The 113481-nt window shown below is 65.0% G+C and carries 105 protein-coding genes and 1 riboswitch (2 of these 106 cut by a window edge); of the genes, 64 read left to right on the forward strand and 41 right to left on the reverse strand.

Translation table 11 applies throughout. The features are described from left to right. The 3 genes in view from ada to KIO76_RS10480 are tightly spaced (each overlapping or abutting the next) and all read left to right on the forward strand, a layout consistent with a single transcriptional unit that may run on beyond the window. Nucleotides 1–627: the 3' portion of a bifunctional DNA-binding transcriptional regulator/O6-methylguanine-DNA methyltransferase Ada gene (gene ada, locus KIO76_RS10470; RefSeq protein WP_213323216.1), read on the forward strand. It extends 423 nt beyond the left edge of the window; the window shows 627 of its 1050 coding nt (coding positions 424–1050); the start codon falls outside the window, past its left edge; the stop codon is at nt 625–627. Further along, nucleotides 624–1376: a 2OG-Fe(II) oxygenase gene (locus KIO76_RS10475; protein WP_213323218.1), complete on the forward strand. Its 753-nt coding sequence runs from the start codon at nt 624–626 to the stop codon at nt 1374–1376. Before ada ends, KIO76_RS10475 begins: the two co-directional genes overlap by 4 nt. Then, the gene (locus tag KIO76_RS10480; RefSeq protein WP_249729562.1) at nt 1363–1905 is read left to right on the forward strand and encodes a methylated-DNA--[protein]-cysteine S-methyltransferase; all 543 of its coding nucleotides are present in this window, start codon (nt 1363–1365) and stop codon (nt 1903–1905) included. The genes KIO76_RS10475 and KIO76_RS10480 overlap by 14 nt, the downstream gene beginning before the upstream one ends. 26 nt (nt 1906–1931) lie before the next feature. On the opposite strand, the gene KIO76_RS10485 is transcribed toward KIO76_RS10480, so the two are convergent. The 3 genes from KIO76_RS10485 to KIO76_RS10495 form a co-directional block, all read right to left on the reverse strand. Further along, on the reverse strand, nt 1932–3197 hold the full coding sequence (locus tag KIO76_RS10485; RefSeq protein WP_213323220.1) for a DUF763 domain-containing protein: 1266 nt from the start codon (nt 3195–3197) through the stop codon (nt 1932–1934). Between the two features lie 63 nt (nt 3198–3260). Beyond that, nucleotides 3261–4775, reverse strand: coding sequence for a PAS domain-containing HWE histidine kinase family protein (locus KIO76_RS10490; RefSeq protein ID WP_213323221.1), 1515 nt, complete (start codon nt 4773–4775; stop codon nt 3261–3263). Nucleotides 4776–4947: 172 nt separating this feature from the next. Beyond that, complete coding sequence (locus tag KIO76_RS10495) at nt 4948–6375, reverse strand: helix-turn-helix domain-containing protein (protein WP_213323222.1); 1428 nt, start codon at nt 6373–6375, stop codon at nt 4948–4950. Between the two features lie 142 nt (nt 6376–6517). Here KIO76_RS10495 and KIO76_RS10500 point away from each other — a divergent pair, with 142 nt between their 5' ends. The 11 genes from KIO76_RS10500 (at nt 6518) to KIO76_RS10550 (ending at nt 22071) form a co-directional block, all read left to right on the forward strand. Then, entirely contained in the window at nt 6518–8050 is a 1533-nt protein-coding gene (locus KIO76_RS10500; RefSeq protein ID WP_213323223.1) for an acyl-CoA carboxylase subunit beta, read from the forward strand. 11 nt (nt 8051–8061) lie between these two features. Next, a complete protein-coding gene (locus tag KIO76_RS10505; protein ID WP_213323224.1) occupies nt 8062–10068 on the forward strand; it encodes an acetyl-CoA carboxylase biotin carboxylase subunit in 2007 nt (668 codons plus the stop codon). A gap of 18 nt (nt 10069–10086) precedes the next feature. After that, nucleotides 10087–11997: a methylmalonyl-CoA mutase subunit beta gene (locus tag KIO76_RS10510; protein ID WP_213323226.1), complete on the forward strand. Its 1911-nt coding sequence runs from the start codon at nt 10087–10089 to the stop codon at nt 11995–11997. Beyond that, a complete protein-coding gene (gene scpA, locus KIO76_RS10515) occupies nt 11994–14162 on the forward strand; it encodes a methylmalonyl-CoA mutase (protein ID WP_213323228.1) in 2169 nt (722 codons plus the stop codon). Before KIO76_RS10510 ends, scpA begins: the two co-directional genes overlap by 4 nt. Before the next feature lie 38 nt (nt 14163–14200). Further along, nucleotides 14201–14611, forward strand: a complete 411-nt coding sequence (gene mce / locus KIO76_RS10520) for a methylmalonyl-CoA epimerase (protein WP_213323230.1) — start codon at nt 14201–14203, stop codon at nt 14609–14611. Between the two features lie 400 nt (nt 14612–15011). Beyond that, a complete protein-coding gene (locus KIO76_RS10525) occupies nt 15012–16880 on the forward strand; it encodes an ABC transporter ATP-binding protein (RefSeq protein WP_291976742.1) in 1869 nt (622 codons plus the stop codon). 355 nt (nt 16881–17235) lie between these two features. Beyond that, nucleotides 17236–17742, forward strand: a complete 507-nt coding sequence (locus KIO76_RS10530; RefSeq protein ID WP_213323234.1) for a flavin reductase family protein — start codon at nt 17236–17238, stop codon at nt 17740–17742. 300 nt (nt 17743–18042) lie between these two features. Beyond that, nucleotides 18043–19704, forward strand: coding sequence for a Na/Pi cotransporter family protein (locus KIO76_RS10535; RefSeq protein ID WP_213323235.1), 1662 nt, complete (start codon nt 18043–18045; stop codon nt 19702–19704). A gap of 42 nt (nt 19705–19746) precedes the next feature. After that, nucleotides 19747–20136 carry a DUF930 domain-containing protein gene (locus KIO76_RS10540; RefSeq protein WP_213323236.1) on the forward strand — a complete coding sequence of 130 codons (390 nt, stop codon included), beginning with the start codon at nt 19747–19749 and terminating at the stop codon, nt 20134–20136. A 259-nt stretch (nt 20137–20395) separates the two neighbouring features. Then, a complete protein-coding gene (locus tag KIO76_RS10545; protein ID WP_213323237.1) occupies nt 20396–20854 on the forward strand; it encodes a MarR family winged helix-turn-helix transcriptional regulator in 459 nt (152 codons plus the stop codon). Next, nucleotides 20851–22071 (forward strand): multidrug effflux MFS transporter, encoded by a 1221-nt coding sequence (locus KIO76_RS10550; protein WP_291976736.1) that lies wholly within the window; start codon nt 20851–20853, stop codon nt 22069–22071. Before KIO76_RS10545 ends, KIO76_RS10550 begins: the two co-directional genes overlap by 4 nt. A gap of 27 nt (nt 22072–22098) precedes the next feature. Here the strand turns inward: KIO76_RS10550 and KIO76_RS10555 are convergent, their stop codons facing one another. Beyond that, nucleotides 22099–22725, reverse strand: coding sequence for an alpha/beta hydrolase (locus tag KIO76_RS10555; protein ID WP_213323238.1), 627 nt, complete (start codon nt 22723–22725; stop codon nt 22099–22101). 78 nt (nt 22726–22803) lie between these two features. Next, nucleotides 22804–23736 (reverse strand): ring-cleaving dioxygenase, encoded by a 933-nt coding sequence (locus KIO76_RS10560; RefSeq protein ID WP_213323239.1) that lies wholly within the window; start codon nt 23734–23736, stop codon nt 22804–22806. 233 nt (nt 23737–23969) lie between these two features. Here KIO76_RS10560 and KIO76_RS10565 point away from each other — a divergent pair, with 233 nt between their 5' ends. Further along, complete coding sequence (locus KIO76_RS10565) at nt 23970–24893, forward strand: LysR family transcriptional regulator (RefSeq protein WP_213323240.1); 924 nt, start codon at nt 23970–23972, stop codon at nt 24891–24893. Between the two features lie 72 nt (nt 24894–24965). On the opposite strand, the gene KIO76_RS10570 is transcribed toward KIO76_RS10565, so the two are convergent. From KIO76_RS10570 to KIO76_RS10595, 6 genes are all read right to left on the reverse strand, one after another. After that, nucleotides 24966–25412: a cupin domain-containing protein gene (locus tag KIO76_RS10570; protein WP_213323241.1), complete on the reverse strand. Its 447-nt coding sequence runs from the start codon at nt 25410–25412 to the stop codon at nt 24966–24968. A gap of 56 nt (nt 25413–25468) precedes the next feature. After that, nucleotides 25469–26176, reverse strand: coding sequence for an ABC transporter ATP-binding protein (locus KIO76_RS10575; RefSeq protein ID WP_213323242.1), 708 nt, complete (start codon nt 26174–26176; stop codon nt 25469–25471). Beyond that, a complete protein-coding gene (locus tag KIO76_RS10580; RefSeq protein ID WP_213323243.1) occupies nt 26176–26928 on the reverse strand; it encodes an ABC transporter ATP-binding protein in 753 nt (250 codons plus the stop codon). The genes KIO76_RS10575 and KIO76_RS10580 overlap by 1 nt, the downstream gene beginning before the upstream one ends. After that, the gene (locus KIO76_RS10585) at nt 26925–27911 is read right to left on the reverse strand and encodes a branched-chain amino acid ABC transporter permease (protein ID WP_213323244.1); all 987 of its coding nucleotides are present in this window, start codon (nt 27909–27911) and stop codon (nt 26925–26927) included. Before KIO76_RS10585 ends, KIO76_RS10580 begins: the two co-directional genes overlap by 4 nt. 73 nt (nt 27912–27984) lie before the next feature. Then, nucleotides 27985–28899, reverse strand: coding sequence for a branched-chain amino acid ABC transporter permease (locus tag KIO76_RS10590; RefSeq protein WP_213325202.1), 915 nt, complete (start codon nt 28897–28899; stop codon nt 27985–27987). Between the two features lie 365 nt (nt 28900–29264). Beyond that, complete coding sequence (locus KIO76_RS10595; RefSeq protein ID WP_213323245.1) at nt 29265–30455, reverse strand: ABC transporter substrate-binding protein; 1191 nt, start codon at nt 30453–30455, stop codon at nt 29265–29267. 330 nt (nt 30456–30785) lie between these two features. On the opposite strand from KIO76_RS10595, the gene KIO76_RS10600 reads away from it, so the two are divergent. Further along, nucleotides 30786–32429: an AMP-binding protein gene (locus KIO76_RS10600; protein ID WP_213323246.1), complete on the forward strand. Its 1644-nt coding sequence runs from the start codon at nt 30786–30788 to the stop codon at nt 32427–32429. Between the two features lie 41 nt (nt 32430–32470). Next, nucleotides 32471–33316: an alpha/beta hydrolase gene (locus KIO76_RS10605; protein ID WP_213323247.1), complete on the forward strand. Its 846-nt coding sequence runs from the start codon at nt 32471–32473 to the stop codon at nt 33314–33316. Nucleotides 33317–33550: 234 nt separating this feature from the next. Here KIO76_RS10605 and KIO76_RS10610 read toward each other — a convergent pair whose 3' ends face one another. The 3 genes from KIO76_RS10610 to gabT form a co-directional block, all read right to left on the reverse strand. Continuing rightward, nucleotides 33551–34789: a flavin-dependent oxidoreductase gene (locus KIO76_RS10610; protein WP_213323248.1), complete on the reverse strand. Its 1239-nt coding sequence runs from the start codon at nt 34787–34789 to the stop codon at nt 33551–33553. A 322-nt stretch (nt 34790–35111) separates the two neighbouring features. Further along, nucleotides 35112–36668, reverse strand: a complete 1557-nt coding sequence (locus tag KIO76_RS10615) for an acetolactate synthase large subunit (RefSeq protein ID WP_213323249.1) — start codon at nt 36666–36668, stop codon at nt 35112–35114. Then, nucleotides 36668–37963, reverse strand: a complete 1296-nt coding sequence (gabT, locus tag KIO76_RS10620) for a 4-aminobutyrate--2-oxoglutarate transaminase (RefSeq protein ID WP_213323250.1) — start codon at nt 37961–37963, stop codon at nt 36668–36670. Before gabT ends, KIO76_RS10615 begins: the two co-directional genes overlap by 1 nt. 136 nt (nt 37964–38099) lie before the next feature. Here gabT and KIO76_RS10625 point away from each other — a divergent pair, with 136 nt between their 5' ends. The 15 genes from KIO76_RS10625 (at nt 38100) to cobJ (ending at nt 54617) form a co-directional block, all read left to right on the forward strand. Next, nucleotides 38100–38675, forward strand: a complete 576-nt coding sequence (locus tag KIO76_RS10625; protein ID WP_213323251.1) for a cupin domain-containing protein — start codon at nt 38100–38102, stop codon at nt 38673–38675. A 166-nt stretch (nt 38676–38841) separates the two neighbouring features. Beyond that, nucleotides 38842–40080: a glycerate kinase type-2 family protein gene (locus KIO76_RS10630; RefSeq protein WP_249729564.1), complete on the forward strand. Its 1239-nt coding sequence runs from the start codon at nt 38842–38844 to the stop codon at nt 40078–40080. A 148-nt stretch (nt 40081–40228) separates the two neighbouring features. Then, the gene (locus tag KIO76_RS10635; protein WP_213323253.1) at nt 40229–41209 is read left to right on the forward strand and encodes an HlyD family secretion protein; all 981 of its coding nucleotides are present in this window, start codon (nt 40229–40231) and stop codon (nt 41207–41209) included. A gap of 13 nt (nt 41210–41222) precedes the next feature. Next, a complete protein-coding gene (locus KIO76_RS10640) occupies nt 41223–42203 on the forward strand; it encodes an FUSC family protein (protein WP_213323254.1) in 981 nt (326 codons plus the stop codon). Nucleotides 42204–42324: 121 nt separating this feature from the next. Continuing rightward, the gene (locus KIO76_RS10645; RefSeq protein WP_213323255.1) at nt 42325–43269 is read left to right on the forward strand and encodes an aldo/keto reductase; all 945 of its coding nucleotides are present in this window, start codon (nt 42325–42327) and stop codon (nt 43267–43269) included. Between the two features lie 19 nt (nt 43270–43288). Next, nucleotides 43289–44503 carry an MFS transporter gene (locus tag KIO76_RS10650; protein ID WP_213323256.1) on the forward strand — a complete coding sequence of 405 codons (1215 nt, stop codon included), beginning with the start codon at nt 43289–43291 and terminating at the stop codon, nt 44501–44503. Between the two features lie 34 nt (nt 44504–44537). After that, nucleotides 44538–44753, forward strand: a riboswitch (cobalamin riboswitch). Between the two features lie 33 nt (nt 44754–44786). Beyond that, on the forward strand, nt 44787–44960 hold the full coding sequence (locus tag KIO76_RS10655) for a CbtB domain-containing protein (protein ID WP_213323257.1): 174 nt from the start codon (nt 44787–44789) through the stop codon (nt 44958–44960). Nucleotides 44961–44967: 7 nt separating this feature from the next. Further along, on the forward strand, nt 44968–45738 hold the full coding sequence (locus KIO76_RS10660) for a CbtA family protein (RefSeq protein ID WP_213323258.1): 771 nt from the start codon (nt 44968–44970) through the stop codon (nt 45736–45738). Then, a complete protein-coding gene (locus KIO76_RS10665; RefSeq protein WP_213323259.1) occupies nt 45735–46160 on the forward strand; it encodes a DUF1636 family protein in 426 nt (141 codons plus the stop codon). Before KIO76_RS10660 ends, KIO76_RS10665 begins: the two co-directional genes overlap by 4 nt. After that, on the forward strand, nt 46157–47203 hold the full coding sequence (gene cobW, locus KIO76_RS10670; protein ID WP_213323260.1) for a cobalamin biosynthesis protein CobW: 1047 nt from the start codon (nt 46157–46159) through the stop codon (nt 47201–47203). The genes KIO76_RS10665 and cobW overlap by 4 nt, the downstream gene beginning before the upstream one ends. A gap of 12 nt (nt 47204–47215) precedes the next feature. Then, the gene (gene cobN, locus KIO76_RS10675; protein WP_213323261.1) at nt 47216–50818 is read left to right on the forward strand and encodes a cobaltochelatase subunit CobN; all 3603 of its coding nucleotides are present in this window, start codon (nt 47216–47218) and stop codon (nt 50816–50818) included. Next, complete coding sequence (locus KIO76_RS10680; RefSeq protein WP_213323262.1) at nt 50815–52461, forward strand: ferredoxin-like domain-containing protein; 1647 nt, start codon at nt 50815–50817, stop codon at nt 52459–52461. Before cobN ends, KIO76_RS10680 begins: the two co-directional genes overlap by 4 nt. After that, nucleotides 52454–53098: a precorrin-8X methylmutase gene (locus KIO76_RS10685; protein ID WP_213323263.1), complete on the forward strand. Its 645-nt coding sequence runs from the start codon at nt 52454–52456 to the stop codon at nt 53096–53098. Before KIO76_RS10680 ends, KIO76_RS10685 begins: the two co-directional genes overlap by 8 nt. Next, the gene (locus KIO76_RS10690; protein WP_213323264.1) at nt 53095–53838 is read left to right on the forward strand and encodes a precorrin-2 C(20)-methyltransferase; all 744 of its coding nucleotides are present in this window, start codon (nt 53095–53097) and stop codon (nt 53836–53838) included. The genes KIO76_RS10685 and KIO76_RS10690 overlap by 4 nt, the downstream gene beginning before the upstream one ends. Beyond that, the gene (gene cobJ / locus KIO76_RS10695) at nt 53835–54617 is read left to right on the forward strand and encodes a precorrin-3B C(17)-methyltransferase (protein ID WP_213323265.1); all 783 of its coding nucleotides are present in this window, start codon (nt 53835–53837) and stop codon (nt 54615–54617) included. Before KIO76_RS10690 ends, cobJ begins: the two co-directional genes overlap by 4 nt. On the opposite strand, the gene KIO76_RS10700 is transcribed toward cobJ, so the two are convergent. Continuing rightward, nucleotides 54599–55384 (reverse strand): cobalt-precorrin-6A reductase, encoded by a 786-nt coding sequence (locus KIO76_RS10700; RefSeq protein WP_249729565.1) that lies wholly within the window; start codon nt 55382–55384, stop codon nt 54599–54601. The two genes, cobJ and KIO76_RS10700, sit on opposite strands and share 19 nt — an antisense overlap. On the opposite strand from KIO76_RS10700, the gene cbiE reads away from it, so the two are divergent. The 6 genes from cbiE to KIO76_RS10730 all read left to right on the forward strand — a co-directional run bounded on the left by cbiE (nt 55383) and on the right by KIO76_RS10730 (nt 61283). Continuing rightward, nucleotides 55383–56663, forward strand: a complete 1281-nt coding sequence (cbiE, locus tag KIO76_RS10705) for a precorrin-6y C5,15-methyltransferase (decarboxylating) subunit CbiE (RefSeq protein ID WP_213325204.1) — start codon at nt 55383–55385, stop codon at nt 56661–56663. The genes KIO76_RS10700 and cbiE overlap by 2 nt on opposite strands. Next, complete coding sequence (locus tag KIO76_RS10710; protein ID WP_291976716.1) at nt 56660–57052, forward strand: cobalamin biosynthesis protein; 393 nt, start codon at nt 56660–56662, stop codon at nt 57050–57052. The genes cbiE and KIO76_RS10710 overlap by 4 nt, the downstream gene beginning before the upstream one ends. 4 nt (nt 57053–57056) lie before the next feature. Further along, a complete protein-coding gene (cobM, locus tag KIO76_RS10715; RefSeq protein ID WP_213323267.1) occupies nt 57057–57818 on the forward strand; it encodes a precorrin-4 C(11)-methyltransferase in 762 nt (253 codons plus the stop codon). 206 nt (nt 57819–58024) lie between these two features. Further along, a complete protein-coding gene (gene cobA, locus KIO76_RS10720; protein ID WP_213323268.1) occupies nt 58025–58828 on the forward strand; it encodes a uroporphyrinogen-III C-methyltransferase in 804 nt (267 codons plus the stop codon). Nucleotides 58829–58854: 26 nt separating this feature from the next. Further along, a complete protein-coding gene (locus KIO76_RS10725; RefSeq protein ID WP_213325205.1) occupies nt 58855–60174 on the forward strand; it encodes a cobyrinic acid a,c-diamide synthase CobB in 1320 nt (439 codons plus the stop codon). Then, nucleotides 60174–61283 (forward strand): acyltransferase family protein, encoded by a 1110-nt coding sequence (locus KIO76_RS10730; protein WP_249729567.1) that lies wholly within the window; start codon nt 60174–60176, stop codon nt 61281–61283. The genes KIO76_RS10725 and KIO76_RS10730 overlap by 1 nt, the downstream gene beginning before the upstream one ends. On the opposite strand, the gene KIO76_RS10735 is transcribed toward KIO76_RS10730, so the two are convergent. Further along, the gene (locus tag KIO76_RS10735; RefSeq protein WP_213323269.1) at nt 61267–61770 is read right to left on the reverse strand and encodes a YbaK/EbsC family protein; all 504 of its coding nucleotides are present in this window, start codon (nt 61768–61770) and stop codon (nt 61267–61269) included. The genes KIO76_RS10730 and KIO76_RS10735 overlap by 17 nt on opposite strands. Before the next feature lie 144 nt (nt 61771–61914). Between KIO76_RS10735 and KIO76_RS10740 the strand changes: the two genes are divergently transcribed. Next, the gene (locus KIO76_RS10740) at nt 61915–62574 is read left to right on the forward strand and encodes a hypothetical protein (protein ID WP_213323270.1); all 660 of its coding nucleotides are present in this window, start codon (nt 61915–61917) and stop codon (nt 62572–62574) included. Nucleotides 62575–62587: 13 nt separating this feature from the next. Here the strand turns inward: KIO76_RS10740 and KIO76_RS10745 are convergent, their stop codons facing one another. Continuing rightward, complete coding sequence (locus KIO76_RS10745; protein WP_213323271.1) at nt 62588–63511, reverse strand: metallophosphoesterase family protein; 924 nt, start codon at nt 63509–63511, stop codon at nt 62588–62590. A gap of 328 nt (nt 63512–63839) precedes the next feature. On the opposite strand from KIO76_RS10745, the gene KIO76_RS10750 reads away from it, so the two are divergent. Continuing rightward, nucleotides 63840–64271 (forward strand): NUDIX domain-containing protein, encoded by a 432-nt coding sequence (locus KIO76_RS10750; protein ID WP_213325207.1) that lies wholly within the window; start codon nt 63840–63842, stop codon nt 64269–64271. Here the strand turns inward: KIO76_RS10750 and KIO76_RS10755 are convergent. Beyond that, nucleotides 64263–65270 carry a glutathione S-transferase family protein gene (locus KIO76_RS10755; RefSeq protein WP_213323272.1) on the reverse strand — a complete coding sequence of 336 codons (1008 nt, stop codon included), beginning with the start codon at nt 65268–65270 and terminating at the stop codon, nt 64263–64265. The two genes, KIO76_RS10750 and KIO76_RS10755, sit on opposite strands and share 9 nt — an antisense overlap. A gap of 271 nt (nt 65271–65541) precedes the next feature. Between KIO76_RS10755 and KIO76_RS10760 the strand changes: the two genes are divergently transcribed. Continuing rightward, a complete protein-coding gene (locus KIO76_RS10760; RefSeq protein ID WP_213323273.1) occupies nt 65542–66045 on the forward strand; it encodes a GNAT family N-acetyltransferase in 504 nt (167 codons plus the stop codon). Between the two features lie 51 nt (nt 66046–66096). On the opposite strand, the gene KIO76_RS10765 is transcribed toward KIO76_RS10760, so the two are convergent. The 4 genes from KIO76_RS10765 to KIO76_RS10780 are packed head-to-tail and all read right to left on the reverse strand — an operon-like array spanning nt 66097 to nt 72991. Beyond that, complete coding sequence (locus KIO76_RS10765) at nt 66097–68172, reverse strand: hypothetical protein (protein WP_213323274.1); 2076 nt, start codon at nt 68170–68172, stop codon at nt 66097–66099. 9 nt (nt 68173–68181) lie between these two features. Beyond that, entirely contained in the window at nt 68182–71010 is a 2829-nt protein-coding gene (locus KIO76_RS10770) for a DUF4159 domain-containing protein (protein ID WP_213323275.1), read from the reverse strand. A gap of 3 nt (nt 71011–71013) precedes the next feature. Continuing rightward, complete coding sequence (locus KIO76_RS10775) at nt 71014–71955, reverse strand: DUF58 domain-containing protein (RefSeq protein ID WP_213323276.1); 942 nt, start codon at nt 71953–71955, stop codon at nt 71014–71016. Nucleotides 71956–71965: 10 nt separating this feature from the next. Continuing rightward, nucleotides 71966–72991, reverse strand: coding sequence for an AAA family ATPase (locus KIO76_RS10780; RefSeq protein ID WP_213323277.1), 1026 nt, complete (start codon nt 72989–72991; stop codon nt 71966–71968). A gap of 351 nt (nt 72992–73342) precedes the next feature. Here KIO76_RS10780 and KIO76_RS10785 point away from each other — a divergent pair, with 351 nt between their 5' ends. The 5 genes from KIO76_RS10785 (at nt 73343) to KIO76_RS10805 (ending at nt 76563) form a co-directional block, all read left to right on the forward strand. Further along, nucleotides 73343–73993: a DUF1285 domain-containing protein gene (locus KIO76_RS10785; RefSeq protein ID WP_213323278.1), complete on the forward strand. Its 651-nt coding sequence runs from the start codon at nt 73343–73345 to the stop codon at nt 73991–73993. After that, nucleotides 73986–74624, forward strand: a complete 639-nt coding sequence (locus KIO76_RS10790) for a CoA pyrophosphatase (protein ID WP_249729569.1) — start codon at nt 73986–73988, stop codon at nt 74622–74624. Before KIO76_RS10785 ends, KIO76_RS10790 begins: the two co-directional genes overlap by 8 nt. Next, nucleotides 74621–74878, forward strand: coding sequence for a DUF6111 family protein (locus tag KIO76_RS10795; RefSeq protein ID WP_213323279.1), 258 nt, complete (start codon nt 74621–74623; stop codon nt 74876–74878). The genes KIO76_RS10790 and KIO76_RS10795 overlap by 4 nt, the downstream gene beginning before the upstream one ends. Before the next feature lie 42 nt (nt 74879–74920). Continuing rightward, a complete protein-coding gene (locus KIO76_RS10800; protein WP_213323280.1) occupies nt 74921–76204 on the forward strand; it encodes a CCA tRNA nucleotidyltransferase in 1284 nt (427 codons plus the stop codon). Nucleotides 76205–76296: 92 nt separating this feature from the next. After that, the gene (locus tag KIO76_RS10805; RefSeq protein WP_213323281.1) at nt 76297–76563 is read left to right on the forward strand and encodes a hypothetical protein; all 267 of its coding nucleotides are present in this window, start codon (nt 76297–76299) and stop codon (nt 76561–76563) included. 364 nt (nt 76564–76927) lie between these two features. Here the strand turns inward: KIO76_RS10805 and hemF are convergent, their stop codons facing one another. Continuing rightward, nucleotides 76928–77836: an oxygen-dependent coproporphyrinogen oxidase gene (gene hemF, locus KIO76_RS10810; RefSeq protein ID WP_213323282.1), complete on the reverse strand. Its 909-nt coding sequence runs from the start codon at nt 77834–77836 to the stop codon at nt 76928–76930. A 54-nt stretch (nt 77837–77890) separates the two neighbouring features. Beyond that, on the reverse strand, nt 77891–78367 hold the full coding sequence (locus tag KIO76_RS10815) for a tRNA (cytidine(34)-2'-O)-methyltransferase (protein ID WP_213323283.1): 477 nt from the start codon (nt 78365–78367) through the stop codon (nt 77891–77893). 253 nt (nt 78368–78620) lie between these two features. Between KIO76_RS10815 and KIO76_RS10820 the strand changes: the two genes are divergently transcribed. From KIO76_RS10820 to KIO76_RS10840, 5 genes are all read left to right on the forward strand, one after another. Further along, a complete protein-coding gene (locus tag KIO76_RS10820; RefSeq protein WP_213325209.1) occupies nt 78621–80438 on the forward strand; it encodes an ABC transporter ATP-binding protein in 1818 nt (605 codons plus the stop codon). A 492-nt stretch (nt 80439–80930) separates the two neighbouring features. Beyond that, nucleotides 80931–81491, forward strand: coding sequence for a ubiquinol-cytochrome c reductase iron-sulfur subunit (gene petA, locus KIO76_RS10825; RefSeq protein WP_213323284.1), 561 nt, complete (start codon nt 80931–80933; stop codon nt 81489–81491). Between the two features lie 42 nt (nt 81492–81533). After that, on the forward strand, nt 81534–82823 hold the full coding sequence (locus KIO76_RS10830; RefSeq protein WP_213323285.1) for a cytochrome b: 1290 nt from the start codon (nt 81534–81536) through the stop codon (nt 82821–82823). A 127-nt stretch (nt 82824–82950) separates the two neighbouring features. Beyond that, nucleotides 82951–83829 (forward strand): cytochrome c1, encoded by an 879-nt coding sequence (locus tag KIO76_RS10835; protein ID WP_213323286.1) that lies wholly within the window; start codon nt 82951–82953, stop codon nt 83827–83829. 308 nt (nt 83830–84137) lie between these two features. Further along, nucleotides 84138–84668, forward strand: coding sequence for an adenine phosphoribosyltransferase (locus KIO76_RS10840; protein WP_213323287.1), 531 nt, complete (start codon nt 84138–84140; stop codon nt 84666–84668). A gap of 27 nt (nt 84669–84695) precedes the next feature. On the opposite strand, the gene KIO76_RS10845 is transcribed toward KIO76_RS10840, so the two are convergent. The 9 genes from KIO76_RS10845 to KIO76_RS10885 form a co-directional block, all read right to left on the reverse strand. Continuing rightward, nucleotides 84696–85277, reverse strand: coding sequence for a hypothetical protein (locus KIO76_RS10845; RefSeq protein WP_213323288.1), 582 nt, complete (start codon nt 85275–85277; stop codon nt 84696–84698). 113 nt (nt 85278–85390) lie between these two features. Then, the gene (locus KIO76_RS10850) at nt 85391–86401 is read right to left on the reverse strand and encodes a MaoC/PaaZ C-terminal domain-containing protein (RefSeq protein ID WP_213323289.1); all 1011 of its coding nucleotides are present in this window, start codon (nt 86399–86401) and stop codon (nt 85391–85393) included. Between the two features lie 109 nt (nt 86402–86510). Continuing rightward, nucleotides 86511–87152, reverse strand: a complete 642-nt coding sequence (locus KIO76_RS10855) for a hypothetical protein (RefSeq protein ID WP_213323290.1) — start codon at nt 87150–87152, stop codon at nt 86511–86513. Nucleotides 87153–87337: 185 nt separating this feature from the next. Next, complete coding sequence (locus KIO76_RS10860; RefSeq protein ID WP_213323291.1) at nt 87338–87553, reverse strand: endonuclease V; 216 nt, start codon at nt 87551–87553, stop codon at nt 87338–87340. Between the two features lie 9 nt (nt 87554–87562). Then, complete coding sequence (gene ychF / locus KIO76_RS10865; RefSeq protein ID WP_213323292.1) at nt 87563–88660, reverse strand: redox-regulated ATPase YchF; 1098 nt, start codon at nt 88658–88660, stop codon at nt 87563–87565. A 5-nt stretch (nt 88661–88665) separates the two neighbouring features. Further along, nucleotides 88666–89283: an aminoacyl-tRNA hydrolase gene (gene pth, locus KIO76_RS10870; RefSeq protein ID WP_213323293.1), complete on the reverse strand. Its 618-nt coding sequence runs from the start codon at nt 89281–89283 to the stop codon at nt 88666–88668. 177 nt (nt 89284–89460) lie between these two features. Further along, nucleotides 89461–90072 carry a 50S ribosomal protein L25/general stress protein Ctc gene (locus KIO76_RS10875; RefSeq protein ID WP_213323294.1) on the reverse strand — a complete coding sequence of 204 codons (612 nt, stop codon included), beginning with the start codon at nt 90070–90072 and terminating at the stop codon, nt 89461–89463. 485 nt (nt 90073–90557) lie between these two features. Continuing rightward, nucleotides 90558–91502 (reverse strand): ribose-phosphate pyrophosphokinase, encoded by a 945-nt coding sequence (locus KIO76_RS10880; protein ID WP_213325210.1) that lies wholly within the window; start codon nt 91500–91502, stop codon nt 90558–90560. Nucleotides 91503–91713: 211 nt separating this feature from the next. After that, nucleotides 91714–92403, reverse strand: a complete 690-nt coding sequence (locus tag KIO76_RS10885; protein WP_213323295.1) for a hypothetical protein — start codon at nt 92401–92403, stop codon at nt 91714–91716. A 258-nt stretch (nt 92404–92661) separates the two neighbouring features. Here KIO76_RS10885 and KIO76_RS10890 point away from each other — a divergent pair, with 258 nt between their 5' ends. The 7 genes from KIO76_RS10890 to KIO76_RS10920 all read left to right on the forward strand — a co-directional run bounded on the left by KIO76_RS10890 (nt 92662) and on the right by KIO76_RS10920 (nt 100845). After that, a complete protein-coding gene (locus tag KIO76_RS10890) occupies nt 92662–94746 on the forward strand; it encodes a mechanosensitive ion channel family protein (protein ID WP_213323296.1) in 2085 nt (694 codons plus the stop codon). Between the two features lie 6 nt (nt 94747–94752). After that, nucleotides 94753–95310 (forward strand): P-loop NTPase family protein, encoded by a 558-nt coding sequence (locus tag KIO76_RS10895; protein WP_213323297.1) that lies wholly within the window; start codon nt 94753–94755, stop codon nt 95308–95310. Between the two features lie 99 nt (nt 95311–95409). Further along, nucleotides 95410–97614 (forward strand): excinuclease ABC subunit UvrC, encoded by a 2205-nt coding sequence (gene uvrC, locus KIO76_RS10900; RefSeq protein ID WP_502761849.1) that lies wholly within the window; start codon nt 95410–95412, stop codon nt 97612–97614. A gap of 89 nt (nt 97615–97703) precedes the next feature. Further along, nucleotides 97704–98282: a CDP-diacylglycerol--glycerol-3-phosphate 3-phosphatidyltransferase gene (gene pgsA / locus KIO76_RS10905; RefSeq protein ID WP_213325212.1), complete on the forward strand. Its 579-nt coding sequence runs from the start codon at nt 97704–97706 to the stop codon at nt 98280–98282. 124 nt (nt 98283–98406) lie between these two features. Then, nucleotides 98407–98658, forward strand: a complete 252-nt coding sequence (moaD, locus tag KIO76_RS10910) for a molybdopterin converting factor subunit 1 (RefSeq protein ID WP_213325213.1) — start codon at nt 98407–98409, stop codon at nt 98656–98658. Between the two features lie 2 nt (nt 98659–98660). Next, nucleotides 98661–99137, forward strand: coding sequence for a molybdenum cofactor biosynthesis protein MoaE (locus KIO76_RS10915; protein ID WP_213323298.1), 477 nt, complete (start codon nt 98661–98663; stop codon nt 99135–99137). A 268-nt stretch (nt 99138–99405) separates the two neighbouring features. Continuing rightward, a complete protein-coding gene (locus KIO76_RS10920) occupies nt 99406–100845 on the forward strand; it encodes an MATE family efflux transporter (protein ID WP_502761882.1) in 1440 nt (479 codons plus the stop codon). Between the two features lie 317 nt (nt 100846–101162). Here KIO76_RS10920 and KIO76_RS10925 read toward each other — a convergent pair whose 3' ends face one another. Then, complete coding sequence (locus KIO76_RS10925) at nt 101163–102053, reverse strand: branched-chain amino acid aminotransferase (RefSeq protein ID WP_213323299.1); 891 nt, start codon at nt 102051–102053, stop codon at nt 101163–101165. Between the two features lie 252 nt (nt 102054–102305). Here KIO76_RS10925 and KIO76_RS30940 point away from each other — a divergent pair, with 252 nt between their 5' ends. From KIO76_RS30940 to KIO76_RS10940, 3 genes are read left to right on the forward strand one after another with little or no spacing between them, the layout of a single operon-like run. Then, on the forward strand, nt 102306–102854 hold the full coding sequence (locus KIO76_RS30940; RefSeq protein ID WP_502761883.1) for a MarR family winged helix-turn-helix transcriptional regulator: 549 nt from the start codon (nt 102306–102308) through the stop codon (nt 102852–102854). Nucleotides 102855–102859: 5 nt separating this feature from the next. Then, complete coding sequence (locus tag KIO76_RS10935) at nt 102860–103576, forward strand: response regulator (RefSeq protein WP_213325216.1); 717 nt, start codon at nt 102860–102862, stop codon at nt 103574–103576. Continuing rightward, nucleotides 103573–104955 carry an ATP-binding protein gene (locus tag KIO76_RS10940; RefSeq protein WP_213323300.1) on the forward strand — a complete coding sequence of 461 codons (1383 nt, stop codon included), beginning with the start codon at nt 103573–103575 and terminating at the stop codon, nt 104953–104955. Before KIO76_RS10935 ends, KIO76_RS10940 begins: the two co-directional genes overlap by 4 nt. Nucleotides 104956–105069: 114 nt before the next feature. Here the strand turns inward: KIO76_RS10940 and KIO76_RS10945 are convergent, their stop codons facing one another. The 6 genes from KIO76_RS10945 to KIO76_RS10970 all read right to left on the reverse strand — a co-directional run bounded on the left by KIO76_RS10945 (nt 105070) and on the right by KIO76_RS10970 (nt 110034). Then, nucleotides 105070–106371 (reverse strand): hemolysin family protein, encoded by a 1302-nt coding sequence (locus KIO76_RS10945; protein ID WP_213323301.1) that lies wholly within the window; start codon nt 106369–106371, stop codon nt 105070–105072. Nucleotides 106372–106433: 62 nt separating this feature from the next. Then, nucleotides 106434–106808, reverse strand: coding sequence for a tRNA-binding protein (locus KIO76_RS10950; protein WP_213323302.1), 375 nt, complete (start codon nt 106806–106808; stop codon nt 106434–106436). A gap of 236 nt (nt 106809–107044) precedes the next feature. After that, nucleotides 107045–107836 carry a TetR/AcrR family transcriptional regulator gene (locus KIO76_RS10955; RefSeq protein ID WP_249729571.1) on the reverse strand — a complete coding sequence of 264 codons (792 nt, stop codon included), beginning with the start codon at nt 107834–107836 and terminating at the stop codon, nt 107045–107047. Nucleotides 107837–107932: 96 nt separating this feature from the next. Next, a complete protein-coding gene (gene proC, locus KIO76_RS10960) occupies nt 107933–108751 on the reverse strand; it encodes a pyrroline-5-carboxylate reductase (protein ID WP_213323303.1) in 819 nt (272 codons plus the stop codon). Nucleotides 108752–108879: 128 nt separating this feature from the next. Beyond that, nucleotides 108880–109380, reverse strand: coding sequence for a type III secretion system chaperone family protein (locus KIO76_RS10965; RefSeq protein ID WP_213323304.1), 501 nt, complete (start codon nt 109378–109380; stop codon nt 108880–108882). 381 nt (nt 109381–109761) lie between these two features. Further along, the gene (locus KIO76_RS10970; RefSeq protein WP_213323305.1) at nt 109762–110034 is read right to left on the reverse strand and encodes an accessory factor UbiK family protein; all 273 of its coding nucleotides are present in this window, start codon (nt 110032–110034) and stop codon (nt 109762–109764) included. 224 nt (nt 110035–110258) lie between these two features. Between KIO76_RS10970 and lgt the strand changes: the two genes are divergently transcribed. The 3 genes from lgt (at nt 110259) to pgeF (ending at nt 113289) form a co-directional block, all read left to right on the forward strand. Next, nucleotides 110259–111167: a prolipoprotein diacylglyceryl transferase gene (lgt, locus tag KIO76_RS10975; protein WP_213323306.1), complete on the forward strand. Its 909-nt coding sequence runs from the start codon at nt 110259–110261 to the stop codon at nt 111165–111167. 8 nt (nt 111168–111175) lie between these two features. Next, nucleotides 111176–112330, forward strand: a complete 1155-nt coding sequence (locus tag KIO76_RS10980; RefSeq protein ID WP_213323307.1) for a class I SAM-dependent methyltransferase — start codon at nt 111176–111178, stop codon at nt 112328–112330. 188 nt (nt 112331–112518) lie between these two features. Continuing rightward, complete coding sequence (gene pgeF / locus KIO76_RS10985) at nt 112519–113289, forward strand: peptidoglycan editing factor PgeF (protein WP_349629408.1); 771 nt, start codon at nt 112519–112521, stop codon at nt 113287–113289. Here pgeF and KIO76_RS10990 read toward each other — a convergent pair. Then, a protein-coding gene (locus KIO76_RS10990) for an SDR family oxidoreductase (RefSeq protein ID WP_213323308.1) crosses the window boundary here: on the reverse strand, nt 113279–113481 show its end. The gene runs 553 nt beyond the window's last position; only the last 203 of its 756 coding nucleotides appear in the window; its start codon lies off the right edge, out of view; its stop codon occupies nt 113279–113281. The genes pgeF and KIO76_RS10990 overlap by 11 nt on opposite strands.

Here is a 113481-nt window from a genome sequence, read left to right on the forward strand (position 1 = left end):
GGCGATAAGCAGACCAGCATAACCGCTGCGATCTATGATGCGGGTTTTGCCTCGAACAGCCGTTTCTATGAGACGTCGAACGAAGCGCTGGGTATGACGCCCACGCGTTTCCGCAGCGGCGGAGAAGGGGCGGCCATCCGCTTCGCCGTCGGCGAATGCTCGCTTGGTTCGATCCTCGTCGCGGCGACGGAGAAGGGTGTTTGCGCCATCACATTGGGCGACGATCCGGAGCAACTGGTCCGCGAGCTGCAGGATCGCTTCCCCAAGGCGGAGATGATTGGGGGGGACCAAGCCTTCGAGGCGATGGTCGCCAAGGTGGTCGGCTTTGTGGAGGCGCCGGCGCTCGGGCTCGACCTGCCGCTTGATGTGCGCGGCACCGCGTTCCAGCAGCGCGTCTGGGATGTCCTGCGCACGATCCCCGTCGGCCAGACCGCGAGCTATGCCGAGATCGCCGAACGGATCGGGGCGCCAAAGGCGGTTCGTGCCGTCGCGCAGGCGTGCGGCGCGAACAGGATCGCCGTCGCCATTCCATGTCACCGCGTCGTGCGCAATGACGGAGCGCTGTCCGGCTATCGTTGGGGCGTTGCGCGCAAGCGTGCACTTCTCCAGAAGGAGGGGGTGCAATGATCCCGCTTGCAACAGCGGCGCAGCAGTCCGCTGGTCGAGCGGCAAATCCGGATGGCGGCATCGCGCGCTTCGATTGGGAGGACCTCACGGCTGCCCTCGACGCCTGGGGATGCGCAACCCTCGAGGCGCTGCTTCCGGCGGCGCAGTGTCGCGACATCGCCGCACTCTACTCGCAGGAGGCGCTTTTTCGCAGCCATATTCACATGGCCCGCCATGGTTTTGGCAAAGGCGAATATCGCTACTTCAAGTATCCGCTTCCCCCTGTACTGGCAGATCTTCGCCAACAGCTTTATCCCCATCTCGCGAGGGTCGCCAATAACTGGAATGAAAAGCTCGGGATACCCCAGCGTTATCCGCTGTCGCATGCGGATTTCCTGCGACAATGCAACGAGGCGGGGCAGACGCGACCCACACCTTTGCTGCTGCAATATGGGCCGGGCGATTTCAATTGCCTGCATCAGGATCTGTACGGGGATCTCGCCTTCCCCTTGCAGGTCGCCATTCTCCTCTCCGAGCCCGGGCAAGATTTCATGGGTGGTGAATTCGTCCTGACAGAGCAGCGTCCGCGGATGCAGAGCCGGGCGGAGGTGGTGCCGCTGCGCCAGGGCGACGCTGTCATCTTCGCGGTGAACGATCGACCGGTGGCGGGCACGCGTGGCACCTATCGTGTCAAGATGCGCCACGGCGTCAGCCGTGTTCGCTCGGGCCAGCGGCATACCGTCGGCATCATTTTCCATGATGCACGATAGGATCGCTTCTTCCGCCTTGATCCTGGATACCGTCGAAACGCCTCTCGGCGGTTTTCTGCTCCTGAGCGACAGGCAGGGGGTGCTCCATGGCGCCGATTTTGCCGATTGCGAGGCACGCTTGCTGGCGCTGCTCCGCCGGGGCCGAAGGACCGCATCACCCGCTATAGAACGTGGCGCGGCGCCGGTCGCCTTGAAGCGCAGGCTGGCAGATTATTTCGGAGGCGATGTCAGCGCGATCGATGGCATCGTACTCGCGCCGCGCGGTACCAATTTCCAGCAGGTCGTCTGGGCTGCGCTGCGCACGGTGCCAGCAGGGTCGACGCTGACCTATGCCGCCATGGCGGGAGCCCTCGGGCGCCCGACGGCGGTGCGCGCGGTCGGTCATGCCAATGGCGCCAACCCGTTCTGCATCATCGTTCCCTGCCATCGCCTCACGGGCGCGGATGGGGGGCTTGTCGGATATAGTGGGGGGTTGGCGCGCAAGAGATGGCTGCTCGACCATGAGCACCGCCACGCCAATCCCGCGTAGCCTGGCTGTCACGGGCGGTTGGCCGTTCACGCGCGGTTTTTTTGGTTTTTGACGTCTTTCTCCCAGCCGAAGACGCTGCGTCCGCCAAATAGCGGCGCATCTTCGAACTCCCGGCGGACGACGGCTCCGAAATCGGGGCCTTTCGCGTAGCGTTCCATTTGACGAGCTTGATCGTCGAGGCGCTTGAGCGCGGCCAGTTCCTCGTCTCGGCCGAGACGTCCCTTCTCCACCGCGGATTTCATCACTTTGATGGTTTCGTCATAGACCTTCAGCGGAACAGGGAAGGGATGCCTGTCCTTGCCGCCATGCGCGAAGGAGAACCGGGCTGGATCAGAGAAGCGGCACGGCGCACCATGCACGACCTCGGCGACTGTCGCGAGCGCCTTCACCGTGCGCTGGCCCACGCCCGGGACCAGCAGAAGTTCGTTGAAATCCTTGGGGCCGCGGTCGGCTGCTGCTGCCAGGGTGCCGTGCAGACGCCGCATGACGACGTCGGCCGGCCTGACATCGTGGTGGGCCGGCATGTCGAGGTGGGGCAGCAGGGGCTGCTGAGCGGATGGGGAAGGCGCCTCAGGAGCGGTCGCGCCGCTGAGGCGGGCGAGCTCGCGGAGGATGGCATCCGGACCAGCCTCGCTCAAGAAGGTGAGCTGGTTGCGGCGCGATGGTGCGGCTCGTCTATCTGCGAGGTTGATGATTTCACCTTGCTGACGGCCTTCGATCGCCGCGTGTGGGGAATCGAGGAAACTTTCAAGTCCCTCCGAGTGCCAGTGATAGCGCCGGGCTTGCCGGCGATCGCCATTCATGCCCTGCTGGACGATGACCCAGGATCCCTCATCGGTGACAATGAAGCCGTGAAGGTAGAGGTCGAAACCATCCTGCACGGCCGCGCTGTCGACCTTCGCGACGAGCCGGCTTGTCTGCGCGAGGGCCGCCCCGTCGAAGCCGACCCGTTCGCCAATCGTCACGAGTTCGTCGGGCGTCTTGCGGGAATGGGCACCACGCCCGCCACAGACATGGATGCCTAGCTCACTGGCCATAGGCGTGAGGCCGCGCTTCAGCGCGCCGATTACGCTCGTGGTGATGCCTGACGAATGCCAGTCCATACCCATGACGGCGCCGAAGGACTGGAACCAGAAGGGGTGCGCAAGCCGACGCAGCAATTCGTCCCGTCCATAATGCTGGACGATGGCTTCGGAAATCAACGCTCCAAGCTTCGTCATGCGTTGGCCGAGCCATGGCGGAACGCGGCCTCCATGGAGGGGAAGATTGGCGCTTCCTGCTCTGTGAGCCACAGGGGGCTTACCCTTCTTTACGCGACGCTGCCGCCTATGCGAGCTGGCGCCTGGGCTCCAGACCTACGCGCTCAGGCGTTCTCGCGCAATGGTGAGGCGGATCGAAAGACCTTCCCGTTGCCAATCCCGCTCTATCTGGCCGCCAAGCTGTCCCTTGACGGTCGCGTCTGTGAGAACATCGCCGAAACCCTTGTTCTCCTTGTGGCGATCGATGGCGGGCCCGCCGCGTTCCGTCCAGGTCAAGCGCAACTCGGTTTCGTCGGCGTGGCAATCAATTGTCACCGATCCGGTGGGCGTTGACAGGGCGCCGTATTTTGCAGCGTTGGTCGCAAATTCATGCAGAAGCAGCGCAAAACTCGTGACCGCGCCGCTGGTGAGAATGATGTTATCACCGTTTATGGCCGTCCGGGGACGTGCAGACGTTTCACGCAAATCATAAGGCGCGAGGATCGTCCCTATGAGGGCGTGGAGGGTCGTGACCTGGGTCGTGCGCTCGCTTGCCTGCGATGTCTGCGGTACTGTGAGCGCGTGGGCCCGGGCGAGAGAGGTCAGCCGCTCGAGAAGGTCCTTGGACAACTCCGCAGCACTTGCGGCCGAGCGGGCGCTGAGAGAAACGAGGCCGCAGGCCAGCGCGAACAGGTTCTTCACGCGATGGTCCATTTCGCGGAGCAGCAGATGCTGCTGCTCCTCGGCGCGTCGCCGTTCCGTGCTGTCGCGCGCGATCTTGGACGCGCCGATGATGCGGCCGGAGGCGTCTTTGACGGGTGAAATCGTCAATGAGATTTCGACGAGGCTCCCATCCTTGCGCCGCCGCACGGTCTCGAAATGGTCGATGCGCTCGCCGGCACGGATCCGCGCAAGGATCCGTGGCTCCTCATCCTGCCGATCAAGCGGTATGAGCATGAGCACCGGTCGGCCGATCGTCTCGTGGGCGGTGTAGCCGAACAGGCGCTCCGCGCCGCGATTCCAGCTGATGATCGTGCCGTCCAGATCCTTGGCGAGGATGGCGTCGTCCGATGACTCGACGATTGCGGCATAGCGATGCGCGTTCTCGTCGATGACTTTGCGATAGCTGAGATCCGCCAGCATGTTGACAGCGCCGGTCAGGACTCCGGCTTCGTCGAAAAGCGGCGTTGGAAAGGCGAGAACTGGGACGCGCGTGCCGTCGGGCCGCTCGATGACCATTTCGCGGCCACGGTTGGCCCGCCGCTCGTGAAGCGCGACCGCGAGCGGCGACTGATCGTGCGGCAGTACGGCGCCGTGTGGCGTATATAGCGTCACCGATCCGCAGAAACGGGTTTGCCCTAGCCGCGGCTGAGCGCCCCACAATTCGGTGGCTGCCTTGTTATGGAATATGATCCGACCCGTCTCGTCCGTCGTGTAGATGGCCTCCGGCAGGGCGTCCAGAATGGCGGCAAGTGACAGCCCGGACAGGCTGCGGTCACTAAATGCGTTTTTAGTGGCGGGCCGTTTGAGGGGCGCGCCTTCCCGGGGGCGAGTTGTTCCGGGCTGGCCAGATGGCGTTCGGCGAGACGCGAGTGCGGCTCCCGCGTCATCTCTTGCACCGCCCTTTGCCATCCCGCTTATCCTCGTTCGTTATTGGTCAAAGGAAATTGGCTCTGATGAGCCGGCGCTCAGTTGCAACTTAGCTTATCGAAGTCTACCGCGGGAACCTAGGACAATCCGTCAGAAGCCCGCCATCAGGGGTCTGCCGAACGTTCGCGCACCAAAGCACGCGGCCGATCCGGAGTTACTCCACCTGATAGGGAATGATGTTGCGGCGGCTCGCATCCATGGCGATCCGCCGGTCGATAGGCGGCACGGCGCGCTGGTAGCAATCGGCTCGCTCGCATAGCCGGCAACTGACGCCGATCTTGACGAGCGGTGATGGATTGCGCAGGTCCACGGCATCCGAATAGACGAACTCGCTTGCATAGGCAAGTTCGCAGCCGAAGCCGATAGAGTAACGCAAGCGCAAGGCGTCGAAACGGGCCTCGCCCTTGGTGATCGCCCGCGCGATGGAGAGGTAGCGCGCGCCGTCCGGCATCTCGGCCGCCTGGACCAGGAAGCGGTCCGGCGTCTCGAACGCCTCGTGGATGTTCCAGATCGGGCAGGCGCCGCCGTAGCGCGCGAACTGAAAACGCGTGGCGCTGTGCCGCTTGGTGATATTGCCGGCGCGGTCGACGCGCAGGAAATAGGTCGGGATGCCCTCCAGCCCGGGGCGCTGCAGCGTCGAGAGGCGGTGGCAGACCTGTTCCATGCTGACGCTGAAAGTCGTTGCCAGCCGCTCGATGTCGTGCCGCATGCGGCGCGCCTCCTCAAGGATGTGGCTGTAAGGCATGACGAGCGCGCCGGCGAAATAATTGGCGAGCGCGGCCGCGCAGACCTTGCCGGCGTCCGGACTGTGGAAGGCCGCTGATGCGACCAGCTCATCGATCGCCTCGCCATAGGCAAGGAAGGCGAGATGCCGGGCCAGCGCGAAGGATTGCGTCGCGCGTGGCAGCGTATCATTGAGCACGATACGTCCGCGCTCCTTATCGAGCCGGCTCACGAAATGCGAGCCGTCGGTCGGCGTTTGCCGCTCTATGGTGAGTTTGAACCCCGCTTCCAAATGATCCGCCAGAGCATTGGCCGTTCCGCCCGGCGCGCCGCCCCACTGCCGCGCCAGTTTTTCCGCAGCATGATCAAGGCTGTCCACGTAATTCCCGATGAAATGAAAGTAATCGCGCACCTCGTCGAAGGCTGACTGCTGAACGGGCGCGCCAGTCGATCCGCCCGATGTTGTGAGAGCTTCGTCGAGTGCGCGATGCCTTTCCTCGAGGCGTCGGTAGAGGCCGTGCAGATCGATGAGCGCCCGGCCTACCCGGGGGGCATGTAGCGACAAGGCCTTCAACTCGCGCAGCGTGATGTCCGGCGGGGAGAAGGCTGGATCACTCAGGAGTTCGCGAAGCGTGCCGACCAGCCGGTCGCTGTCATTATCCGAGAAGACCGAAACATTCACACGCAGCACGCGCGCGAGTTCGACTACGACCGTCCCGGACAGGCTCCGCTGGTTGGCCTCGATCTGGCTCATGTAGCTCGGCGATACGCCGATGCGCTTCGCGAGCTCGATCTGTGTCCAGCCGCGCGCCTCGCGCAGGCTGCGCACGGCATCTCCGGCAAACAATTTTCGCGCCATCGAAGCTTCACAATTCGAGAAGATGCCAATTTCACATTTTTGCAGATTTGCACGAAAAGCCTTTGCGGGACAATATCCCTTCTGGATTATCCGCTGCTGTGTTCTAATTTGCCGCATCCCAATTCGCGGCGATGGGCGAACAATGCGCGACATATTGGAACGGCTGGAAGAACGGCGCGAACAGGCGCGGCAGGGGGGAGGCGAGCGCCGGGTGACGGCGCAGCACGCCCGCGGCAAGCTCACGGCGCGCGAACGGATCGACCTCTTGCTCGACGAGGGATCCTTCGAGGAGTTCGACATGTTCGTCGAGCATCGCTCGACGGATTTCGGCATGGAGAAGCAGAAGATCCCGGGCGATGGCGTGGTGACCGGATGGGGCACCATCAACGGGCGTAAAGTCTTTCTGTTTTCCAAGGACTTCACGGTCTTTGGCGGTTCCCTGTCGGAGACCCACGCGGCCAAGATCGTCAAGATCCAGGACATGGCCGTGAAGATGCGCTGCCCGATCATCGGCCTGTTCGATGCCGGCGGCGCCCGCATCCAGGAAGGCGTGGCGGCGCTCGGCGGTTATGGCGAGGTCTTCAAGCGCAACGTGGTGGCCTCCGGTGTCATACCGCAGATCTCGGTGATCATGGGGCCATGCGCGGGGGGCGACGTCTATTCGCCGGCCATGACCGACTTCATCTTCATGGTGCGCGATACTTCCTACATGTTCGTCACCGGGCCGGAAGTCGTGAAGACCGTCACCAACGAGACGGTGACTTCGGAAGAGCTCGGTGGTGCGAAGGTTCACACATCGCGTTCGTCGGTTGCCGACGGCGCTTTCGACAACGACGTCGAGGCGCTGCTGCAGGTGCGGCGCTTGATGGACTTCCTGCCCGCCAACAACACCGAGGGCGCCCCGCACTGGCCGAGCCTCGATGAGCCGGACCGTGTCGAGACCTCGCTCGACACGCTCGTTCCCGACAATCCCAACGTGCCCTACGACATTAAGGAGCTCATCCTCAAGGTCGTGGACGAGCGGGATTTCTTCGAGGTCCAGCAGGCCTTCGCGGGCAATATCGTGGTGGGTTTCGGGCGCATCGAGGGGCGCACGGTCGGCATTGTCGCCAACCAACCGATGGTGCTTGCCGGCGTGCTCGATTCCGATGCTTCCCGCAAGGCCGCCCGCTTTGTGCGTTTCTGCGACGCCTTCGAGATCCCGATCGTGACCTTCGTCGATGTGCCCGGATTCCTGCCGGGCACGGCGCAGGAATATGGCGGGCTCATCAAGCACGGCGCCAAGCTCCTCTATGCCTATTCGGAGGCCACCGTGCCGCTTGTCACGGTGATCACCCGCAAGGCCTTTGGTGGCGCCTACGACGTCATGGCCTCCAAGCATGTCGGCGGCGACGTCAACTATGCGTGGCCGACGGCGCAGATCGCGGTGATGGGCGCCAAGGGCGCGGTGGAGATCATCTTCCGGCAGGATGCCGGTAACGCTGACGCGATCGCCGCGCACACCAAGGGCTATGAGGAGCGCTTCATGTCGCCCTTCGTGGCGGCCGAGCGCGGCTATATCGACGAGGTGATCAAGCCGCATTCCACCCGCCGGCGCGTTGCCCGCGCGCTCGCCATGCTCGCCTCCAAGCGCGCGGAGACGCCGTGGCGGAAGCACGATAACATCCCCTTGTGAGGAAGCGCCCGGTGTTCTCGAAGATCCTCATTGCCAATCGCGGCGAGATTGCCTGCCGCATCATCAAGACGGCGCGGCGCCTGGGCATCAAGACGGTCGCGGTTTACTCCGATGCCGACCGTGATGCGCTGCATGTGTCGATGGCCGACGAGGCCGTCGGCATCGGCCCGGCGCCCGCGGCCGAGAGCTACCTCGTCATCGACAAGATCATCGCCGCCTGCAAGCAGACAGGAGCCGAGGCGGTGCACCCGGGTTACGGTTTCCTCTCCGAGCGGGCGGCCTTTCCCGAGGCGCTCGCGGCGGCAGGGATCGTCTTCATCGGCCCCAATCCGACGGCAATCGCCGCGATGGGCGACAAGATCGAGTCGAAGAAAGCGGCGGCCGCTGCCAAGGTCTCCACCGTGCCGGGCTATCTCGGCGTGATCGAGAGCCCCGAGCATGCGGTGGCAATCGCCGGGGAAATCGGCTTCCCGGTGATGATCAAGGCCTCGGCGGGCGGTGGCGGCAAGGGCATGCGCATCGCCTATTCGGCCGAAGAGGTCGCGGAGGGCTTCGCGCGCGCCAAATCCGAAGCCGCTTCGTCCTTCGGCGATGACCGCGTGTTCGTGGAGAAGTTCATCACCGATCCGCGCCACGTCGAGATCCAGGTGCTGGGCGACAAGCACGGCAACGTCATCTATCTCGGCGAGCGCGAATGCTCCATCCAGCGCCGCAACCAGAAGGTGCTGGAGGAGGCGCCCTCGCCCCTGCTCGACGACGAGACGCGCCGCGCCATGGGCGAGCAGGCGGTCGCGTTGGCGAAGGCCGTCGGCTACGATTCCGCTGGCACGGTGGAGTTCGTCGCCGGCCAGGATCGCTCCTTCTACTTCCTCGAGATGAACACGCGTCTGCAGGTCGAGCATCCGGTGACGGAGCTCGTCACGGGCGTCGATCTCGTCGAGGAGATGATCCGGGTGGCGGCGGGAGAGCCGCTGCGGTTGGCGCAGAAGGACGTGAAACTCGATGGCTGGGCGATCGAGAGCCGCATCTATGCCGAGGATCCGACGCGCAACTTCCTGCCTTCGACCGGGCGACTCGTTACCTACCGCCCCCCGGCTGAAGGCGTGGACGACGGCGTGACGCTGCGCAACGACACCGGCGTCTACGAGGGCGGCGAGATCTCGATCTACTACGACCCGATGATCGCCAAACTCGTGACCCACGCCCCGACGCGCGCGGCTGCCATCGAGGCGCAGGCGGCGGCACTCGACGCCTTCGCCATCGAGGGCATCCGTCACAACATACCGTTCCTTTCGGCCTTGATGCACCACCCGCGCTGGCGCGAGGGACGGCTGTCGACCGGCTTCATCGCCGAGGAATTTCCCCATGGCTTCGCGAATCCTTCGCCGGCGGGCGAGACGGCGCTACGCATCGCGGTGGTGGCGACAGCGATCGATCATCTCCTGAACACGCGCAAGCGTCGGATTTCCGGGCAGATGCCGACGGCGCGGCCGGTGGCCTTCTCGCGCCAACGCATCGCGCGGGTAGGAGACGAGCGCTTCGTGCTGACGGTGGACGGTGACGCTGATGCCCCGCTCGCGTTCGTGACGGAGAACGGCCAACGCATCATCGTCGTTTCGCGCTGGCGTCCCGGCGAGCCGGTGTGGCAGGGCACTATCGATGGTGTTGCAGTTGCCATGCAGGTCGTTGCCATCGTGAACGGCGTCAGGCTCAGCCATGCAGGCACCATTGCCGATGTGCGCGTGGAAACACCGCGCGAGGCGGAACTCGCGGCATTGATGCCGGTGAAGGTGGTCGCCGATAGCGGCAAGAAGCTGCTCTGCCCGATGCCGGGGCTCGTCAAGCTCATCGCCGTGAAGGCCGGGCAAGAGGTACGCGCCGGCGAGACGCTTGCCATCGTCGAGGCGATGAAGATGGAGAATGTGCTGAAGGCCGACAGGGATGGCACCGTCGCCCAGGTTCTCGCCGAGGAAGGCCAGAGCCTCGCCGTCGATGCCGTTATCCTCGAATTCGCCTGAGGTCTCGGGAGGAAGGTGATGAGCGCCCATAGCAATCCCGCTGCCGTTTCGGCCCATGCCCGCAATCCCGATATTCCCGATGTGGAGCAGTGGCGCGCGCTGGTGGACAAGGTGCTCAAGGGCGCCGATTTCGAGCGTGTGTTGGTCGGCCGCACGGCGGATGCGATCGCCATCGATCCGCTTTACGCCAAGGCGAGCGGCGCGCCCCGGGCCATGCGGGCGGCGTCCGGCCGCTGGGCGGTTTGCCAGCCGGTGGACCATCCCGATGGCGCGGAGGCGAACCGTCTGGCGCTGGCCGATCTCACCGGTGGCACGGATACGCTGGCGCTCGTCTTTCAAGGTGCACGGACGGCGCGGGGTTTCGGCCTGCCGGTGACCGCAATCGCGGCCGCCCTGGGTGGCGTGCATCTCGACCTCATCCGACTGCGCGCCGAGCCGCCGCCCTTTGCCGGGCAGGCGGTCTTCGCGGCGCTCAGTGCCGTCCTCGCCCCGCGCGGCCTCGATGCCGGCGCGCTTGCCATCGATTGGGGCGTCGACCCCATCGGCGACATGGCCTCGACCGGGACGGCGCCGAAGCCGTGGCTGGAGCTCGCCGCCGAGGCGGCGGCGCTGGTCGCGTCCGTGCGCGCGGCCGGCTTTACGGGCGCGGTGTTGCGTGCCGACGGGCGCGTGCATCATGAAGCCGGAGCCACCGAGGCGCAGGAACTCGCGGCGGCACTCGGGTCGGGCGTAGCTTATCTGCGTGCTCTGGAGGCGTCTGGTATGCCTCTGGATGAGGCCAGGCGCGCCATCAGCTTCACACTCGTCGCCGATGCGGACGAATTCCTCACCGTCGCGAAGCTGCGCGCGCTGCGGCGTCTATGGGCGGAGGTGGAGGTTGCCTCCGGGCTTGCACCCGAGCCGATCCAGCTGGCGGCGGAAACGGCGTGGCGGATGACGACGCGGCATGATCCCTTCGTCAACATGCTGCGCAACACCATGGCGGTATTTTCGGCGGCTGTCGGCGGGGCCGACGTCATCACCGTGCTGCCGCATACCGCACCCCTTGGTCTTGCCGATGACTTCGCTCGCCGCATGGCGCGCAACACGCAGATCATCCTCGCCGAGGAAAGCAATATCTGGCGGGTCGCCGACCCGGCGGCCGGCGCGGGCGGCTTCGAGACTTTGACGGCCGAGCTCTGCGACAAGGCCTGGGCCCTGTTCCAGCGCATCGAAGGTGAGGGCGGGCTCGCCGCGATGCTCGCGAGCGGCACGTGGCAGGCAGAGGTGGCAACGGCCCGGGAGGCGCGCGTCAAGGCGATCGCGCGGCGAAAGCAGCCGCTGACCGGCACGACCGCTTTCCCCAATCTCGACGAGACGCCGGTCACCGTGCTGATGCCGGCTGTCGAGCCGGAGGCGGCAGCCACCATGGATTTCCTCGCCATGCAGGCCGCGCGGGTGTCGGAGCCCATCGAGCGGCTGCGCGACCATGTGATGGCGCGCGGCTATACCGTGTTCCTCGCGACACTCGGCAAGCCGGCCGATTTCGCGGCTCGCGCGGGCTTCGCGCGGGGCGTCTTCGAGACGGGCGGGCTGCGCACCACGGGCAGCGAGGGCTTCGCGTCCTACGAGGCGCTCATCGCGGCCTATCGGTCGTCGGGCGCTCATGCGGCCTGCATCTGTTCCTCCGATGATCGCTATGACAGCCTGGCCGCCGATGCCGCGGTCGCGGGCGAGACATTGGCCGAGGAAGCGGCCCGCGGCCTCGCGGCGGCCGGCTGCGACCTGGTGATGCTCGCCGGTGCTGGCGGAACGCGCGAGGCGGCACGGCGCGAAGCGGGAGTCACCGATTTTCTCGTGGCTGGCATGGATATCGTCGATTTTCTCGCCAAGACGATCGCGCGGCTTGACGCGCAGGACGCCGGAACAGTGACCGAGGGCGGATTATGAGCCGGATCCCCGATTTCACCACGCATAAGCCAACCTTCGCGACGGCGCCCGACGCCCTCGACGGAGGAGCGGTCTGGGAGACGCCGGAGAGGATCCCCGTCAAGCCGGTCTACGGCGAGGCGGATCGGGAAGGGCTCGATTTCGTCGATAGCCTGCCGGGGATTGTGCCTTTCGTGCGCGGGCCCTATCCCACCATGTATGTCAACCAGCCCTGGACGATCCGGCAATATGCCGGCTTCTCCACGGCCGAGGATTCCAACGCCTTCTACCGCCGCAATCTCGCGGCCGGGCAGAAGGGCCTTTCTGTCGCCTTCGATCTCGCGACCCATCGCGGCTATGACAGCGATCATCCGCGCGTTGCCGGCGACGTCGGCATGGCCGGGGTGGCGATCGATTCCATCTACGACATGCGCACGCTGTTCTCAGGCATCCCGCTCGACAGGATGAGCGTGTCGATGACGATGAATGGCGCGGTGTTGCCGATCTTGGCCCTCTACATCGTCGCGGCGGAAGAGCAGGGCGTGTCGCCGGACAAGCTCTCGGGCACTATTCAGAACGACATTCTCAAAGAATTTATGGTGCGCAACACCTATATCTATCCGCCGGCCGGGTCGATGCGCATCATCTCCGACATATTCGCCTACACCTCGCAGAATATGCCGAAGTTCAACTCCATCTCGATCTCCGGCTATCACATGCAGGAGGCGGGGGCGACGGCGGATCTCGAGCTCGCCTATACGCTGGCCGATGGCGTCGATTACATCCGCGCCGGTATCGCGGCCGGCCTGCCGATCGACAGTTTCGCGCCGCGCCTGTCCTTCTTCTGGGCGATCGGCATGAACTTCTTCATGGAAGTCGCGAAGATGCGGGCCGGGCGGCTCCTGTGGTCGCGGCTCGTGAAGCGGTTCAACCCGCAGTCGGACAAGTCGCTGGCGCTCCGCACCCACTGCCAGACCTCCGGCTGGTCCCTGACCGCGCAGGACGTGTTCAACAACGTCACGCGTACGGCGATCGAGGCCATGGCGGCGACCCAGGGCCACACCCAGTCGCTGCACACCAACGCACTCGACGAGGCGCTGGCGCTGCCGACGGACTTCTCGGCGCGCATCGCCCGCAACACCCAGCTCTTCATTCAGCAGGAATCGGGCACCACGCGCATCATCGATCCCTGGGGCGGTTCCTATTATGTTGAGCGCCTCACCGCCGATCTCGCCGCCAAAGCCTGGGAACATATCGAAGAGGTCGAGAAGCTCGGCGGCATGGCGAAGGCGATCGAAGCCGGCATTCCGAAGCTGCGCATCGAGGAGGCCGCCGCCAAGACGCAGGCGCGTATCGATGCCGGCCAGCAGGTCGTCGTGGGGGTCAATCGCTTCCGCGTCGACAATGAGCCGCCGATCGACGTGCTCAAGGTGGACAATTCGGCTGTTCGCGCCCGCCAGATCGAGAAGCTCGAGCGCCTGAGGGCCGAGCGCGACGCGGGGCGGGTCGAAGCGGCGCTTGGAGCGCTGGCGGAAGCCGCGCGCTCAGGTCAAGGCAACCTGCTCGCCCTTGGTGTGGATGCCGCGCGCGAGAAGGCAACGGTCGGTGAGATATCCTCGGCGCTGGAAAATGCCTGGGGCCGCCACAAGGCCGAGGTGAAGATCAATTCCGGCGTCTATAAGACGGCGTTCGGCAGCGATGATGACAGGCTCGCGCGCGTCAATCGCCTCGTCCACGATTTCACCGAAGAGGCGGGTGCGCCACCGCGCATTCTCATCGCCAAGATGGGGCAGGATGGGCATGACCGCGGCCAGAAGGTGATCGCCACCGGTTTCGCAGACCTCGGCTTCGACGTGGTGATCGGCCCCTTGTTCGCGACGCCGGAGGAGGCCGCCGACCAGGCGATCGAGCAGGATGTGCATGTGGTCGGCGTATCTTCGCTCGCCGCCGGGCACCTCACGCTGGTGCCGGCGCTGAAGGCCGAGCTCGACAAGCGGGGCCGCTCCGACATTCTCATCGTCGTCGGCGGTGTCATCCCGCCGCAGGATTATCAAGCGCTTTATGACGCGGGCGCGATCGCGATCTTCCCGCCGGGAACGCCGATCACCGAGGCGGCCCTTGCGGTGCTCGACCGGCTGAGCAACCATCTCGGCTACCGCCAGAAGGACCCGGCAGACTATCTCTGACGGGCGGACGGGCAGCTACGAAAGGCAGGGGGACTAGCATGATCGGGCGCTTGAACCATGTGGCCATTGCCGTGCCGGATCTCGAAGCCGCGGCTGCCCTTTATCGCGACAGCCTCGGCGCCAATGTCACACCGGCGCAGACCTTGCCCGCCCACGGTGTGCGACTCGTCTTCGTCAATCTGCCGAATACGAAGATCGAGCTTATGGAGCCCCTTGACGAGAGCTCGCCGATCGCCTCGTTTCTCGCCAAGAACTCGTCCGGTGGGATTCATCATCTCTGCTACGAGGTGGACGACATCCTCGCGGCGCGCGACCATCTCGTTGCCACGGGGGCGCGCGTGCTCGGCAGCGGGGAGCCCAAGACCGGCGCCCATGGCCTGCCGGTGCTGTTCCTGCATCCCAAAGACTTCAACGGCACACTGATCGAGCTGGAAGAAGCCGCAGCTTAGCGCCCGCGTTCTGAGAAAATCCGCCGGTCGTTCCGGGGCCTTGCGTCAGCGAGGAGCCCGAAGCCATGGACAGGAGGGCGCATGGGAAGGCGCGTCGGGCCGGCGTTCCGTTGATTCACCGTGGTGTTCATGGATTCCGGGCTCAGGCCTGTCGGCCAGCTCCGGAATGACGAAGTGCTTCCGCGTGAATCACCATGCTCCGGCGGCTGCTTCCGCGTGCCCTGCGCTCAGCGTTGACGAGGCAGGTGACAATCTCCTGCATTGTATGCCACATTTACGCAGGGCTCATGCGGGCCTGCAGAAAATCGCTGGCTTCGCTTCAGGGCTGAGGTCTCCAATCAAAAGAGTTTCGCTTGCCGGAGGGGCACGTGAAGGTATTGAGCGCAAACGGGGTGACGTCGTGAGTGATAGTGTGAACAAGGCCGGGGTTAAGCCCGTCATCTCCGTCGCGAATTTGACCACCTCGTTCCTTGTCGAGGGTCAGCTTCGTCCTGTGGTGCGCAATATCTCCTTTGATGTGGCGCCGCGCGAAACCGTGGCCATCGTCGGTGAATCAGGCTCCGGCAAGAGCGTGACGGCGCTGTCGATCATGCGGCTAATCTCCGCCTCCAGCGGCCGCGTGGAAGGCTCTATCCGCCTCGGCGATCGTGACCTCCTGACGCTACCCGAGCATGAGATGCGCAAGATTCGCGGCAACGACGTCGCGATGATCTTCCAGGAGCCGATGACGTCGCTCAACCCGGTCCTCACGATCGGCTATCAGATCGCCGAAGCGTTGATGCTGCACCGCGGCATGTCACAGAGCGAGGCCAAGGCCGAGACGATCCGCCTTCTGGAGAAGGTGCGCATCCCGGCGGCGAAATCCCGCTTCGATGAATATCCACACCGTTTCTCGGGCGGCATGCGCCAGCGCGTGATGATCGCCATGGCACTCGCCTGCAAGCCGAAGCTCCTCATCGCCGATGAGCCGACGACGGCGCTCGACGTGACCATCCAGGCCCAGATCCTCGACCTGATCAAGATTCTGCAGGACGAGGAGGGCATGTCGGTGCTCTTCATCACCCATGACATGGGCGTGGTGGCCGAGATCGCCGACCGCACCGTGGTCATGTACAAGGGCGAGGCGGTCGAGGCGGGCGACACGGCAACGATCTTCAGCGCACCGAAGGCGCCTTACACCCGTGCGCTGCTGTCCGCCGTGCCGCGTCTCGGCTCGATGGAAGGCCGGGCGCGGCCGATGCGCTTCCCGGTTGTCGACAAGACGACGGGCGAGTCCGACGTGCCGGTGGAAACGCCCGACACGGTGAAGGAGAAGGATCGGCCGGTGCTTGAGGTGAAGAACCTCATCACCCGTTTCGACATTCACTCCGGGCTGTTCGGCGGCGTCTCGGGCCGCGTGCATGCGGTGGAGAATGTGTCCTTCGACGTCAAGGCGGGCGAAACACTGGCGCTTGTTGGCGAATCAGGCTGCGGCAAATCCACGACCGGCCGTTCGATCGTCCGGCTTGTCGAGCCTAATTCCGGCACGGTCATGGTCGATGGCCAGAACGTGCTTGATCTGAAGCGTGAAAAGCTGCGCGAGATGCGCAAGAACATGCAGATGATCTTCCAGGACCCGTTCGCGAGCCTCAACCCGCGCGCGACGGTCGGCGCGGCCATTGCTGAGCCCATCCTGACCCATGGCCTTGCTTCGAAGGCGCAGGCGCGTGAGATGACGGCGGACCTGCTGCACCGCGTGGGCCTCACAGCCGACATGGCCAGCCGTTATCCGCATGAGTTCTCGGGTGGCCAGCGGCAGCGTATCTGCATCGCCCGCGCCTTGGCGCTGAAGCCCAAGCTGATCATCGCGGACGAAGCCGTTTCGGCGCTCGACGTGTCGATCAAGGCGCAGGTTGTGAATCTCATGCTCGACCTGCAGGAGAGCATGGGCCTCGCCTATCTCTTCATCTCGCATGACATGGCAGTCGTCGAGCGCGTCAGCCATCGTGTGGCGGTCATGTATCTCGGCGAGATCGTCGAGATCGGGCCGCGCGCCGCAGTGTTTGGCAACGCGCAGCATCCCTATACCAAGAAGCTGATGGCAGCGGTGCCGATCCCTGATCCTGCGCGGCGCGGCCAGAAGCACCCGGTCTCGAACGACGAGATCAAGAGCCCGGTTCGCCCCGCGGATTATGTGCCGCCGGTGCGTGAATATCGCGAAGTCTCACCCGGGCATTTCGTGCAGGTCTGGGGCGCCGAATGGGAACCCAAGACGGCGCTTGCTGCCTGAGCGTTTGGCTGGACATAGTTCAGACCCCGGATCGGTGAAGATCCGGGGTCTTTTCGTTGGCGCTTGCATGAAACCGAGCGCATTTTCTGGAGGTGCGTTGCCGATTGGGAGGCGGAGTGGATCACTCAAAGCCGACCGCTAAGTCTCTCAGGCTTCCACTGGCAAGGCGCATGCAGATCATGCTGCCGGCTTGACGATTGCCGGTGCCACTGGCAACGATCGATCAATGCTAACGATTTGCGGCGTTCTCGCGTGGGATGTCGCAAGGGCAGCATGCAGGTCGAGGGGAATGCCGGAAATTTACCGTGTTCCGCCGGTATGTTGCTGCAGTATGGCTTACGACGGGGACGACGGAATGAATGATGTAACTGACATGGCGGAGATCACGGCTGAGTTTCGCTCTGCCATGCGCACATTAGCCGGTGCGGTCTCTGTGCTGACGGTTGGCGAAGGTGATGACCGTAACGGCTTTACCGCCACGTCCGTGTCCTCTTTTTCGATGGAACCGCCGCGTGTAACCGCCTTCATCAACAAGAATGCTTCATCCTGGCCGACGATGAGGAAATATCAGGCCTTCGGCATCAATGTCCTCGCCGAGGGCCAGGAAGACATCGCGGACAGGTTCGCCGGTCGTCATGGAACGAAGGGGCAGGACCGGTTTTCCGGGGCGACCTGGATAACCGCTGCGACCGGTGCGCCTCTCCTCGACGGAGCGTTGGTCGCCATCGATTGCAAGCTCGAAGAGGCGATCGAGCGGCATACCCATGCGATCCTGATCGGTCAGGTTTGTGCTGTGAGGCTGGCAGGCACGGACGTCGATCCGCTGCTCTATTGGCATGGCCGTTATCGCGGTCTCAAGTAAGGGCCTTCGCCTGATACGACGCCGCAAAACCTATTCTCCGAGGCCCTAGCAGTTCGCCGTATCTGCGAAAAGTAGCCGGCTTGCCCGCAATGCAATGCCGGCTATCATTGATGCTTGTGCCAAAGTCCAACCTTAAGGGCTCATTCTCAGGATTGTTGTTTTCTGGCCGAGCTGTTTCCCTGGCATTTTAGCATGGGAAAGCGTTCGGCGGAGTTAAGCAGAGTCTCGGCATCAGGTGCCAGTGCCACCTGGACCATATGCCAATAGAACAAGATGCGCTGAAGAAAGCACGGTCCCTCTATGGCCATTTCTTTCGCACTGATTAACTTGGCCGGCTACGTCGCGTTGCTGCTCTGGGGCACTCATATGGTGCAAACCGGAGTGCAGCGCGCTTTCGGACCGCATCTGCGCACATTCCTCGGTTCGGCCCTACGAAACCGGCTGTCTGCCTTTCTCGCGGGTCTCGGTGTCACGGCGGTCCTGCAAAGCAGTACGGCTACCGGTCTGATGGTGACGGGATTCGCGGCAGATGGCTTGGTGCGGCTCATGCCGGCGCTCGCGGTCATGCTCGGTGCCAATGTCGGCACCACGCTGATCGTTCAGGTTCTGTCCTTTGACGTTGCCGCTTTCGCACCAGGGTTGATCCTGTTCGGCGTCGTCATGTTTCGGCGCGATTCCAGCACGCGGATGCATGATCTTGGGCGCGTTTTCATTGGGCTCGGGCTCATCCTGATCGCCTTGCATCAGATGCTGACGCTGATGGCGCCTTTCGAGAACGCGCCTGGCCTCAAGGTCTTGCTGGGGGCAGTATCGACCCTGCCGATCATTGATGTGCTCCTCGGGATCATCGTCACCTGGGCATTCCATTCCAGCGTTGCGGTCGTGCTGCTGATCATGTCCCTGGCGACAAATGGCGTCATTCCGCCGGAGGCTGCGATTGCCTTCGTTATCGGCGCCAATATCGGGACGGCCGTCAATCCGGTCCTCGAAGGGACGACGAGTGATGACCCGGCCGCCAAGCGACTGCCAATCGGCAATCTGCTCAATCGGATCGTCGGCGGCGTTATCGTGCTCGCTCTCATCGATCCGATCTCAAGCTTGATGGTCCGCCTCGATGGTGACGCGGGCCGCATGGTCGCTGATTTCCACACCTTCTTCAATCTCGTGATCGCAGCTGTCTTCTTTCCATTTCTCGGCCCCTACAGCCGCTTGCTGGAGAAGATCCTGCCGGAACGGGCGAAGGCGAACGATCCGGCCCAGCCGATCTATCTGGACAACGCGGCCAAGGAGACCCCGATCGTTGCGTTGGGCAGCGCCTCGCGCGAGGCTTTGCGACTGGCCGACATGTTGGAGAAGATGTTACGGGGCGCGCGCGATGCCCTGGCCAAGGATGACCGCAAGATCATCAGCGAGACAAAGCGCCTCGACGATATTCTCGACAACCTCAATACCGCCATCAAAACTTACCTGACGTCGATCGATCCTGAGGAGTTGAGCGACGCCGACCATCGGCGTCTTAACGAGGTGCTTGCCTTTACAATGAATCTCGAGCAGGCCGGCGATGTCATCGACCGCAACCTGCTGCCCCACGCATCGAAGCGTCTCAAGCGCGGGCTCACCTTCTCCAAGGAAGGGCAGGAGGAGTTGCTGGCGTTGATAGATCGACTCATCGCCAACCTGAGGACCGCTGCATCACTTTTCATGACGGAAGATCCCCGCGCTGCGCGACTTCTCGCGGAGGAAAAGGTGGCTTTTCGCGATGCGGAGAATGCGGCAACCGCAGCGCACTTCGCTCGTCTTCGTACTGGGCGCCAGGATACCACTGAAACAAGCTCACTGCATCTTGATCTGCTGCGGGATATCAAACTGATCAATTCGCATATAGTTGCTGCTGCAGCCTATCCTGTGCTTGAGCGGACCGGTGATCTGCTTCCAAGTCGTATTGCAGCCACTGACGAATAGGCAGAATTTCCGCGTGAACTTTTTGATGAGGATGCGTAATCGATGTGGAAGCCGTCGGCGATCCTGTTTGTGCTCAGTCTCATGGTCTCTCCTGCCCATGCTGTTGATCCACGACTGGAAGCAAGCCTGCGAAACCTAGACCCGGCGGAGCGTTTCACGCAGCTCTGTGACGTGGAAGCAATGGCGCGTATCCGTCACGATGCAAATGTCTATCGGCCGGACCGTGCTCTCGCGGATGCCATCAGCCCTACCCAGCGCAACGGCAATCGTCTTACCGGTGCGGGTGGAGCGTTCCGCAGTGCCGGCCATTGGTACCGCTACAGCTTCACCTGCGAGGCGAGCCAGGATCACATGAAGATCACGGCGTTCGACTATAAGATCGGGCCCATGATCCCCGAAGCGCAATGGGCGAAATTTGGGCTATGGCAGTAGCGGGCACGCACCTGGTCGTCCCCTGAGGCTTGGCGGAGCTCCATGAAGCCACACTTGACCCATGCTTTCTGCGCGGGTCAGCGTTCTCCATCGGGAAGTTGTACCGTGATTGATGATATGTCATCTATTTGCGCGACATCTAGTGCATGTCCGGTGTGCTCCGGCTCATCGAAACTGCTCTAGGCCTTTGGTCCCACGCATTGTCTTCACGCGAACCGGTATCAACTCCGCTCGACAATGCTCTGGTTTTGAGTTTGTCATGTCTGTTCTCCCTTCTCAGGAGCGCAACCGCCTTGGTTCTCTTCTCGGCCATGCAGCGCGTCAGTGGCGTCGAGCGGTCGATCGGCGTCTGCAACCCTTCGATTTAACGGAAGCGACCTGGCTTCCCCTTCTGCGCATCGCCCGTGCTCCGCATCCCATGTACCAGAAAGATCTGGCCGCATCCTTGTCGCTGGATCGATCGTCGGTCGTGCGACTGCTTGACTCGTTGCAGCGCGCCGGCTTGGTCGAGCGCCGCGAGGGGAGGGATCGCCGTACCAAAGCAATCGTGCTGACGGCGCTCGGTCATGCGACCGTGCAACGTGTGGAGGTGTTTGCTCGCGACGTGCGTGAGGTGGCGCTGGCGGATATCGCCCCCGAGGATCTCGCCACCACGATGCGCGTTCTCGATCACATCGCGACGGTTCTTTCCCCCTCGAGTGAAGAGATCGTCGCGTGAACGCCCCGATGAAGGAAGCTACGGTCAGCGCCGCGGAGGAGCAGCGCCTGAAGGTGCCGCTGTGGCTCCTCGCCTCGCTCACCTTCAGTGCTACGCTCGCCATGCATATTTTCGTGCCCGCGTTGCCGCAGGTGGCGCAGGATCTCGGTGCCGGCGTCGGCGCGATGCAACTTACGATAAGCCTTTATATTCTTGGGCTCGCCGTCGGTCAGTTGATCTATGGGCCGATTGCCGACCGTTTCGGCAGACGACCGACGCTCATCGTCGGGCTGTCCCTCTATGTCGTGGCTGGAATCGCCGCGGCCCTGGCGCCGAGCGCACATGCGCTTATTGCGGCGCGCCTGTTCCAGGCGATGGGTGGATGTGTCGGCATGGTGCTTGGCCGGACGATCATCCGCGACACCTCGACCTCGCAGGACTCGGTGCGCCGGCTGGCCCTCATGAACCTGTTGGTGACTGTCGGGCCGGCGGTTGCGCCATTGATCGGTGGCGCGCTGGCATCCACCGTCGGCTGGCGCTTCATTTTCCTGCTGCTTGCGCTTTTCGGCGTGATGAACATGGTGTTCACGTGGCGCTTGCTGCCCGAGACGGGCAAGCCGAGTGCCGATAACTCCGTCGCCACGCTGGCCCGCAATTATCGAAGCCTCCTCGTCTCGCCCGCTTTTCTCGGCTACGCCATCGGTGGGGGGTGCGCGACGACTTCCATGTATGCGTTCATCGGCGTGGCGCCCTTCATCTTCATCAATGAGCTGAGCCGGCCTGCTTATGAGGTGGGCCTCTACCTTGCCGTTCTCGTCGCCGGCATCTGGATCGGCAGCATCATCGTCAGCCGCCTCATCATGCGCATGCCGATCCGTTCTCTGCTCATCGGCGGGAACCTCGTGAGCCTCGCCGCCGCGCTGGTGTTCCTCGGTGTCGTTGCCAGTGGGCATCTCACGGTGGTCTGGGTCGTCGGCCTCATGTTCCTTTTCATGTTCGGTGCGGGTTTTGCGGCGCCGACGGCTCTCACCCAGGCGGTGAGCGTTAACCAGAAGGTCGTCGGGTCGGCATCAGGCCTCTATGGCTTCGCGCAGATGTCGGTTGGCGCGGTCTGCGCGGGGTTGGCCGGGCTCGGCTCCCACCCCGCGCTGGCGGCTGCCCTGGTGCTGGGCGGCGCGACCGTCGTGGCCCAGATCGCCTTCATGGTCGCCCAGCACCACGCGCCGAAGCATCGCTAGAGCAGATCTCACCGAAGGGGATCTGCCCTAGTTCTGAACCGTGCGCTCGTCCAGCCACTGCCTCCCAAGGTTGACGTCGGCCTGGGACAAGCCATGGCCAACGGGCAGCACACGATGGGTTACGGCCGCGCCGGCCTGGGCAAGGGTGGTGCTGAGCCGGTTGGCATTCTCTTCCGGCACGATGGGATCCATCGCTCCGGAGAGAATGAGCACGGGTTGCCTGGCGAGGGTCTGCACGGGAGCCTCCGGCAGGGGCACCATGGCGCGCAGCAGCACCGCCCCAGCCAGCACATCCGGTTGACGGTAGAGCAGTGCGGCCGCGATATTCGCGCCGTTGGAGAAGCCGACCGCTATCGGCGCCGCCAGATCGTAGGCGGCCCGGGCCTCACGGATGAAGTCTGCGAGTTCGTCGGCGCGGTGGCGGACATCGTCTTCATCGAAGACACCTTCGGCGAGTCGCCGGAAGAAGCGTGGCGCTCCGCCCTCTGAGACTTTGCCGCGCGGCGACAGGAGTGCCGCGCCTGGTGCCAGCAGGCGGCCAAGCGACAGCAGGTCATTTTCGTCACCCCCGGTCCCATGCAGCAACAGGAGCGGAGCGCGGCCTGGCTCGGTCGCTGGCTCGAACCGGTGGATAAAGGACAAAGCGGCGCCCATGATGGCCTCCTTGCAAAAGGGGGTAAGCGCTGTCCTGCGTCTTGACCGCAGGACAGCTATCTTGCCTTGGCGCTCGGGTTAGCCGAGATCGGGGAGTACGGCCTCGATCTCCGCACGACGACGCTCAAGAAAAGGCGGAAGCTTCAGGGCCTGGCCGAGGGAAGCCAGTGGTTCGTCGGCCGCGAAGCCGGGTTCATCCGTCGCGATCTCGAAGAGCACATGGCCGGGTTCGCGGAAATAGACGGACCGGAAGTAGTTGCGGTCCTTCTGCTCCGTGGTCCGGATGCCGTGGTTTTCGGCAAGTTTCCGGACCATCGCCTCCTGCGCCGCGTCATCGGCGGCGCGGAAAGCGACATGGTGGACCGATCCGCCCCCCATGCGCGCCGGCAGGAACTCGCCCGCGGCGCGCAGGTCGACGATACCGCCGATCGCAGTGTCCCCCGCCTTGTAGCGAATGAGCGTGCCCTCACGGCCGATCTCGCTGAATCCAAGGACGTCCGTCAGGATCGCGCCCGTCGGCCCCGCGTCCTTGAGCAGCAGGCTGACGCTGTGAAAGCCGCGGATCGCGTTCTCTGCCGGGATGTCACTGCCGCCCCATGCCGCCTCGGCCTCGATGCCCGCAACACCAACAAGCGAAAGCCGCATGCCATCGGGATCCTTGAACGCCAGCACGGTTTCACCGAAGCGCTTCTCGGGAGCCTGGTGGACCACGCCTTTCTCGACGAAGCGGTGCGTCCAGTAACCGATGGAACCTTCCGGCACCCGAAATACCGTCTCCTGCGTCTCGCCGACACCAAGGCGGCCCGGCGCCACATGTTCCCATGGGAAGAAGGTGAGGATGGTGCCGGGTGATCCGGCTTCGTCTCCGAAATAGAAGTGGTAGGTGCCGGGATCATCGAAGTTCACGGTCCGCTTCACGAAGCGCAGGCCGAGGACATCCGTGTAGAAGTGGAAATTCCGACGCGCGGGACCGGCGATAGCGGTGACGTGGTGAATGCCATTCTGAACCATCGATAGTACCCTCCTTCGGGAGCTTCGACGGAATATCATCCGGAAGCTCCGTGCCGGGCGGTCAACGCCGCCTTCGATAGCTTTAGAGATAGCCTCAATTGCTTGAACCGCCAGGGTGTTTTCATTGCATCCGTGCAATGTTTGTTCTGCTTCTATAGATTTGGGTTTGCCGCTAAGCTCTGTGAGCTGTCGGCAGTCTGGCCGATCTTTCTGGGATCTGGGGTCCGCGCGTCATGGTTGAGCCCTTCAAGCATCTTGCCTGGGACGACTTCCGTCTGATCAAGGCGATCGCAGATGCGCGCGGGCTGCCGGCTGCTGCCGCGCAGATGGGTGTAAACCACTCGACCGTGTTCCGCCGCCTCGGCCAGATCGAGGAAGCGCTCGGCGTCAAGTTGTTCGAGCGCCACAGGGCGGGCTACGCGCTCACACCGGCAGGGGAGGAGATCGTCGCGGTCGCGGAGCGCGTCGATGCCGACATCACGGCCGTGACGCGTAAGCTTGTGGGGCGGGAACTCGCGCCGGCCGGCGAGCTGCGCGTCACCACCAACGATTCGCTGCTCGTGCATCTGCTGACATCCCTGTTCGCCCGGTTTCGGGAGGTTTATCCCACCATCCAGCTCGATGTCGTGCTGACGAATCAGGCGCTTAACCTCTCGAAACGAGATGCCGATGTCGCCATCCGCGCGACCGACAAGCCGCCCGAGAATCTCGTCGGCCGCCGGATCTCCAATGTCGCGTGGGCGCTGTATGGCCGGGCTAGCGATTTTCCCGACCCCGAGACCCAGCGCAACGCCGACCTTTCAACGCTATGCAACAGGACGTGGGTCTCGCTCGGTGACAATCTCGGCTCTTTGAACGTGGTGCGCTTCGTGCGGACCCATATCGCGCCCGAGAATGTCGGCTATAAAGTCAACACGGTACTCGGGCTTGCCGAGGCGATCGAGGCCGGTCTCGGGATCGGCCATCTGCCTTGTTTCATAGCCGATGCGCGGCCCTCGCTCGTGCGTCTGCAGCCGCCGGACAAACAGTTCGAGGCGCAGCTGTGGCTCCTCACTCACCCGGACTTGCGCCACAACGCGCGCGTGCGCGCGCTGATGGATTTTCTCGCCGCCGAGATGAGCCAGTGCCGCCGCTATATGGAGGGCGAGGCGATCTGAGAGAGGGGGATTGCTCCCTCTCCCGCTCGGGAGAGGGAACGCCAGCGATTGACCGCGCGGCTGGCTTCAGCCTTACGCTTCCGGTGGCAGAAAGTGGATGTTGTGAAGCGCCGCGCGCCGCACGACCTCAGCCGGGTCCGGCACGCCATGGATCGCGGTGAACAGCTCAAACAACTTCTGTGTCGGGCTGACCCAGAACAGGCACTTGGCCGTCTGGTCACCCTTGTTGAAGATGCCGTGGGCCTTGTCGCGCGGCAGGCGGGCGAGATCGCCAGGGCCGGCTTTGTTCTCGACGCCTTCCAGCCAGAAGGTCAGCTCGCCCTCGAGCATATAAATATATTCATCCTGGTCTGGATGAATATGGGGGGGCACGAAGGTGCCCGGGGGGAAGGTCGCGTGCCAGGAAAAGCTGTCGTCCGTGCGTGATTTCGGCACATAGGTCTGGCCCAAAATATTCCAGGTGATGCCGTCGAGTCCGTCGTTGGCCTTGCGAATACCTGCGGTCTCTGCAATCGACATGGGTTTACCTCTCTTTTCACGCTCGTGGATTAAAACGGTCCGGGTCTCAGTCCGCCTCACACATGCAGGAAGCGGTCCTTGACGCTCGGATCGGATCTCAACGCGCTGCTCGTGCCGGTCCACACCACCGCGCCTTTTTCGATGACGACATGGCGATCCGCGAAGGTCGTCAAAGCATCGACATTCTTGTCCACGACGAGGATCGCCTGATGTTCGTTCTTGAGCTGGCGCAGGCAGCTCCAGATCTCTTCACGGATCAGCGGCGCGAGACCTTCGGTCGCCTCGTCGAGCATGAGAAGGCGTGGGTTCGTCATCAGGGCGCGGCCGATGGCGAGCATCTGCTGCTCGCCACCCGAAAGCTGGTTGCCCAGATTGCCGCGCCGCTCCTTGAGGCGGGGAAACAGCGCATAGATATCGGGCAGGGACCAGCGCGGCGCCTTTGCGCGATCCGGGCCGGGCGAGGCTGTCGCGATGAGATTTTCTTCCACCGTGAGATTGGGGAAGACCTGCCGCCCTTCGGGCACGAGCCCGATGCCCTGGCGAGCGACTCGGTAGGCCGGTTGTCCCGCCAGTGGCTTGTCATTGAAGCTTACCGAGCCGCCCGTGGCGGGTAGAAGACCAATGATGGTCTTGATCGTCGTCGTCTTGCCCATGCCATTGCGGCCGAGCAGCGTGACCACCTCGCCGGCGCCGATCTCGAAGGAGATGTTGAAGAGGACCTTGGCGGGACCATAGGCCGCCTGGAGATCACGCACGCTGAGCATCAGGCTGCCTCCTCGCCGAGATAGGCTGAGCGTACCTCCGCATTGTTGCGCACCTCATCGGCTGATCCGGTGGCGATCACGCGGCCGTAGACAAGCACGGAGATACGATCAGCCAACTGGAAGACCGCGTCCATGTCATGCTCGATTAGGAGGATGCCGAGTGTGCCTTTCAGGGTCTTGAGCGTCGAGATGATGCGCGCCGACTCCTCATGGCTCGTGCCGGCAAGCGGCTCGTCAAGCAACAGAAGGCGCGGCCGCGTCGCTAGCGCGATCGCGAGTTCGAGCTGGCGCTTCTCGCCATAGGAGAGGAGCCCCGCCGGTATGCCCGCGCGCGGCAGCAAGCCGAACTGGTTGAGGATCGCGCGCGCAGGGGCGTTCAGCTCCTCTTCCTTGCCGGCGTTGCGAAAGAAGCGGAAGCTCGATCCCGAACGCCCCTGGACCGCGAGCGCGACATTCTCCAGCACCGAGAAGTCCGGCAGGATGGAGGTGATCTGGAACGAGCGGGCGAGACCACCCGCGGCGCGTTCCGCCATGGTCAGCCGCGTGATGTCCTCGTCCGCAAAGAGAATGCGCCCGGTATCGGGCCGAGCAAGGCCCGAGATCTGGTGGATCAATGTCGTCTTGCCGGCGCCGTTCGGGCCGATAATCGCATGGAGCTCATTGGCACCGACGTGCAACGACACATCGTCCGTGACCTTCAGGGCCCCATAGTTCTTGGCGAGGTGGTCGAGGACAAGAAGGGGAGCGGTCATGAACGCGTCCTCTCGATGAGGGGCGTAATGCCGCCCCGGATATAGAGCACGCAGAGGATCAGGAGCGGACCGAAAATGATATGCCAATGCTCCGTGAAGCCGGCGAGCACCTCCTCAGCCAGGAGAAAAACGATCGCGCCGGCAATCGCCCCGTGCAGGGAGCCCATGCCGCCGAGCACCACCATGAAGATGAGGTCGCCTGAGCGCTGCCAGCTCATTGTGGCAGGGCTCACGAATTCGCTCGTGTTGGCGAGGAGCACACCGGCCAGCGCCGCGATCATGCCCGCGATCACATAGAGCATGAGCTGGTAGCGATAGGGAGAGAAGCCGATGGCCTGCATGCGCACCGGGTTCTGCCGGGCGCCCCGCAGCACGCGCCCGAAACGGGACGCAACGAGCATGCGGCAGGCGAGATAGACCACGCCCAGCGTGGCGAAGGCCACATAGTAAAGCGTGCGGTCGTTGTCGAGCGGATCATAGCCGAAGAACAGACTGCGGCTCGGCAGGTTCATGCCGTCGTCGCCGCCATAGGCGGCGAGCGATGTCGCCAGGAAGAACAGCATTTGGCCGAACGCCAGCGTGATCATGATGAAGTAGACGCCGCGCGTCCGGAGCGAGATCGCGCCGGTGATGGCCGCGAAAAAGGCCGAGACCGTAAGCGCCGCGACAACCTGCAGGGCGATGCCATTGATGCCGTGGCTGGCGAGGATGCCGACCGAGTAGGCGCCGATGCCGATGAAGGCGGCATGGCCGAAGCTGACGAGGCCGGCATATCCAATCAGCAGGTCGAGCGAGAGCGCGGCGAGGCCGAGCACCATCACCCGCGTGAGGAGCGACAGGACAAAGCTCTCCGTGCCGAACTGGGCGAGCCAGGGGGCGATGGCGAGACCCGCAAAGACGATGATCGGCACTACGAGCCGCCGGAGGTTCGGGGGCGCGTTTGCCGGCGTCGCTTGCTCGACCGGACGGGCGGCATCCGTCATCGCGGATCCCCTGAGACTCGATATCCTGACAATGGCCCTCCTGGCATCTGGAAGCCTTTCACGCGCGTCACTCTCAACGTTTGGCCGGGAAGAGGCCGGCAGGGCGGATGCAGAGGGTCACGGCCATCAGCACGTAGATCAGCATGGGTGCGATTGCCCGGCCGGTCTGGCTTGCCGTGGATGGATCAAGGATAGCGCGCAGCAGCATCGGCGCCATGAAACGGCCGAGCGTGTCAACGACGCCTATGAGGAGCGCCGCCAGGAAGGCGCCGCGCACCGAGCCGATGCCGCCGATGACGATGACGACGAAGGCCAGGATCAAAACATTGTCACCCATGCCAGGCTCGACCGAGAGGATCGGCGTGACCATCGCACCCGCGAAGCCCGCGAGCATCGCCCCAAAGCCGAAGACGAAGGTGAACAGGAGCCGGATGTTGACGCCGAGCGCCGACACCATCGGCGCATTCGAGGCGCCAGCGCGCACGAGCATCCCGACCTTCGTGCGGTTGACCAGAAGATAAAGCATCAGGCCGACCGCAAGGCCCGCGATGATGATGGCGATGCGGTAGACGGGGTAGCGCAGCCCGCCGATCAGCGGGATCGACCCCGATAGGAAGTCCGGCACGGGGACGCTGAGGGGTGCTGCTCCCCAGAGGATCTTTACCGCCTCATTCAGCGTGATGATCACGCCGAAGGTCGCCAGCACCTGATCCAGGTGATCTCGATCATAAAGCTTTCGGAAGACGAGCACTTCCAGCAGCAGGCCGAAGGCGAGCGCGGTCGGCAGCGCGAGCAGGAGCCCGAACAGGAAGTTGCCGGTCATCGCGGTGAACATGGCGGCGAGATAGGCGCCAACCATGTATTGGACGCCGTGGGCAAGGTTGATGAAGTCCATCACGCCGAAGACGAGCGTCAGTCCCGCGGCGATGAGGAAGAGAATGAGCCCGAACTGCAGGCCATTCAGCATCTGGACGAGGAAAAGGCTCAGCGGCATCAGTCGCTCATGGTCGGCAGGAATGAATGACATCCGTCCCCGGTCATCCCGGGATTGGACGAGACTGCAGGCAGCAAGTCCGAGATGGACGGGCTAGCCCTGTGACGCATCGAAGTTCAGGAGAGCCGCCCGTTTCGTCCCATGTCATCCCCGGCGGGCTGCACAGCAGCCCGGGAAGGGGATCCAAAGATCAAGCGGCTGGTCGATGGATTCCCTTTCCGTCGCTGCGCGACGCCGGGAATGACACCCCACATGCGCTCGCGGGCATGCGTAAAGCGGGGGCCTCAAATATGGCACTCATGGCTTCCGGGCTCAGCCTGCGCTGACCCGGAATGCCCCGTCCCCCCGCAGCGCTGACCTCAGTTGGTCAGCGAGCATTCCTTGGCATAGGGGTCGGCATAGTTCGTGAAGACCTTCTCCACGACCTCGGTCTGGAACTTGCCGTCCGGCCGCTTGGCGACCTTTGTCAAGTAGAAGTCCTGGATCGGATAGCCGTTGGCGCTGAACTTGAAATTGCCGCGGAGCGACTTGAAGTCGGCCTTCAGCAGCGCGGCGCGCAGCGCCTCCTTATTGGACAAGTCTCCCTTCGTGGCCTTGACCGCGCTGTCGATAAGCAGCGCCGCGTCGTAGGCTTGGAAGGCATAGCTGCCGGGGACCGAGTTATAAGCCTTTTCATAGGCCGCGACGAAGGCCTTGTTCTCAGGTGTATCGAGGTTGGGCGCCCAGTTGGAGCCCGCGAACATGCCGACAGCCGCGTCCTTCTGTGCGGGCAGTGTCGATTCGTCGACGGTGAAGGCGGAGAGAACCGGAATGGTGAGGCCGGCCTGTTGGTATTGCCGCACGAGGTTCACACCCATGCCGCCAGGCATGAAGGTGTAGATCGCGTCAGGCTGCAGCGCGGCGATGTTCGCGAGTTCGGACTGGAAGTCGAGGGTATTGAGCGGGACGTAGGATTCCGCAACCACCTCACCCTTGAAGTCGCGCTTGAAGCCGGCGATCGCGTCCTTGCCTGCCTGGTAGTTCGGCGCGAGCAGATAGACTTTCTTGTAGCCGCGATCTTGGGCCACCTTGCCGGAAATCTGATGGACCTGGTCGTTCTGGTACGATGTGACGAAGAAGTACGGGTTGCAGCTCTTGCCCGCGAGCACTGACGGCCCAGCATTAGGGCTGATCAGGAAGGTCTTCGCGTCCGTCACCGGCTTTGAGATTGCCATCAGAACGTTCGAGAAGATCGGCCCGACAACGAAATCCACCTGATCGCGCTCGAGCATGCCCTTGACGCGGGTGACGGCGACATCCGGCTTCAATTCGTCGTCGACGACGATGACCTCGGCGGGCAATCCACCGAGCTTGCCGCCAAGCTCCTTGACGGCGAGCTCGAACCCGTCACGCGCCTGCTGGCCGAGAACTGCCGAGGGGCCAGAGAGTGAAACGATCACACCGACTTTGACCTTGTCCGCCGCCATGGCGGCCTGGGTGAAAGCCTGCCCGGCAAGCAAGGTCGCTGCCGCGATTGCGCCGAGACCGAAGCGAGTTACGCAATCCTTCATATCTTAGATCTCCCCAACTTCTGTTCCCCTGGGTGGTCGCTGCTTGAGGCGCTCACTTTGCCGTGGAGAGCTTATCATCTCTCCGAACGGATAGCTCGTCGAGCAATGCTTTGGAATGAAAGCCTCATGAAAGCCCTTGCCAGACGATAGTTCAAGATTAAAATAAATTCCATCGAGGCCGCAAGGGCCTTGCGAGCCGCCCTCAGCAAATGGCCGATGCGGCGGCGCAAATCCCTGTGAGCTAACCCTTTTCTGGGTTCGGGCCTGGTTGACCGGATGGAGCGTGCGGGCCCGTGACAAGGGGAGGGGCCGCACACGAGGGAGATGACGATGGCACACACGGCGCATGTGGACACCTTTGCGCGTGATAATCTGCCGGCCCGCGAGTTATGGCCGGAGATGATCTTCAACCGGCCTGAGTTCCAATATCCCGAACGCCTGAACTGTTGTGTCGCGTTTCTCGATCGTTGGATTGCCGAGGGACGTGGTGACGCGCCCTGCATGTTTGGTCTCGAGGAGGCGCTAACCTATCGTGAACTTTACGAGCGGGTGAATCGCATCTGCAACGTGCTGGTCAATGACCTCGGTCTCGTGCCGGGTGGTCGCGTTCTACTGCGTTCCGCCAATAATACGATGATGGTCGCGACTTATCTCGCCGTTCTGAAGGCGGGCGGCGTGGTTGTCGCCACCATGCCGCTCCTGCGCGCCAAGGAGCTGGTCTATCCCATCGACAAGGCGAAGATCGCGCTCGCGCTCTGTGACTTCAAGCTCGCCGACGAGATGGAAAAAGCCGCCAGCCAGGCGTCCGCCCTTGAGCGGATCGTCTATTGGGGATCGGGCAAGGCCGATTCTCTCGAGAGCCTGATGGCCGAGGCGAGCCCGGAATTCACGGCCGTGGATACGGCCGCTGACGATGTTTGCCTGATCGCCTTCACCTCCGGCACGACCGGCGTGCCGAAAGGCACCATGCATTTCCACCGGGACATGCTGGCGATCTGCGATGGCTTCTCGCGCAACGTGCTGCGCCCGGTCGAGAGCGACCGCTTCATCGGGTCGGCGCCACTCGGCTTTACCTTCGGGCTCGGCGGCATCGTGCTCTTTCCCATGCGCATCGGCGCATCCTTCGTCGTGCTGGAGAAAGCCGGGCCCGACGATCTGCTGCCGGCTATCGAGAAATTCAAGGTCACGATCTGCTTCACGGCGCCGACGGCGTATCGCGCCATGATCCCGAAGCTCGACCAGTTCGACATCTCCACCTTGCGCAAATGCGTGTCAGCGGGCGAGGCGCTGCCGAAGAGCACCTTCGACGCCTGGCTGGCGGCCACCGGCATCAAGCTCATCGACGGCATCGGCGGCACCGAGATGCTGCATATCTTCATCAGCGCCCGTGAGGAGGAGATCCGCCCGGGTTCGACCGGCAAGCCCGTTCCGGGCTTCGAGGCCAAGGTGATGGACGAGGAGGGGAACGAGGTGCCGCCCGGTACGGCGGGGCGCCTCGCGGTCCGTGGCCCCACCGGTTGCCGCTATCTCGCCGACGAGCGACAGCTCAAGTTCGTCCAGAATGGCTGGAACATGACCGGTGATACCTATGTCATGGATGAGGATGGCTATTTCTGGTACCAGGCGCGGTCCGACGACATGATCGTCTCGGCCGGCTACAATATCGCCGGCCCGGAGGTCGAGGCGGGGCTCCTCACCCATGCGGCCGTGGTCGAATGCGGCGTTGTCGGAGCGCCGTGCGAGCAGCGCGGGCGTATCGTGAAGGCCTATGTCGTGCTCCGGGAGGGCGAACCGCGCGATGCCGACATGGTCAAGCGTCTGCAGGAGCATGTCAAAGCCGAGATCGCGCCTTACAAATACCCGCGCGAGATCGTCTTCGTCGATGAGTTGCCGAAGACGTCGAGCGGCAAGCTGCAGCGTTACGCGCTGCGTATGCGCGCCGAGGAGGAAGCTTTCGCCGGCAGGGGCGCCTGATCCGGAGAGACAGCTGACGCTTTCATGAAACGGGGCAGGGGATGACGGGAGGTCTCGCACAACCGGATCGCGACTGGTACGAGCGCGCGTACAACCCGCGTGTCACGGTGCCTGAACTGCCGGACATCCTTGCTGGCTGGATCGCGCGCTCCAACGCCACGCGTGAGCGGCATCCGCCGCTTGCCGATATCGCTTATGGGCCGCATCCGCGGGAGGTCTTCGACCTTTTCCGCGCGCCGCATTCCCGCGGAACCGTTGTTTTCATCCATGGCGGCTATTGGAGAGCCTTGTCGAAATTCGAGACGAGCTGGGTCGCCGATGCTTTTCTCGATCAGGGCCTATCGGTCGCCCTGCTGAACTATCCCCTCTGCCCCGACGTGACGCTCGCCCATATCCGTGGGTCGGCGCTCAGTGCTTTCGCGAAGCTCTACGAGGATGTGCTGAACGATGACGAGCGCCGCAGCATCATCGTGACTGGCCATTCGGCCGGCGGCTATCTTGCCGCGCTTCATCTCATGACGGACTGGAGGGCGCGGGGATTGCCGGAAAGGCCTATCGCCGGCATCGTGTCCATCTCAGGCGTGTTCGAGCTTCTGCCGCTCCTCAACACCTCCATGAACGAGGCGCTCAGGCTCGACGCCGCAGAGGCGGAGCGTCTCACCCTGCTTGGACAGCCATGGGTGACGCAGGCCAAGGTCGCTTTCTCGGTCGGAGGGCGAGAGCCGGAGGTTTTCCACCACCAGTCCCGGGACATGGCGGCGGGCTGGAGCGATCTTTCACCGCAATCCTTCGCAGTGCCGGACACGCACCATTTCAACGTGCTCGAGGGCCTGGCCGTGCCGGGCAGCGCGCTCAATGCCGCTGTCGTCGGGATGGTGCGGGAGTAGCTTTGCTGGCCTTGCAACGCTTCCCGCCATCCTCCCACCCGATTGCTTCGCAACCAATCTCGCCCGTCATCCCTGGCACTGCCGATAGACGGTAGCGTCCCCTCTCCCGGTGGGAGAGGGACAGAGTGAGGGCTCGCTCCCTGGGGTCGTAGGGGAGGGTTCCCCTCACCCCAACCCTCTCCCCGCCGGGAAGAGGGGACCTGTCGTGCGAACCGGATCCTAAGCCGCCGGACGCTATGCCGCCTTGCCTTTGTCGGCAGCGAAGCCGGCGCGCTGGGCATAGCCGCGGACGATGGCTTCGCGCTCGGCGTAGCTCAGCACCGCATCGATGTCCGTAAATCCATCGGGCGCGAGCTTTTCCACCGCGTCGATCACGCCTTCCGGCCCGCCCTTGCGGTTGGAATGCACGATCTCGGTCGTTTTCGGCAGACGTTCGGCGTCATAGGCCGCCAGCGCCTGCATGGGATGTTCGGCGCGAACCAGCGCATCACCCAGCGCGCGGGCATCGAGGATCGCCTGGGAGGCGCCGTTCGAGCCCACGGGATACATGGGATGGGCGGCATCGCCGAGCAGGGTGACCCGCCCGTGCGACCAGCGCGGCAGCGGGTTGCGGTCACTCAAGGGATATTCCCAGAAAGTCTCGGTCGCGCGCATCAGCGCGTGCACGTCGACCTGGGGAATGGTGATTCCGGCGGTGTTGGGCGCGAGATCGTCCCAATGGCCGGGGCGCGACCAATTCTCGCGCGCCGGCAGGCTCGTGCCGTCGCCCAGCTTGCCGATGACCGCCCAGTTGGTGAAGACCGTCTCAGGGGTTGAGCCCTCGGCAATGGGATAAACGACCATCTTGGAGGCGAGGCCGCCGGCAATGATCATCGACCGGCCGGTGAGGAAACGCGGCCAATCCCGCGCACCGCGCCAGAGCACGAGGCCGTTCCAGATCGGCCCGCCCTCGTCGGGGAACAGCGTCCGGCGCACGACCGAGTGGATGCCGTCGGCGCCCACAAGGATTTCACCGCGGGCCGTCTCGACGGGATTGCCGGCATGATCGGTGAAATGGGCGCTGATGCCGCCCTCGTCCTGGTCGAAGGATGCCAGCCGCCGACCGGTATGGACCCGGTCCGCGCCGAGGCGCTCGACGACGGCCTGCAGGATCACCGATTGCAGCCGACCGCGATGGATGGAGAACTGCGGCACGTCGTGGCCGGCATCGAGCCCGCGTGGCTCATGCCATACCTCCTGACCCTGCCGGTTGAGGTAGAACAATTCATGGGTGCGAATGGCGACCGCATCCAGGCGGTCGAGAAGGTCAAGCGCGGCCAGCTCGCGAATGGCATGCGGCAGGACGTTGATGCCGACGCCGAGCTCCTGGATGGTTGCGGCCTGCTCATAGATCTCGCAGTCGATGCCGCGGGCATGCAGCATCAAGGCCGTGGTCAGACCGCCAATACCCCCGCCAACGATAATGGCCTTCATGGCTCGCTTCCCTCGTTCTCTGGATCGACGCATTTTTGCACGGCCCGATCGGGTCACGTCAATGCTTTAAGTTTAAAATGATAGCATGCGTCTGAAGGGAAGAGGATAAAAAAAGCGCCCGATCGAAGAACCGGACGCGTGGCTATGACGACCTGGCAAGGATCTGTCCCTCGGCGGGCGCCGGATCATCCCGAGGCCACGCGCAGCATGGAGCCGGGGGGACGATGAACACTGCGCGTGCTCAATAATGCAAGCACGTGTCCATGGATTCCGGGCACGGCCAACGACCGCCCCGGAATGACAGTGACGCAAGTTGCCGCCTTTACGGCATGACAGCTTCGATGAGGAACGGCCCCTTCCGCTTGAGGGCGGCTTCGAAAACCTTCGCCAGCTCATCGGTCGTCGTAACCCGGGCGCCTTCGACGCCCATGCCCTTGGCAAGGCTCACCCAATCGAGCGCCGGCTCATCAAAGGCGAGCATGCGCTCGGCATTGCGGCCGAATTCCTTGACGCCGACATTGCGCATCTCACCTTGCAGGATCGCATAGGCGCGGTTCGAGAAGATGATCGAGATGACGTCGAGCTGCTCGCGCGCCTGGGTCCACAACGCCTGGACAGTATACATGCCGCTGCCGTCGGCCTGCATGCCGATGACCTTGCGGTCGGGGCAGGCGACGGCCGCCCCGGTGGCCAGCGGAAGGCCCACGCCGATGGAGCCGCCGGTGAGCGCCAGCATGTCGTGCGGCGCCGCCAGATGCGCGTAGTTATGGAAAGCGCCGGACGTGACGGCCTCATCACAGAGGATGGCGTTCTCCGGAACACGCTGCATCACGACACGGGCGATGGCATCGGCCGTCAAGGGGCCGGAAGGCACCGCCGGCGTCAGGGCCTCCGCGTCGGGAGCAGGGCGCAACTGGACTTTGCGCGGTGCACCAACTTCGTCAGCGAGCCATTCGAGCGCAGCGGTGAGATCCTGTCCCGCCTCAGCGAGCGTGATCAGTTCGCAGTCATTGCGCACCACCCGGCCCGGTTTGCCGGGATAAGCGAAGAAGGCGACGGGCACCGTGGCGCCGATCATGATCATCACGTCAACGTCCTTGAGCGCCTCCACGGCGACATCGACGGCATAGGGCACCCGTTCGAAGGGCACGCGGCCGCGACCGCGTTGGGCACGCGCGTTCGATGTGGGTGACATCACGCGTGCGTTCGTGCTTTGGGCAATGGCATCAGCCACGCTGAGCGGATCCAACCGTAGCGCGCGCTCACCGAGAAGCAGGGCGACGCGCTTGCCGGAGCGCAGCGCGGCAGCGGCGGCCTTGACCGTCCTCTCGTCGATCCCTGGTGGCTTTGGGCGCTCGGCCCGACGGATGGCGCGGGGCGTAACCTCGCCCCAGGCCATGTTGCCGGGCAGGATGAGCGTGGACACGCCTGGCAGCGAGACGGCGGCCCGCCACGCCGCCGCCGCGTCCTCGTCGATCGTCTCCGCGTTGATGATCCGGCGCACCCAATTGGACATGGGTTTAGCCAGGCTCTCGATATCGCTGGTCAGCGGGGCGTCGTGCTGCAGATGGTAGCTCGCATGATCACCGACGACATTGATCATCGGCGTCCTCGCGCGGCGGGCATTGTGCATATTCGCGAGGCTGTTGGCGAGGCCAGGCCCGGTATGCAGGAGCGTCGCCGCGGGCTTATCCGCCATGCGCGCATAACCATCGGCGGCTGCCGTCACGACGCCTTCGAACAGGCCCAGCACGCAGCGCATCCGCGGCTTCGCGTCGAGCGCCGCCACAAAATGCATCTCGGACGTGCCGGGATTGGCGAAGCAGACGTCGACGTCGTGGGCCAGCAAGGTATCGCAGAGAAGATCGGCACCGTTCATCAGTTCTGGCTCTCGGTCACGAGTTCGGTGAGGGCCTCCTCCAGGATGGCGAGACCTTCCCTCACCTGTGCCACGGGCGTAGTGAGCGGCGCAAGCAAGCGCACGACATTGGCATCCGGCCCGCAGGACAGGAGGATAAGGCCCTTGTCCTGCGCGCGGGCAATGAGAGCACTTGTCAAAGCCGCGTCGGGTGCCCGCGTCGCCCTGTCCTTCACAATCTCGAAGGCCGTCATGGCGCCGAGGCCACGCACGTCGCCGATGCAAGCGAATTCATTGCGCTTCGCCAACGCGGTCAGGTGGTCGCGCATGATCTCGCCGATCTCAGCCGCGCGCCCGGTCAGGTTCTCTTCTTCAACCACATCGAGCACTGCATGGGCGGCGGCGACGCCGATGGGGCTGCCGCCATAGGTGCCGCCGAGCCCGCCCGGGGCCGCCGCGTCCATGATCTCGGCGCGGCCGGTGACGGCAGAGAGCGGGAAGCCGCCCGCGAGGCCCTTGGCCATTGTCACGATATCGGCCGCGACGCCCGCGTGCTCCGCCGCGAACAGCTTGCCCGTGCGGGCGATGCCGGTCTGGATCTCATCGATGATCATGAGGATGCCGTGCTCGTCACAGACCTTCCGGACTTCCTGGAGGAAATCCAAAGGCGCGACATAGAAGCCGCCTTCGCCCTGTACCGGCTCGACGATGATGGCCGCGACGCGGGCCGGATCGACATCTGTCAGGAAGAGGTTCTTCAGCCCGGCGATGGCCTGGGTGGTGTCGATGCCGTGATAGGTCTTGGGGAAGGGCGCGTGGAACACGTCGGCCGGGAAGGGACCGAAGCCTTTCTTGTAGGGCACGACCTTGCCGGTGAGCGCCATGCCAAGCAGCGTGCGGCCATGGAAGGCGCCGCCGAAGGCGATGACCGCCGGGCGGCCGGTGGCGTTGCGGGCGATCTTGACCGCGTTCTCGACAGCTTCGGCGCCGGTGGTGACCAGCATCGTCTTCTTCGCGAAATCCCCGGGGGTCAGCTTGTTGAGCCGCTCGGCGAGGCTGACGTAGCTCTCATAGGGCGCCACGTGGAAGCAGGTGTGCGTGAAGGCCTGCGCCTGCTCGGTGACGGCGGCGATGACCTTGGGGTGGCAATGGCCGGTGTTGACCACGGCGATACCGGCGGCGAAGTCGATGTAGCGCTTGCCATCGACATCCCACAGCTCAGCATTTTGAGCGCGCGCCACATAAATCGACTTGGTGGCAACGCCGCGCGCCACGGCGCTCTTGTGCCGATCCGCCAACTGAGCTGTTGCATTCATCGCCATCGTCTCCCAGAAAAAGCGCCACTCGCGTCCCTGCGCGAAAGTCGGCGTAATAATCGGGGTGGACGATAGTCTTGCCCAGAATTTTAAGCAATATGGATAAAATAGTCCGCAACGTGTCGGAGCTGGATGGATGGAGTTTGACGTCGGTGCGCGGCTGCGCGAACTAAGGGTCGCGGCTGGGCTGTCGCAGCGCGATCTCGCGGAGCGCGCGGGCGTGACCCATGGGCTGATCTCGATGATCGAGCGGAACCGCAACAGCCCATCGGTGGCCTCGCTGCGCAAGATCCTGGGTGGCATTCCAACGACCATGTCGTCGTTCTTCAACGAGGATGAGACCACTAACGACAAGATCTTCTTCGCGGCCGGCGAACTGACAGATCTCACCTCGCGTGTCGTCCCGCGTGGGCGTGGCGCGGCCGGCCGCATGGCCTTCCGCCAGGTTGGCGACGCCCGCGCCCATGACCTGCAGATTCTGCACGAGCGCTACGAGCCAGGTGCCGACACTGGACCGACGATGCTGGAGCATCCCTCCCGTGAAGGCGGCGTGGTCATCTCCGGCGAAATCGAGCTGACCGTCGGCGATCAGGTCCGGCGTCTGAAGGCCGGTGAGGCTTATCTGTTCGACAGCCGCATTCCCCACCGCTTTCGCAATGTCGGTAAGGACCCTTGCGAAGTCGTGAGCGCCTGCACCCCACCTTACCTGTGAGAGGCGCGCGGCGGCCAGCACGCGCTTAAAATATTGAGCGCGGCGACCAGACTGTCTCCTCTGTTCGGCGCGCATCGGCTTGCGCGACCGCGTCACTTGCAATCCGTGTCCAATTGCGATCCTTGTGTGCGCAGCGATCGGCGAAACCGACAGGGTGGAGGGTACTTTGGACGACAAGGCGATCTTGAGGGCGTTGTTCGATGCCGCGCTCACGGCGGCCTACCCCGACGGGAAATTCGCTGGACGTCTACCCGAGCCGCCTAAAGGGCGCACCATCGTCATCGGCGCCGGCAAGGGCGCAGCGCGGATGGCCGCCGCCTTCGAGGCGGAATGGCCGGGCGCCTGCGAGGGGCTTGTCGTTACCCGCTATGGGCACGGCATGACGACGCGCACGATAGAGGTTGTCGAGGCCGCTCACCCGGTGCCCGACGAGGCCGGCATGGCAGCCGCCGCCCGCATCCTCGCGCTCGCGCAATCGGCGGGGCCTGACGATCTCGTGGTCTGCCTGATGTCGGGTGGCGCCTCAGCCTTGCTGACCCTGCCGGCGGAAGGCGTGACGCTGGCCGACAAGCAGGCGGTCAACAAGGCCTTGTTGAAATCAGGCGCGCCTATCGGCGCAATGAACCAGGTACGCAAGGCGCTCTCCGCAATCAAGGGGGGGCGCCTGGCCGCGGCTGCCGCGCCCGCCCGGCTCGTTACCTATCTCATCTCCGACGTGCCGGGCGACGAGCCGCGCAGCATCGGTTCCGGCCCCACCGTGCCGGAAGCCTCCGATGCCGAAGCCGCGCTTGCCATCCTGAAACGGTACGAAATTGCCGTGCCGCCGCCTATCGAGGCGGCTATCCGCGCCAATGTGATCAAGGACGTGCCGGCGTCGGCGCCCATGCATATGCTGGCGACGCCCCATATGGCGCTCGAGGCCGCCGCTGCGAAGGCGAGGGAATTCGGGCTCACGCCGCTCATTCTGGGCGATGCGCTGGAGGGAGAGGCGCGCGAGGTGGCGACGGTGCTTGCCGGCATCGCACGCTCGGTAGCCGAGCATGATGAGCCGGCAAAGCGCCCTTGCGTGCTGCTGTCCGGCGGTGAGACCACGGTCACGGTGCGCGGCAAGGGTCGGGGCGGGCGCAACGCCGAATTCCTGCTCGCCTTCGCGCTGGCGTCCCAGGCGGTGCCCGGGATCTCCGCGATCGCCTGCGATACCGACGGCATCGACGGCTCGGAGGACAATGCCGGCGCCATCGTCGACGCGGGTTTGATCGAGGAGGCGAAGGCCCGGGGAATCGATCTCGTGGCGCATCTGGCGAACAACGATGCCTATTCCGCCTTCTCGGCCCTCGACCGGCTCGTCGTGACGGGTCCGACACTCACGAATGTCAACGATTTCCGCGCCATTCTTATTCGCTGACGGACTTGGTTGACTCCCGAAAGCGCCGACCTTGCAGGGCCATCATGGCGAGCCTCGCCCGTTGGTTAAGGATTCCCGCAATGGCCGATTGCTTACCGAACGGCGCGATGACATAAGCGGGCCTGCGGGATCTTGAGCAGGTTCGCCGATGATCGATTGGTTGATGAAGAGGCCGGCGTCGACGGTGCTGGGCGGCTGTCTCGCCTTGTTTCTGCTCTATGAGCTATCCGTCGTTTTCTTTGCCTATACTGGCGATGCCTATGTGAACAGCGATACGGTGACGCTCTCGGCAGAAATCGAGGGACCGATCGCCAAGCTGAACGTGCATGAAAACGAGGTGGTGGCGAAGGGTGCCCCGCTTTTCACTATCGACCCGACACCGTATCAGCTCGCCGTGGACGAGAGTTCGGCGGCGCTCGCGAACGCGGAGGCAACGCTTGCGCTCTCGCGAGACCGTCTAACCGCATCCCAGGCGGACCTCGCCTCTGCCCAGGCCAGCGAGACGGCCGCGCGAGAGACTTATAATCGTGTCAGCAGCCTCGCGCGGTCGGAGTTCGCCTCCGGCCAGGCCATCGATGACGCGACGCGCGACCTTGCGACCGCCACGGCGCGCACCGCCGCCGCAGCTGCCGATGTGGATGTGGCCCGACAGACGATCGCCGTGAATGCCGCGAGTGTGCAGCAGGCGCAGGCGACGCTCAATCGCGCGCGCTACCAGCTCGGCAAGACCGCGATCATCGCCCCGGATGCCGGGCGCGTCGCTCCCTTCACGGCGCGCGTCGGGGATTATCTGCAGGTCGGCAACCAGGTGCTGACCCTCGTCACCGACAACAGGCGGCGGGTTGTGGCGAACCTGTCGGAGCGGCATTTGGCGCGTCTGCGGCCGGGCCAGCGGGTGTGGCTGACGCTCGGCTCGCAGCCATGGGTCGTGCATGCCGGCCGTGTGACCAGCGTGGCGCCCGGCGTGGCGCGCTCGCCAAACGCGCCGCTCACGCTGCCTTATGTTGATCCGACGACCGACTGGGTCCGCCTGCCACGTCGCTTCCCAGTCGATATCGCGCTCGACACCTGGCCGGTCGACCTCGGCTTCTATCTGGGTGCCGACGCGCGCGTTCTCGTCATTTTCTGAGGACGCGAGGCGGATGGACGCGATCTCCCGCCAAAGCCTCGTGACCGCCGCGGCATGCCTGATCGCCACGCTGGTCGCCATCGCGGCGGGGTTGGAACAACCTTTCTGGGCGACCATCACGGCCTTTATCGTGTCCAACGTCGACACATCAGCGCTGGTGACGAAGGCTGTGCTGCGGCTCGTGGGAACGGCGATCGGCTGCGTCGTCGGCTATTTCGCGGCAGTTGCGATGGAAGGGTTACCTTTCGCACAGGCAGCCGCCCTGTTCCTGGCCTCTGCGGTCGGCACCTATGGCCGTTTTCGCAGCCGCTTCAGCTATGCGTGGATTCTCGGAGCCGCGAGCGTGATGCTGCTCGTCACGAGCAGCATGAGCGATCCGACGGACCTCTACATCTTTGCCTGGACGCGCTTCTACGAGATCTCCATCGGCGTCACGGTCGCGACCGTTCTCGCCTGGGGCTTCGCCGCGAGCGGACCTATCAGTATCGTGCCGGCGCCGGTGGCTGTCTCCCGCGAGGCGGCGCTCGAGCAGGGCGTGTCCGCCGGCATCGCGGCGGTCGTTATCGCGCTGCTCTGGAACTGGTTCGATCTGCCGAGCCTGCCGCAGGTGATTGTCACGAGCCTCGTTGTGGTGAGCCAGGATCTCGGCGCGTCACGCCTGCGCGGCGCGCAGCGCATAATGGGATGCATCCTTGGTGGCTGCCTTGGCCTCATCGTCATCCTGATCGATGCGGCCGACTTTCTATGGTGGGCTGTCGCACTCGTATCGGGCATCTTCCTGGCGTCACGACTGCACCTCAGTCCACATAAGCATGCTTATGTCGGCACGCAGATCGGCATCGCCTTCATGATCACGCTCGTGACAGGCGGTGGCCCCCCCGACAGCATACTAGCCCCGGTCAACCGCCTTTCCGGAATGGTCGCCGGCGTGGCGGTCATGCTGACGGTAATGTGGATGATGAGCGGCAAGCTGCACCGCCTCACACCCGCCTGAGCTCGTATTCGCAATTTGCATGACACTTCGCCGCGGGTTCCGTCACAATCGGAGGCCAAGAGCCCTCCGGCATCGCCTCGGTGCGTGATCAGGGACTCGGTTTTAATCTCGGGGAAATGCCATGGAAATCCGCAATCTCGGCCGGTCGGGCCTGCGCGTCTCGGTAGTTGGCCTTGGCTGCAACAACTTCGGCGGCCGGCTTGATGTGGAGGCGACGCGGCGCGTCGTGCACAAGGCGATCGACGCGGGGATCACCCTGTTCGACACGGCCGACGTCTATGGCAACCGCGGTGGTTCGGAAAACCACCTCGGGGAAGTCCTTGGTCCGCGCCGCAAGGACATCGTGCTCGCCACCAAATTCGGCATGGCGATGGACGACGTGGATGTGCTCAGGGGCGGCTCGCGCCGCTATATCATGGCCGCCGTCGAGGCCAGCCTGAAGCGCCTCAAGACGGACTGGATCGACCTCTATCAGTTGCATCGCCCCGATCCGCTGACGCCGATCGAGGAAACCTTGCGCGCCCTCGACGATCTTATCCGCGACGGCAAGGTCCGCTATATCGGTTGCTCGAATCTGCCGGGCTGGCAGGTGGTCGAGGCGCATTTCACGGCGCGCCAGCTCGGCATCAACGGCTTCGCCTCCGTCCAGGACGAGTACAGTCTGGTCGAGCGCGGGATCGAGCGGGAGCTCGTGCCAGCCGCGTCCCGCTACGGCTTCGGCCTTCTGCCCTTCTTCCCGCTGGCGAGTGGACTGTTGACGGGCAAGTACAAGCGGGGCGAGGCGCCGCCGCCCGGCACACGCTTCGCCGAGCAGCGCTATGCCGATCGCTACTTCAATGACCGGAACTGGAACGTGGTCGAGGCCCTGCGAGGCTTCGCCGAGGCGCGTGGCCACAGCCTGCTTGAACTCGCCTTCAGCTGGCTCGCAGCGCGGCCGCTCGTCGCGAGCGTGATCGCAGGCGCCACCAAGCCGGAGCAGGTAGAGGCGAACATCAAGGCGGCCGGTTGGCGCCTGACGGCGGAGGACATGGCTGAGATCGATCGCATCACCGGCACGCCAGCCTGAGCGGAGCCGAACACCGTCCATGTCATCGTCCAGTTGGCGGATCTTCCGGGAGCGGGATTTCTCCCTTTTCCTCAGCGCGCGCTTTTGCGCGTCGATCGCGCAGCAGATCACCGATATCGCCGTCGGCTGGCTGGTCTACGACCTGACCGGCAGTGCGCTTGCGCTCGGACTGGTGGGTCTCGCGGCCTTTCTGCCAGTTATCAGCCTCGTGCTTGTGACCGGTCACGTGGCGGATCGGGTCGACCGTCGGCTCATCATGATGGCCTGTTTCGCACTGAACACGTTCATCTGTGTGGGCCTCGCTCTCTTCGCCATCTGGCAGCCGCCCGAGGTATGGCCCCTCTATGCGCTCGTCGTGCTAATGGGCGTAGCGCGGGCCTTCTACCAGCCGGCAAGCCAAGCATTCGTCCCGAACCTGGTGCCCCGCGCCCTCTTCGGGCAGGCCATTGCCTGGAGTTCATCGGTCGGCCAGGTCGCTGTCATTGCGGGTCCGGCGATCGGCGGCCTCCTGTATATAGCGGGTGCCCATGTGGCCTTCGGGGGCGCGGCCTTGCTCTTCCTGGTGGCAGCGGTCGCGGTCACATTGATCCGCCTGCGCGCGGAAAAGGTTCCACCGCCCAAGGTCGACTGGTCGACACTCATCGCGGGATTGACTTTCATCCGTGGCAAGCCGGTTCTCTTCGGTGCCATCACGCTCGACCTCTTCGGCGTGTTGCTCGGCGGTGCCACCGCGCTCCTTCCCATCTATGCCAGCGACATACTGCATATCGGTCCGGTGGGCCTTGGGCTCCTGCGCAGCGCCCCGGCGGTTGGTGCGGCCGCAATGGCTCTGTTACTGGCGCATCGTCCCATCGCCCGGAATGCCGGTAAGCGGATGTTCGCTGCCGTCATCCTGTTCGGGCTGGCGACCATCGTGTTCGGCCTTTCGACGAACTTCTATCTCTCGCTCGGTGCGTTGGTCATCCTCGGCGCCTCGGACATGATCAGCGTGTTCGTCCGCCAGACGCTCGTGCAGGCCGATACACCGGATACCATGCGCGGCCGGGTTGCCGCCGTGAACACGGTGTTCATCGGCGCTTCCAACCAGCTTGGCGAATTCGAGTCGGGTACACTCGCGGCCTTCATCGGCGCCGCGCCGGCGGTCGCGCTGGGCGGCCTCGGTACCATCGCGATCGCGGTGGTGTGGACCCGCCTCTTTCCGGCGCTGCTCCACCGCGACCGGCTTGTGGAATAAGGATTCCGCGTTGACTTTTGGTGGAAGTGGGCGTCTAGCTGCCTGACGCGACGGTCCTCGTGAGAGGTCAAAAGGGAATACCGGTGCGGGGCGCGTTGCCCCAAGGCCGGAGCTGCCCCCGCAACTGTGAGCGGTTGAGGCGCGAACCACGACAGCCACTGGATCTGCCGTCTTTCCGGCGGCGATCTGGGAAGGCGGTTCGCACCGATGATCCGCAAGCCAGGAGACCTGCCTTCGCGATGGAAGCCATGGAACTGCCGGTGGGGCAGTGAAGGAGGTCGCGGTGTCGAATGTTGCCGTTGCGGGACTAGGTTCTCGCGCTGAGGTTCTGAAAGTTGCCCTCGTCGCCTTTGCGATGGGCGTCGCGCTCGTTTTCGTGACGGGCTTCGCGCATCCCGAGGCCGTCCACAACGCGGCCCATGACACGCGCCATGCGCTGAGCTTTCCCTGCCACTGATCGCGGCATGTTCAATCGTGTGCTGGCCGTTGCCCTTGTGGCCGGCCTTGTTGCGGGACTTGCGATCGCGGTCCTGCAGCATTTCACCACGACTCCGCTGATCCTGGCTGGGGAAAAATTCGAGAAGCCCGAGAGCGCGGCCGCGCTCGACGGCATGGCCGCCGGTCTGTTCGGCGCCCACATGGTTCAGACATCGGGCGTCGTCCTGGCTCATAACGTCATCAAGGCGCATGCGCCAGCCGGGGAGGGCGGCGACCATGCCGAGGGCTGGAGCCCCGCCGATGGCCTGGAGCGCTCGGCCTTCACCGGGCTCACCACCATCGTCACAGCGATCGGCTTTGCCTTGATCCTGCTGGCGGCTCTCCTTGTGGCGGGCGAGACGATCAATATCAGGAACGCGCTCGCCTTCGCGGCGGCGGCCTTCGTCGCAACCGGCCTCGCGCCTGCGTTGGGGCTCGCCCCAGAGCTGCCGGGCAGTGCGGCCGGGCCGCTGGTCGCGCGCCAGATCTGGTGGATCTCCACCGCCGTCGCGACGGCCGTCGCGCTGTGGCTTCTCATCCGCACGCCGGCCGTCTGGGCGAAGATCCTTGGCTTCGTCCTCCTCGTCGCGCCGCATGTCGTCGGCGCGCCGCATCCGGAGGCCTATGCCAGCGGGGCCCCCGCCGAGCTTGCCGGCCATTTCGCAGCGGCCTCGCTCGTCGTGCACGCGGCGTTGTGGGCGGCGGTCGCGGTCGCCGTGGGGTTCTTCTGGCCGCGTTTTGCCCGGCGCTCGGCATGAACCCGCCGGCAGCCGTCGCGCCGACGACCCTGATGGTCTGCGTCACCTGCCGGCGGCGGCAGGACGGTGCGACGGAAGGGCCGTATGACGAGCCGGGACGCGGTCTGGTGCGGACGCTGGCTGACCGCCTGGCAGGCGATGCGGACGTCACGGTGACGCCCGTGGAATGCCTCTCGGTCTGCCGCCGGCCCTGCACGGTGGCTTTCGCGGCGCCCGGCAAATGGACCTACGTGATCGGCGATCTCGACGCCGATCAGCATCTCGACGATCTCGTCCTGGCTGCCCGCCAGTATACGGTGGCGGCGGATGGCATCATTCCCTGGCGTGAGCGCCCGCAGCCGATCCGCAAGGGTGTGGTCGCGCGCGTTCCGCCGCTCGCCTGCAAGATCGCGCTCGCCTGCAAGATGGAAACGACGTCATGACTTCCCCTGTTGCGGCTACGGCCAAGGTTCCCTGCACGATCGTCACCGGCTTTCTCGGCGCCGGCAAGACGAGCCTCCTGCGCCACGTGCTCACCAACGCGGACGGGCGCCGGCTCGCCGTCATCGTCAACGAGTTCGGCGATGTCGGGATCGACGGCGAGATCCTGAAGGGCTGCGGCGTCGAGGCCTGCCCGGAGGACAATATCGTCGAGCTCGCCAACGGCTGCCTCTGCTGCACGGTCGCGGATGATTTCATCCCGGCGTTGGAGGGCCTGCTCGCCAAGGCCGAGCCGCCGGAGCATATTCTCATCGAGACCTCGGGGCTCGCGCTGCCGAAGCCTTTGGTCAAGGCCTTCAACTGGCCGGCGATCGCCTCGCGCGTCACTGTCGACGGCGTCATCACCGTGGTCGACGGCGCGGCAACCGCCGCCGGGCGTTTCGCCGACGATCCCGAGGCGCTCGCCCGCCAGCGCGCAGCCGATCCCTCGCTCGACCACGACAATCCCCTCGAGGAGGTGTTCGAGGATCAGCTGCTCTCGGCCGATCTCGTCATCCTCAACAAGGCGGACCTTCTCACCGGCGATGACGAGGCGCGGGTGCGTGCCGAGATCGCGGAAACCGTGCCGCGCGCCGTGAAGGTCGTCACCACCCGCGAGGGCGTGGTCGATCCCAAAGTGCTGCTCGGCCTCGGTGCCGCCGCCGAAAGCGACCTCGATGCCCGTCCCTCCCATCACGACGCGGAAGAGGAGCACGATCACGACGACTTCGACTCGTTCGTCGTCGAAATCCCCGAGCAGGATGACACGGAGGTGGTGGTCGCCCGGCTCAAGGCCGCGGCCGAAGCCCACGACATCCTGCGCATCAAAGGCTTCCTCGCCGTTGCCGGCAAGCCGCTCCGGCTTCTCGTGCAGGGGGTCGGCGCCCGCTTCCAGCAGCAGTTCGAACGCCCCTTCGCGGCCACCGAGGCGCGCGTCGGCCGGCTCGTCGTCATCGGCCAGAAGGGCTTCGACCGCGACGCCGTGACGGCTGCCATCCTCGGCTGAGGGGAGGGCGCGATGCATCTCCTGCCGGTTGCGGCTGTCGGGCTCGATCAGGCGGAGACGCCGGTCGATCTCGGCCAGACTCCGGCGGAGATGGTGATCCTCTCCTTCACTGACACGGATCTCGCCGCGCTCGCCACGGCCCATGAGCGCGCCGGCGTCTCGCTGCCGACGCTGCGGCTCGCCAATCTCCAGCGCCTCAGGCATCCCCTGTCTGTCGATCTCTACGTCGAGGAGGTCATCGACAAGGCCCGGATCGTCGTGCTGCGCTGCCTCGGCGGGCTCGACTATCTCGACTACGGCCTCAACGAGATTGCCGCGAGTTGCATCAGGCGCGGCGCCATTCTCGTGGCGCTCGCCGGCGACGATCGCCCGGACGAGCGCCTCGCCGCCCTCTCGCGCGCCGACCGCGACCTCTACGATGCGCTGGACGGCTATTTCCGCGCCGGCGGCGTGGACAATTGCGGCGCCGCGCTGTCGCTGATGGCCAACGCACTCGGCGCAAGCCTGCCCATCCCACCCCCGCGCCTCGTGCCGGCGGCGGGAGTATTTGCACCGGAAGCGCCCGTTTCACATCTCCCCGGCGGGGAGGGACGGGATGACACGGACGCGCGGCACCCGGGTGAGCCCGCTGGAAGCGCCGCCGCCGATCCCTCCCCTCCAGGGGAGGGTGGCGCCGCAGGCGCCGGGTGGGGATCCGGCCTCCGCGGCTCGCGTCAAGACAATCGCGTATCGACCCCACCCGACCTTGCCGGGGGCAAGGCCACCCTCCCCTGGAGGGGAGGGATCGCGGAGCCATTTGCGGAGAACGGCGCAACAGCCCTCATCCTGTTCTACCGCTCGGTCTATCTCGCGGGCGATACCGCGCCGATCTCGGCGCTGGCCGAGGCGCTGGCGGCGAAGGGCCTCACCCCCGTCGCGCTGTTCGTTTCCAGCCTCAAGGACCCCGACGCGATCACGGTGGTCAAGGCCGCGATCGCGCGTCACAGGCCGGCGGTGATCCTGAACACGACCGCCTTCTCGGCGCAGCATGGCGAAGGCGGCAGCGTGCTCGACCGCGCCGGCTGCCCTGTGCTGCAGGTGATCCTGGCGGGGTCGCCGCGCGAGGCCTGGGAGGAGAGCCCGCGGGGCCTCGGCGCGGCCGATTTCGCCATGAACGTCGCCCTGCCGGAGATCGACGGGCGGCTCACGACGACCGCGATTTCCTTCAAGGCGGAGGCGTCCGCCAATCCGGCGCTCGAATTCGCCGTGGTGCGCCATGAGCCCGATCCGGCCCAGATCGCCCTGGTCGCGGATCGCGCGGCGGGCTGGGTGCGGCTCGCCGCCACGCCGCCCAGCGCGCGGCGCATCGCGGTGATCGTCGCCGACTATCCCTCGCGCGGCGGGCGCACCGGCTATGCCGTGGGTCTCGACACCGGCCGCAGCGCCGCCAACCTGCTGTCGTGGCTGGCGAAAGCGGGCTATGCGGCTGACACGACCGTTCCGGCTGAGGCCATCCTGCCGCGCCTCGAGGCGGGCACGGAGCGCGCCGCGCTCAGCCTGTCGCGCTACCGGGACTGGCTCGCCGCGACGCCGCAAGCCTTCCGCGATGCCGTGACGGCGGCCTGGGGCGAGCCGGAGGACGACGCCGCGCTCGCGGAAGGCGCGTTCTCCTTCCCCGTGATGAGGGCCGGCCATGTGGTGCTGGCATTGCAGCCGGAGCGCGGGCGAGACGCCGACCGCAAGGCGAGCTATCATGACCCGGCGCTGCCGCCGCGCCACGCCTATTGCGCCTTCTATGCCTGGCTTGCGCTCGGCCGGTCGGGCGGCGGCGAGGAGGTCGATGCCATCGTCCATCTCGGCACCCATGGCACGCTCGAATGGCTGCCCGGCAAGACCGCCGCGCTGTCGCCCGCCTGCGCACCGCAGGTGCTGACAGGCGCGTTGCCGGTGATCTACCCCTTCATCGTCAACAATCCCGGCGAGGCGGCGGTGGCGCGCCGGCGGATCGGCGCCGTCACGATCGGCCATCTCACGCCGCCCATCGGCGAGGCTGGGCTCCACGGCGCGGCCGCCGAGCTGGAAGCGCTGGTCGATGAATATGCCGCCGCCGACGGCCTCGATACGAAGCGCCAGCGGCTCCTGAAATCCGCCATCGTTGACAAGGCGCGCGAGACGGGGCTCGCCGCCGAATGCGGCGCCGGGGCCAGTGACGACGACACGCTGATCACCGCGCTCGACGCCTGGCTGTGCGACCTCAAGGAATTCGCCATCCGCGACGGGCTGCATGTGCTGGGCGAGGCCCCGCCAGCCGCCGCCGGCGCCGCCATGGCCGCCATGATGGGAGACGCCGCAGCCGAAGCGCGCCTGCGCATCGCGGCCTCGCCGCAGGCGGAAAAGGCAGCGCTCCTGGCGGCGCTGGACGGGCGCTTCGTGCCGCCCGGTCCGGCGGGCGCGCCGACGCGCGGGCGGCTCGACGTGCTGCCGACCGGCCGTAATCTCACCGGGCTCGACCCGCGCGCCATCCCGACGCGCACGGCGCTTGCCATCGGGGAGCGGGCGGCGGCGGAGGTGCTGCGGCGCTATCTCCAGGACCATGGCGACTGGCCGCGCGCGCTCGTCATGGACCTCTGGGCCTCGATGACGCTGCGCACCGGCGGCGACGACCTCGCCGAGGCGCTCACGCTGATGGGCGCGCGCCCACGCTGGGACCATGCCTCGAACCGCGTCACCGGCGTCGAGATCGTGCCCGGGTCGCGCCTGGATCGGCCGCGCATCGACGTGACGCTCCGCATTTCCGGGCTGTTCCGGGATGCCTTCACCCGGCAGATCACCCTGTTCGACCAGGCGGTCAAGGCGATCGCGGCCCTCGACGAGGAGGACGATTTCAACCCGCTCGCGGCAGCAAGGCGGCGCGGCGAGCCGCTCGACCGCATTTTCTCCGGCGCGCCCGGCACCTATGGCGCGGGTGTGTCCGCGCGGGTGCTCGACGGCGACTGGTCGGGGCGCGAGGCGCTGGCCGACAGCTATCTCGCCGCCGGCGGCTATGCCATCGGCGGCGACGGGACGGCGCGGCCGGCGTCCCAGGCTTTCAGAGAGCGCGTGCGGACCGCCGACGCGCTGGTGCACTCCCGTGACGACGGCGAGCGCGACGCGCTCGACACCGAGGACGTGGCCGATTTCGTGGGCGGCTTCGCGGCGGCGGCCGAGGCGCTCGGGGCGAGCCCCGCGCTCATCCATCTCGACACCAGCCGGCCGGATGCGCCGCGCGCGCGGCTGATGGCCGAGGAGATCGCCCGCATTGCCCGCAGCCGCCTCGCCAATCCGCGTTGGATCGCGGGGCAACTGCGCCATGGCTATCGCGGCATCGCCGAGCTCGCGCAAGGTGTCGACGCGCTCTATGCCTTCGCGGCGACCTCGAACACGGTCGGCCATCGGCCTTTCGAAATGGTCTTCGACGCCTATGTCGCCGACGAGGCCGTATGGTCGGCCATTTCGGCCGCCAATCCCGCCGCCGCACGCGCCATCGCCGCGCGTTTCGCCGATGCCCTGAAGCGCGGCCTGTGGCAGCCACGCCGCAATTCGGTCTATGGACGGCTCGCGGCCGCCCTCGGCGCGATGCCGGAGGCTGCGGAATGAGCGCGGCGGCTGTCGTCGATCGCCGGCGCGGCTGGTGTCCCGGCGCGCTGCGCCCGATGGCGACCGGCGATGGCCTGCTCGTGCGGCTGCGCCTCACCGCCGGGCATCTTCCCGTCGCGACCGCCCGGCTGATCGCCGATCTCGCTGACCGCCACGGCAACGGGCTGATCGACCTGAGCAGCCGCGCCAATCTGCAGCTGCGCGGCGTGAGCGAGGCAAGCCTCGGTTCGCTGCAGGCCGAACTGGCGCAGGCCGGCCTTCTCGACGAGAGCCCGGCCCATGAGGCCGCGCGCAATGTGCTGGCGAGCCCGCTGTCGGATTGCGACCCAACGGCCTTGTGCGACGCGCATGGGGCGGTGCGAGCGCTGGAAGCGGCGCTGATGGGCGAGGTGGGTGATGTCGGTGCGCCCGCTGATCCCTCCCCTCAAGGGGAGGGTGGCCTTGCCTTCGGCAAGGTCGGGTGGGGTCGAAAGGCAGAGGATGTCGGGTCCCCGCCCGGCGCCTGCGGCGCCACCCTCCCCTTGAGGGGAGGGATCGGCGCGCCACTGGCTCTGCCGCCCAAGTTCTCCTGGATCGTCGACGACGGCGGCGCGCGGGCGCTGGACGACATCGCAGCCGATGTCCGTTTTCGCGCTGTCATGCACGAAGGCGTGGTGCTATGGGCGGTCGGCCTCGATACGCTGGCGGGCATCGACTGGATCGGCACCTCACCGCTTTCAGCCTTGCCGGATGTCGCCCGTGCGATCGGCCTCGCCTTCGTCGCGGCGATGGCGCGCGATCCCGGCTTGCGCCGCATGCGCCAGCTCGATGCGGCGGGGCGGCGGGAGTTCGTCACGGCGCTCGTCTTGGCGCTTGCGCCGTTGCAGCCGGCGCCCCCTCACCCCAGCCCTCTCTCCACAGGGGAGAGGGGGCGAAGCCTCTATGGCGCTGCCTCCGTCGCAACCGCCGCCGCTGGTCTCCCTCTCCCCGGCGGGGAGAGGGCCGGGGCGAGGGGTATTCCGACGCTGGTGAGGGGTATTCCGACACCCGGAATGGCAACAGACCCCGCCGTTCTCACGCTCGCCCTGCCGTTCGGGCGCATGACCGCGCGGCAGCTCGCTCTTCTCGCGGAGCTTGCCGAGAGGGAGGGCTGCGGGGCGCTGAGGCTCGGGCCGTGGCGGCAGGTCCATCTGCCGGGGATCGCCCTGGGCCGGGCGGCAGCGCTGATGGCCAGCGCCGCGGCGGCCGGATTCATCACGGATCCGGATGATGCGCGGCTCGCCATCATCGCCTGTCCCGGCGCGCCCGCCTGCGGCAGCGGGGAGATGCCCGCCCAGGAGGATGCGATACGCATCGCCGCGACGGTGGGGGATCTGGCCGGGGCCGGCTTCGGCCTCCATGTTTCCGGCTGCGCCAAGGGCTGCGCGGCACAGGCGACGGGGCGCCATCCCCCGGGGCTGACACTCGTCGGCGGCGATGGCCGCTACGAATTGGTGCGCGGCGGCGCGGCCCATGCTAGGCCCATCGTCGCGCTCGGCGCGGCGGAGGCGGCGGCGGGGATCGCGCGCCTCGCCGCCCATTGTCGGGCGCGTGGTGGCGTCGCCGCGCTGGCGGCGCTGGACGACAGGGAGTTGGCAGGGATGTTCGTGGCGTCTGATGGTTGAGGCAAGGAATTCCGATCGCGACTACATTCGCGAGGGTGACGAGATCTACCGGCGATCCTTCGCCATCATCCGCTCCGAGGCGCGGCTTGCGCGCTTCTCGCCGGTGGAAGAGCGGGTCGCCGTGCGCATCATCCACGCCTCGGGCATGGTCGAGGTGGCCGACGACATCGCCATGACGCCGGATTTCGCCGAGACCGCGCGGGCGGCGCTCCGCGCCGGGGCTCCCATCCTCTGCGATTCCAAGATGGTCGCGAACGGCATCACCCGCGCGCGCCTGCCGGCGGACAATGCGGTGATCTGCACGCTGGATGATCCGTCCGTGCCGGGTCTCGCGCGCGAGATCGGCAATACGCGCAGCGCCGCGGCGCTCGAATTGTGGCGTCCCTATCTCGATGGCGCCGTCGCCGTCTTCGGCAATGCGCCGACCGCCCTGTTCCGCCTGCTCGAGATGCTGGACGCAGGCGCGCCCAAGCCAGCCGCCGTCATCGGCCTTCCCGTCGGCTTCGTTGGTGCGGCCGAGTCCAAGGAGGCGCTGATGGCCGATGGCCGCGTGCCGGCGCTCATCGTAAAGGGGCGCAAGGGCGGCAGCGCCATGGCGGCCGCGGCCGTGAACGCCCTGGCGAGGGATGCCGAGTGAGCCTCCCGCCCATTAAATCCGGCACGCTCTATGGCGTCGGCCTCGGTCCCGGCGAGGCGGACTACATGACGCTGCGGGCGGCCCGCGTCATTGCCGATGCCGACATCCTCGCCTTCTTCGCCAAGCGCGGCCGCCCCGGCCATGCGCGCACCATCGCCGGCGGGCTGATCGACGCCGGCCGGCGCGAGATGCCGCTGGTCTACCCAATGACAACGGAGATGCCGGCAGATTCGTCTGAATACCGGGCGAGCCTCGCGGCCTTCTATGAGGAGAGCGTGGCGGCGATTGCCGCCGAGCTCGCCGCCGGGGCGAGCGTCGCCGTGCTCTGCGAGGGCGACCCCTTCTTCTACGGGTCCTTCATGCATCTCTGGCGCCGGCTCTACGGCCGCTGGCCGGTGGAGGTGGTGCCCGGCGTCACCGGCATGTCGGGCGCCTGGACGCGGGCGGCCGCGCCGATCACCTGGGGCGATGACGTCCTGACGGTGCTGCCGGCGACCTTGCCCGAGGACGTGCTGGCCCGCCGCCTTGCCGATACCGACGCGGCCGTCATCATGAAGCTCGGGCGGCATCTGCCGAAGGTGCGGCGAGCGCTGGAAGCCGCCGGCATCGCGGACCGCGCCATCTATGTCGAACGCGGCACCATGGCCGACGAGCGCATCATGCCGCTCGGCGCCATGACCGACGCCGAGGCGCCTTACTTTGCCATGGTGATCGTGCCGGGCGAGGGCAGGCGGCCATGAGCCGGGAAAATACCGGGGAGGCCGCCGGCTGGCTCGTGGTGGTGGGCCTCGGCCCCGGTCCCGACCGCTGGCTCACGCCGGCCGCTTCCGCCGTGCTCGACGCCGCGACCGATGTCATCGGCTATGGCCCCTATACGGCGCGGCTGCCGGCCAGGGCGGGACGCGCGGTGCATGCCAGCGACAACCGCGTCGAGATCGAGCGCGCGCGCCACGCCCTGGAGCTCGCCGGCGCCGGCCATCGGGTCGCGGTGGTGTCGGGCGGCGATCCCGGCGTCTTCGCCATGGCGGCCGCCGTTTTCGAGGCCATCGAGCATGGCCCGGCGGCATGGCGCGCGCTCGATATCCGCGTCGAGCCGGGGGTGACGGCGATGCTGGCGGCGGCGGCCCGGGTCGGCGCGCCGTTGGGCCATGATTTCGCGGCGATCTCGCTCTCCGACAACCTGAAGCCATGGGAGGTCATCCTGCGCCGCCTGCGGCTGGCGGCGGAGGCCGATCTCGTCATCGCCCTCTACAATCCCGTCTCCCGCGCGCGGCCTGACAAGCTGCGCGAGGCCTTTGCGGCGCTCGGCGCCATCCGCGCGCCGGACACGCCTGTCATCATGGCTCGCGCGGTGGGGCGCCCGGACGAGCGCATCGCGCTGACGACGCTTGGCGAGGCGCCGGGCATCGAGGCCGACATGGCGACTGTCGTCATCGTCGGCTCCTCGGAAACCCGCCTCATTCCGCGCGCCGGCACGCCCTTCGTCTATACGCCGCGCAGCTATGGAGCGGGACGGTGAGCCTCAAGCCATGCGAGCGCCTCGCCAGGCTCATGGAACGTCGGGACGTCGGGCTTGGGCGGCCGCGCGACCATCACGACGGGCAGGCCGAGATTGCGCGCCGCCATGAGCTTGGCCGCCGTCGCCGTGCCGCCGGCATTCTTGGTGACGAGCACGTCGATGCCATGGGCGCGCATCAGCGCCTCCTCGTCCGCCAGCGCGAAGGGGCCGCGCGCCGTTATGAATGTCGCCTGCGGCGCGGTGAAGCCCTCCGGCGCGTCGATGCTGCGCACGAGATAATGGTGCTGCGGCGCCGCGTTGAAGGCGGCCAGCTCCTGCCGCCCGATGGTGAGAAAGACGCGGCGCGGCGTGGGGCCGAGCGCCGCCGCCGCGGCTTCCATGTCCGGCACCGCCTGCCAGCGGTCGCCGGGTTCCGGCATCCAGGCGGGGCGGGTGAGGCGGGCAAGCGGCACGCCTTGCCGGGTGCAGGCGCTGGCCGCACTGACGGAGATTCGCGCGGCGAAGGGATGGGTCGCATCGATGACCGCGCCAAAGCGCACCGTGGCGATATAGGCGGCGAGCCCGTCCGCGCCGCCGAAGCCGCCGACGCGGAGCGGGATCGGCGCCGGCGCATGCTCCCGCGTGCGGCCGGCGAGCGACAGCACCGACGCGATATCCGCGCGCTCCGCGAGGAGGGCGGCCAGCCGGCTCGCCTCGGTCGTTCCTCCGAGGATGAGCAGGCGCAGCACTGTTGCAGGCCTTGGCATGATGGGGGAACCTGAGGTCATGGCCGGTCGCGATATCCTCTCAGCGCCCACAGCATCGAGCGCTTCGCCGATAGTCTCTCCGCCGGCGCCCTGGCTCGCCATCGTCGGCCTCGGCGAAGACGGAATCGACGGCCTCAATGCCGCCGCCCGTCGCCTGATCGAGCGTGCCGGCTTGGTGGTGGGCGGGCAGCGTCATCTCGCCCTTGCGGGCGCGCTCGTCAAGGGCGAGACGCTCGTCTGGCCGAGCCCGATCCATGATGCCTTTCCCGCAATCTTCGCTCGGCGCAGCACGCCGGTCTGCGTGCTCGCGAGCGGCGACCCCTTCTGCTACGGCATCGGCAGCGTGCTCGCCCAGCATGTGCCGGCGGCGGAATGGGAGGTGGTGGCGCAGCCCTCGGCCTTCAGCCTCGCGGCCGCGCGCCTCGGCTGGGCTCTGCAGGACGTGGCCACCATCAGCCTGCATGGCCGGCCGCTGGCGCGGATCAGGTCGCTGTTGCAGCCGGGCGCGCGCATCCTGGCGCTGGCTTGGGACGGCACGACGCCGGGGAAGCTCGCGGCCATGCTCGCGGAACATGGCTTCGGCGCCTCGCGCATCACAACGCTCGAATGCCTGGGTGGTCCACGCGAGCGGGTGCGCGCGTCGACAGCGGGTGATTACGACGGCGGTGATTGCGATCCCCTCGTCACCATCGCGCTCGAGGTGGTGGCCCTGCCCGGCGCGCGCGTTTTGCCGCTGGCGTCGGGCCTCGACGACGACCTCTTCGCCCATGACGGGCAGATCACCAAGCGCGAGATCCGGGCGCTGGCCTTGTCCGCGCTCGCGCCGCGCCAGGGCGAACTCCTGTGGGATGTCGGCGCGGGCTCCGGCTCCGTCGGCATCGAATGGATGCTGCGCCATCCCTCGCTCAAGGCCGTTGCCATCGAGGCCAGGGCAAAGCGCGCGGCGCGCATCCGGGCGAATGCCGAGAGCCTGGGCGTGCCGGATCTTCACGTGGTGGAAGGCCCGGCGCCGGAGGCGCTCACCGGCCTGCCGCCGCCCGCCGCGATCTTCATCGGCGGCGGGGCGAGCCGTCCCGGCGTCATCGAAGCCTGTTGGGACGCGTTGGCGGAAGGGGGGCGGCTCGTCGTTCATGCGGTGACGCTGGAGACCGAGGCGGTTATCACCGCCGCCCGCACGCGCCACGGTGGGGATCTCACGCGCTGCTCGCTGGAGCGGGCGGAGCCCATCGGCCGGTTTCATAGCTGGCGGGCGGCGATGCCGGTGGTGCAATGGCGGGCGGTGAAGGGGGCGAGGCCGTGAGGAACGTGGTGGCCGGCTTCGGCTTTCGCCAGCGCGCGACGATCGCCGATTTTCATGCCGCGCTCGACGCGGCGCTGGCTGACGCTGACGTGGCGCCGGACGAAGTCGCCGAGATCGCCATCCCCCGCGTCAAGCGCAGCGCCATCGTCGAGGCTTTCGCGCAGCGGCAGGGGCTGACGCTGGTGCCCCTGTCGGAAGTGGATTTGCACGGGGCCAGCGATCGCTGCCTCACCCAGTCGGCGCGTTCCATCGGCGCGCTCGGCGTGCCAAGCGTCGCGGAAGCCGCCGCTCTTGCTGCGGCGGGGGAGGGCGCGCAACTGATCCGGCCGCGCATCAAGACCGCCACTGTCACCTGCGCGCTGGCCCGCAGAATTCAGCTATGGGGATAAGCCTGTGACCGTCCATTTCATCGGCGCCGGGCCCGGTGCGCCCGATCTCATCACGGTGCGGGGGCGTGATCTCGTGGCGCGCTGCCCGGTCTGCCTCTATGCAGGCTCGCTGGTGCCGCGCGAGGTGCTCTCCTGGTGTCCTCCCGGCGCGCGGATCGTCGATACCGCGCCGTTGTCGCTCGACCAGATCATCGAGACGATCGCGGATGCGCATGCGGCCGGGCAGGACATCGCCCGCCTGCATTCGGGCGATCTGTCCATCTGGAGCGCCATGGGCGAACAGCTCCGCCGGCTGCGCCAGCGCGACATCCCCTACACCATCACGCCCGGCGTGCCGGCCTTCGCCGCCTCAGCGGCGGCGCTCGGCCAGGAACTGACGCTGCCGGGCGTCGCGCAATCGGTGGTGCTGACGCGCACCTCGGGACGCGCCACCGCCATGCCGGAGACGGAGACGCTGGCCGCCTTCGCCGCAACGGGGGCGACGCTCGCCATCCATCTGTCGATCCATGTGCTCGACAAGGTGGTGGCCGAGCTCACGCCTCACTACGGGGACGACTGTCCCGTCGCCGTCGTGGCGCGGGCGAGTTGGCCGGAAGAGCGCATCCTGCGCGGCACGCTCGCGACGATCGTCGGCCTCCTCGCCGCCGACCCCGTCGAGCGCACGGCGACGATTTTCGTCGGGCCCGTGCTCGGCACGGAGGATTTCCGCGAGAGCGCGCTCTATGGCGCCCACTACGTCAGGCGCTTTCGCGGCGCTGGGGAGTGAGGGAAGGGCGCAACGTCGGACCGGGTTTGATCCCTCCCCTGGAGGGAAGGGATCGCGGCGGCTCACGGGTGCGCTCATCCGGATGGGCGTGGTGGGGGGAGTGATGAAAACGCTCATGCCTCGTGCCCATCCGTCACCCTCGTGCGCACCCTTACGATTCAGTCTATAGCAGCGCGATGATGCCACCCGCCGCCAGCCCGAGCTCTATGCCAGCCTCTATCCCCGCCGCCCTGCAATCGCTGACGCCCGATTTCGCGCCGGGCGCGGTCTGGCTCGTGGGCGCGGGCCCCGGCGATCCCGGGCTCCTCACGCTGCACGCGATCAATGCCCTGGCAGCGGCGGATGCCATTGTCTACGACGCCCTCGTCGACAAGCGCGTGCTCGGCCTCGCGCGGCCCGACGCGCTCCTCGAATTCGCCGGCAAGCGCGGCGGCAAGCCTTCGCCGCAGCAGGCCGACATCACGCGCCGGCTCATCGCGCTCGCCCGTGAGGGCCGGCGGGTCCTGCGGCTGAAGGGGGGTGATCCCTTCGTCTTCGGGCGCGGCGGCGAGGAAGCGCTGGCGCTGGTGGAAGCCGGCATCCCGTTCCGCGTCATACCGGGGGTAACGGCGGGGCTCGGCGGGCTCGCCGGCGCGCTCATTCCCGCGACGACACGCGGCACGAATCAGGCCGTGGTGCTCGCCACCGGCCATGCGGCGGCCGGCTCAGAGGAAGATCTCGACTGGGCGGCGCTCGCCCGCCTGCGCCAGCCGCTCATCCTCTACATGGCTGTGGCGAACCTGCCGCGCATCGCCGAGGCGCTCATCGCCGGCGGGGCTGATCCCGCGACACCGGTCGCCATCGTCGCCTCCGCAACGCTGCCGTCGGAACAGGTCGTCGAAACGACACTGGCGAGGTCAGCGGATGCGCTGGCCGAGGCGGGCATTGCGGCGCCGTCGATCGTCGCCATCGGCTCCATCGTCGGTCTCAGGGCGCGGCTCACCGCCGGGACGGGGGAGGGATCGCCATGACAGCACCGATGACGATGACAGCACAGATGACGGCACCCGGCCTCCTCATCGCCGCGCCGCGCTCCGGCGCCGGCAAGACCACTGTGACGCTAGGCCTGATGCGGGCCTTTGCCCGCCGTGGCCTCACGGTCGCGCCGGTGAAATGCGGGCCGGACTACATCGATCCCGCCTTCCATGCGGTCGCGGCGGGGCGCGGCGGCGTCAATCTCGACAGCTGGGCGATGGGCGCCGATCTTCTCGGCGCGCTCACCGCCGGCCAGACGACCGACGCCGACCTCGTGCTGGCGGAGGGGCTGATGGGCCTGTTCGACGGCGTGCCGGCCGAGCCGGGACGCACCGGCTCCAGCGCCGACATCGCGGCCTTGATGGGCTGGCCCGTGCTGCTCGTGCTCGATGTCTCCGGCCAGTCGCAGTCTGCGGCGGCCATGGCGCTCGGCGCGGCGCGCTATGATCCGCGCGTCACCATCGGCGGAGTGATCCTGAACAAGGTCGGCAGCGAGCGCCACAGGCGGCTCGCGGGCGAAGCGATCGAGGCCATCGGCCTGCCCGTGCTCGGCGCGCTGCCGCGCGGCGAGGTAACATTGCCGGAGCGGCATCTCGGGCTCGTGCAGGCGCGCGAGACGGCGGAGCTGGAGAGCCGGCTCGACGGCCTCGCCGATCTCGTGGAAGCGCATGTCGACCTCACTGCCGTGCAGGGACTGGCGCGGAGCCGCCCGGGTGCTGCCGCCGCCGGGCGCACGTGCCCCGCCGTGCCGCCGCCCGGTCAGCGCATCGCGATTGCCGACGACGCGGCCTTCTCTTTCGTCTATCCCCATGTCGCGATGGGCTGGCGCGCGGCCGGCGCCGAGTTGGTGCCGTTCTCGCCGCTCGCCGACGAGGCACCCGCCGCCGACTGCGACGTCTGCTGGCTGCCCGGCGGCTATCCCGAACTCCACGCTGGCCGTCTCGCCGCCAACGGGCAATTCCGGGAAGGCCTTGCCGCCTTCGCCGCCACCCGGCCGGTGCATGGCGAGTGCGGCGGCTATATGGTGCTCGGCGAGGCGCTGGTCGACGCGGCCGGTGTCAGCCACCCGATGACGGGGCTGCTGCCGCTCGTGACGAGCTTCGCCAAGCGCAAGCTCAATCTCGGCTATCGCATCGCCACCTTCACGGCGTCCGCGCCTTTCGCGTCCCCCGGCGCGGTGGCGCGAGGCCATGAGTTCCACTACGCCAGCATCCTGTCAGCCCCGGCGGCGTCGCCCCTGGCCGAGGTCGGCGACGCCTATGGCAACAGGCTCGCGCCGGCCGGGCACAAGGTCGGCCATGTCTCCGGCTCGTTCTTTCACGTCATCGAGGTCCTGTCCTGATGGCTGACGAGGCCGGGCGCAGCGCCGACAGGCGAAGTGCTGATAGGCCTGGTGCCGATAGGCTTCTGGCCGTGCAGGTGCTGCGCGCGCTGGCGGCGCTGATGGTCGTGGTGCATCACGCTCAATACGACGCGGCCGCGCTCGCGGACCGGCTCAGCCTTTCCTTCAGCCCAAGCCATCTCCTGCCGTGGCTGTCGGGCGTCGATATCTTTTTCGTCATCTCCGGCTTCGTGATGGTGCACGCTTCGCGCCCGCTCTTCGGGACAGCCGGCGCTTGGAGCACTTTCCTGAGCCGGCGCATCGTGCGTATCGTTCCGCTCTATTGGGGCGTGACAACGCTCTATCTGGCGGTAGCGATCCTGCTGCCGCAGGTGCTGAACAGTGGCTGGCCGGGCCCCTGGCAGATCGTGGCGTCCTATCTCTTCATCCCTGCCATGCGCGCCGACGGCGCGGTGCAGCCGATCTATTCTCTCGGCTGGACACTCAACTTCGAGATGTTCTTCTATCTGGTCTTCGCGGCGGCCATCGCCTTGCCGCGGCGCCATGCGGTCCTCGCGGTCTCGCTCGGGCTCGCCCTCCTGGTCGCTTCCCGCCCTTTCATCGGCTGGTCGCTGCCGGTCGCCTACTGGTCCGATCCCATCATCCTGGAATTCGTGCTTGGGATGGGTGTGGCGATGATCCGCGAAACGGGCCTGCGCCTCGGCGGCGCCGCGCGAATCGCGCTCGTCGTGGCAGGCTTCGGTTTGCTCCACCTCGACCTGGCGGCCGCCGACGGCACGGCCCTGCCGCAGTTCATCGGCTATGGCGGCCCCGCCGCGCTGCTGGTGGCAGCCGCCGTGCTTGGGCGACCGAATACGCGGCCCCCTGCTGTCGAGCGGGCCTTAGTCGCGATGGGCGATGCCTCCTACGCGCTATACCTGCTGCACCCCTTCGTGATCCGGGCACTACGCGAGATCTTCATGCGCAGTCCGCTCGGCCTTTGGCTCGGCCCTTGGGGGTTTGTGGCGGCCTGCGTCGTGGCCGCGATCCTCGTGGCCGTTCTCGTCTACCAGCGGCTGGAGTTCCCCCTTCACCGTTTTCTGCGGGCGCGCCTCACGTCACACCGATGAGCGGCGCCTTGAGCGCCCCCACCAGATCCTGCGGCGCAATGGGAAAATTGGCGAACGGCGTGCCGGCGGCGGCCCAGACCACGTCAAAAGTCATCAGGTCCCGATCGATATAGGTCGCCATTTCGGTTGCATGGCCGAATGGCGGTATGCCGCCGATCGCAAAGCCAGTCAGTTCGCGGACACGGGCGGCGTTCGGGCGTTTAAGTCCCTCGCCGAGGATGGCCGTGACGCCCGTCTCGTTGACCCGGTTCTGCCCCGAGACGAGAAAGAGATAGGGCTTGCCAGTCTCGGCGCCCTCGAAGATGAGGGACTTGACGATCTGCCCCACCGCAACGCCATGCACGACAGCCGCTTCCTCGGCGGTGCGCGTTGTTTCGGTTGTCACATGGATGTCGAGCGCGAGACCGAGCTTATGGGCCGCATCGCGTACGATTGCGGCGCGTTCATGCACGGTCGCGGAAGGTTGCTTCTGGCTCGGCACGTCCATGGATAGGCCCTTCTTGTTTCAGCCCAACTGCCGGCACACATTCGGCACTGTTGGTGCGGCGCAGCTTACAAACCGCTCGAGCGGAGGGGAAGCCTGCGCTTAATGGCTGCGAGGTGCCCGCGAGCGGGCAGGGATGTGAGGATTGTGTTGAAGCAGGACGAGGAGTTGCCAGGGGACGAAGCGGGTGACGGTGCGAGCCCCGCGGATCTGACGGCTGCCGTCCGCCGTGCCCGGCTCGACGATGAGCAGCGTGGCGGGATTGTCGCCGGACTGAGGCAAGGAGAGTTTGCACGGCTCGATCTGCTCAACGCGCGGCTTCGCCCGGTATTTGCGCAAGTCCCTCCGGATATTGATATTTTCGACCACGGTATCGTGCCCGGCGAGCGCCCCCGCTGCTATATCGACATGCTTGCTTTTGTCGAGATGGAGCGCGATCGCCAGACCTATTGCTTCTCCGTCGATACACGCCGGGGGCGAGTTACCGTAGTCCGGAGCGAGCAGGTGGAGATCATCGTCGCTCAGGTGACCGACTATGTCGCACGGCGCCTGGTGGAGCGCGAGCGCATGATGGCGGAGAGCCGCGTCATCGTGACGCCGTCTGCGGGCGTGCCGAAAGAGCCGGTGGAAGCGGCCAACCTGGCGGGACCCGCGACCCCTGCGCCTGCTCCGCCCGGTCGCCGCTTCGACGCCGGCGACATTGTCTTCGCCATCATCATGGGGCTGATCGGCGGTGCGGCGTTGTTCCAGGGAGCGCTCTGGCTGATGGAATGGGCACCGGTCGCCCGTTTTCTTGATCGTTTCTGAGCCGGATCGCGGTTCAGTCGACGACCATCTCGCCAATCTGCGCGATGGTGGCCTTCTCGACGTCCAGGGCCCGTGCCCGCACGCGTGGCGCATCCAGCCCGCGGGTGCGGATCGTGAAGCGGGATTGCCGGCCGTCCTCCACGATATCGATGAGGTGGTAGCCCGCGCGATGGGTGAACAGGCCCCGCACTGCCGAACACGATGGCGCGCCGAGGATCGGCACCGGCTTCACGGGCCCGCGAATACGCACGAGTGACGTGCGATGGTTATGACCGTGCAGGATCATCTCCGCGCCGGTCTTGGCGATGATGGCTTGGAAGGCATCCGAATCGGTGAGCTGTCGCCCGGCCTTCGCGCCTTCATAATAAGGCGGATGATGCAGCATCACGATGCGGCACAGGCCCTCACGCCCAAGCTCGGACAGGATTTCGCCCATGGCGGTGAGCTGCTTCTCCCCCAATGTGCCGCTGGCCACGAATGGCAAGGTCGGCACCGCCGAGGATAGGCCGATGAGGGCTACTCCGCCCCTGCGTCGCACATAGGGGAAGGACGGCATCGCGCCCTCCTTGGCTCCATCGGACAACATCCACGGCGCAATCGTGCGAATCAGCGCCTTCAGGGCGCCGCGAACGTAGGCATCATGATTGCCTGGCACGAAGCTCACATAGTCGGGTGCGCCGAGCCGCTCCAAGAAGGCCCGTGCCACGGGAAACTCGGCGGCCAGCCCGATGTTGGTGATGTCGCCGGTGAGCGCGATGTGATCGGCCTTCTGGGCCTCGAGATCCGCGATGATCCTATCGAGCAGCGGCATGTCGTGGATGGCCGCGCGGCCACGCCGCCAGTTGACATAGCCAGTGAAGCGCTTGCCCATCAGTTCCCTCAGCTTGGGGGAGGGCAGAGGACCGATGTGCGGATCAGAGATATGAGCCAGGAGCATGCGCGGTGAAGATCATCAATTGCGGAGGGCCACAGTGAACTTCGCCCGCTTTGCTCCCGGGGCGTGTCCGAGGGGCGGCGTGCGAGTGCTCAAGCCTGGTGTCCTTACAACGCGAGCGCGGCGCTGAGAAGCCCCGGCCTTGCACGAAGCGAAAGGAGCTCCGGCCGATGCGTTGGCTGGGCTCATTAAAACTCGCCGGGATGAGGAGCGTGTGACCACGTGGCGGGATCTTCGCGGTATTAAGCATTATCCCGCCGGAGTGCGTTCGTGATAGGGGATCCCGTCCAGTTTCGGGAAAGTATGCGTCTTGCGTTTGATCTATTATGTCATGCACCTGTATTGGCGCTTTAAGCGTGGCCTGACCCTCGGCGTGCGCGCTGTCGTGCTGGATCAGGACAATCGCGTCTTCCTCGTGCGCCACAGCTATATCAAGGGCTGGCACCTGCCAGGCGGAGGCGTCGAGCCGGGCGAGACGCTCGTCGAGGCGCTGAAGCGCGAACTCGAGGAAGAAGGCAATATCCTCATGGTTGGCCGGCCGGCGCTGCATGGGATTTTTCTGAACGGACGCGCGCCCAATCGTGATCACGTGGCGATCTATCTGGTGCGCAAGTTCAAGCAGAGCGCGCCGCGGCAGGGTGATGCCGAAATTCTCGAGACCGGCTTTTTTCCGTTGGACGCTCTGCCGGAAGGCACGACTGAAGGCACGCGGGCCCGGATCCTCGAAATCAAGGCCGGGCTCCCAGCCGCTGCCCTATGGTGATGGGTTGAAGCTGTTGATCGCCGGCAGGCGTTCCCTGTCGTGGGGGCCGGTGAAATCGAGGGCGGGGCCGACAGGGACGATGCGGGTCGGATTGATGGTGGTGTGGCTCCCATAGTAATGGCGCTTGATATGGGCGAGATCAACCGTTTCGGCGACGCTTGGCACCTGATACAGCTCCCTGAGATAATTGGACAAATTCGGATAGTCCGCGATGCGACGCAGGTTGCATTTGAAATGACCGACATAAACCGCGTCGAAGCGCACGAGCGTGGTGAACAGCCGCCAGTCCGCCTCGGTCAGCCGTGAGCCCGCGAGATAGCGCTGCCGCGACAGGCGCTCCTCTACGGTGTCGAGGGCATTGAACAAGGCGGCAAAGGCTTCCTCGTAGGCCTCCTGCGTGGTGGCGAAACCGGCGCGGTAGACACCGTTGTTGATGGCGCGATAGACGAAGGCGTTGGTCTCGTCGATTACCGTGGCGAGGTCGTCCGGGCAGAAGTCGTAGGTGACGTCGGTGAAAGCGGCGAAGGCGGTGTTGAACATGCGGATGATTTCCGCTGATTCGTTGTTCACGATCGTCTGCCGTTCGATGTCCCAGAGCACCGGAACCGTGACGCGACCGGAATAGTCGGGCTTGGCCTTGGCATAGATCTCGTAGAGATATGCGGCACCGTTCACCGTGTCAGGTGCCGCGCCGGGCCATGTGTCGAAGGTCCAGCCATGTTCGGCCATGATCGGGTTGACGATAGACAGGCCGATCAATCCCTCGAGTTGCTTGAGCTTGCGGAAGATGAGCGTGCGATGCGCCCAGGGGCAGGCGAGCGAGACATAGAGGTGGTAGCGGCCAGGCTCGGCCTTGAAACCGCTGCTGCCCGAAGGGCCAGCAGCGCCGTCGGCGGTCACCCAGTTTCGGAAGGCCGAATCCTGCCGCTCGAAGCGGCCCCCGGTCTTGGCGGTGTCATACCAGCGGTCCTGCCATTGGCCCTCAACCAGCATACCCATGCCTATCACTCCTTTTAGTCGACCATTCTCGCCTTATATGGCGACGGTTCGGCATACGGCGTAGACGCGCGCTTCCCATCATGCTAGAGGCCGCGCGACTTCATGCGTCTTCCAGATCTTTCGGGATGTAACGGCCGTGAGCCAGGTGGGTTTGCAGCGACGACGACAAGGCTGAGTGCCTGACGGCCCTGCCGCGCCCTATGCGCGACTGGCCGCGTGATTTGTCCAAGCTGTTATCCCCCGTCCTTGACGGTTGCCGAGAGACCTCGCCATGACCGAACTCAAACTCAACTTGCGCCGCGAATTGCCGGAAGATGGCCAAGCCGTCGAGAAGCTGCACGAGCGCGCCTTCGGGCCGGGGCGCTTCGCAAGGACGGCCTTTCGACTGCGCGAAGGCGTGCCGCCGGTCGCCAATCTTTCGTTTACCGCATCGGTCGGCACGCTGATCGTTGGCTCGGTGCGGCTGACCGAGGTCCGCGTCACGACGGGTGACAAGGTGCTGATGCTCGGGCCCTTGACGGTCGATCCGGCGTTCCACGACCGGGGTATCGGCGCGGCCCTCATGCGCCTCTCGCTCGATGCCGCGCGAGACGATGGCTACCGTCTGGTGATCCTGGTGGGGGACGAGCCATATTACAGCCGCTTCGGCTTCAAGGTCGTGCCCCCCGGGCGGCTCAAGCTGCCGGGGCCGGTCGATGACAGGCGCTTTCTGTACTGCCCTCTGGTGCCGGATGCTATCGACGGCACCGAGGGTATGGTGCTTCCGGCGGCCTGAGCACAGCGTTGGGGCAGGGGCGGGCTCCGCCAGGTCCTCCGGCCGGGTCGCTTATGTCCTTCGCCGGCGTCGGCCTTCGGCAAGCCAAGCGGCGAGAACGACTCCGGCGAGCAGGGCAAGCCCCGCGAAACCGAGGCCAAGAGGCACGACTGTCACCCCCCGGACGATCGCGCTGTCACTTGGCCTCAGGCCGATCCAATCTCCGCCTGAGAAACGCGAGCCGCTCGACACGGTGAGAACGCGCGGAATATCCATCCCGCCGCCATTGGCCGCTATGCGGCGGACGCTCCCATCCATCTCGCGGGTTATCGGCTCGAGCCGGGCGGTATCGCTGAAGACATCGGCCAGCTCGCGCGGGTTTTCAGGCCCAACGCTGACAAAAGCCGTCAGCTCACCGCTCGTCAGCCAGTAGAGTCCGAGCTCCGTCACGGTCGCGCTCGATGTGAAAAGACCGGGGGCGCCGGGACGCATGACGAGCTCGCGCTCCTCGCCGCCTGGTGCGAACAGGCGCACCGGCGGTGGCTGATCGGCCATGGTCTGCCGCTCGACGCTGATTGTCGTGCCGCGAGCGCTCGCGCGCAGCGCCTCTTCCTCGAGCTCGGGCTCCTTCATCATCCAGTGCGCGAGACGGCGCAGGAGATCGACGTGCGGCCCGCCGTTCTCGAAGCCACGCGCCCATAGCCACACGTGGTCTGACAAGAGAAGCGCGACGCGGCCTTTCTGCTCGCGGTTGAGAACGAGAAGAGGTCGATCCTCAGCGCCCGCCATTACCACGGAACCACCGCGCACGTTGGAGCCGAGCAGACGCAGCCACTCGCCCCAGCTGGGGGGCTCGCTATCGCCGCCGGGCAATTCGCGCGTTACGGGATGGCGGCTGCCGGCGGCTGTCACGTCGGCGCGAAAGGGGCGCTCCACGATGCGGCCATCGGGCGTCGCGGGCAGCACGGAACCGAGCGAAGTACGAGCGAGGCTTGCGGAACTCGCGAATTCCGGACCCGCGGCGACGAGGAGCGCGCCGCCCTCCTGCACGAACTGCACGATGTTGTCGTAGTACATCGACGGCAAAACGCTCTGGTTCGCGTAGCGGTCGAAGATGATGAGGTCAAAATCCTTGATGCGCTGCTGAAACAGCGCGCGTGTCGGGAAGGCGATCAGCGACAGTTCATTGATCGGCGTGCCGTCCTGCTTCTCCGGGGGGCGCAGGATGGTAAAATGCACGAGGTCCACATTGGCGTCGGACTTGAGGAGGTTACGCCAGGTGCGTTCGCCGGGATGCGGCTCGCCCGAGACGAGCAGGACCCGCAACTTGTCGCGCACGCCCTCGATGGTCACGACCTGTCGGTTGTTCGCCGTGGTGAGCTCGCCCGGCATGGCGTCCACCTCAACCTCGACGATATTCGGGCCGCCGTGCTCGATGCGGACGGGGATGGACAAAGGCGCATCGGCGAGGATTTCCCGCGTCAGAAGCACCTGCCCGTCGCGGCGCACGGTGAGCTGCATGCGCCCGTTGCCGCCGCGTTCGGATGCCTGCACGCGCAGGATCTGGTCGCGGCCGACAATGCCGAAGCGCGGCGCCTCGATAAGGGCGACACGCCGGTCGCGCTCGTCGGGACGTCCCGTGATCAGCGCATGGAGCGGGGCCCTGAAACCCAACTGGTCGGCATTGGCCGGGATATCGTGCACCACACCGTCGGTGACCATGATGGCGCCGGCCACCCGCTCCGCCGGCACGTCTGCAAGCGCGCGCCCGAGCGCGGTGAACAGGCGCGTGCCCTCGTCGCCCGCGCCATCCGGCACGTCTACGATGCGGGTCTCGATATCCGGCAACTGGGCGAGCCGTTGTTCGAGCGCGCTCGCGGCGGCATCGGTCTGGGCGCGGCGGTCACCTAGCTGCTGTGAGCCGCTGCGGTCCACTACCACGACCGCTATGTCCTTCGCCTTCTCCCTGTTTTCCTGGACGATGGCGGGGTTGGCGAGGCCTGCCAGAAGGAGCGCCAGCGCGAGCGCGCGGACGATCGCCACAGCGCCGCGCGCGAGGACGGCGACCACGACGGCAATCGCGACAAGTGCGGCCAGGCCATAGATGACCGCGAGCGGTACCAGCGGCGAAAAGCTCAGGCTCAGCATGCGCGGCTCCTACTGCCCGAGCCGTTCGAGCAAGGCGGGGACATGGACCTGGTCGGCCTTGTAGTTGCCGGTCAGCGCATACATCACGATGTTGATGCCGCTACGATACGACATCTCCCGCTGGCGCGGATCCGGGCCGAGCACCGGATAAAGCGGTGAACCGTCGGCGCCGACAGCCCAGGCGGCGGCAAGGTCATTGCCGGTAATCACGATGGGCGACACGCCATCGCCAGCGCGCGCGGGCCGGCGTTCACCGTCAACTACAGGCGGCAGCGCTTCCACCCAGGTCGTCCCGCGGTCATAGCGGCCGGGGAACGTGTCCAGGAGATAAAAGGCCTTGGTCAGGACGTGGTCGGGCGGTACGGGTTCAAGCTCGGGAATGTCGAGGCTCGCGAGCATGCGGCGAAGCTGCTGCGTTTCCGGCGAGGTCTGACCGTTGGCACGCAAGGCGTCGCGTGTATCGAAGATAACGGTCCCGCCGTTCTTCATGAAGGTATCCAGCCGGCGCAGGGCGGCATCCGGAGGCAGCGGGCGACCTGCGACGACGGGCCAGTAGATGAGTGGATAGAACGAGAGCTCGTCCCGGCTGGGGTCGATGCCGATCGGCTCTGCCGGTTCGAATGTGGTGCGCGCCATCAGGGCGTCGGTGAGGCCGAGAAGTCCCGCGCGGCTTGTCGCATCCACCTGTTGATCGCCCGTGATGACATAGGCGAGGCGGGTATGAAGCGCGGAGGCGATATCCTCCTGCCGCAGCGGCGGCTGGGATGACGCAGCCGGCTTCGGCGGCATCTCCGCCGCGATCGCGGGCGACATCAGGGCGATCACCGCCAGCGATGCCGCCACGGTGAACGCGGCGACGGCGGCGGTTGTGGCCGCGCCGCGGCGGCGACCGAAACGGCCTAGATGGCCGCCCATCCAGGCAGCGATCAGGGTGTCGAGCGCAAGCAGGACCAGCGCCGCCGTGATGAGGCTCCCGCGCAGGTCGATCGCCTCGGGCTGTGCAATCGGCCGGACTTCGGCGGCAAGAGGGGTGATGTCGAGCGGGTTCAGGCGGTCGGCGGACGTGAGGACATTCACAGCTTGCAGCCCCTCGTTGGGCCCATAAAGGCCTGCGGGGTGATCGGGCGTCGCGCGCCCGGCGTAGCCACGCGGCACGGGCTTGGCAGTGGCCGGGGGCGCGGAGAAGACGCCGAAACCGTCCAGGATGTGCCGGGGCGCGACAGTCTCGGTGCTGGAGGTCGCGCCGCTCTCGGTTGCGGGCGTGCCGGCGAGCTGGACAATCTTGCGCAGCATTTCGACGAAGAGGCCCGACATCGGCAGGTTCGACCACGAGGGGTCGGCGGTGACGTGGAACAGCACGATCTCGCCCTCGCCGCGCCGCTCGGCAGTGACGATCGGCGTGCCATCGGACAGCGAGGCCCAGGTACGCGCCGCAAGATTGCCGTCGGGCTCGGCCAGGATTTGCCGTTGCACGCTTACATCGCCCGGCACGGTGAGATCAGCGAACGGGGTCTGCTGACCGAAAGGCGCGAGGGCTTTCGGCGTATCCCAGGAGAGGGATCCGCCGAGACTGCGACCGCCACGCCTGAGCTTCACCGGCACAAGCGCGTCGTTGCCTGCCGCCAGGCGCGATCCCGCGAAGCGCACGAGGACGCCGCCATCCTCGACGTAGCGCGTGAGGCGTTGAACCGTTTCCTGATCGAGCACGCCAACGTCCGTCAGCACGATCAGCGAGACCTGCTGCTCGATGAGCGCGCCAATAGCCTCTGCCACGCCGCCGCGCGGCTCCCTCAGCTCCGCAAAGGGCTGCAGCGCGCGCGCGACGTAGTAGGTTGGCGCGAGGAGAGGCTGGGCCACATCCGCGCTCGCCCCCGAAACCAAGCCGATGCTACGGCGCTTGCCGTCGTCGCCGACGAGTGAGACAGCTCCAGCGGAGTTTTCATCGACGATCTCTACGCGGGTTATGGCATTGCGGATTTCGACCGGCAGCGTGAAGCGCGCATTCGCTTCCGTCGCGCCGGCAGCAAAGGTGAAGGGCGTCTCGCCGAGCGGCAGACCCTTGAGATCGACTGCGCGCAAAGTGCCGCGATCACGACCTTCAGCCCTCGGCCGTATGACGGTCACGTCGAAACCGGCGCCGACATTGGCGGTTGAGGCCAGGGCGAAAGGCTGGGAGGCCTCGCGGCGGTACACGGTGATGGGATGGGAGCCCTTGATAGCGGCGAGACCTGAGACAAACTGGTCTTCCTCGACGCCGATGCCGCTCGTCACCCAGACGATTTCCGCCTCGGGCTGGGCGTTCAGGAAGGTGCTTATGCTCGTCAGATGCTCGTTGCGCCTGCTGGAAAAGGGAAGCGGCGCAACGGCACGCAAGCGCTCGGCCGCTTGGCCGGCCTCGCCCATGGTCACGTCTGATGTCAAAGGGCCGCCCAGCGCGACAACCGCAACCGGCCGCTCGGCCCGGGAGGCCGTGGCGATGACACCCGCGGCCAGATCGACCCGCTCCTGCCAGTCGCTGGCTGCAGCGAAATCGTTGTCGATCAAGAGCAGGACCGGCCCATTGCTCGCAGTGGCCTCTCCCGACGGCGGATTCCAGACCGGGCCGGCGGCGGCCAGGATCAGAAGCGCGGCGATCAGGAGGCGCAGCAGGAGCAGCCACCAGGGTGTGCGTGCCGGGGTTTCCTGCTTCGGCAGGATGTCGGTGATGACGGCGAGCGGCGGAAAGGCGATACGCCGCGGTTGCGGCGGTGTGACGCGCAACAGGAGCCAGATCGCCGGCAGGGTGGCGAGAGCGGCGAGGACAAGGGGAGCGGTGAAGGCCAGTGGTAAGCCGAACATGGATTACCTCCCCAACGCCTGCGGCTGCAGCGCCGCCGCGCCGCGGCTGGTCGCGATAAGATTGAGGAGGCGCAGCACCACGCTGCTTGCCGGCTGATCGGTATGATGGAGCGAGAGCGTCCAGCCGCGACCGGCAAAGGCTGCCGCCACTTCCTCACGGTGCCGAGCGATGCGCCTGCGGTAATCTTCACCCCAGGAGGTCGCGTCACCAATCCTGAGGTGGGTGCCGTCCTCCGGGTTCTCGAGCTCTGCCTGACCGTGGAAGGGAAACGTCTCCTCGACCGGGTCGATGATCATCACGCAATGGCCGCGCGCGCCGCGCGCCGCGATTGTCTCCACGATCGTGCGTAGCCGGGAAGGCTCGACCAGAAAATCGCTGATCAGAATGGCCTCGTTGAGCGGAGGGAGCGCTTGCGGCGGCGGCAGGTCAGCCTTCAAGCCGGCCGTATCCGCGACAAGAGCCTCGGCGACGAGCTCCACGATGCGCCGGGAGGCCCGCGGCGGCATGGCCCCCATCAAGCCGATGCGTTCGCCGCCTTCGACCAGCGCGTCGGCCAGCGCCAGCCCGATGACCAGGGCGCGCTCGATCTTCGAGGCGCTGGCGAGCGTCGAGGTGAACCCCATGGATGCCGAGCGGTCCATCCACAGCCACACACTCTGAGCGGCCTCCCATTCGCGTTCGCGGACATAGAGCCGGTCGTCACGCGCAGACCGCCGCCAGTCGATCCGCGCCATCGCCTCGCCCGACGTGAAGGGGCGGAACTGCCAGAAGCTCTCTCCAGTGCCGGCCCGGCGCCGACCATGAATGCCGTGCGCAACGGAAGCTGAAACGCGGCGCGCCTCCAGCACGATGCGTGGCAAGCGCTCAGCCAGCGACATCGCGGCATCAGCCTCGCGGCGACCTGGCGAGCGATTATCGAGCGGAAGTACCTGCACACGCGCCATTATCAAAGCCTTAGCCGAGCCGCGCCACGAGCCGTTTGATCAGCCCGGTCACGGTCTCACCGTCGGCCCTTGCGGCGAAGGTCAAGGCCATGCGGTGCTTGAGTACCGGCTCCGCAAGCGCCGCCACATCGTCAAGCGAGGGCGCCAGCCGCCCGTCGACGAGAGCGCGGGCGCGAACCGCGAGGATGAGCGCCTGGCTCGCGCGCGGACCCGGTCCCCATGCCAGAAGGTCGGTCACCTCGGGCGGGCCGTCGCCCGGGCGCGCCGAGCGCACGAGGTCGAGGATAGCATCCACGACCTTGTCGCCAGCCGGCAGGCGCCGCACCAGGCGCTGGATGTTGAGAAGGCCATCCGCGGTCAGGGCCGCTGTCGGCTCGACGGTCTCCGAGGTGGTCGTCTCCAGGAGGATGCGCCGCTCCGCCGCGCGGTCGGGATAACCGACGTCGATCTGCAAAAGGAAGCGATCGAGCTGCGCCTCAGGCAGCGGATAGGTGCCTTCCTGCTCGATCGGGTTTTGCGTCGCCAGCACGTGGAATGGACGTGGCAAGTCGTGCCGCTCCCCGGCGACAGTCACGTGGTGCTCTTGCATCGCCTGCAAGAGGGCGGACTGGGTGCGGGGGCTCGCGCGGTTGATCTCGTCGGCCATCAGGAGTTGCGCGAAGATCGGTCCGCGGACAAAACGGAAACTGCGCTTGTGATCGATCGATTCGTCCAGGATCTCACTACCGAGGATGTCGGACGGCATCAGATCCGGTGTGAACTGCACGCGCTGCGCGTCCAATCCCAAGACCGTGCCGAGCGCTTCGACCAGCTTTGTCTTGGCAAGTCCGGGCACACCCACGAGAAGGCCGTGACCACCCGCGAGGATCGTGACGAGCGCGAGTTCGACCACATGTTCCTGGCCAAAGATTACCGATCCTATGGACGCCTTGGCCTTGCCGATCGTGTCAAGCGCCGTCTCGGCCGCCGCGACGACGGCCTGGTCTATGGTGGTGGGCGCCACGGCTGCGGCCTCAGAGCGCGTCCCTGCCGTCATTCGTCTGTCTCCTTCAAAGCCCATCCGGATATCTGGGCTGAGATCATCGTTTTCATCAAGGGCGATGCAAGCACGATGCCGCGAGTGGTTAAACTTTCAACGTTTGCCAGCCGCGCGCCGTTCCTCTGTCCACGCGGGCCGGCACAACCTACATAAAGACTGGCGTGCATTGCCTTAAATGCCGGCGATTTCGGTCGATCGCGCAACTTGCTCCCGGAAAATCTGCCGGGCAAGCGGCCGTGGGTCCGTGCGACGTCGCACGCGTGTTTCGCTGATGACAAGAAATCTGCCGGCCGTAACAGTAGATTGGCAAAAATGACGAGAGACTGCGGCCGAGTTGGGGCTGAATGGATGGATGGAACACAAGAAAGTGTGAGATCGTGCGAGCCCGCCCGAGACCCAGCGTGTGAGCCCCTCGCAGGCTTGAGCGCTGTCGCGCCGGGTCGAGGGCCAGCCCCGGTCGACCGGTGGAACCCGCCGTTTTGCGGAACCATCGACATGCGCATTGCGGCCGATGGCTCCTGGTTCTACCAGGGCAGTCCGATTCGTCGGCCGGCGCTCATAAAGCTGTTTGCTTCCGTCCTGCGCAAGGACCCGAATGGCTATGTCTTGGTCACGCCTGTCGAACGCGTGGGCATCACTGTCGATGATGTGCCCTTTCTCGCGGTGGAGATGGCACGCGACGGCGCCGGCATCCTTCATTTCCGCACCAATGTCGACGATCTCGTCGCCGTGGACGCTGACCATCCGCTGCGTTTCGACACTGGCAGCGATGGCGGCCTCAGGCCCTATGTGCGCGTGCGTGGCGATCTTTGGGCGCGGCTCACACGGGCCCTCGTTCACGATCTGGTGGAATTAGCAGAAGAGCGGGACGGCCTGTTCGGGTTGGCGTCCGGAGAAGTGTTCTTCCCGATTACCCCCATGGATGCACTCGACGACGCAGCCGCCGCCGTCGATGCGCCTGTCGCCGGCAACGTATCCGCTGGACCGCGCGATGAGTGAGAGCTTTGATCGCGTGACCTTCCGGGCGCTCGCCCGCGAACGTCTCTGGCCGACACCGCCTTCTGCCCTGAATGCAGGTCGGGCTGGCGAAAACCTCCTCGGGCAGCCGGTCCCGCGCGAACGGCTCTCCGAGGCGCGCCCGGCGGCGGTTCTCGTGCCGGTTGTGGGGAGGGGCGGCGAGGTGACCATCCTTTTGACCAAGCGGTCAGCTCATCTTCGTAATCACGCCTCGCAGATCGCCTTCCCCGGCGGGCGCGTCGATGAGACGGATCCGACGCCGCTCGCAACGGCGCTCAGGGAGACCGAGGAGGAGGTGGGCCTGGCGCGCCACTTCGTGGAACCCCTCGGCTATCTCGATACCCTGCGCACACCGAGTGGCTTCAGCATTGTGCCGGTTGTCGCCTGGGTTGAGCCCGGCTTCCATCTCGTCCGGAACCCGGACGAGGTCGACGATATCTTCGAGGTTCCGTTCAGCTTTTTGATGAACGCTGGCAATCATCAGAGGATGATGCGCGACGGTCCTGGCGGACCACGAGAAATTTATGCGATGCCCTACGGGGAGCACCATATCTGGGGGGTGACGGCGAAAATCATCCGCAATCTCTACGAGAAGCTCTATGAGGGGGTATGACCAGGGCGTTTTTTGAAGGATTGGTGCTGTTCCTGGCGCCGTTCGCGCTCTTCGCGCTCTATCTCAGTGCGCGACGGCGAAATCCGTTTACCCGGCAGGCCTGGGATGGTCACGTTCACTGGCTCGTCCTTGCAGGCCTTGTCGTGGTGATCGGCTCATTCGTTTACATTGGCCTCGTCGCCGAACGTAGCACGGGCGCCTGGGTGCCAACCCATCTCAAGGATGGGGTGCTGGTGCCCGGGCATTTCGAATGAAGCACGTCGCGTGATGGATTCGGACAGCCTGGAGCACGCTTCATGCGAGACAACGCCGGCCCTTCTTCGCAGCCCGCTCTAGCCGGCCTTCTCGCGCGACCTTCCCTGCAGCGTCTGTTCGACGCACTCGCGGTTCCGGGGGAGGAAACACGCGTTGTTGGCGGAGCGGTGCGCAATGCCTTGCTCGACCGGCCGATCAACGACATCGATTGCGCCACAACCATGACGCCGCGCGAGGTCGTGCGTCGTGCGGCCGGGGCCGGGCTGCGCACGGTCCCGACCGGGCTCGACCATGGTACCGTCACGGTTCTGGTCGATCAGGATTGCTATGAAGTCACAACGCTGCGCGAGGACGTGGCAACTGACGGGCGCCGCGCGACGGTTGCCTTCAGCAAGAGCTTCGCGGCCGATGCCGCGCGCCGGGATTTCACCATCAACGCCCTTTACCTCAGTCGCGATGGCCGGGTTCATGATCTCGTAGGCGGGCTCGCGGACATCGCCGCGCGACGCGTGCGCTTCATCGGCGACCCCGATACGCGCATCCGCGAGGATTACCTTCGTATCCTTCGCTTCTTCCGCTTTCACGCCGCCTATGCCGACGGGCCGCTGGACGCCGATGGCCTAGCGGCGACCATTCGCCAGCGTGCCGGGCTTGACGGCCTCTCGCGTGAGCGCGTCCGTGCAGAGCTTCTCAAACTGCTGGTCGCAGCGCGCGCAGTAGAGACGGTGGACGCGATGATGGACGCCGGTCTGTTGCTCCTGGTCATTGGCGGTGTGGGCGAACGCGGGCGCCTGGCGCGGGCCGTGGCAGGAGAGACAGCGCACGTCGAGCAGCCTGACGGAATACTGCGCCTGGCGGCGCTTGCCGTCACCACTAGTGAGGACGCGTTGCGGCTCAGACACGGGCTGCGGCTCTCCAACGGCGAGTTCGAACGGCTATCGATCTATGCGCGTCTTCTGGAGATGCTGCGAAGCACACATGAGCCCCTCAATGCGCGCGCCATCCGGCGTCTTGTGGTGACCGAGGGTCTCGGCCCCGTCAGCGATGTGCTGGCCGTCGTGACGGGGGAGCCTCGCCCGAAACTCGAGGCTGACGCGCTGCCGCAGCTCGACGTCTATAGGGAAGGGCGTCCGATTCCGACCTTTCGCCTATCCGGCAAGGATGTGCTCGCCCTCGGTGTCGAGAAAGGGCCGGCGGTCGGGCGCGTGCTGGAGCGGGCGAGGGCACTTTGGCTCGATGCCGACTGCCCGGATGACGAGGCGTCCGCCCAGGCTCTTCTTGCCGGGGCTGTCAAAGACCTGTCAGGCGAATCATCGCAAGAATGACAGAGTGACTCGCACATAGCCTCGACCAGGGGTAGCATGACCAGACGGATGCCTCTCATCGGGCGTTCGTCAGGCTGTAACCGGACATCGTCATGGCTCGTACCGTTCAGCGTCCCTCCGATCTCGCCCAGCGCCTCGCGGCACGACGCGATGTTGTCCAGCGACGCGAGCGCGATGCGACCAACTCGCCCTGGCGACGGGAGACCTTCACATTGCCCCGCGAGGCGGCGCGAGAGAAGGCACGCGAATGGTTCGAGCGCTTCCCGAAAGCCGCCTACATGACCGAGGTCGAGAACTGGCGAGAACTCGAGGACGGGCGGATCGAATTCACGATCCGCTGCCTGCCCAGCGCGGATTGAGGGCTGAACGGGGCGGGCCGGCTATCGCGGTCATTTCGAGGTGTGACGGCGCCTCCCGGTCATCCCGGAAGCGGCGGAGCCGCTGTCCGGGATCCATGAACACCGACGCGTTCCCCTGAATCACCGACAGTGTTCATGGATCCCGGGCTCGGCCTCACGGCCGCCCCGGGATGACACGCGATTGTTCTTTTTCTCATGGCCAGGGTGCCCTCATGGCCAGGCTTGCAGATGGCCAGGCTTGCAGATTGGCCAAGCGTGCAGATGGCCAAGCGTGCAGATGGCCAAGCGTGCAGATGGCCAGGCGTGCAGATGGCCAGGCGTGCAGATGGCCAGGCGTGCCTGCCGTCCCGAAAAGCAGGTGGTCCTACGGCCAGCGTACGCTCGGCGGCATCGAGGAGAGAATTGAATCCACATTGCCGCCGGTCTTCAGGCCGAACAGTGTGCCGCGATCATAAAGCAGATTGAATTCGACGTAGCGTCCGCGGCGAATGCACTGTTCCTCGCGGTCGGCGTCCGTCCAGGGCTTTTCATAATTGTCGGCCACGATTTGCCGGTAGATTGCGTGGAAAGCTTCGCCGACGCTGCGAGTGAAGGCCATGTCAGCGGCGAAGTCGCCGGACCAGTGGTGATCGTAGAAGATGCCGCCGATGCCGCGCGGCTCCTTGCGGTGGGGCAGGTAGAAATACTCGTCGCACCAATCCTTGTAGCGCTGATAGGAGGCGATGGCGGGATGGGCGTCGCAAGCGCCGCGCAACGCCGCGTGAAAGGCGACGGCGTCAGGATCATCCTGGCTGCGCCGGCGGTCGAGCACGGGGGTGAGATCGGCGCCGCCGCCGAACCAGGACTTCGACGTGGCGACAAGGCGTGTGTTCATATGCACGGTCGGCACGTTCGGGTTCCAGGGGTGAGCGATCAGCGAGATGCCCGTGGCGAAGAAACGCGGGTCCGCATCCGTGCCCGGGATCTGGCTGCGGAAATCGGGCGCGAATTCTCCATGTACCGTGGAGCAGTGCACGCCCACCTTCTCGAACACGCGCCCGCGCATGATCGCCATGGTTCCGCCACCGCCGTCGCCGCCGGTATGGTCGCGGCGCTGCCAGGGCGTGCGCTCGAAACGTCCCGGCTCCGTCGCTTCTGGGAAGAACGGGCCGGGTGCCGAGGCCTCAAGCGCCTCGAAGCTGGCGCAGATTCGGTCACGCAGCGCCTCGAACCATTGGCGCGCTTCGTCGCGCTGGGCATCTGTGGCGATGATGTCGGTGCCGGCGGAACCCATGGCAGCTCCCTCAGGTCGTTTTACGCGAATAGATGTCCGAGCTGTTGGCTTAAGCTACAGGCTTGGCCAGCAGTCCGTTTGTCGCAGCGCCTCGCCGACTATCATGGCGCCTGCGACGGCGACATTGAGCGAGCGCAAATCGGCCACCATCGGCACGAGAATGCGGGCATCCGCTGCGGCGTGGACCGCCTCGGGCACCCCGGCCGATTCGCGGCCGAGCAGGATGATGTCACCTCGCCCGAAGGCGAAGTGTGTATAGGGCGTCGCGCCTTGTGTCGTCGCCAGCACGAGCCGGCGCGCCGTGGGGCGCCGCCAGTCGTCGAAGGCCGTCCATGAGGCATGACGCTCAATCGTCACACGATCGAGATAGTCCATGCCCGCGCGTCGGAAGGCGCGATCGCTTACCGGGAAGCCGGCGGGTTCGATGATATGGGCTTCTACGGCGAGGCAGGCGCACAGCCTGAGCAGTGTCCCCGTGTTCTGGGGAATGTCGGGCTGGTAGAGGGCAAGGGCGATGGGAGCATGATCCATGGTGAGGGCCTGCGCGCTTCCGGGCCCGACGTCAAGCCGCCTCCGTTGACTTCACTCGCACTCGATGCTCTCGCCGCCTCTGCGTCTGCCGCGGATCACGGTTGCGCCTCCTTTCTGGGCGAATTGCTACGAGCGTGTATCCTGTCCGGCTTTTCGAGACATCACCGAGGGTTATGCCGTGCTGCAGCGCTGGTTGCAAAGATGCCTGAACTGGTGCGAGCAGCGCGTCGACGTGTTTGCGCCATTCGACGAGATGCGCATGCCGCCGAAGAGCTTCCTCGGCTTCGCCTGGTACTATCTGAAGCCGGTGCGCTTCTGGCTCGTGCTCATCCTCCTGAGCTCACTGGTCATCTCGATCGTCGATTCGTCATTGCTCCTGATCGTCGGCTGGCTGGTCGACCGGCTGTCCGGCTCGACCCCGGCCGAGTTCTTCGCGGACTACGGCGTGATTGTTGTCGGTGGCGGCATTGCCATCCTGGTGCTGCGGCCGCTGTTCACAGCCATCAACGACATGCTCGTCGACCAGGTCGTCGTGCCACAACTGACCAATATGATCCGCTGGCGCGCGCATCTCTACACGATCAACCACTCGCTTGCCTATTTCCAGGGCGACTTCGCCGGTCGCCTCGCCAACCGCATCGTCCAGGTCGGGCCGGCCTTGCGGGAAATCGCCACCGGTCTTGTGGATAACCTGTGGTTCGTTGCGGTCTATGCGGTCACCGCGATCACCGTGTTCGGGCAGATCGGCATCCTGCTGGCTGTGCCAGTCGTCGCCTGGGTCATCCTTTATATCGCGCTGCTTGTCTATTTCGTGCCACGCGCGCAGATGCGATCGCAAGCGGTGGCGGACAGGCGTTCCTATCTCGTGGGACGCGTCGTCGACACGTATACGAATATCCTGACGGTCAAGCTCTTCGCACGCGTGTCGGAAGAGCGCTCGGCGGTCCGCGAGGCGATCGCCGACCATACCACCGCGATGTTGACGCAGATGCGGCTGATGACCGGCGTCAGCGTGACCCTGTCGGCCCTGAACACGGTGCTGTTCATAGTGTCGACGAGCGCTGCGATTTATCTGTGGTCGCTCGGACAGATGAGCCCGGGCGCCATTGCCGCGTCGCTGGCGCTCGTCCTACGCATCATCACCATGTCCGGCTGGGTCATGCAGGTGGTCCGGACCCTCTTCGATAATGTGGGAACCGTGCAGGAGAGCATGGAAACGATCGTGCGGCCGCACGAGGTGGTTGATGTGCCCGACGCCAGGCCGCTCGAAGTCACCGGGGGTGAAATCCGCTTCGAGGATGTGCGCTTCCACTATGGCCGCACATCCGGCGTGGTCGAGGATCTGAACCTTGTGGTTAAGCCTGGGGAAAAAGTCGGGCTGGTGGGGCCGAGTGGTGCGGGCAAGTCCACGCTCGTCAGCCTCCTTCTGCGCCTCTATGACCTCGAGGGCGGACGCATTCTGATCGACGGTCAGGATATCGCCAGGGCAACGCAGGATTCCTTGCGGCAGCAGATCGCTGTCGTCAGCCAGGACACGTCTCTCCTGCACCGTTCGATCCGGGATAATATCCGCTACGGGAAGCCGGACGCGCCCGAAGATGCCATCCGCCGCGCGGCGCAACTGGCGGATGCGGAGGCGTTCATCGCGGGGCTTGAAGACCATCGCGGCCGTCGGGGATTCGATTCGCATGTGGGCGAGCGTGGCGTGAAGCTCTCGGGCGGGCAGCGCCAGCGCATCGCGATCGCGCGGGTGCTGCTCAAGAATGCGCCGATTCTGGTCCTCGACGAAGCGACCTCGGCTCTTGATTCGGAGGCAGAGGCTGCCATCCAGAGCCAGCTGGAGCATCTGATGAAGGGCAAGACTGTCATTGCGATCGCGCATCGCCTGTCTACGATCGCCGCCCTCGACCGGCTCGTGGTGATGGACCGCGGGTCGATCGTGGAGCATGGCACCCATGATGCGCTGATCGCGAAGGGTGGTCTCTATGCCAGGCTGTGGCACCGGCAATCGGGTGGCTTCCTCGCACCCGACGGGGATGCGGCCGCGCTGGAGAGCGAAGCCGCGGTGTAAACGGGTTCCTCCGGCGCCAAGCGGCGGCATGTTGGATATCGCAGTTGAGGCGACGGCCGGGGTCGGCGCTCGCAAGGGCAGTGCGACGGAATTGCGCAGCCGGGTGTGGCAAAAAGCGCCGCCTGTGCAAAGATCTCCGAGGGCGGCTTTGCTCGCCGTTCTTTCCCCGGCCAAGCGGTGAAAATCGGCCATACCAGTCATGTCCGGCGGGAATGTCGATGCCCCCCAAGCCTATGGACATGCTTCTAGAACCATGCCAAAGAGCCGCCACATGGACGGTGGTGGCGACTCCCGGTCGCATTGCGGCCATCGTCACGCCGTGTTTGTTGCTATGGCGGCAGCGGTGCTGCCTTGCGGGAGGTCTCGTTCGGGATGGCAAGCTGAGGACCTGGGTTCTCATTGCTTTCCGTCGGGCCAACGTGGGTGTTGCTGGCGTTGGAAAGTGTGATCCGGCGCTAGCAGAACCGGAATATCGAGGACTGGGGAGCCGTTGTGGCTGAGATAGCAAGTTCTGAGCCGACCAGGCGGGATTTTCTGTACATCGCGACGGGCGCCGTCGGCGCCGTTGGGTTGGCGAGCGTCGCCTGGCCCTTCATCAGCCAGATGAATCCCGATGCGTCCACGCTGGCTCTGAGCACGGTGGAAGTTGACGTCGGCCAGGTGGCCGAAGGGCAAAGCATCACCGTCAAATGGCGCGGCAAGCCGGTTTTCGTCCGTCACCGCACATCCAAGGAAATCGAGGAAGCCAAGGCCGTTCCGCTCGCCCAGCTGGTCGACCAGAATGCGCGCAACGCCAATCTGGATGCGGATGCCTCGGCCACGGACGCCAACCGTGCAGCGGCGGGCAAAGAAGCCTGGCTCATCATGATCGGCATCTGCACCCATCTTGGCTGCGTGCCGCTTGGCCAACAGGGTAATTATGACGGCTGGTTCTGCCCCTGCCATGGGTCGCATTATGATTCCGCCGGTCGTATCCGTCAGGGGCCAGCGCCGGAGAACATGCATATTCCGGTCTATTCCTTCATTTCCGATACGACCTTGCGCATCGGTTGATGGCCGCAGCAGCGTGAAGCCGGGGAGCTACCTGAGAGAGCCATGAGCAGCGGACATTCGACCTACGTTCCGAAAAGCGCCTTTATGAAGTGGTTCGAGAGCCGCCTTCCGCTTGGCGGGCTCATCCATTCGTCCTTCATCGCTTTTCCGGTCCCGCGCAACCTGAACTACCTGTGGACCTTCGGCGGCATCCTGTCGTTCATGCTGGTCGCGCAGATCGTCACGGGCGTCGTGCTGGTGATGCACTATACGCCGCATGTGACGCTGGCCTTCGCCTCTGTCGAGCATATCATGCGCGACGTGAACTACGGCTGGCTGATCCGCTATCTGCATTCCAATGGCGCGTCGATGTTCTTCATCGCCGTGTACATCCACATGTTTCGCGGCATGTATTACGGCTCTTACAAAGCGCCGCGCGAAGTGCTGTGGATCCTCGGCGTGATCATCTTCCTTTTGATGATGGCCACCGCCTTCATGGGCTACGTGCTGCCTTGGGGCCAGATGAGCTTCTGGGGCGCCACCGTCATCACCAATCTGTTCTCCGCGCTGCCTTTTGTCGGCGAGCCGATCGTGACTTGGCTGTGGGGCGGCTTCTCGGTCGATAACCCGACGCTGAACCGCTTCTTCTCGCTGCACTACCTGCTGCCGTTCATGATCGCCGGCGTTGTCGTGCTGCATATCTGGGCGCTCCACCACGTCGGCCAGAACAATCCGACTGGCGTCGAGATCAAGGACATCAAGAAGGACACGTTGCCCTTCACGCCCTACGCGACCGTCAAGGACGCCTTCGGCATCGTCTGCTTCATGCTGTTCTTCGCCTGGTTCGTGTTCTACCAGCCGAATTACCTCGGGCATGCTGACAACTACATCCCAGCCAATCCGCTGGTGACACCCGCGCATATCGTTCCGGAGTGGTACTTCCTGCCCTTCTACGCGATCCTGCGTGCCATCCCGGACAAGCTCGGCGGCGTGCTCGCGATGTTCGGCGCCATTGCCGTGCTCGCCTTCCTGCCCTGGCTCGACACGTCGAAGGTGCGCTCGGCAGTGTACCGTCCGATCTATCGCCAGCTCTTCTGGGTGCTGGCCCTCGTGTCGGTCGGCCTCGGTTATCTCGGCGCGATGCCTCCTGAGGGCGGCTACGTCATCGCCTCCCGTCTGTTGACTGCTTATTACTTCATCCACTTCCTGGTTCTTCTGCCACTGCTTGGCCTCATCGAGAAGCCGAAGGCGTTGCCGAATTCCATCGCAGATGCCGTGCTTGCCAAGCAGGCAGGTGCCGGTGGTGCGGTGGTCGCGCAGGCGGCGGCCTCAGCGCCGAGCACCAAGGGATGATGGCTCGTCGCGAGATGGGCTCCCGTCCGTCGGGCAATGGCCGCATGGGGCCATTGCCTGGTGATGGGGACAGAATGATGGTTCAGATGGGCCGGCCAATGGCCATCGCCGAGGGATTTTGAGGGATATGTCGAAGCCTGGTCTTCTCATCGCCGGTGTGGTGGCCGCCATGGTCGCGCTTGCCGGTGCGGCATCGCTGCCCGCTGAGGCTGCGGAGGGAGCGCCCAAGCCCCCACGCGAATCATGGAGCTTCTCCGGACCCTTCGGAACGTTCGACCGAGCTCAGCTCCAGCGCGGTTTCAAGGTTTACCGTGAGGTCTGCTCCGCTTGCCATGGGCTTGGCCTCGTCGCTTTCCGAAACCTCGCCGAGCCGGGCGGCCCGGAGTTCAGCGAAGCTCAGGTCAAGGCACTGGCCGCCGAATACCAGATCCACGACGGCCCGAACGATGCCGGCGACATGTTCGATCGCCCGGGTCGGCCGGCGGACCGCTTCCCGCTGCCATTCCCCAATGAGCAGGCGGCGCGTGCCTCGAACGGCGGCGCCTTTCCTCCGGACTTTTCGCTGCTCGCCAAGGCCCGCACCTACGAGCGCGGCTTTCCCTGGTTTCTTTTTGACGTCGTGACGCAATACCAGGAGCAGGGTCCGGATTACATCCACGCTATTCTCAATGGCTATGTTCAACCGCCTGCAGGCTTCGAGCTTCAGCCGGGGCAGCATTACAACGAGTTCTTCCCCGGCCATCGCATTGCTATGGCAAAGCCCATCAACGATGGGCAGGTCGAATATCCGAAGCTGCCGAACGGCCAGCCGCAGGTCCCTGAAACGGTCGAGCAATACAGCCATGACGTGGCTGCGTTCATGATGTGGGCAGCCGAGCCTCACATGGAGGCCCGCAAGCAGACCGGCTTCAAGGTCATGGTGTTCCTGCTCGTGTTTGGCGGCTTGCTCTACTTCACCAAGAAGAAGATCTGGGCCAAGGCGCATGACGAGGAAGCCAAAGCCTGAGGTGATGGGTTGAGGCTACGCCGCTACGGCTTCCGCCACTGCCGATGCGTTTCCAATATCGGCTTGTTTTTCCGGCCGTCTCGAGGAGCTCTCGGGGCGGCCATTATTTTTGCAGCGTGCTCCCCGCCGCGCCGCACGGCTGATATCCGTTCATAGAACGCGCTGACAGCCATACGGCGACATGAGACATGTACATGTCGACCTTGCCGTTTGATCGCTCAAGTCACTTGCGCTCCTGTCGTGTCTGGTCGAATCTGGAAGAGATGCGCGTGCGTTGCGTGAGGGAGCGGTGAATAACCGAACGGCTGATGACAGACCTGAAGGCGGCGATACGCAGCATTCCTGACTATCCCAAACCCGGTGTGGTCTTTCGCGATATCACGACCCTTCTCGGCGACGCGCGCGCGTTTCGCCGGGCGGTGGACGAGATGGTGCAGCCGTGGCCGGGGTCCAAGATCGACAAGATCGCCGGCATCGAAGCTCGAGGCTTCATTCTCGGCGGCGCGGTCGCACATCAGCTCTCGGCCGGCTTTGTGCCGATCCGCAAAAAGGGAAAGCTGCCGCACGAGACGGTGCGCGTCGCCTATTCGCTGGAATACGGCATCGATGAAATGGAGATGCATCGCGATGCCATCACGCCTGGCGATCGTGTCATCCTCGTCGATGACCTTATCGCCACGGGCGGGACGGCGACCGGGGCGGTCAAGCTCCTCAATAACATGGGCGCTGAGGTTGTCGCAGCCGTCTTCGTCATTGATCTTCCCGAACTCGGAGGCGCCGAGCGTCTGCGCAATCTCGGCATCACTGTGCGGACCTTGATGAGCTTTGATGGACACTAAGGCTGCAGGATCTCACGATCGCCGATGCTAAGCCGCTGGTGCCCTCTGGGCGCGGGTTTTGGCGTAACGCGGGAAGAACCATCGGTCCGCTTCCGGGGTCTGTATCGTTCCCCGCAGGACGGCTGCTGGCTGTAACCCCGGGTATCCTTCAAAGACGTGCCGGCCGGCCGCGGTTTGGTTCTGGTAAGCCGTGAGCCAGCCGACGCCGATCCGAAGTTCGCTGAGTTCCATCGCGATGTTCGCGAGATACTGATGAGGGTCCCGAAAGTCGCTCATGAGGGCCACAAGTCCGACTTCGCGTAGCGCCCAACCGTGTAGTTCGCGGGCGATCTGAGCATGGGCGGATTGTGTCGTCATCATGGAGTGGCCGCTCATGACCACGATGAGCTTGCAGCTGCGATCGAGTTCCCGGAACGCCGGCTGGCGGTGGCTGAGCGGTGTATAGACGAGGTCCGCGCCACGCGCTTGCGAGGGTGGCCAGAGCTGACCGTGCGGCGCAAAGCAATGTGCTTTATCCAGACTGTAGCGCCTGCGTAGTCCATCCGCGACGTTGCGGACGTCATCGTCGAGAACATTGAGGTTGATCAGAAAATACTTGTCCCACCGCATGGCTTACTCGCTGGATTCCACAGGTGGGCATACATGTAATATGTGGACCCGCAGCGTGGCGACGCAACGCCCGCGTGCAGCAGATCGGACCGAGCACGCTGTGAGGGCTGCGCTTAACTCGTGTGTTGTTGACTCCGTTCCCAGAACACCGCGCCGTCGAATGCGAATACACACTCGCCATGCTGGTTGTGGGCCGTGTTGTGATGCGACACGATTCCCCATTGGGGGCGGGAAGCTGACAACCGTTTGCTACTGATGCGTGAGCGATAAGTGAGCGTGTCGCCTGCGAACACGGGCTTGATCCATTTAAGATCCTTCACGCCGGGGGACGGACCGAGGCGCGCTGCATGACCGTCACGTTCCAGGGCAACCTGAAGGAGGGCGTTGCGGCGTTCCACCATCTTCTTCATCCACACGGATCCAGTATGCCAGCCGGATGCGCAGAGACTTCCGAAGAAGCTGCTGCGGGCCGCCACCGGATCGGTATGGAACGTCTGGGGATCATAGGCTTGGGCGAAGGCGATGATATCGGCTTCTCTGAACGTATGAGAGCCAAGGACCTGGGTATCGCCCACCGTGAGGTCGTCGAAATAGAGCTGCTGATCCATGCTCGCTTCGCCCGCCAGCGTGGCCGCGGCGGCGGCAGGCACAACACGCGGTATGGCGGTCGGCCGATCCTCCAGGGGTGGCTCGTGGGTGCCGAACATGACCCAGTTGACTTGGCGCATGAGCAGCGTGCCGGACTGGTTCGCCGTCTCGATCGCAAACTGTACCAAACCCATCTCCGGGCGGCTGCGGGACTTGCGCTTGTCGAGGGTCTCAATCGTGACGTGGAGCTCGTCGCCAGGTCGCAGCGGAGCGCGCCACTCCACCGAGTCGATGCCTGGAGCGCCAAACGCCCGCGATTGCGTGAGGAAGCAGTCCGCGATCGCCCGCATGGTCAGGCAGCACGTATGCCAGCCAGAGCCGATATGTTCGCTGTAGAAACCGCCGCTTTCGCCCAAGTGCATGGGCTGCGCGTCATATTCTCTGGCATAGGCAAGGATGTCATCGGCGGTGACCGGGGGCAGACTATGGTGCCTGCTCTCGCCCACCACGAAGTCCTCAAAATGCAGCTGCGACATGTGCATCCTTCGATATGATTTGCGGCTCCATGCGTTAAGACCCTAACCCATGGGTCAGGCAGGGAAAAGTTGACGCAGGTATGCGGTTGCGGCACGGCTGCAGGCTGTCTCAGGTCAGTCGCCGGCGTAGATTGCAAAGCTGCGGCGACGTGGTCGAAAAACGCCGCGTTCCAGGCAGCACAACATCGATGTTGCCTTTTACGAGGCGGATACGATCATTGTCCGCGGATTTATACCCATGGTAATAATGTAAATCGATATCTTCATCGCTATTGATACAGGTGTGCCAGGGGCTGCCAAAATAAGAGAAGGTCAACATGGCAGTTTCCCGGTAGCCAATCAGCCATCCGTGATCGATCCCGCGCATCGCGATGTCTTTGGACAGAATGTCTAGAAACCGACCTTTTCCGGTAAGGCATGCCTTGAAAGAAATGAGACCTACTTCCTTGAGACCGGAGTTTACAAGTTTCGAGACCAAGGTCGCCATGTCCATGCTGCAAAGGCCGAACTCACTGCCATGCGACACGATCATCAGCTTTGACGTACGATCGACGGCCGCGAGCGATGTTGGCAAGAGGGGAGAGGCGTTAAACATCGCTCCCGCGAGTTCTGGATATTTGCCAAAGTCACCACAGCCGTGGAAAAAATGCCTACTTGGCGGTATATTATACCTTACTTGAAGCTTTCTGGCGTAAATGCTCGTAATCAGATCGATATTTATGTTAATAATAAAGTATTTTTTCCACTTCATGGGGCAGTTCTCAGTTTGTTATGAATATATATGGTGATATTTCGCTTTCTCCGTGTCTTATTGCAGCGCGTTCTGCCTGTGTAACAGGGTCTGCGCCGCATCATTGCTCGATCGCGAGCTACTCTGGCAGCCCGTCTTGGCGAGACTGTGAACGGCGTACAAGCACGCAGACCACGTAGCCCACTCTACCGATCCCGCGCGGCAGTCCTCACCGCCTTGTGGACGGCGACGGTGGCTTTCGATACGTCGTCGCGCACACTGACATCAACGCCGGCGACCTTGATCCTGTCGAGATCGAGCGGCGGGTCGGCGATCATCTCCGCGCGCATGCGCCGTTGCAGGTCGATCGCCTCGCTGAGTGCCAATCTCCAATCGTGGCGGTGCGTCAGGCGCATCGCCATCGCCTCGTTCTAATTGGCGAAGCGGAAATGCAGGACATCGCCATCGGCGACCACGTAATCCTTGCCTTCCAGACGAAACTTGCCGGCCTCGCGGGCGCCAGCCTCGCCCTTGCAGGCGATGTAATCGTCGTAGGCGATGGTCTCGGCGCGAATATAGCCCTTCTCGAAATCGCTATGGATGACGCCGGCGGCCTGTGGGCCCTTGGTGCCCTGCTCGATGGTCCAGGCGCGCGCTTCTTTTGGACCCACGGTGAAATAGGTGACGAGATTGAGCAGCGCATAGCCGGCGCGGATGACGCGGTTGAGGCCTGGCTCCTCGAGGCCCACCGCCTCGAGGTAGTCCTTCTGGTCCGCTTCTGGCAGAACGGCGATCTCGCTCTCGATCTTGGCGGAGACGACCACCGCGACGGCGCCTTCCTCGGCAGCGCGGGCTTTTACCTCGGCGGAGAAGCTGTTGCCTGTGTCGGCGCTTGCCTCCTCGACATTGCAGACATAGAGCACCGGCTTCGAGGAGAGAAGGCCGAGCATTGCGAAGGCCTTACGCTCGTTATCGGCGACCTGCACCAGCCGGGCGGGCTTTCCCTCGCGCAGCAGGGCAAGGCAGCGATTCATCAGCTCGACTTGCTCCTTGGCCTCCTTGTCGCCCGACTTGGCTTTCTTTTCGAGGGGCACCACGCGCTTCTCGAGGCTTTCGAGGTCGGCAAGCATCAGCTCGGTCTCGATGGTCTCGATGTCGTTGATCGGCGCGATTTTACCTTCCACGTGGGTGATGTCGCTGTCTTCGAAACAGCGCACCACGTGGGCGATCGCATCGCATTCGCGGATATTCGCAAGAAACTGGTTGCCGAGCCCTTCGCCGCGCGAGGCGCCGCGCACCAGTCCGGCAATATCGACGAAGGTCAGGCGCGTCGGGATGATCTCCTTCGAGCCGGCGATGGCGGCAAGCTTGTCTAGCCGTGCGTCAGGCACCGCGACGTCGCCGACGTTCGGCTCGATGGTGCAGAAGGGATAGTTCGCCGCCTGCGCGGCGGCAGTCTGCGTCAGCGCGTTGAAGAGGGTGGACTTACCCACGTTGGGGAGACCCACGATGCCGCATTTGAAACCCATAGTACCTACTCCTTCGCGGCGCCGCGCTCGCCCACGCGTTTTACATCCCCCCAGCCGCGGCCATCCATGGCGAGGTGTACCTTGTTCTGAAAGCTCGGGTCCTCGCCCTTGGCGAGATGGCCCGCGTTGTCAGCCATGATCCGTGTGAGGTCTTCGACCCACGCCATCTCGTCGCGACCGAAGTCGCTGAGCACATACGGAAGCACGAGTTCCTTGCCGGGATGGCCGATGCCGATCCGCGCGCGGCGGTAGTCATTACCGACATGGGCGGTGATGGAGCGCAGCCCATTGTGCCCGGCGCTACCCCCGCCGGTTTTCATGCGCAGCTTCGCGGGCGCGAGATCCAGCTCGTCGTGGAACACCACGATCTTGTCGAGGGGAATCTTGAGAAAGCGTGAGGCCTCGCCGACTGCTCTCCCGGATTCGTTCATGAAGGTTTGCGGCTCCATCAGAAGCACGCGTTGGCCGGCGATTTCGGCCTCAGCGACGCGGCTGGCGAACCGCTGTCGCCACGGCCCGGCCTTATGCACATACGCGATCATCTCGATGGCGAGGAAGCCAACATTGTGCCGGTTGAGCCGATAGCGGTCCCCGGGATTGCCGAGCCCGACGAAGAGGAGCATGGCGACAGGTCTCGGTTGGGCGATACCCGGCCTTAAGGCGCAAGCCCGCATCGAAACAGACAAAAGGCCCCGTCATCGGCGAGGCCAGCGAGATCACAGCTGCATTGGGCACAAAGGCGTCAATGGCGCGCCGCGTGATAGAAAGGCCGGAGCCGGCGTCGGCCCCGACCGTAAGGCTTACTCTGCCGTCGGCTCGGCCGCGGCATCCTCAGCCACTTCGAGCTTCGCCGGAGCGGCGATGGTCGCCACGGTGAAGTCCTTCTCGTGGGTCGCGGCCTTGGCACCGGCGGGAAGCTTGACGTCTTCCAGGTGGATAGACGCGCCGATCTCCAGGCCAGTGACATCGATCTCGACCGCGTCAGGAATGGCATCAGCCGGGACGATCAATTCGATTGTGTGGTGAACGACGTTGAGCACGCCACCGGTCTTGAGACCGGGCGAAGCTTCCTGGTTCACGAAATGCACCGGCACTTCCACGCTGATGGTGGCGTCCTTGGACACACGCAGGAAATCGACGTGCAGGGGCGTGTCCTTGACCGGGTCGAGCTGGTAGTCGCGCGGAATGACGCGCGTCTTGTCGCCGCCGACTTCAATCTCGAAGAGGGTGGTCAGGAAGTGGCCGGCGAAGATCAGCCGCTTCGTCTCGTTGTAGTCGAGCGCGATGGAAACGGGCGGCTGTCCGGAGCCGTAGATCACGGCGGGAACTTGGCCTTGACGACGAACTGCACGGGCGGCCCCCTTGCCGACCCGTTCGCGCGCCACGGCCTTGATCTGCTTCACAGAGGTCATGGTTTAGTCCTTGGTACGACCGGATGAAATGCAAAGAACCGCGCAGGATGCGCGGTTGCCTTGAACGTCGTCCGGTGGGCGCCGATGGCACCCCGTGGTTTTTCCAACGTCGAAGTCTATACGCCCGTGCCTCCAAGGGTGTCTGGCGGGCGCGCGGGGCTTATACCGCCGATCGCGCCGGAAGACAAATCCGCAGGGACGGCGACCGGGGATGACATGGAATGATCAGCGCTGATCCCTCCCCTCAGGGGAGGGTGGCCTCGCGCTAGCGAGGTCGGGTGGGGCGAGGCGCGAGCGCGATGCTCCGCTGTCGATGCAAGTGCGCCGTTCGCCAGCCGGGTCAGCACAAGGGCATCCGTCTTCCTCACCCGGCGCCTACGACGCTACTCTCCCCTGAGGGGAGGGATCAGCGCGGCGCCCGGGGAAAACTTGGCCAGACGCACTGCAGCTGACGCGCCGGGGGCCTCGGCGGCGGTGCGCGCCACTCAGTCGAACAGGCTGGAGACGCTCGATTCCGAGGCGGTGCGGCCGATGGCTTCGCCGAGCAGCGGGGCGATGGTGATGGTGCGGATGTTGCGCGCCACCTTCACCGCCTCGGTCGGCAGGATGGAATCGGTGATCACCATTTCCTTCAGCTGTGACGAGGCTATCCGTGCCACAGCGCCACCTGAGAGAACCCCGTGGGTGCAGTAGGCATAGACGTCGCGGGCGCCGTGGGCGAGCAGCGCTTCAGCCGCGTTGCAGAGCGTGCCACCGGAATCGACGATGTCGTCGACCAGGATGCAGGTGCGTCCCTCGACGTTGCCGATGATGTTCATAACCTCGGATTCGCCCGGCCGCTCGCGGCGCTTGTCGACGATGGCGAGCGGCGCATCGATCCGCTTGGCAAGCGCGCGGGCGCGCACGACGCCGCCGACGTCCGGCGAGATGACCATGAGATTGCCGAGCTCGAGCCGCTCCTTGATGTCGCGCACCATGACCGGCGCGGCAAAGAGGTTGTCGGTTGGAATGTCGAAGAAGCCCTGGATCTGGCCCGCATGCAGGTCGACCGTCAGGATGCGGTCAGCACCGGCATGGGTGATCATGTTAGCGACGAGCTTGGCCGAGATCGGCGTGCGACCGGCGGCGCGACGATCCTGGCGCGCATAACCGAAATAGGGCAGCACCGCCGTGATGCGACGCGCGGACGAACGGCGCAGGGCGTCGATAATGATCAGCAGTTCCATGAGGTGGTCGTTCGCTGGGAACGACGTCGGCTGCACGACGAATACATCCTCGCCGCGTACATTCTCGAGGATCTCGACGAAGATCTCCATGTCCGCGAAACGCTTCACCTGGCAAGCGCCGAGCGGGAGCTCAAGGTAGGAGGAGATGGCCTCCGCCAATGGGCGATTGGCATTGCCCGCGACAAGTTTGATCGAGGCTTTCATGCGGCCGACTTCCGTATGTGAGATGGCGCGATGCGAAATGGCTGTCATGCCGAATGTCACGCTGCCGACATAATCCATTCTCGCGGGCTCATAACAGCCGAAGCGCTGGCGAACAATACCGGCCGCCGCTCAAAATCGGCCATTGTCGCTCTTGACGCCGGCGCCGGGACAATTCTGCCACGCATGGCGCGTCTCCGCGCGCGGGAATGCCTTACTCAGAGAAGCCGAGTGCCGTCGTTGCCGCCGCCGTCTGGCCCATCGAGGCGGCTTGGCCCACGGATCCCTCACCACCCGATGTTTGCATACCGTCACCAGCCGACGCGACTACGGTGGCTGAGTTGCCGGAAGCGGGAGCTGGTTCCACCGCAGCGGCCCTGGTGACGAAGGTCTGGCCGCCGGAGCGCGCGTCAGTCGCGAGGAAGCCCGCCACTTCGCTCATGCTTGTCGAGGCCACCTTGTTAATGACTGTCTGATCGACGGAGGTCCAGGCATCGCTTGTCCCGGCATCCGTCTTACCGGCGTGCCCCGCCGATCCGGTCACAGAGAAGCTCGTCCCCTCGATCCGCTTGGCGCGGCGCTTGTCGCCGTCAAAGACATCCCAGACGAACGCAAGTTCCGTCGAGCCGTCCTGGCGATCATACGCGGTGAGATAGCCCCTGAGCCTGTAACGCGCGTCCGTGCCCGAAACGAGTTCCACCTTGCGTGCCGCCGCGGCCGATGCCAGTGCGCTGGACAGCTCGGACTTCACGGGATCAGGCGCTCCCTCGATGCTTTCAAGCGCGACAGGCATTCCAGGCGGCGCGTTCATGGCGGTGGGATTGGTCTGACAGGCGCCGAGCGCAAGCGTTAGCGTTGCGATGCCGCCGGGAATCAGCAGCGAGGTCAATGCCTTTTGGGTCATACGTTTCCGCCGCTCCGTTCCGCTGATTTTCGCTTAACAGACTCTTAACGTTTACGCCGCCCTCACGGCAACGTCCAGTTCACTCGATGGTGTTGGTTACCATCCCGCGCATGATGATGCCGGAAAGAGATAGAAACGCTTGCGCGCAAACAACTTACGCGCAACTTAGAGCAACAGTCCGCGCCCGCCGGCTTTCTCTCCCAAGCGGAGGCTTAGCAAAGCGTGGGACGAAGCAGCTTCCGTCACGAGGGATTGGCGATGAGTCGTGCGTTCAACATCAGGCCGTGGCGGCTCGCCATGTCTGTGCTGGCGGTTTTCGTGGTGGGCATGATCCTTGGTGTATCCGTAGCGGACGCGGCAACACCGGCCGAAGCGCCGCAAGCTGAGGCGGCGACGGGCAACGTGCTTCGCAACGAGCTGGACAGCGGCTTTACCCGGGCTTGGGCGAAGGTCGACGACATCAGTGGCCGTCTAGCAACGGTCCTGGCGGCACTGCCCGCGGCGCCCCGCGGGTTGGCGGAGGGCACGGTCGCGCTTCTGGGCACGGCCACGTATCCGGTGCTAACCCTTTCCAAGGCGCTTGCCGTCGTTCTCGTCGTCATTGTTCTGCCCCCTCTCATCAGTGGTCTCATCAGGCGCTGGATGCGGCACGTCACCTTCGCCGGGCCAAGTGCTGGCGCGATATTGCGCCACGGTCTGCTCGACATTGTAGCCCTGGGGATCACCGTTGCCGTCGTGGGTGTTTTCGGGCGCCGCTTGCTGCAAGGGCCGACATTGTTCGATACCTTTGCCGTCGGCTTGGGGCTCGCCGCCGTGCAGTGGCGCATCTGGATGCTGCCGTTCCTCATCTTGTTGCGGCCGGCTGATCCGGAGCAACGGCTTGCCGTAGCGGATAATCATCGAGCCCGAATGGCATATCGCAGTGCGGGGCTGTGTTTCGCAGCCGGCTTTGTCGCAGCGAAATACCTGCCTCTCATGGTAGATGTGGGCATGCCCATCGTCGCAGCGCAAGCCGCAGGTACCGTCGTAGGCGCGCTGATCATGATCGGGGCCATGACGGCGCTGCAGCGGTTTTTCGCTCAGGCTCGGGGCTGGCGCAAGACGCTCGGGATTGTGGCGAAGGCCATGGTGGTCGTGGGCTGGGCGCTCTGGACCATCGGCCTCAGCATGCTGAAGTTCCAGGCCTACAACATCGTGTTCTGGGCCATGGAGGTGGCGATTGCCACCTATGTCGTCGAGCGCCTCCTTTCACGCGCGATCGCGCAGCGGGCGGCGAATGGCGCCCCCGGCCACGACAAGAATCATTTCTCGCTCTTGCACATCATGCGGCGCGTCGTCGTACCTGTGGCGGCTGCTGTCGTGCTCGTCATGCTGGCGCGTTCGTGGCTGGTGGATGTGCTCGGTGTCTTCAGCTGGGAAGAGTGGCTGAGATTCGACCATGCTTTGATCATGGTCGTCACGGTGCTTATTCTCGGCCACATCGCCTATGAGCTTCTCGGCTACTGGTCCGCGACGAAGCTGGCTCCACCCCCTGTGGCGGTGCCGGCGGACGCGGGCCATGAGGATCTTCTTCCCGGCACAGGGCAGCCCACTTCGCGTCTGTCCAGCATCATGCCGGTCGTGCGCGGGTTTTTCGGCGTCCTTGTGGTCGCGACAGCGTTGCTACTCGGCCTGTCGCATCTCGGCGTCAATATCTCGCCGCTGCTCGCGGGGGCAGGTATCTTCGGTCTCGCCTTTTCATTCGGCTCCCAGACCCTGGTGAAGGACATCGTCTCAGGCGTCTTCTTCGTGGCGGATGATGCGTTCCGGGTGGGGGAATATATTCAGGCGGGGAGCCACAAGGGCACTGTGGAGAAGCTTTCCCTGCGATCTGTCCGGGTGCGCCATCAGAACGGCCAGTTTCACACGATTCCCTACGGCCAGCTCGGCGCGGTCACGAACTTCAGCCGCGATTATGCGACCATCAAGTTCAACCTTCGCCTCGCGCGGGACACCGACATGGAAAAGGCGCGCAAGCTTGCCAAGAAGGTCGGGGTAGAGCTGGCGGAGATGCCCGAGTATGCCGATCAGTTCATCGCACCGTTCAAGATGCAGGGTGTCACGGATATCGAGCCGAACGCGCTCCTCTGCCGCTTCAAATTCACCGTCAAACCCGGCAAGCAGACCATGATCCAGCGAGAGGCCATCAAGCGCCTTCACAAAGCTTACCACGACAACGGCATCGAGTTCGCTTCCAATGCCGTGGTCGTGCAGGGGCAGAGTGGCGCGCCGCATGAACAGGCGCTCGAAGCCGCCGGCGCTGCAGCGACAACGCTTACCCCCGCGCCGTCCCCCGCCGGGTGAGCGCAGATGCAGGATGAGGTCCGTCCTCGGCGCATCGCCATTCTCGGCAGCGCCGGCAGTGGCAAGTCGACGCTCGCCAGGCAGATCGGCGAGCGCCTCGGCCTGCCCGTGATTCATCTCGACGTGCTGTTCTGGGAGCCCGGTTGGACTCAACCGGATGACACGGCGTTCCGGGCGCGGGTGGCGGCTGCGCTCGCGGGTGATGCCTGGATCTCCGAGGGCAACTATTCCCGCCAGACCTTTGACCTGCGTGTACCGCGGGCTGACCAGGTGATCTGGATGGAAACGCCCCGGCTCCTCTGCCTGTGGCGCGTGCTGGTGCGTGGGCTGCGGGGAGGGCGCCGGCCGGACCTGCCGGCGGGATGCGAGGAGAAGATGAATCGGGAATATGTTGAGTTCTTGCGGTACGTCTGGAATTTCAACAGGGACGTTCGCCCGCGCATCGAAGCCCATCTGAAAGCGGTCGGGCCCTCGGTTTCCGTCACGCGCCTTCACAACAGAGCTGATATCGCGGCTTATCTCGAAACGTTGCCTGCCACGCGCCAGGCTGTGGCCAGCCTGTGACGCGAAAGCGTCACCCGGGATCAGCCGGCGTGAAATGCATCGAGATGTGGGGTTGATCGCTGCAGTCCCCTTGACCTCGGACGCTGCCGGGGTCACGTCATGCGCATGGTGACGGGACGCGACGACGAGCGGAATGAGGAAAACAAGGCACCGGTCGTGCCGGCATCGCTGACGACGGGTGAGGGCGTTGCTGGCGAGGATGCCGGTGATGTCACGTCGAACATCGACTTCGACTTCGCTGAAAAGGCGCCTGCCTCACTGCGTGCGGGCGCGATGGTCATTCGCGATTTCTGGCAGACTGCTCCCAATAGTCCCGGCGTCTATCGCATGATCGATGCGGATGGTGACGTGCTGTATGTCGGCAAGGCCAGACATATCAAGAAGCGCATCGCCTCCTACATCAAGGGCATCGGCCATGGCGGCAACCGCACCGCGCGCATGATTGCCGAGACGGCGGCGATGGAATTCGTCGTCACCCAGACGGAAACCGAGGCGCTGCTGCTCGAGGCCAATCTCATCAAGCAGCTGCGCCCGCGCTACAACGTGCTGCTCAGGGACGACAAGTCGTTTCCCTATATCCTTTTGACAGGCGACCATCCCGCGCCGCAACTCGTGAAGCATCGTGGCGCGCGCAACCGCAAGGGGGACTATTACGGTCCGTTTGCAAGCGCCGGCGCCGTGACGCGCACCGTGAATGCCCTGCAGCGCGCCTTCCTGCTGCGCACCTGCACCGACAGCTACTACGAGAACCGAAGCCGCCCCTGCCTCCTGTTCCAGATCAAGCGGTGCTCGGCGCCGTGCACCGGCGAGATCGACCTGGACGACTACGCGGGGCTCGTCGCGGAGGCACGCGCCTTCCTGTCCGGGCGCTCGACCGCCGTGAAGAAGGCTCTCGCGGCGGAGATGCAGCATGCTTCCGAGGAGCTGGAGTTCGAGCGGGCTGCCCGCTACCGCGATCGTCTCGCGGCGCTGTCGGCGGTGCAAGCAACCCAGGACGTCAATCCGCAGTCCGTGGAGGAAGCGGATGTCTTCGCCATCGATCTTCAGGCTGGACAGTTCTGCGTGCAGGTCTTCTTTTTCCGGAACTATCAGAACTGGGGCAATCGGGCCTATTTTCCCAAGGCAGATGCAGGTTTGACCCCGGACGAGGTACTCTCATCCTTCATTGCCCAGTTCTACGATGACAAGCCTTGTCCGCGGCTCGTGTTGCTGTCCCACGACCTGCCCGAGCAGGGACTGCTGGCGGAGGCACTTTCCACCCAGCGGAGCGGTCGGGTCGAAGTCGCGACGCCGCGCCGGGGCGAGAAGCGCGACCTCGTGGAGCACGCGCTCAAGAATGCAAAGGAGGCGCTGGCCCGCCGATTGGCGGACAGTGCCTCACAGGAGAAGCTTCTGGGTGGGCTTGCCAAGGCCTTCGGCCTCGCCGCGCCGCCACGTCGCATCGAGGTCTACGACAACTCGCATATCATGGGGACCAATGCGGTCGGCGCGATGATCGTCGCCGGACGCCAAGGGTTCATGAAGACGCATTATCGCACCTTCAATATCCGTTCCGAGGATCTCACGCCCGGGGATGACTTTGGGATGATGCGGGAAGTCCTGAGCCGCCGATTTGCTCGCCTCCTCAAGGAGGCGCCGCGAGGCGGCGCAGACCTGTCGCCGGCAAGTGCCGTTGCGCCGGAAGATATGGCTCTGCCTCTCGTCGGGGCCGGCGGGGGGATCGGGGAGATGCCTCTGGCAGCCCCGTCGCGACAGTCATCCTCCCTTCCGGAGGGAGCGGAGGCCACGCTCGAGGCCGAGCTGGACGCTGAGCCAGACGACGATCTTCTGGATGATGACAGCTTCCCGGCCTGGCCTGACCTCGTCCTGATCGACGGTGGGCGCGGGCAGCTCGAAGCGGCGCGGGCGGCGCTCGCCGAGATCGGCATCACAGACGTGCCGCTGGTTGGCGTCGCCAAGGGCGCGGATCGCGACGCGGGGCGGGAGACCTTCGTGATGGCCGAGCGGGCACCGTTCAAGCTCGCGCCGCGTGATCCCGCGCTCTATTTCATCCAGCGTCTGCGGGACGAGGCGCACCGCTTCGCGATCGGTACCCACCGTGCGAAGCGCAAGCGCGCCTTTACGAAGAATCCGCTTGACGAGATCACGGGCATCGGTCCCTCGCGCAAGCGGGCCCTGCTCCTGCATTTTGGCACCGCCAAGGCGGTGTCACGCGCCTCGCTGGAAGATCTGCAACGGGCGCCGGGCATCAATGCAGCGACCGCACGAACTATTTATGAGTTCTTTCACGAGAATCAGGGCTGAATAGCATGGTCGATGGAATTTCTCCGAAGCCGTTGACCGCAGCAGATACTCATGGTTCTTCCGGGAGCAGTGATTTGCCCGGTCTTTCGATGCGACGCGCACGTACGTTCAGCCTGCCCAACATCCTGACCTATGGTCGGGTACTTGCTGTTCCGGCTCTGGTGATCTGCCTTTTCTGGCCACATGACACCGTTCTGCGGTGGGGCGCGTTCTTCATCTTCGTCGCAGCCGCGATCACCGATTATTTCGATGGCTACCTGGCCCGGGCCTGGTCGCAGCAATCGGCAATCGGACGAATGCTTGACCCCATTGCCGACAAGCTGCTGGTGGCGGCGAGCCTGCTGATGCTGGTGGCGGACGGGACCATCCGCAGCTGGTCGCTCTGGGCAGCCATCATCATTCTCTGCCGCGAGATCCTCGTGTCGGGCCTCAGGGAGTTTCTGGCGGAACTGCAGGTGAGCGTGCCGGTAACCAAAGTCGCCAAATGGAAGACTACCCTGCAGCTTCTCGCTGTCGGTTTTCTCGTGGCGGGCCCTGCCGGCGATCGTGTGATGGGCGGGACGACGCAGATCGGTCTGGTGCTCCTCTGGGTTGCCGCCCTGCTGACGCTTTATACGGGCTTCGACTATTTCCGTGCCGGCTTGCGGCATCTTATCGACCAGGAGTAGAGGGCTTGGCGAGGAGTGGCTGAAGAATCAAGGGTGGGGCTTGTTTCGGTCCGCTCACAGCGGCACTACATAACTTATCGTCGTTGGCCCATGCGGCCCTGTCAGGATATGACCGATGGCCGAGGTGAAGCTGATTTATTTCGCGTGGCTGCGCGAGCGTATCGGGCGAGGTGAGGAGATGATCGTTCTCGCCCCTGGCATAAAGACGATCGGTGATCTGGTGTCGTGGTTGCGTACACGCGGCGAAGGATACGCGTCGGCCTTCGCCCAGCCGGATATCGTGCGCGCCGCCGTCGACCGCCGCCACTGTCGCCCTGACACACCGCTGGCCGGCGCACGCGAGATCGCCTTCTTTCCTCCGATGACAGGCGGCTGACGATGACTACAGCGGGCGCCTCCATCATTGTCCAGGTCCAGCGGGAGCCGTTCGATCCCAGCGCCATCGCTGCCCAGCTGACGACGGGTCGTACAGATATCGGCGCGGTGGTCACTTTCACTGGCCTGTGCCGTGACGAGAACGGCGCACTGGCGGTATTGGAGCTTGAACACTATCCCGGCATGGCCGAGGAGGAGATCGGCCGGCTCGTGGAGGAGGCCGCCAAGCGCTGGCCCCTCGTCGGCCTCGCCGTGGTCCATCGCTTCGGTCCGATACGCCCCGGCGAAATGATCGTGGCCGTCGTGACCGCATCCATTCACCGCCAAGCCGCTTTCGAGGCAGCGTCCTTCCTGATGGATTATCTCAAGACGTCGGCGCCCTTCTGGAAGAAGGAGCATCGCATCGATGGCGCGGAGACCTGGGTTGGGGCGCGCGCCAGCGATGACCAAGCAACCGACCGCTGGCGGTCAGTGGAATAGAGATTAAGTGCTTTCCCTTACTCTAGTCTGGCTCGTCCCGGCCGTCCCGATGCCTTGGGGCATCTTTCCCTCGCGATCACCGGGACAAGCGTGGTGATGACAATATTGCCTGCGGGCCATTCCGGAACGCATGGCTGAATTGTCTGGCATTGACGACGCATAGGCACTGGTTGCCGCATAAATAATCAAAATGCGTTGTGGCACCCATCAGAATAACTCATGAGTGCACAATATGGCGGCATCTGCTGATGTCGCGTACAACGGCGGCATGAGTACGACTGTGCCGAACAGGACCGCCATGTGGCGTGCATGGCGCGCCGAGGCGCGCGCCATGGCAGCCCTGGGCTGGCCGCTGATCCTCACCAATGTCGCCCAAACGGCCATGACCACGACGGACGTGATCATGATGGGCCGTATTGGGCCGCAGGCGCTCGCGGCGGGCGCTCTCGCCGCCAATCTCTATTTCGCGGTGCTGATCTTTTGCATCGGTCTCGTCACGGCCACGGCGCCGATGGTCGCGAGCGAGCTTGGCCGTCATCGGCATTCCGTGCGCGACGTGAGGCGGACAGTCAGGCAGGGGTTCTGGTCGGCCGCCATCATCTCACTGCCGGCTTGGGCAGTCCTCTGGTACGGCGAGGCGATCCTGCTCGCCTTCGGCCAGGAGAGGGGGCTCGCCGCCGCGGCGGGTAGCTATCTCAGGACGTTGCAGTGGAGCATCCTGCCGTTCCTGCTTTATCTCGTCCTGCGGTCCTTCGTTTCGGCGCTGGAGCGTCCCTTGTGGCCGCTCGCAATCGGGCTTGTCGCGATCCTCTTCAATGCAATGGCGAACTGGTGCCTGATGTTCGGCAAGCTTGGCTTCCCCGCGCTGGGCCTGCCAGGGTCGGGCATTGCCACGTCCCTTTCGAGCACCTTGCTCTTTGCGGGGCTAGCCGTGGTGATCGTGACCGATCGTCGGTTCCGTCGGTATCATCTCTTCGGCCACTGGTGGCGGGCGGACTGGCCGCGGCTGGTCGCCTTCTGGAGGCTTGGCCTGCCCATTGCAGCGACGATCACGCTGGAAGTAACCATCTTCAATGCGGCTGCCTTCCTGATGGGGCTGCTCAGCTCTTCGGAACTGGCCGCCCATGCCATCGCGATGCAGATCGCCTCGCTCGCCTTCATGGTGCCGCTTGGAGTGGGGCAGGCCGCGACCGTGCGTGTCGGGCGTGGTTATGGCGCCCGTGATCCGGAGGCCATCCGTCGCGCGGGCTGGATGGCCTTCGTGATCTGCATGAGTTTCATGGCGGTGACGGCGTCGGTGATGATCCTGCTACCGCAGCTGCTGATCAGTGCATTTCTCGATACAGCGGATCCGGCGAACGCCCAGGTGATCGGCTTCGCCGTGTTGTTCCTTGCCTTCGCGGCGTTGTTCCAGGCGGCAGACGGCGGGCAGGCGGTGCTGATCGGCATGTTGCGCGGTCTGCATGATACGCGCGTGCCGATGCTCATTGCCGCGACAGGCTACTGGATCATTGGCCTTCCCCTTGGGGCGGTGCTCGCCTTCCCGCTCGGCTGGCGGGGCGCGGGCATCTGGACCGGGCTCGCAACCGGGCTCGGGGTTGTCGCCCTGCTATTGATGTGGCGTTGGCTGCGCCGTGACCGCATCGGCCTCGTTCCGACGAGAATCAAGGCGCAGGCGCCGCTGGACCTTGCCGCCGCGCATCCGTGAGGTGTGGCGCGGGGTTTTTGGTCAGGCTGTCGGGGTTTTCTTGGACGCCGCGCTGGTCCCTCCCGTTCAGGCGAGGGTGGGGCGGCTGGGAGCTGCCCGTCGGAAGACGCAACAGCTGGATAGCGATGGAGCATCCCTTCGGCCGAGTGCCCCACCCGACCTCGCTGGCGCGAGGCCACCCTCCCTGAAGGGGAGGGATCGGCACTGGCGGTTTCCTGGCGGCTTGCCTGGCATGACCGTCGCTTGATCTCAAACGGAAGGGGCCGGTCTTCGCAGACCGGCCCCCTTCGCTATAGACAGAGAATCAACCGTTCTTATCAGGCTGCGGCTTTGGCCTTCGGCTGCACCTCGCGGGTGTAGTCATCGGCAAGCGCCTGTGTGATGGCGGCTGGCGTGAACTTGTACGCGCCGATCTCGCCGACCGGTGTCACCTCGGCGGCAGTTCCGCAGATGAAGCACTCGCTGAAGCTGGCCAGTTCTTCCGGCAGGATGGTGCGTTCGTTGACCGCAATGCCGCGGCGCTTGGCGAGTTCGATCACCGTGCGGCGGGTAATGCCGTCCAGGAAGCAGTCCGGCGTCGGGGTGTGCAGTGCGCCGTCCTTCACGAAGAAGATGTTGGCGCCTGTGCATTCCGCCACGTGGCCGCGCCAGTCCAGCATGAGCGCGTCGGCGTAGCCCTTGCGCTCGGCCCGATGCTTGGAGATGGTGCAGATCATGTAGAGGCCCGAAGCTTTCGCCTTCGAGGGGATCGTCGCCGGATCAGGGCGCCGGAACTCAGCCATGTCGAGGCGGATGCCCTTGAGGCGGGCTTCCGGATCGAAATAGCTCGGCCATTCCCAGCTCGCGATCGCGAGATGGATCTTGTTGTGCTGGGCAGAGACGCCCATCATTTCGGACCCGCGCCAGGCGACCGGACGGACATAGGCGTCAGCCTTGCCATTGGTCTTGACGACAAGCGCCTTGGCGGCGTCGATCTCTTCCGCGGTGAAGGGGATCTCGAAATCGAGCAGTTTGGCAGACTGGAGCAGACGTTCGGAATGCTCCCGGCTCTTGAAGATCTCGCCGCCATAGGCCCGCTCACCCTCGAATACGCAGGACGCATAGTGCAAGCCATGCGACAGCACGTGCAAGGTGGCGTCCTTCCAGGGAATCAAGGCACCATCGTACCAGATGGATCCTTCTCGCTGATCGAAGGGGGTGGCAGACATTTGAAAAATCTCCTTGGCAAGTCCCCGCGAGCTTACGATGTGCTTATGATTGGGACTTAAACATAGCGTGCATCGACCCGTTAGGGTTCTTTCGTTTCGCGGATGACGCTTGACGAGTAACAATCTGCCTGAGATATGTCAATAAGGCTGACATAAAAATAGGAGTGCCGGGTGACGCAACTGCGTACGCGAACCGCGGCTCGACGGCCTGCCGAGGCAGACGTCAATCATGCTGAAGAGGAAGCCCGGGACCTGCCGTCCGTCGAGGCGCAACAACCCTCGGGCCCTCGCCTTGGAGGGGAGACAGCCGGTGCGGCCGCTGCCCAAGACCGCGTGTCCCCCGATTACGAGATCATCGAACTCTTTTTCTTCGCCTATCGCGACTTTGTGAGCGATCCGGATCGCATGCTCAACTCCTATGGGTTCGGGCGGGCTCACCATCGCATTCTGCACTTCGTAGGGCGTCAGGCCGGCCTCAATGTCGCCGAGCTTCTGGATATCCTGCGTATCACCAAGCAGAGCCTCAACCGGGTCCTCAAGGAATTGATACGCGACGGTTTCGTGGAGCAGCGCGCCGGCGTGACGGACCGTCGTCAACGCCTGCTGTATCTGACGGAGAAAGGGGAGGCGCTGTCGCTGGCCATGTCGGCTGTGCAGCAGGAACGCATTGCCCGGGCCCTTTCAAAATGCGACGCTGCGGCGCGTGAAGCGGTGCTCGATTTCCTGTTCGCCATGATCGATCCGGATGACAGCGCCCACGTCGCGCGTTTGGTTTGGAAGGGAGCAGGGCGGCCGTCGTGACCCGCATGGATCTCGCACAGGTGGAACTGGTGGATGACGCGCCGCATCTGCTTGTTGTCGATGATGACCGGCGTCTGCGGCAGCTGCTGGCGCGCTTTCTGAACCAGAACGGATACCGCGTGACCGCCGCGGCGTCAGCTGCCGAGGCCGAGGGCATGCTCGGCCACATGATCTTCGATCTCCTGATCCTCGATATCATGATGCCCGGCGAAAACGGTTTCGATTTTGCGCGGCGGCTCAGAAACGGCTCCGACGTGCCTATCATCATGCTGACGGCTCGCACCGAGTCCGCCGACCGGGTGGAAGGCCTTGAGATCGGCGCCGACGACTATCTGTCGAAGCCCTTCGAGCCACGCGAGCTGCTGCTGCGTATCGGGAACGTCCTGCGACGGCTGTCCAACGAGGCCGCGGACGCCGGACCGCAGCGAGAGGCTGTGCGCTTTGGCGATTTTCTGTTCCGTCTCGATCGCGGTGAGCTCAGGTGCAACGGCGAGATCGTCCGGATCACCGACAGGGAGCGCGAGATCCTGACCATTCTCGCCAATCGGGCGGGAGAGCATGTGCCCCGGGAAGAGCTCGCGGGCCATGGCGGTGCGGCAAGCGAGCGCACCGTCGATGTCCAGATGAACAGGCTGCGGCGCAAGGTGGAGCGTGACCCGGCAAATCCCGCCTATCTCCAGACCGTGCGCGGCATCGGCTATAGGCTGCTTGTCGACGGATGACCAACTGGTTGAGCCACGGCGGGCTGACCAAGGCGATCAGTAGCCCAAGCGCTCTGTTCGACCGTTTCGCGCGCCGCGTCGGCAGTCTGCTGCCAAAAGGGCTCTATGCGCGCACGCTGATCATTATCATCGCACCTTTCATCATTCTCCAGTCGGTCGTCGCCTATGTGTTCATGGAGCGGCACTGGCAGTTGGTGACGCGGCGCCTGTCCTCGGCGGTGACCAGCGATATCGCGGCAATCATAGACGTCTACGAGAGCTATCCGCAGGATGCCGACGCGACGACGCTGAGCAATATCGCCAGCGACCGGCTCGGGCTCGACATCGACTTTCTGCCCGGCACGGACTTGCCGCCGCCGGGGCCCAAGCCGTTCTTCTCGATCCTTGATGGCGTCCTTTCGGATGAGATCCGCAAGCAGATCGGGCGACCCTTCTGGATCGATACGGTTGGACGCTCCAATCTCATCGAGATCCGCATCAAGCTCGACAACAAGGTCATGCGGGTCATCGCAAGGCGCAGCCTGGCCTATGCGTCAAATTCCCATATCTTTCTGATATGGATGCTCGGCACCTCCATGGTGCTGCTGCTGATAGCCATCCTGTTCCTGCGCAATCAGATCAAGCCGATCCTGCGCCTCGCCAACGCCGCGGAGAGTTTCGGCAAAGGCCGCGATGTCACGTTCATGCCGCGAGGCGCGCGCGAAATCCGCCGCGCTGGGCAGGCGTTCATCGAAATGCGCCGGCGCATCGAGCGCACGATGGAGCAGCGCACCACCATGCTGAATGGCGTCAGCCATGACCTGCGCACCATTCTCACCCGGTTCAAATTGTCGCTGACGTTCGTCGAGGACAGCGCGGAGCTCGACGCGTTGCGGGCAGATGTGGACGAAATGGCCCGCATGCTGGAGGCCTATCTTGCCTTCGCCCGAGGCGATACCGGCGAGCAGGCAGTCCCGACCGATATCGTCGAAACCCTGCAGTCGGTTCGCAGCGACCTCGAGCGCCAGGGTGAGGAGGTGACGGTCGAGGTGAGCGGACCGCTCGTCGTGACCGTGCGGCCGGATGCTTTCCGGCGGCTTCTCGTCAACCTGATCACCAATGCGCTCCGTCACAGCGTGGTGGTGGAAGTGCGGGCGGTGGTGGAGGGGCGCTGGCTTGTCCTCACAGTCGATGATGACGGACCGGGTGTGCCAGTGGACCAACGTGAGGAGGTCTTCAAGCCGTTCGTCCGGCTGGATGAGGCCCGCAACCTGGATGAGGGCGGGACGGGGCTCGGGCTTGCGATCGTACGCGACATCGCACGATCGCATGGTGGTGACGTCACGCTTGCCGACAGCCCGCTTGGCGGTCTCAGGGCTTTGGTTCGGCTGCCCGTATAGGGCCGCTAGGCTGCGTCCCCTGGTGGATTGGAAGCGTGTTCCATTTCGCGGCGAGCCACCTCGTCATTGCGGGCGCGTTGCTCATACGACGCCCGGAATGTGTCATGCTCCAGCTTAACCTCGGCGATGCGTGAGCGGCGCGCGTGCCACCAGCACCTTGTCGATGCGGGGGCCGTCGAGATCCATGATCTCAAAGCGCCACCCCTGCCATTCAAAAGCTTCGCCGACCTGAGGCAGGCTTTTCAATACCGAGAGCACGAAGCCCGCCACGGTGTGATAGTCCCGGTCCGGGTCGAGCTGCAGATTGAGGAGATCAGCCAATTCGTCTGCCGGCAGCGAGCCGCCGATCAGGAACGAGCCATCACCACGCTCGACAATCCCGGGCTCCTCGCCCTCATCCTCACCCTGGTGAAAGGTGCCGGCAATGCCCGAGAGCAAATCCGCCGGGGTGACGATGCCCTCGAAGTTTCCGTATTCATCATGCACCAGCGCCATGGGCACTTGTGAGGTGCGCAGCCGCTCCAGCGCGGCGAGGGCGCCGAAGGTGTCGATGACGACGGGCGCCTCGCGCACGAGATCGCGCACGTTCAGCGGCTCGCCCGACAACAGCATGTTAAGCATGTCCTTGGCCTGGATGACGCCGACGGGGATACCCTCCTCGTCCATGGCGGGCAGGCGCGAGCGGCGACTGTCGAGCACGGTGCGACGAATCGTTTCCTCATCGTCCGCAAGGTCAATCCAGTCCACATCAGGCCGCGGTGTCATGATCGCCGCGATTGAACGATCGGCGAGGCGCATGACGCCCGCAATCATTCGCCGTTCCTCGGGGTCGAGCACGCCAGCGGTTTCGGCCTCGGCGACCAGTGTCTTGATCTCTTCGTCGGTGACGTTGGAAGCCCGCTCGCCTCGTGCGCCGAGGAGGCGCAGGATGGTATCCTGCGAGATATAGAGGACATAGACCAGCGGCGCGCATAGCCGGGAGAGCAGCACCATCGTCGGCGCGATGGACGAAGCCATCGCCTCCGGGTTGCGTAGCGCCAGCTGCTTGGGCACCAGTTCGCCGATAATGAGCGAGAGATAGGTGATTGCGCCGACAACGAGCCCGAAGGCCAGCGGGTCGGCTAGACGGGACGATACGCCCTGATCTTCGAGGACCGCCGTCAGCCGGGTCGCGAGGGTCGCGCCGGAAAAGGCACCTGCGAGCACGCCGATGAGGCTTATCCCGATCTGCACGGTGGAGAGAAAGCGGCCGGGGTCAGAAGCCAGCTTGAGCGCCGCATTGGCCCCCTTGCGGCCTGACGCCGCAAGAGCCTTCAGTCGCGGGATGCGCGACGAAACGACGGCGAGCTCAGACATCGCCAGAACGCCGTTCAGCACAATGAGAACGGCGACAACCAAAAGTTCGAATGTCACCATGGCTCGACGGTCATAGCACGGGGTTGAGCCTGGCGAACAGCAGGCCGCTGCCTAATATTGTATCAGTAGAGCCGCCCGCCATCCGGCACCGCCCGATCGGGGGCGATCAGCATGACTTCACCCTCCGCATCAGGAACGCCGAGCGTCAGCACTTCGGACCTCATGGGGCCGATCTGACGCGGCGGAAAATTGACGACTGCCAGTACCTGGCGGCCCACTAGGGCTTCCGGCGCATAGTTCTTTGTGATCTGTGCCGAAGATTTGCGGCGGCCGATATCTCCGCCGAAGTCGATGACGAGCTTGAAGGCCGGCTTGCGCGCTTCGGGAAAGGGAGCGGCCTCGACGATGGTCCCTACCCGAATGTCAAGTTTCTGGAAGTCGTCGTAGCTGACGGTCGCGGGGTTCGATGATGTCGATAGCTTTGAGGATGATGTCATTGGTACAACTTGAAACAGCGAATCGCGCATCCGCCGTTTCATCGTCGCGCATTGCACCACGCCCGTCGAGGAGTGCTTTCCAATTTCAACGCTTGTGATCCTCTTTACGGCCGACCTACCGGCCGGGAAGGGGATGAATGGACCATGACGCTTGATCTCTGGGGCCGTCCGCTGCAACGCGGGGTCTGCGGTCACACGTCCGAAGCCACCTGTTTGCGCCCGCGCAGCGACCAGCTCTAGAGCGCGGGGACGTAGTCCTCTCCGTCGCGCGAGCCGAGATCCTCGTCCTCCCGGCGGTGACGATGGCTGTGACGTCGGCGGTTGCACAGGGCCCGGCCGAATGCCCGCAGGGGCGCGGTCAACCGGTGCACGTCCTGGGCGTAGAGGAGCACGCGCTCGCCCTTCCGCAGTTCGCGGTCGAGGCGGGCTAGGGTGCGGGCGAGATCGGGTTCGTCGTCCTCGATCCAGGTCTCGAAGGTCCGTGCGAAAACAGCGACTGCGCCCTGGATCTTGAGGGCGCCGAGCGTGCCTTCGGTCGGAATCCCCACGGCCGCCAGCATAAAACGCTGGGAATTGGCCGCCAGCTTGTTCAGAGCGGCAATCGCCAGTGGCTCATGCCGTAGGCTGCGTGCGATGTTCCTTAGCGCCCCCTTGTAGGGAGCGAGCGCATCGAAGCGGCGCATCATGATGTCGAGGAGACGTTCCCGCGCAGGTTCACCCGCGAGGTCGTCGGTGGTGCCGTCCAGTACGATCCGGTCGATCCGTTTCGTAAAGCCGGCCAAGATGGCGCCCTTCGACGGGTAGGTGTCACGCAGGTCTGCCAAGCTCACTCCCGCTTCCCGGGCGATATCGACCAGACTGATGGCGCGCCACTGATGATTCGCTGCGAGCCGCATCAATGCATCGATGACGGCGTCCCGACGATCGGCGGGAGAGCCGCTGGAAGCTGATGCCGTAGCGGATGCGGCGGCATCAGTCTGGGATGCCGCTTCGCCGGGGGGCGGGGAGGAAACAGGCTTCTTGGCCATCGGGGGATCTCCTCATGAATGAGCCGCTTCGATCAACATAATGACCTAAGCGGTCCAAAGTGAGGACTCCGCGACAAAAAAAGGACGATCCGCTGTTCAGCCGGATAATTCTGCCGCTCTGCGCTTCGCCGCGCCGGCAGTGCGCGTGATGAGCGGCTGCAGGCCGTCGGTGGCCATCAGCACTTCAAGCGCGGCAGCCGTGGTTCCGCCCTTGGAGGTGACGTTCTCACGCAGGGTGCCGGCCGGAAGGTCAGACTGATGGAGGAGCTCGCCTGAACCGCTGACGGTCGCACGAGCGAGCCTCACCGCGACATCAGGCGGCAGGCCGAGCTGGCGGCCCGCCTCGGCGAGGCATTCGGCGAGATGGAACACATAGGCCGGGCCCGATCCCGATATCGCGGTGACGGCATCGATCAGGGCTTCGTCGTCCAACCACTCGACCGAGCCGACTCCCGACAGAAGCGCCTGGGCGAGGTCGCGCTGGGCACTGGTCAGGTCGGCACTGCCGACGGCAGCGGTGACACCCCGCCCGATCGAGGCCGGCAAGTTGGGCATCGCGCGCACCACCGCGCGGGCTGCCGGCAACCGCTCCTGAATATTGGCGATCGTCTTGCCGGCGAGAATCGACAGGACGACCGTGCCTTCGCCGAGCAGTCTGTTCAGCGCGGGAGCGGCCTCGTCGAGCATCTGCGGCTTCACCGCGAGGACGAGGACGGCTTGTATTGCGAGGCCTTGCAGCGCGGGGTTCAGCGTGAGGCCCTTCGCCGCGAGAGCCTGCATGTCGGGCGAGGGATGCGGATCGATCACCGTAATCCGCTCCAGCGGCAGGCCGATCTTCAACCAGCCGTCGAGCATGGCGCCGCCCATCTTGCCGGCGCCGACGAGGAGAAGGGAGGCGGGAAGTGCGACTGTCATGACGGAACCCGATCGTCTCAAGCGAACCAGAAGGAAAGTGCCCGCCAAGGGCAGACGGTCACGCCGCAGTTGTGGTTCGCTTGGACACTCGCGTCAAGGCAAGGAAGGCGGCGTCGGGAATGCGCGCCTCAGGCTTCGCCTTCCGTTTCGAACAGCACGTTGTCGAGTGCTTCCTTGGCGCTCTTTCCCGCCCACATGACGAACTGGAAAGCCTGATAGTACCGCTCGCATGCGTCGGTGGCGGTGCGCAGCAGCATCTCGCACTGGCCGTGGTTGGGTTCCGCGCCGCCGGCCAGCAGCAATGAATGGCGGAACATCACGACGTTCTCGCGGCTCCAGAGATCGAAATGTCCGACCCAAAGCTGCTCGTTGATGAGCGCCACGAGCTTCAGCACCTCTGTCTGCAGCCGATCGGGCACCTTGAGATCGAAAGCGCAGCCGATATGCACGGCCTCCATATCCTCGATCCAGGTGAAGGCGATGTGATAGTCGGTCCAGCCGCCCGCGACCGAAACCGACATCTCGTCGTCCTCGGCGCGGTCGAATGTCCAATCGTGATCCGACGCAAGCCTTTCGACAACGTCGAGCGGATGTTCAGAGCGACTAATTTCAAACTCGACGTGCGTCATGCCGAACCCTCGGCTTGTGCTGAGCTATCAGGATGCCTGCCTGCACCGGATGTGCAGGCCACATCGGGAAAACATGAACACGGGCGACGCAACCATGACTGGATAGACCGAATAGAGACTCGGTTTATCCACCGGGGCGTACTCATCGATATGATCCCTTTCGATAAGAAGGGGCCACGAATGAGCGAATCACTTGTCTGATTGACTATATCCCGCACGAGTCCCACCGCAAGAAAGACAAACGAACGCTCCGGGATTCGTTGCCTTCGCACAACAGTTCCTTTGGCGCCGTCCACAAGTCTTGGCAAAACATTGCTCAAGACATGATTGGGTTTGCGGCAGCGTCCCACCTGTGCAGATGCGGCTGCAGGATCGGGCGGCTCAGATCTTCGCCGGGCCGGCTGCGTCGGATAGCCGCGTCTCCAGCGCGGTGATGCGCGCTTCCAGCTTCTCGTTTTCTTCGCGCGCGATCAGCGCCATCTGGCGAACAGCCTCGAACTCCTCGCGGCTCACCACATCCATGTTGCGCAATAGCCTCTCAATCTGGGCTCGCATGATGGCTTCCGCTTCGCGGCGCGCGCCGTCTGCAACACCGGCGGCGTCTGTGAACAAACGGGCGACATCATCGAAGAAGCGGCCGGTCGTCTGTGTCATGATAAAAACCTCATTCGGTGCCATGGAACTTATGGACGTATTGTGCGGCTCTATTGTGTCCCCGTGGAACGGTCGCCCGCGCTGCACGCCCTATCTGCTTTCGCGTCTCGATAACACGGCTTGACCGAGCGGTCTCGTCATTGAAAGTGTCGCCACGTTCTGTGAACGATGTGCCGGCACGAGATCCGGTTCACCCGCCGCTCGCACAAGGATCCTTCGGCTCCATGACCTTTGCCATCAATTTTCCCGTCATTGATCCGGTGATCTTCGCGATCGGCCCCTTCGCCGTCCGATGGTATGCGCTCGCCTATGTGGTCGGTCTTATCGGTGGCTGGCTTCTCATGCGCCGGTTGATTGAAGTCCCCTCGCTGTGGGGCGATATCCGCCGCCCCAGTCGCAACGATCTCGATGATCTCCTGGTCTATGTAGCGCTAGGCGTTGTTCTCGGCGGGCGGCTCGGCTACGTACTCTTCTACAATTTTTCGTACTACATCCATGCGCCGGCCGAGATCTTCGCGGTATGGCGCGGCGGCATGTCCTTCCATGGCGGCTTGTTCGGCGCCATCGCGGCGATCATCCTGTTCAGTCGCGCGCGCAAGCTGCCCATGATGCCGTTATTCGATCTCGCCGGCACCGTGGCCCCAATCGGCCTGTTCTTCGGACGCATCGCGAATTTCATCAATGACGAATTGTGGGGACGGCCGGCGCCTGATCTGCCATGGGCGGTCATTTTCCCGACCGGCGGCCCGGTTCCTCGCCATCCAAGCCAGCTTTACGAGGCCTTCGCCGAAGGCATTCTGCTGTTCCTTCTCGTCATTTGCGTAGTTCGTATCGCCGGCTATCGTCGGCCGGGGCTGGTCGCGGGCGTATTCGGCGCGGGCTATGCCGTCGCGCGCGCGGCCTGTGAGTTCTTCCGCGAGCCCGATCCGCAGCTCGGCTTCCTGTTCGGCAGCGATGTCACCGCGCTGCAAGGAGGCGTAACGATGGGCATGGTGCTCTCGCTGCCCCTTTTGATAGCCGGCTTGTGGCTGATCGTGTGGGCGCTGCGCCGGCCTCCAGTGTCGGCAGATCCCGCCCAATCCCCGGCATCCGCGGCGGCGAAGGTTAATCCCGCCAAGGACCAACCTGTTTGAGCATGTCCATGTCAGAAGACGAAACCCCGTTGGGCCGCGAACTGAAGCAGCTGATCGCGCTACAGGGGCCTATCAGCGTCGAGGCTTTCATGGCCGTCTGTCTCGGCCATCCACGTCATGGCTACTACATGACGCGCGACCCACTCGGCGCCGGCGGCGATTTTGTCACTGCGCCGGAGATCTCGCAGATGTTCGGCGAGTTGCTTGGACTTTGGGCGGCCGAAACATGGCGATTGATGGGCGCGCCGGCGGCTATCAATCTGGTGGAGCTCGGCCCCGGCCGCGGCACTTTGATGGCGGATGCGGTGAGGGTGGCGCGCGTCGTGCCCGGTTTCCGGGAAGCGCTCTCCATCCATCTCGTGGAGACAAGCCCAGTGTTACGCGCGCGACAGGAGACGACCCTCGCCGAAGCCGGAGAGGTGGTCTGGCATGCATCCGTCGATACACTGCCGGAGGAGCCGGCCATCATCCTGGCGAACGAGTTTTTCGACGCGTTGCCCGTCCGCCAGTTTCTGCGGACGGAACAAGGGTGGCACGAGCGTCTGGTCGGGTTGAGCGGTGAGGGCGAATTGACTTTCGGCATCGCAGCTGAGCCATCGCGCGAGATCACCACCGAAGGGCCGGCAGGCGCCCTGCTCGAGGTGCCGCGCGCGGGGCTCGCAGTGGCGGGCGAGATCGCGCAGCGCCTCGTCGCCTACGGCGGAGCGCTCCTCGCCATCGACTACGGGCATATGCGCTCCGGCTTTGGGGATACCCTGCAGGCCGTCCGCGCCCATCGCTTCGTCGAAGTGCTCACGGCGCCGGGGGAGGCGGATCTGACGACCCATGTCGACTTCGCGCTGATCGGCAAAGTGGGGCGCCTCGCGGGGGCGGCTCAGCACGGCCCGACGACCCAAGGTGACTTCCTCACCGCTCTCGGCATCAACGAGCGGGCGGCGGTTCTGAAGCGCAAGCTCGCCGGAAAGGAAGCCGAAGCGATCGACCAGGCGCTTGCAAGGCTCGTCGAGGGTGGCCCCGGTGGACGTGCTCGCATCGAGGCAGCCAATGAAAATGGGGCAGCCACGCCGGAGGGGATGGGGCAATTGTTCAAGGTGATCGCCCTGGCCGATCCTGCCCTGCCACTTCTCCCCGGTTTCGCGACGCGAATCGAACCCAGCGTTTGAGGCTTCCCTTATTGCTCGCGGGCGCCGATCATGAGGCAGGCAGCACGAATCCTGCCGCCAACCCATGAGCGTCCATGACCCTTGACCCGAATATTCCTGGCCAGAAGATTCCTGACCCGAAGAATCCTGCCCCTAGGACCGCCGAGCAGATGATTCCTCAGAAGCCGCCACGGCCCCGATCCGCAGCGATCGCCATCGAAGTTGAAGCTTTGCGGCTGCCGGGCATCACCCACGCTTTTTTCACCCGGGAGGGCGGGGTGTCCGAAGGGCTTTATGCGAGCCTCAACGGTGGCGTCGGATCATCGGACGATGTCGTGCGGGTGGGGGAAAATCGCCGGCGCATGGCGGCTTATCTCGGGGTTGCCACCTCGCATTTGCTCGGGCTCTATCAGATCCATTCTCCTGACGTCATCACCGTCGAGGCGCCGTGGCCTGATGGCCAGAGGCCGCGTGCCGACGCCATGGTGACAGCCACGCGCGGTATCGCGCTCGGCGTATCGAGCGCCGACTGCGGTCCGCTGCTCTTCGCGGATCCAGAGGCGGGCGTGATCGGCGCCGCGCATTCCGGCTGGAAGGGAGCTTTTACGGGTGTCGCGGAGGCTACGCTCGCCGCTATGGAGAAACTTGGCGCTCGTCGGGACGCAACAACGGCCGTTCTCGGACCGACGATCAGCCAGGCTGCCTATGAAGTGGGGCCGGAGTTCCGCGAGCGCTTCCTCAAGCAGGATGCTGGAAACGGGGCCTACTTCACTCCGTCGGCCCGGGATGGCCATGCCATGTTTGATTTGCCCGCCTATATCGTCGCGCGTCTCACCCGAGCGGGCGTCGGTCGCGTCTTCGACACAGGCCTTTGCACCTATGGCGACGAGCAGCGATTTTATAGTTACCGCCGCGCGACCCATCGCGGCGAAGGCGACTATGGCCGTCTCATCGCAGCGATCGCGCTCACTACTCGCTGACTTCCGTGTCCGGCGTGCGCCAGACGAGGTGCTGGCCACCATCGACGGCGAGAATCTGTCCGGTGATGCTGCGGGCCTGCGCTAGGAACAGCACCGCATCGGCGATTTCTTCGACGGATGGCCCATGGCCGAGCAGGGCGGCGGATCCCTGGCGCGCAAAATCGTCGGCGCTTTGGCGCTTGCTGGGCAGCG

This window comes from Chelatococcus sp. YT9 (assembly GCF_018398315.1).
Lineage (GTDB): Bacteria > Pseudomonadota > Alphaproteobacteria > Rhizobiales > Beijerinckiaceae > Chelatococcus.

Excerpts from the sequence above, each read along its gene's own strand:
- KIO76_RS10850 (WP_213323289.1), bottom strand. The coding sequence starts at position 86,401 with ATGTCGCAGCTGCATTTTGAGGACTTCGTGGTGGGCGAGAGCAGGCAC.
- KIO76_RS10680 (WP_213323262.1), top strand. The coding sequence starts at position 50,815 with ATGAGCGCGGCGGCTGTCGTCGATCGCCGGCGCGGCTGGTGTCCCGGC.
- hemF (WP_213323282.1), bottom strand. The coding sequence starts at position 77,836 with ATGGGTTCCGCCGGCACCGACATCATCGCCACAGATGCCCAGCGCGAC.
- KIO76_RS10890 (WP_213323296.1), top strand. The coding sequence starts at position 92,662 with ATGAGTCGTGCGTTCAACATCAGGCCGTGGCGGCTCGCCATGTCTGTG.
- KIO76_RS10815 (WP_213323283.1), bottom strand. The coding sequence starts at position 78,367 with ATGGATCATGCTCCCATCGCCCTTGCCCTCTACCAGCCCGACATTCCC.
- scpA (WP_213323228.1), top strand. The coding sequence starts at position 11,994 with ATGAGCCGGATCCCCGATTTCACCACGCATAAGCCAACCTTCGCGACG.
- KIO76_RS10490 (WP_213323221.1), bottom strand. The coding sequence starts at position 4,775 with ATGGCAAAGGGCGGTGCAAGAGATGACGCGGGAGCCGCACTCGCGTCT.
- KIO76_RS10880 (WP_213325210.1), bottom strand. The coding sequence starts at position 91,502 with ATGAAAGCCTCGATCAAACTTGTCGCGGGCAATGCCAATCGCCCATTG.
- KIO76_RS10940 (WP_213323300.1), top strand. The coding sequence starts at position 103,573 with ATGACCAACTGGTTGAGCCACGGCGGGCTGACCAAGGCGATCAGTAGC.
- KIO76_RS10860 (WP_213323291.1), bottom strand. The coding sequence starts at position 87,553 with ATGGCGATGCGCCTGACGCACCGCCACGATTGGAGATTGGCACTCAGC.
- KIO76_RS10965 (WP_213323304.1), bottom strand. The coding sequence starts at position 109,380 with ATGACGCACGTCGAGTTTGAAATTAGTCGCTCTGAACATCCGCTCGAC.
- KIO76_RS10755 (WP_213323272.1), bottom strand. The coding sequence starts at position 65,270 with ATGGGTATGCTGGTTGAGGGCCAATGGCAGGACCGCTGGTATGACACC.
- KIO76_RS10925 (WP_213323299.1), bottom strand. The coding sequence starts at position 102,053 with ATGTCTGCCACCCCCTTCGATCAGCGAGAAGGATCCATCTGGTACGAT.
- KIO76_RS10605 (WP_213323247.1), top strand. The coding sequence starts at position 32,471 with ATGACGGGAGGTCTCGCACAACCGGATCGCGACTGGTACGAGCGCGCG.
- KIO76_RS10750 (WP_213325207.1), top strand. The coding sequence starts at position 63,840 with ATGCACCTGTATTGGCGCTTTAAGCGTGGCCTGACCCTCGGCGTGCGC.
- cobA (WP_213323268.1), top strand. The coding sequence starts at position 58,025 with ATGCCAGCCTCTATCCCCGCCGCCCTGCAATCGCTGACGCCCGATTTC.
- KIO76_RS10545 (WP_213323237.1), top strand. The coding sequence starts at position 20,396 with ATGTCTGTTCTCCCTTCTCAGGAGCGCAACCGCCTTGGTTCTCTTCTC.
- KIO76_RS10725 (WP_213325205.1), top strand. The coding sequence starts at position 58,855 with ATGACGGCACCCGGCCTCCTCATCGCCGCGCCGCGCTCCGGCGCCGGC.
- KIO76_RS10685 (WP_213323263.1), top strand. The coding sequence starts at position 52,454 with ATGGTTGAGGCAAGGAATTCCGATCGCGACTACATTCGCGAGGGTGAC.
- lgt (WP_213323306.1), top strand. The coding sequence starts at position 110,259 with ATGACCTTTGCCATCAATTTTCCCGTCATTGATCCGGTGATCTTCGCG.
- pgsA (WP_213325212.1), top strand. The coding sequence starts at position 97,704 with ATGCGACGCGCACGTACGTTCAGCCTGCCCAACATCCTGACCTATGGT.
- KIO76_RS10915 (WP_213323298.1), top strand. The coding sequence starts at position 98,661 with ATGACTACAGCGGGCGCCTCCATCATTGTCCAGGTCCAGCGGGAGCCG.
- KIO76_RS10770 (WP_213323275.1), bottom strand. The coding sequence starts at position 71,010 with ATGTTCGGCTTACCACTGGCCTTCACCGCTCCCCTTGTCCTCGCCGCT.
- KIO76_RS10885 (WP_213323295.1), bottom strand. The coding sequence starts at position 92,403 with ATGACCCAAAAGGCATTGACCTCGCTGCTGATTCCCGGCGGCATCGCA.
- KIO76_RS10530 (WP_213323234.1), top strand. The coding sequence starts at position 17,236 with ATGAATGATGTAACTGACATGGCGGAGATCACGGCTGAGTTTCGCTCT.
- KIO76_RS10625 (WP_213323251.1), top strand. The coding sequence starts at position 38,100 with ATGGAGTTTGACGTCGGTGCGCGGCTGCGCGAACTAAGGGTCGCGGCT.
- KIO76_RS10955 (WP_249729571.1), bottom strand. The coding sequence starts at position 107,836 with ATGGCCAAGAAGCCTGTTTCCTCCCCGCCCCCCGGCGAAGCGGCATCC.
- KIO76_RS10855 (WP_213323290.1), bottom strand. The coding sequence starts at position 87,152 with ATGAAGTGGAAAAAATACTTTATTATTAACATAAATATCGATCTGATT.
- KIO76_RS10665 (WP_213323259.1), top strand. The coding sequence starts at position 45,735 with ATGAACCCGCCGGCAGCCGTCGCGCCGACGACCCTGATGGTCTGCGTC.
- KIO76_RS10760 (WP_213323273.1), top strand. The coding sequence starts at position 65,542 with ATGACCGAACTCAAACTCAACTTGCGCCGCGAATTGCCGGAAGATGGC.
- KIO76_RS10585 (WP_213323244.1), bottom strand. The coding sequence starts at position 27,911 with ATGACGGATGCCGCCCGTCCGGTCGAGCAAGCGACGCCGGCAAACGCG.
- uvrC (WP_502761849.1), top strand. The coding sequence starts at position 95,410 with ATGCGCATGGTGACGGGACGCGACGACGAGCGGAATGAGGAAAACAAG.
- KIO76_RS10600 (WP_213323246.1), top strand. The coding sequence starts at position 30,786 with ATGGCACACACGGCGCATGTGGACACCTTTGCGCGTGATAATCTGCCG.
- KIO76_RS10845 (WP_213323288.1), bottom strand. The coding sequence starts at position 85,277 with ATGCGGTGGGACAAGTATTTTCTGATCAACCTCAATGTTCTCGACGAT.
- KIO76_RS10660 (WP_213323258.1), top strand. The coding sequence starts at position 44,968 with ATGTTCAATCGTGTGCTGGCCGTTGCCCTTGTGGCCGGCCTTGTTGCG.
- KIO76_RS10510 (WP_213323226.1), top strand. The coding sequence starts at position 10,087 with ATGAGCGCCCATAGCAATCCCGCTGCCGTTTCGGCCCATGCCCGCAAT.
- KIO76_RS10500 (WP_213323223.1), top strand. The coding sequence starts at position 6,518 with ATGCGCGACATATTGGAACGGCTGGAAGAACGGCGCGAACAGGCGCGG.
- KIO76_RS10560 (WP_213323239.1), bottom strand. The coding sequence starts at position 23,736 with ATGGTTCAGAATGGCATTCACCACGTCACCGCTATCGCCGGTCCCGCG.
- KIO76_RS10935 (WP_213325216.1), top strand. The coding sequence starts at position 102,860 with ATGGATCTCGCACAGGTGGAACTGGTGGATGACGCGCCGCATCTGCTT.
- KIO76_RS10835 (WP_213323286.1), top strand. The coding sequence starts at position 82,951 with ATGTCGAAGCCTGGTCTTCTCATCGCCGGTGTGGTGGCCGCCATGGTC.
- KIO76_RS10805 (WP_213323281.1), top strand. The coding sequence starts at position 76,297 with ATGGCTCGTACCGTTCAGCGTCCCTCCGATCTCGCCCAGCGCCTCGCG.
- KIO76_RS10920 (WP_502761882.1), top strand. The coding sequence starts at position 99,406 with ATGAGTACGACTGTGCCGAACAGGACCGCCATGTGGCGTGCATGGCGC.
- KIO76_RS10970 (WP_213323305.1), bottom strand. The coding sequence starts at position 110,034 with ATGACACAGACGACCGGCCGCTTCTTCGATGATGTCGCCCGTTTGTTC.
- KIO76_RS10535 (WP_213323235.1), top strand. The coding sequence starts at position 18,043 with ATGGCCATTTCTTTCGCACTGATTAACTTGGCCGGCTACGTCGCGTTG.
- KIO76_RS10780 (WP_213323277.1), bottom strand. The coding sequence starts at position 72,991 with ATGACGGCAGGGACGCGCTCTGAGGCCGCAGCCGTGGCGCCCACCACC.
- KIO76_RS10595 (WP_213323245.1), bottom strand. The coding sequence starts at position 30,455 with ATGAAGGATTGCGTAACTCGCTTCGGTCTCGGCGCAATCGCGGCAGCG.
- KIO76_RS10650 (WP_213323256.1), top strand. The coding sequence starts at position 43,289 with ATGTCATCGTCCAGTTGGCGGATCTTCCGGGAGCGGGATTTCTCCCTT.
- KIO76_RS10565 (WP_213323240.1), top strand. The coding sequence starts at position 23,970 with ATGGTTGAGCCCTTCAAGCATCTTGCCTGGGACGACTTCCGTCTGATC.
- KIO76_RS10875 (WP_213323294.1), bottom strand. The coding sequence starts at position 90,072 with ATGACCTCTGTGAAGCAGATCAAGGCCGTGGCGCGCGAACGGGTCGGC.
- cbiE (WP_213325204.1), top strand. The coding sequence starts at position 55,383 with ATGGCCGGTCGCGATATCCTCTCAGCGCCCACAGCATCGAGCGCTTCG.
- cobW (WP_213323260.1), top strand. The coding sequence starts at position 46,157 with ATGACTTCCCCTGTTGCGGCTACGGCCAAGGTTCCCTGCACGATCGTC.
- KIO76_RS10840 (WP_213323287.1), top strand. The coding sequence starts at position 84,138 with ATGACAGACCTGAAGGCGGCGATACGCAGCATTCCTGACTATCCCAAA.
- mce (WP_213323230.1), top strand. The coding sequence starts at position 14,201 with ATGATCGGGCGCTTGAACCATGTGGCCATTGCCGTGCCGGATCTCGAA.
- KIO76_RS10945 (WP_213323301.1), bottom strand. The coding sequence starts at position 106,371 with ATGGTGACATTCGAACTTTTGGTTGTCGCCGTTCTCATTGTGCTGAAC.
- proC (WP_213323303.1), bottom strand. The coding sequence starts at position 108,751 with ATGACAGTCGCACTTCCCGCCTCCCTTCTCCTCGTCGGCGCCGGCAAG.
- pth (WP_213323293.1), bottom strand. The coding sequence starts at position 89,283 with ATGCTCCTCTTCGTCGGGCTCGGCAATCCCGGGGACCGCTATCGGCTC.
- KIO76_RS10730 (WP_249729567.1), top strand. The coding sequence starts at position 60,174 with ATGGCTGACGAGGCCGGGCGCAGCGCCGACAGGCGAAGTGCTGATAGG.
- KIO76_RS10540 (WP_213323236.1), top strand. The coding sequence starts at position 19,747 with ATGTGGAAGCCGTCGGCGATCCTGTTTGTGCTCAGTCTCATGGTCTCT.
- gabT (WP_213323250.1), bottom strand. The coding sequence starts at position 37,963 with ATGAATGCAACAGCTCAGTTGGCGGATCGGCACAAGAGCGCCGTGGCG.
- KIO76_RS10495 (WP_213323222.1), bottom strand. The coding sequence starts at position 6,375 with ATGGCGCGAAAATTGTTTGCCGGAGATGCCGTGCGCAGCCTGCGCGAG.
- KIO76_RS10800 (WP_213323280.1), top strand. The coding sequence starts at position 74,921 with ATGCGAGACAACGCCGGCCCTTCTTCGCAGCCCGCTCTAGCCGGCCTT.
- KIO76_RS10580 (WP_213323243.1), bottom strand. The coding sequence starts at position 26,928 with ATGACCGCTCCCCTTCTTGTCCTCGACCACCTCGCCAAGAACTATGGG.
- KIO76_RS10480 (WP_249729562.1), top strand. The coding sequence starts at position 1,363 with ATGATGCACGATAGGATCGCTTCTTCCGCCTTGATCCTGGATACCGTC.
- KIO76_RS10830 (WP_213323285.1), top strand. The coding sequence starts at position 81,534 with ATGAGCAGCGGACATTCGACCTACGTTCCGAAAAGCGCCTTTATGAAG.
- KIO76_RS10610 (WP_213323248.1), bottom strand. The coding sequence starts at position 34,789 with ATGAAGGCCATTATCGTTGGCGGGGGTATTGGCGGTCTGACCACGGCC.
- KIO76_RS10700 (WP_249729565.1), bottom strand. The coding sequence starts at position 55,384 with ATGACCTCAGGTTCCCCCATCATGCCAAGGCCTGCAACAGTGCTGCGC.
- KIO76_RS10950 (WP_213323302.1), bottom strand. The coding sequence starts at position 106,808 with ATGACATCATCCTCAAAGCTATCGACATCATCGAACCCCGCGACCGTC.
- KIO76_RS10820 (WP_213325209.1), top strand. The coding sequence starts at position 78,621 with ATGCGCATGCCGCCGAAGAGCTTCCTCGGCTTCGCCTGGTACTATCTG.
- KIO76_RS10795 (WP_213323279.1), top strand. The coding sequence starts at position 74,621 with ATGACCAGGGCGTTTTTTGAAGGATTGGTGCTGTTCCTGGCGCCGTTC.
- KIO76_RS10790 (WP_249729569.1), top strand. The coding sequence starts at position 73,986 with ATGAGTGAGAGCTTTGATCGCGTGACCTTCCGGGCGCTCGCCCGCGAA.
- KIO76_RS10775 (WP_213323276.1), bottom strand. The coding sequence starts at position 71,955 with ATGGCGCGTGTGCAGGTACTTCCGCTCGATAATCGCTCGCCAGGTCGC.
- cobN (WP_213323261.1), top strand. The coding sequence starts at position 47,216 with ATGCATCTCCTGCCGGTTGCGGCTGTCGGGCTCGATCAGGCGGAGACG.
- KIO76_RS10555 (WP_213323238.1), bottom strand. The coding sequence starts at position 22,725 with ATGGGCGCCGCTTTGTCCTTTATCCACCGGTTCGAGCCAGCGACCGAG.
- KIO76_RS10570 (WP_213323241.1), bottom strand. The coding sequence starts at position 25,412 with ATGTCGATTGCAGAGACCGCAGGTATTCGCAAGGCCAACGACGGACTC.
- KIO76_RS10745 (WP_213323271.1), bottom strand. The coding sequence starts at position 63,511 with ATGCTCCTGGCTCATATCTCTGATCCGCACATCGGTCCTCTGCCCTCC.
- KIO76_RS10635 (WP_213323253.1), top strand. The coding sequence starts at position 40,229 with ATGATCGATTGGTTGATGAAGAGGCCGGCGTCGACGGTGCTGGGCGGC.
- KIO76_RS10575 (WP_213323242.1), bottom strand. The coding sequence starts at position 26,176 with ATGCTCAGCGTGCGTGATCTCCAGGCGGCCTATGGTCCCGCCAAGGTC.
- KIO76_RS10615 (WP_213323249.1), bottom strand. The coding sequence starts at position 36,668 with ATGAACGGTGCCGATCTTCTCTGCGATACCTTGCTGGCCCACGACGTC.
- KIO76_RS10475 (WP_213323218.1), top strand. The coding sequence starts at position 624 with ATGATCCCGCTTGCAACAGCGGCGCAGCAGTCCGCTGGTCGAGCGGCA.
- KIO76_RS10765 (WP_213323274.1), bottom strand. The coding sequence starts at position 68,172 with ATGCTGAGCCTGAGCTTTTCGCCGCTGGTACCGCTCGCGGTCATCTAT.
- KIO76_RS10785 (WP_213323278.1), top strand. The coding sequence starts at position 73,343 with ATGGATGGAACACAAGAAAGTGTGAGATCGTGCGAGCCCGCCCGAGAC.
- KIO76_RS10645 (WP_213323255.1), top strand. The coding sequence starts at position 42,325 with ATGGAAATCCGCAATCTCGGCCGGTCGGGCCTGCGCGTCTCGGTAGTT.
- cobJ (WP_213323265.1), top strand. The coding sequence starts at position 53,835 with ATGAGCCGGGAAAATACCGGGGAGGCCGCCGGCTGGCTCGTGGTGGTG.
- KIO76_RS10895 (WP_213323297.1), top strand. The coding sequence starts at position 94,753 with ATGCAGGATGAGGTCCGTCCTCGGCGCATCGCCATTCTCGGCAGCGCC.
- KIO76_RS10980 (WP_213323307.1), top strand. The coding sequence starts at position 111,176 with ATGTCAGAAGACGAAACCCCGTTGGGCCGCGAACTGAAGCAGCTGATC.
- KIO76_RS10735 (WP_213323269.1), bottom strand. The coding sequence starts at position 61,770 with ATGGACGTGCCGAGCCAGAAGCAACCTTCCGCGACCGTGCATGAACGC.
- ychF (WP_213323292.1), bottom strand. The coding sequence starts at position 88,660 with ATGGGTTTCAAATGCGGCATCGTGGGTCTCCCCAACGTGGGTAAGTCC.
- KIO76_RS10640 (WP_213323254.1), top strand. The coding sequence starts at position 41,223 with ATGGACGCGATCTCCCGCCAAAGCCTCGTGACCGCCGCGGCATGCCTG.